Source organism: Methylomonas sp. LWB (assembly GCF_001856095.1).
Taxonomy (GTDB): domain Bacteria; phylum Pseudomonadota; class Gammaproteobacteria; order Methylococcales; family Methylomonadaceae; genus Methylomonas; species Methylomonas koyamae_A.
Genome location: NZ_MKMC01000078.1, coordinates 57,672 through 173,014 on the forward strand (window position 1 = coordinate 57,672; position 115,343 = coordinate 173,014).

Annotated in this window: 91 protein-coding genes, 4 tRNA genes and 1 pseudogene (2 of these 96 cut by a window edge); 61 read left to right on the top strand and 35 right to left on the bottom strand. The window is 57.9% G+C overall.

Annotated elements, in window-relative coordinates:
* Nucleotides 1-441 carry the 5' portion of a hypothetical protein gene (locus BJL95_RS21065; protein ID WP_071160611.1) on the bottom strand. The gene continues 183 nt to the left of window position 1, outside the view, so only the first 441 of its 624 coding nucleotides appear in the window; its start codon is at nucleotides 439-441; the stop codon falls past the left edge of the window.
* A 1,086-nt stretch (nucleotides 442-1,527) separates the two neighbouring features.
* Between BJL95_RS21065 and BJL95_RS21075 the strand changes: the two genes are divergently transcribed.
* The 6 genes from BJL95_RS21075 to BJL95_RS21100 all read left to right on the top strand — a co-directional run bounded on the left by BJL95_RS21075 (nucleotide 1,528) and on the right by BJL95_RS21100 (nucleotide 9,919).
* Nucleotides 1,528-2,880 (top strand): hypothetical protein, encoded by a 1,353-nt coding sequence (locus BJL95_RS21075; protein WP_071160613.1) that lies wholly within the window; start codon nucleotides 1,528-1,530, stop codon nucleotides 2,878-2,880.
* Entirely contained in the window at nucleotides 2,870-4,771 is a 1,902-nt protein-coding gene (locus tag BJL95_RS21080) for a tetratricopeptide repeat protein (RefSeq protein ID WP_071160614.1), read from the top strand. The genes BJL95_RS21075 and BJL95_RS21080 overlap by 11 nt, the downstream gene beginning before the upstream one ends.
* A gap of 232 nt (nucleotides 4,772-5,003) precedes the next feature.
* On the top strand, nucleotides 5,004-6,461 hold the full coding sequence (locus BJL95_RS21085) for an FAD-linked oxidase C-terminal domain-containing protein (RefSeq protein WP_254786867.1): 1,458 nt from the start codon (nucleotides 5,004-5,006) through the stop codon (nucleotides 6,459-6,461).
* Nucleotides 6,461-7,516, top strand: coding sequence for a glycolate oxidase subunit GlcE (gene glcE / locus BJL95_RS21090; RefSeq protein WP_071160616.1), 1,056 nt, complete (start codon nucleotides 6,461-6,463; stop codon nucleotides 7,514-7,516). The genes BJL95_RS21085 and glcE overlap by 1 nt, the downstream gene beginning before the upstream one ends.
* 3 nt (nucleotides 7,517-7,519) lie before the next feature.
* Entirely contained in the window at nucleotides 7,520-8,731 is a 1,212-nt protein-coding gene (gene glcF, locus BJL95_RS21095) for a glycolate oxidase subunit GlcF (RefSeq protein ID WP_071160617.1), read from the top strand.
* 342 nt (nucleotides 8,732-9,073) lie between these two features.
* Entirely contained in the window at nucleotides 9,074-9,919 is an 846-nt protein-coding gene (locus BJL95_RS21100) for a hypothetical protein (protein WP_071160618.1), read from the top strand.
* Here the strand turns inward: BJL95_RS21100 and BJL95_RS21105 are convergent.
* Both BJL95_RS21105 and htpX read right to left on the bottom strand, forming a co-directional pair.
* Nucleotides 9,916-10,146 (bottom strand): DUF2835 domain-containing protein, encoded by a 231-nt coding sequence (locus tag BJL95_RS21105; RefSeq protein WP_071160619.1) that lies wholly within the window; start codon nucleotides 10,144-10,146, stop codon nucleotides 9,916-9,918. The genes BJL95_RS21100 and BJL95_RS21105 overlap by 4 nt on opposite strands.
* 40 nt (nucleotides 10,147-10,186) lie before the next feature.
* Nucleotides 10,187-11,062 (bottom strand): protease HtpX, encoded by an 876-nt coding sequence (htpX, locus tag BJL95_RS21110; protein WP_071160620.1) that lies wholly within the window; start codon nucleotides 11,060-11,062, stop codon nucleotides 10,187-10,189.
* 113 nt (nucleotides 11,063-11,175) lie between these two features.
* Here htpX and BJL95_RS21115 point away from each other — a divergent pair, with 113 nt between their 5' ends.
* Both BJL95_RS21115 and BJL95_RS21120 read left to right on the top strand, forming a co-directional pair.
* The gene (locus BJL95_RS21115; RefSeq protein WP_071160621.1) at nucleotides 11,176-12,285 is read left to right on the top strand and encodes a sorbosone dehydrogenase family protein; all 1,110 of its coding nucleotides are present in this window, start codon (nucleotides 11,176-11,178) and stop codon (nucleotides 12,283-12,285) included.
* The gene (locus BJL95_RS21120; RefSeq protein ID WP_071160622.1) at nucleotides 12,282-12,917 is read left to right on the top strand and encodes an NUDIX domain-containing protein; all 636 of its coding nucleotides are present in this window, start codon (nucleotides 12,282-12,284) and stop codon (nucleotides 12,915-12,917) included. The genes BJL95_RS21115 and BJL95_RS21120 overlap by 4 nt, the downstream gene beginning before the upstream one ends.
* A 20-nt stretch (nucleotides 12,918-12,937) precedes the next feature.
* Here BJL95_RS21120 and BJL95_RS25980 read toward each other — a convergent pair whose 3' ends face one another.
* Nucleotides 12,938-14,371: a hypothetical protein gene (locus BJL95_RS25980; protein ID WP_139306369.1), complete on the bottom strand. Its 1,434-nt coding sequence runs from the start codon at nucleotides 14,369-14,371 to the stop codon at nucleotides 12,938-12,940.
* Between the two features lie 237 nt (nucleotides 14,372-14,608).
* Here BJL95_RS25980 and BJL95_RS21130 point away from each other — a divergent pair, with 237 nt between their 5' ends.
* The 4 genes from BJL95_RS21130 to BJL95_RS21145 all read left to right on the top strand — a co-directional run bounded on the left by BJL95_RS21130 (nucleotide 14,609) and on the right by BJL95_RS21145 (nucleotide 19,324).
* Complete coding sequence (locus BJL95_RS21130) at nucleotides 14,609-16,837, top strand: spermidine synthase (RefSeq protein WP_071160624.1); 2,229 nt, start codon at nucleotides 14,609-14,611, stop codon at nucleotides 16,835-16,837.
* Between the two features lie 8 nt (nucleotides 16,838-16,845).
* Complete coding sequence (gene lpxD / locus BJL95_RS21135) at nucleotides 16,846-17,874, top strand: UDP-3-O-(3-hydroxymyristoyl)glucosamine N-acyltransferase (RefSeq protein ID WP_071160625.1); 1,029 nt, start codon at nucleotides 16,846-16,848, stop codon at nucleotides 17,872-17,874.
* Nucleotides 17,875-17,942: 68 nt separating this feature from the next.
* A complete protein-coding gene (gene rpiA / locus BJL95_RS21140; protein WP_064029840.1) occupies nucleotides 17,943-18,620 on the top strand; it encodes a ribose-5-phosphate isomerase RpiA in 678 nt (225 codons plus the stop codon).
* A gap of 224 nt (nucleotides 18,621-18,844) precedes the next feature.
* A complete protein-coding gene (locus BJL95_RS21145) occupies nucleotides 18,845-19,324 on the top strand; it encodes a peroxiredoxin (protein WP_071160709.1) in 480 nt (159 codons plus the stop codon).
* Nucleotides 19,325-19,407: 83 nt separating this feature from the next.
* Here the strand turns inward: BJL95_RS21145 and BJL95_RS21150 are convergent, their stop codons facing one another.
* On the bottom strand, nucleotides 19,408-19,674 hold the full coding sequence (locus BJL95_RS21150) for a hypothetical protein (RefSeq protein WP_139306370.1): 267 nt from the start codon (nucleotides 19,672-19,674) through the stop codon (nucleotides 19,408-19,410).
* A 419-nt stretch (nucleotides 19,675-20,093) separates the two neighbouring features.
* On the opposite strand from BJL95_RS21150, the gene BJL95_RS21155 reads away from it, so the two are divergent.
* Nucleotides 20,094-21,257 (top strand): FIST N-terminal domain-containing protein, encoded by a 1,164-nt coding sequence (locus BJL95_RS21155; protein ID WP_071160627.1) that lies wholly within the window; start codon nucleotides 20,094-20,096, stop codon nucleotides 21,255-21,257.
* On the top strand, nucleotides 21,250-22,398 hold the full coding sequence (locus BJL95_RS21160; protein WP_083386195.1) for a sensor domain-containing diguanylate cyclase: 1,149 nt from the start codon (nucleotides 21,250-21,252) through the stop codon (nucleotides 22,396-22,398). Before BJL95_RS21155 ends, BJL95_RS21160 begins: the two co-directional genes overlap by 8 nt.
* 401 nt (nucleotides 22,399-22,799) lie before the next feature.
* Here BJL95_RS21160 and BJL95_RS21165 read toward each other — a convergent pair whose 3' ends face one another.
* Nucleotides 22,800-23,426 carry a tyrosine-type recombinase/integrase gene (locus tag BJL95_RS21165; RefSeq protein WP_071160629.1) on the bottom strand — a complete coding sequence of 209 codons (627 nt, stop codon included), beginning with the start codon at nucleotides 23,424-23,426 and terminating at the stop codon, nucleotides 22,800-22,802.
* A 523-nt stretch (nucleotides 23,427-23,949) separates the two neighbouring features.
* Between BJL95_RS21165 and BJL95_RS21170 the strand changes: the two genes are divergently transcribed.
* From BJL95_RS21170 to BJL95_RS21185, 4 genes are all read left to right on the top strand, one after another.
* Nucleotides 23,950-24,390 carry a hypothetical protein gene (locus BJL95_RS21170; protein WP_071160630.1) on the top strand — a complete coding sequence of 147 codons (441 nt, stop codon included), beginning with the start codon at nucleotides 23,950-23,952 and terminating at the stop codon, nucleotides 24,388-24,390.
* A 10-nt stretch (nucleotides 24,391-24,400) separates the two neighbouring features.
* A complete protein-coding gene (locus BJL95_RS21175; RefSeq protein ID WP_175463769.1) occupies nucleotides 24,401-30,127 on the top strand; it encodes an RHS repeat-associated core domain-containing protein in 5,727 nt (1,908 codons plus the stop codon).
* 454 nt (nucleotides 30,128-30,581) lie between these two features.
* Nucleotides 30,582-31,061, top strand: coding sequence for an exosortase family protein XrtM (gene xrtM, locus BJL95_RS21180; protein ID WP_071160632.1), 480 nt, complete (start codon nucleotides 30,582-30,584; stop codon nucleotides 31,059-31,061).
* Entirely contained in the window at nucleotides 31,048-31,653 is a 606-nt protein-coding gene (locus tag BJL95_RS21185) for a hypothetical protein (protein ID WP_071160633.1), read from the top strand. The genes xrtM and BJL95_RS21185 overlap by 14 nt, the downstream gene beginning before the upstream one ends.
* A gap of 304 nt (nucleotides 31,654-31,957) precedes the next feature.
* On the opposite strand, the gene BJL95_RS21190 is transcribed toward BJL95_RS21185, so the two are convergent.
* On the bottom strand, nucleotides 31,958-34,561 hold the full coding sequence (locus BJL95_RS21190) for an EAL domain-containing protein (RefSeq protein WP_083386198.1): 2,604 nt from the start codon (nucleotides 34,559-34,561) through the stop codon (nucleotides 31,958-31,960).
* Nucleotides 34,562-34,888: 327 nt separating this feature from the next.
* Here BJL95_RS21190 and lexA point away from each other — a divergent pair, with 327 nt between their 5' ends.
* From lexA to BJL95_RS21210, 4 genes are all read left to right on the top strand, one after another.
* Nucleotides 34,889-35,497, top strand: a complete 609-nt coding sequence (gene lexA / locus BJL95_RS21195; RefSeq protein WP_071160710.1) for a transcriptional repressor LexA — start codon at nucleotides 34,889-34,891, stop codon at nucleotides 35,495-35,497.
* A 454-nt stretch (nucleotides 35,498-35,951) separates the two neighbouring features.
* Nucleotides 35,952-36,095 carry a hypothetical protein gene (locus tag BJL95_RS25835; protein ID WP_254786868.1) on the top strand — a complete coding sequence of 48 codons (144 nt, stop codon included), beginning with the start codon at nucleotides 35,952-35,954 and terminating at the stop codon, nucleotides 36,093-36,095.
* A complete protein-coding gene (locus tag BJL95_RS21205; RefSeq protein WP_071160635.1) occupies nucleotides 36,095-37,576 on the top strand; it encodes a DNA polymerase Y family protein in 1,482 nt (493 codons plus the stop codon). The genes BJL95_RS25835 and BJL95_RS21205 overlap by 1 nt, the downstream gene beginning before the upstream one ends.
* Nucleotides 37,560-40,847, top strand: a complete 3,288-nt coding sequence (locus BJL95_RS21210) for an error-prone DNA polymerase (protein ID WP_071160636.1) — start codon at nucleotides 37,560-37,562, stop codon at nucleotides 40,845-40,847. The genes BJL95_RS21205 and BJL95_RS21210 overlap by 17 nt, the downstream gene beginning before the upstream one ends.
* A gap of 128 nt (nucleotides 40,848-40,975) precedes the next feature.
* On the opposite strand, the gene BJL95_RS21215 is transcribed toward BJL95_RS21210, so the two are convergent.
* The 3 genes from BJL95_RS21215 to BJL95_RS21225 form a co-directional block, all read right to left on the bottom strand.
* Nucleotides 40,976-41,260 (bottom strand): hypothetical protein, encoded by a 285-nt coding sequence (locus BJL95_RS21215; RefSeq protein ID WP_064029855.1) that lies wholly within the window; start codon nucleotides 41,258-41,260, stop codon nucleotides 40,976-40,978.
* A 62-nt stretch (nucleotides 41,261-41,322) separates the two neighbouring features.
* Nucleotides 41,323-42,276, bottom strand: coding sequence for a YncE family protein (locus tag BJL95_RS21220; RefSeq protein ID WP_071160637.1), 954 nt, complete (start codon nucleotides 42,274-42,276; stop codon nucleotides 41,323-41,325).
* A gap of 87 nt (nucleotides 42,277-42,363) precedes the next feature.
* Nucleotides 42,364-42,957, bottom strand: coding sequence for an SRPBCC family protein (locus BJL95_RS21225; RefSeq protein ID WP_064029859.1), 594 nt, complete (start codon nucleotides 42,955-42,957; stop codon nucleotides 42,364-42,366).
* Between the two features lie 114 nt (nucleotides 42,958-43,071).
* Between BJL95_RS21225 and sbcB the strand changes: the two genes are divergently transcribed.
* The 3 genes from sbcB to BJL95_RS21240 all read left to right on the top strand — a co-directional run bounded on the left by sbcB (nucleotide 43,072) and on the right by BJL95_RS21240 (nucleotide 45,963).
* Nucleotides 43,072-44,523, top strand: coding sequence for an exodeoxyribonuclease I (sbcB, locus tag BJL95_RS21230; RefSeq protein WP_071160638.1), 1,452 nt, complete (start codon nucleotides 43,072-43,074; stop codon nucleotides 44,521-44,523).
* Between the two features lie 83 nt (nucleotides 44,524-44,606).
* On the top strand, nucleotides 44,607-45,788 hold the full coding sequence (locus BJL95_RS21235; protein WP_071160639.1) for a pyridoxal phosphate-dependent aminotransferase: 1,182 nt from the start codon (nucleotides 44,607-44,609) through the stop codon (nucleotides 45,786-45,788).
* Between the two features lie 88 nt (nucleotides 45,789-45,876).
* Nucleotides 45,877-45,963, top strand: a tRNA-Leu gene (locus tag BJL95_RS21240).
* 145 nt (nucleotides 45,964-46,108) lie between these two features.
* Here the strand turns inward: BJL95_RS21240 and BJL95_RS21245 are convergent.
* Both BJL95_RS21245 and BJL95_RS21250 read right to left on the bottom strand, forming a co-directional pair.
* Nucleotides 46,109-47,371, bottom strand: a complete 1,263-nt coding sequence (locus BJL95_RS21245) for a type II toxin-antitoxin system HipA family toxin (RefSeq protein WP_071160640.1) — start codon at nucleotides 47,369-47,371, stop codon at nucleotides 46,109-46,111.
* Nucleotides 47,368-47,601 carry a helix-turn-helix transcriptional regulator gene (locus BJL95_RS21250; RefSeq protein ID WP_071160641.1) on the bottom strand — a complete coding sequence of 78 codons (234 nt, stop codon included), beginning with the start codon at nucleotides 47,599-47,601 and terminating at the stop codon, nucleotides 47,368-47,370. The genes BJL95_RS21245 and BJL95_RS21250 overlap by 4 nt, the downstream gene beginning before the upstream one ends.
* A 240-nt stretch (nucleotides 47,602-47,841) precedes the next feature.
* On the opposite strand from BJL95_RS21250, the gene BJL95_RS25335 reads away from it, so the two are divergent.
* The 10 genes from BJL95_RS25335 (at nucleotide 47,842) to BJL95_RS21300 (ending at nucleotide 54,233) form a co-directional block, all read left to right on the top strand.
* Nucleotides 47,842-48,393 carry a hypothetical protein gene (locus BJL95_RS25335; RefSeq protein ID WP_071160642.1) on the top strand — a complete coding sequence of 184 codons (552 nt, stop codon included), beginning with the start codon at nucleotides 47,842-47,844 and terminating at the stop codon, nucleotides 48,391-48,393.
* A gap of 305 nt (nucleotides 48,394-48,698) precedes the next feature.
* Nucleotides 48,699-49,124, top strand: a complete 426-nt coding sequence (locus tag BJL95_RS21260; protein WP_071160643.1) for a hypothetical protein — start codon at nucleotides 48,699-48,701, stop codon at nucleotides 49,122-49,124.
* Nucleotides 49,121-49,483, top strand: coding sequence for a hypothetical protein (locus BJL95_RS21265; protein ID WP_071160644.1), 363 nt, complete (start codon nucleotides 49,121-49,123; stop codon nucleotides 49,481-49,483). Before BJL95_RS21260 ends, BJL95_RS21265 begins: the two co-directional genes overlap by 4 nt.
* Before the next feature lie 49 nt (nucleotides 49,484-49,532).
* Nucleotides 49,533-49,973, top strand: coding sequence for a hypothetical protein (locus tag BJL95_RS21270; RefSeq protein ID WP_071160645.1), 441 nt, complete (start codon nucleotides 49,533-49,535; stop codon nucleotides 49,971-49,973).
* A 231-nt stretch (nucleotides 49,974-50,204) separates the two neighbouring features.
* Nucleotides 50,205-50,828: a DEAD/DEAH box helicase gene (locus BJL95_RS21275; protein WP_071160646.1), complete on the top strand. Its 624-nt coding sequence runs from the start codon at nucleotides 50,205-50,207 to the stop codon at nucleotides 50,826-50,828.
* Between the two features lie 546 nt (nucleotides 50,829-51,374).
* Nucleotides 51,375-51,641, top strand: a complete 267-nt coding sequence (locus BJL95_RS21280) for an AbrB/MazE/SpoVT family DNA-binding domain-containing protein (protein WP_139306372.1) — start codon at nucleotides 51,375-51,377, stop codon at nucleotides 51,639-51,641.
* Entirely contained in the window at nucleotides 51,638-52,033 is a 396-nt protein-coding gene (locus tag BJL95_RS21285; protein ID WP_071160648.1) for a type II toxin-antitoxin system VapC family toxin, read from the top strand. The genes BJL95_RS21280 and BJL95_RS21285 overlap by 4 nt, the downstream gene beginning before the upstream one ends.
* A gap of 235 nt (nucleotides 52,034-52,268) precedes the next feature.
* Nucleotides 52,269-52,712 (top strand): hypothetical protein, encoded by a 444-nt coding sequence (locus BJL95_RS24290; RefSeq protein WP_254786871.1) that lies wholly within the window; start codon nucleotides 52,269-52,271, stop codon nucleotides 52,710-52,712.
* Nucleotides 52,713-52,759: 47 nt separating this feature from the next.
* Nucleotides 52,760-53,650, top strand: a complete 891-nt coding sequence (locus BJL95_RS21295) for a DUF4747 family protein (protein ID WP_071160650.1) — start codon at nucleotides 52,760-52,762, stop codon at nucleotides 53,648-53,650.
* 52 nt (nucleotides 53,651-53,702) lie between these two features.
* Nucleotides 53,703-54,233, top strand: a complete 531-nt coding sequence (locus BJL95_RS21300; RefSeq protein ID WP_071160651.1) for a hypothetical protein — start codon at nucleotides 53,703-53,705, stop codon at nucleotides 54,231-54,233.
* Here BJL95_RS21300 and BJL95_RS21305 read toward each other — a convergent pair.
* The 9 genes from BJL95_RS21305 to BJL95_RS21350 all read right to left on the bottom strand — a co-directional run bounded on the left by BJL95_RS21305 (nucleotide 54,209) and on the right by BJL95_RS21350 (nucleotide 65,652).
* Complete coding sequence (locus tag BJL95_RS21305) at nucleotides 54,209-54,598, bottom strand: transposase (protein ID WP_254786872.1); 390 nt, start codon at nucleotides 54,596-54,598, stop codon at nucleotides 54,209-54,211. The genes BJL95_RS21300 and BJL95_RS21305 overlap by 25 nt on opposite strands.
* A 54-nt stretch (nucleotides 54,599-54,652) precedes the next feature.
* Nucleotides 54,653-55,036: a type II toxin-antitoxin system VapC family toxin gene (locus tag BJL95_RS21310; RefSeq protein ID WP_071160652.1), complete on the bottom strand. Its 384-nt coding sequence runs from the start codon at nucleotides 55,034-55,036 to the stop codon at nucleotides 54,653-54,655.
* The gene (locus BJL95_RS21315) at nucleotides 55,033-55,242 is read right to left on the bottom strand and encodes a type II toxin-antitoxin system VapB family antitoxin (protein ID WP_064021136.1); all 210 of its coding nucleotides are present in this window, start codon (nucleotides 55,240-55,242) and stop codon (nucleotides 55,033-55,035) included. The genes BJL95_RS21310 and BJL95_RS21315 overlap by 4 nt, the downstream gene beginning before the upstream one ends.
* Before the next feature lie 175 nt (nucleotides 55,243-55,417).
* Nucleotides 55,418-55,948 carry a transposase gene (locus BJL95_RS21320; RefSeq protein WP_071160653.1) on the bottom strand — a complete coding sequence of 177 codons (531 nt, stop codon included), beginning with the start codon at nucleotides 55,946-55,948 and terminating at the stop codon, nucleotides 55,418-55,420.
* A gap of 479 nt (nucleotides 55,949-56,427) precedes the next feature.
* Entirely contained in the window at nucleotides 56,428-58,242 is a 1,815-nt protein-coding gene (locus tag BJL95_RS21325) for an ABC transporter ATP-binding protein (protein WP_071160711.1), read from the bottom strand.
* A gap of 591 nt (nucleotides 58,243-58,833) precedes the next feature.
* Nucleotides 58,834-62,571 (bottom strand): hypothetical protein, encoded by a 3,738-nt coding sequence (locus tag BJL95_RS21335; protein WP_071160655.1) that lies wholly within the window; start codon nucleotides 62,569-62,571, stop codon nucleotides 58,834-58,836.
* Nucleotides 62,564-63,619, bottom strand: a complete 1,056-nt coding sequence (locus BJL95_RS21340; RefSeq protein WP_071160656.1) for a toll/interleukin-1 receptor domain-containing protein — start codon at nucleotides 63,617-63,619, stop codon at nucleotides 62,564-62,566. Before BJL95_RS21340 ends, BJL95_RS21335 begins: the two co-directional genes overlap by 8 nt.
* Before the next feature lie 222 nt (nucleotides 63,620-63,841).
* Nucleotides 63,842-64,597: a YdcF family protein gene (locus BJL95_RS21345; protein WP_071160657.1), complete on the bottom strand. Its 756-nt coding sequence runs from the start codon at nucleotides 64,595-64,597 to the stop codon at nucleotides 63,842-63,844.
* A gap of 41 nt (nucleotides 64,598-64,638) precedes the next feature.
* On the bottom strand, nucleotides 64,639-65,652 hold the full coding sequence (locus BJL95_RS21350) for a tryptophan--tRNA ligase (protein ID WP_071160658.1): 1,014 nt from the start codon (nucleotides 65,650-65,652) through the stop codon (nucleotides 64,639-64,641).
* Between the two features lie 238 nt (nucleotides 65,653-65,890).
* On the opposite strand from BJL95_RS21350, the gene BJL95_RS21355 reads away from it, so the two are divergent.
* From BJL95_RS21355 to BJL95_RS21365, 3 genes are read left to right on the top strand one after another with little or no spacing between them, the layout of a single operon-like run.
* Complete coding sequence (locus BJL95_RS21355; RefSeq protein ID WP_064024826.1) at nucleotides 65,891-66,190, top strand: PilZ domain-containing protein; 300 nt, start codon at nucleotides 65,891-65,893, stop codon at nucleotides 66,188-66,190.
* A gap of 35 nt (nucleotides 66,191-66,225) precedes the next feature.
* On the top strand, nucleotides 66,226-66,630 hold the full coding sequence (locus tag BJL95_RS21360; RefSeq protein ID WP_071160659.1) for a 6-carboxytetrahydropterin synthase: 405 nt from the start codon (nucleotides 66,226-66,228) through the stop codon (nucleotides 66,628-66,630).
* A gap of 1 nt (nucleotide 66,631) precedes the next feature.
* Nucleotides 66,632-67,075 carry a DUF1249 domain-containing protein gene (locus BJL95_RS21365; RefSeq protein WP_071160660.1) on the top strand — a complete coding sequence of 148 codons (444 nt, stop codon included), beginning with the start codon at nucleotides 66,632-66,634 and terminating at the stop codon, nucleotides 67,073-67,075.
* On the opposite strand, the gene recQ is transcribed toward BJL95_RS21365, so the two are convergent.
* Nucleotides 67,063-69,186 (bottom strand): DNA helicase RecQ, encoded by a 2,124-nt coding sequence (recQ, locus tag BJL95_RS21370; RefSeq protein WP_071160661.1) that lies wholly within the window; start codon nucleotides 69,184-69,186, stop codon nucleotides 67,063-67,065. The two genes, BJL95_RS21365 and recQ, sit on opposite strands and share 13 nt — an antisense overlap.
* A gap of 199 nt (nucleotides 69,187-69,385) precedes the next feature.
* Here recQ and gshA point away from each other — a divergent pair, with 199 nt between their 5' ends.
* Genes gshA through BJL95_RS21385 form a run of 3 tightly spaced genes read left to right on the top strand, consistent with a single transcriptional unit; the run spans nucleotide 69,386 to nucleotide 73,718 of the window.
* Nucleotides 69,386-70,972, top strand: a complete 1,587-nt coding sequence (gshA, locus tag BJL95_RS21375) for a glutamate--cysteine ligase (protein ID WP_071160712.1) — start codon at nucleotides 69,386-69,388, stop codon at nucleotides 70,970-70,972.
* Nucleotides 70,973-70,976: 4 nt separating this feature from the next.
* The gene (locus BJL95_RS21380; RefSeq protein WP_064024834.1) at nucleotides 70,977-71,705 is read left to right on the top strand and encodes a phosphoadenylyl-sulfate reductase; all 729 of its coding nucleotides are present in this window, start codon (nucleotides 70,977-70,979) and stop codon (nucleotides 71,703-71,705) included.
* A gap of 45 nt (nucleotides 71,706-71,750) precedes the next feature.
* Entirely contained in the window at nucleotides 71,751-73,718 is a 1,968-nt protein-coding gene (locus tag BJL95_RS21385) for an acyltransferase family protein (RefSeq protein ID WP_071160662.1), read from the top strand.
* Between the two features lie 214 nt (nucleotides 73,719-73,932).
* On the opposite strand, the gene BJL95_RS21390 is transcribed toward BJL95_RS21385, so the two are convergent.
* From BJL95_RS21390 to BJL95_RS21410, 5 genes are all read right to left on the bottom strand, one after another.
* Nucleotides 73,933-74,008, bottom strand: a tRNA-Glu gene (locus tag BJL95_RS21390).
* Nucleotides 74,009-74,066: 58 nt separating this feature from the next.
* Nucleotides 74,067-74,142, bottom strand: a tRNA-Glu gene (locus BJL95_RS21395).
* A gap of 18 nt (nucleotides 74,143-74,160) precedes the next feature.
* A tRNA-Ala gene (locus BJL95_RS21400) sits at nucleotides 74,161-74,236 on the bottom strand.
* A 44-nt stretch (nucleotides 74,237-74,280) separates the two neighbouring features.
* Nucleotides 74,281-75,684: a glutamate--tRNA ligase gene (gene gltX, locus BJL95_RS21405; protein ID WP_071160663.1), complete on the bottom strand. Its 1,404-nt coding sequence runs from the start codon at nucleotides 75,682-75,684 to the stop codon at nucleotides 74,281-74,283.
* Between the two features lie 6 nt (nucleotides 75,685-75,690).
* Entirely contained in the window at nucleotides 75,691-76,134 is a 444-nt protein-coding gene (locus tag BJL95_RS21410; RefSeq protein ID WP_254786873.1) for a tetratricopeptide repeat protein, read from the bottom strand.
* Between the two features lie 162 nt (nucleotides 76,135-76,296).
* Between BJL95_RS21410 and BJL95_RS21415 the strand changes: the two genes are divergently transcribed.
* On the top strand, nucleotides 76,297-77,484 hold the full coding sequence (locus tag BJL95_RS21415; protein WP_071160665.1) for an OmpA family protein: 1,188 nt from the start codon (nucleotides 76,297-76,299) through the stop codon (nucleotides 77,482-77,484).
* 92 nt (nucleotides 77,485-77,576) lie between these two features.
* On the opposite strand, the gene BJL95_RS21420 is transcribed toward BJL95_RS21415, so the two are convergent.
* From BJL95_RS21420 to BJL95_RS21430, 3 genes are read right to left on the bottom strand one after another with little or no spacing between them, the layout of a single operon-like run.
* Entirely contained in the window at nucleotides 77,577-79,001 is a 1,425-nt protein-coding gene (locus tag BJL95_RS21420; protein WP_071160666.1) for a sigma-54 dependent transcriptional regulator, read from the bottom strand.
* The gene (locus BJL95_RS21425) at nucleotides 78,991-81,066 is read right to left on the bottom strand and encodes a DAHL domain-containing protein (protein WP_071160667.1); all 2,076 of its coding nucleotides are present in this window, start codon (nucleotides 81,064-81,066) and stop codon (nucleotides 78,991-78,993) included. The genes BJL95_RS21420 and BJL95_RS21425 overlap by 11 nt, the downstream gene beginning before the upstream one ends.
* Entirely contained in the window at nucleotides 81,063-82,043 is a 981-nt protein-coding gene (locus tag BJL95_RS21430; protein ID WP_071160668.1) for a cytochrome-c peroxidase, read from the bottom strand. The genes BJL95_RS21425 and BJL95_RS21430 overlap by 4 nt, the downstream gene beginning before the upstream one ends.
* Nucleotides 82,044-82,421: 378 nt before the next feature.
* On the opposite strand from BJL95_RS21430, the gene BJL95_RS21435 reads away from it, so the two are divergent.
* A complete protein-coding gene (locus tag BJL95_RS21435; RefSeq protein WP_071160669.1) occupies nucleotides 82,422-83,267 on the top strand; it encodes a hypothetical protein in 846 nt (281 codons plus the stop codon).
* A gap of 61 nt (nucleotides 83,268-83,328) precedes the next feature.
* On the opposite strand, the gene BJL95_RS21440 is transcribed toward BJL95_RS21435, so the two are convergent.
* Nucleotides 83,329-84,111 carry a hypothetical protein gene (locus BJL95_RS21440; protein ID WP_071160670.1) on the bottom strand — a complete coding sequence of 261 codons (783 nt, stop codon included), beginning with the start codon at nucleotides 84,109-84,111 and terminating at the stop codon, nucleotides 83,329-83,331.
* Nucleotides 84,112-84,264: 153 nt separating this feature from the next.
* Here BJL95_RS21440 and BJL95_RS21445 point away from each other — a divergent pair, with 153 nt between their 5' ends.
* The 4 genes and pseudogenes from BJL95_RS21445 to BJL95_RS21460 all read left to right on the top strand — a co-directional run.
* Entirely contained in the window at nucleotides 84,265-87,885 is a 3,621-nt protein-coding gene (locus tag BJL95_RS21445; protein ID WP_071160671.1) for a hydantoinase B/oxoprolinase family protein, read from the top strand.
* 289 nt (nucleotides 87,886-88,174) lie between these two features.
* Nucleotides 88,175-89,461: a hypothetical protein gene (locus BJL95_RS21450; RefSeq protein ID WP_071160672.1), complete on the top strand. Its 1,287-nt coding sequence runs from the start codon at nucleotides 88,175-88,177 to the stop codon at nucleotides 89,459-89,461.
* 315 nt (nucleotides 89,462-89,776) lie between these two features.
* Nucleotides 89,777-90,907 (top strand): hypothetical protein, encoded by a 1,131-nt coding sequence (locus BJL95_RS21455; protein ID WP_071160673.1) that lies wholly within the window; start codon nucleotides 89,777-89,779, stop codon nucleotides 90,905-90,907.
* A gap of 220 nt (nucleotides 90,908-91,127) precedes the next feature.
* Nucleotides 91,128-91,289 (top strand): annotated as a pseudogene (locus BJL95_RS21460) (transposase domain-containing protein); the annotation flags it as partial.
* Between the two features lie 571 nt (nucleotides 91,290-91,860).
* On the opposite strand, the gene BJL95_RS21465 reads toward BJL95_RS21460, so the two are convergent.
* Nucleotides 91,861-92,559 carry a 4'-phosphopantetheinyl transferase superfamily protein gene (locus BJL95_RS21465; protein WP_071160675.1) on the bottom strand — a complete coding sequence of 233 codons (699 nt, stop codon included), beginning with the start codon at nucleotides 92,557-92,559 and terminating at the stop codon, nucleotides 91,861-91,863.
* A 353-nt stretch (nucleotides 92,560-92,912) separates the two neighbouring features.
* On the opposite strand from BJL95_RS21465, the gene BJL95_RS21470 reads away from it, so the two are divergent.
* The 6 genes from BJL95_RS21470 (at nucleotide 92,913) to BJL95_RS21495 (ending at nucleotide 100,424) form a co-directional block, all read left to right on the top strand.
* On the top strand, nucleotides 92,913-93,710 hold the full coding sequence (locus tag BJL95_RS21470) for a transglutaminase family protein (protein ID WP_064026148.1): 798 nt from the start codon (nucleotides 92,913-92,915) through the stop codon (nucleotides 93,708-93,710).
* A gap of 4 nt (nucleotides 93,711-93,714) precedes the next feature.
* Complete coding sequence (locus BJL95_RS21475) at nucleotides 93,715-94,575, top strand: transglutaminase family protein (RefSeq protein WP_064026146.1); 861 nt, start codon at nucleotides 93,715-93,717, stop codon at nucleotides 94,573-94,575.
* Nucleotides 94,576-94,908: 333 nt separating this feature from the next.
* A complete protein-coding gene (locus tag BJL95_RS21480; protein ID WP_064026144.1) occupies nucleotides 94,909-95,364 on the top strand; it encodes a hypothetical protein in 456 nt (151 codons plus the stop codon).
* A gap of 366 nt (nucleotides 95,365-95,730) precedes the next feature.
* Nucleotides 95,731-96,228 carry an RNA polymerase sigma factor gene (locus BJL95_RS21485; protein WP_168030527.1) on the top strand — a complete coding sequence of 166 codons (498 nt, stop codon included), beginning with the start codon at nucleotides 95,731-95,733 and terminating at the stop codon, nucleotides 96,226-96,228.
* 6 nt (nucleotides 96,229-96,234) lie between these two features.
* Nucleotides 96,235-97,245, top strand: a complete 1,011-nt coding sequence (locus BJL95_RS21490; protein WP_064026140.1) for a FecR family protein — start codon at nucleotides 96,235-96,237, stop codon at nucleotides 97,243-97,245.
* Nucleotides 97,246-97,982: 737 nt separating this feature from the next.
* Entirely contained in the window at nucleotides 97,983-100,424 is a 2,442-nt protein-coding gene (locus BJL95_RS21495) for a TonB-dependent receptor (protein WP_071160676.1), read from the top strand.
* 477 nt (nucleotides 100,425-100,901) lie between these two features.
* On the opposite strand, the gene BJL95_RS21500 is transcribed toward BJL95_RS21495, so the two are convergent.
* Together BJL95_RS21500 and BJL95_RS21505 are read right to left on the bottom strand one after the other, a co-directional pair.
* A complete protein-coding gene (locus BJL95_RS21500; protein ID WP_071160677.1) occupies nucleotides 100,902-101,429 on the bottom strand; it encodes an SRPBCC family protein in 528 nt (175 codons plus the stop codon).
* Nucleotides 101,430-101,582: 153 nt separating this feature from the next.
* A complete protein-coding gene (locus BJL95_RS21505; protein WP_071160678.1) occupies nucleotides 101,583-102,203 on the bottom strand; it encodes a TetR/AcrR family transcriptional regulator in 621 nt (206 codons plus the stop codon).
* Nucleotides 102,204-102,305: 102 nt separating this feature from the next.
* Here BJL95_RS21505 and BJL95_RS21510 point away from each other — a divergent pair, with 102 nt between their 5' ends.
* The 4 genes from BJL95_RS21510 to BJL95_RS25340 all read left to right on the top strand — a co-directional run bounded on the left by BJL95_RS21510 (nucleotide 102,306) and on the right by BJL95_RS25340 (nucleotide 109,611).
* On the top strand, nucleotides 102,306-103,514 hold the full coding sequence (locus BJL95_RS21510; protein ID WP_083386200.1) for an efflux RND transporter periplasmic adaptor subunit: 1,209 nt from the start codon (nucleotides 102,306-102,308) through the stop codon (nucleotides 103,512-103,514).
* Between the two features lie 3 nt (nucleotides 103,515-103,517).
* The gene (locus tag BJL95_RS21515; protein WP_071160679.1) at nucleotides 103,518-106,700 is read left to right on the top strand and encodes an efflux RND transporter permease subunit; all 3,183 of its coding nucleotides are present in this window, start codon (nucleotides 103,518-103,520) and stop codon (nucleotides 106,698-106,700) included.
* Nucleotides 106,693-108,168, top strand: a complete 1,476-nt coding sequence (locus BJL95_RS21520; RefSeq protein ID WP_083386201.1) for an efflux transporter outer membrane subunit — start codon at nucleotides 106,693-106,695, stop codon at nucleotides 108,166-108,168. The genes BJL95_RS21515 and BJL95_RS21520 overlap by 8 nt, the downstream gene beginning before the upstream one ends.
* Before the next feature lie 528 nt (nucleotides 108,169-108,696).
* Nucleotides 108,697-109,611, top strand: coding sequence for a hypothetical protein (locus tag BJL95_RS25340; protein ID WP_064025621.1), 915 nt, complete (start codon nucleotides 108,697-108,699; stop codon nucleotides 109,609-109,611).
* A 144-nt stretch (nucleotides 109,612-109,755) separates the two neighbouring features.
* On the opposite strand, the gene BJL95_RS21530 is transcribed toward BJL95_RS25340, so the two are convergent.
* Nucleotides 109,756-110,733, bottom strand: coding sequence for a malate dehydrogenase (locus BJL95_RS21530; protein WP_071160680.1), 978 nt, complete (start codon nucleotides 110,731-110,733; stop codon nucleotides 109,756-109,758).
* Between the two features lie 212 nt (nucleotides 110,734-110,945).
* Here BJL95_RS21530 and BJL95_RS21535 point away from each other — a divergent pair, with 212 nt between their 5' ends.
* The 4 genes from BJL95_RS21535 to BJL95_RS21550 form a co-directional block, all read left to right on the top strand.
* Nucleotides 110,946-111,803: an NADP-dependent methylenetetrahydromethanopterin/methylenetetrahydrofolate dehydrogenase gene (locus BJL95_RS21535; protein ID WP_064025617.1), complete on the top strand. Its 858-nt coding sequence runs from the start codon at nucleotides 110,946-110,948 to the stop codon at nucleotides 111,801-111,803.
* A gap of 17 nt (nucleotides 111,804-111,820) precedes the next feature.
* Nucleotides 111,821-113,161: a glycerate kinase gene (locus tag BJL95_RS21540; protein WP_071160681.1), complete on the top strand. Its 1,341-nt coding sequence runs from the start codon at nucleotides 111,821-111,823 to the stop codon at nucleotides 113,159-113,161.
* A 24-nt stretch (nucleotides 113,162-113,185) separates the two neighbouring features.
* Nucleotides 113,186-114,445 carry a serine hydroxymethyltransferase gene (gene glyA / locus BJL95_RS21545; RefSeq protein ID WP_071160682.1) on the top strand — a complete coding sequence of 420 codons (1,260 nt, stop codon included), beginning with the start codon at nucleotides 113,186-113,188 and terminating at the stop codon, nucleotides 114,443-114,445.
* A 634-nt stretch (nucleotides 114,446-115,079) separates the two neighbouring features.
* A protein-coding gene (locus BJL95_RS21550; RefSeq protein WP_083386202.1) for a TonB-dependent siderophore receptor crosses the window boundary here: on the top strand, nucleotides 115,080-115,343 show its beginning. 1,947 nt of this gene lie beyond the right edge of the window; the window shows 264 of its 2,211 coding nt (coding positions 1-264); it begins with the start codon at nucleotides 115,080-115,082; its stop codon lies off the right edge, out of view.

Consider the following 115,343-nt stretch of genomic DNA (forward strand, 5'->3'; position numbering starts at 1 on the left):
AGTCGTCGAATGCTCGTAAAATCCGGCGTCGGTAACCTTGCCTTGGTAGGCGCCGCGGCACGCCAATATAAAGCGCCAATGGTCGAAAAAACGTTTGGAGAAATTGTATTGCAAATGGTTGAGCGCGTCGAAAAGCGCTGGGACACAGCGTGAATGGCAGGGAGATCGGTTCAATACCAGGGTTACGACGGCTTTGGCGCGCTCGTCGGTGTTGAAGCTATACCAAGCCTGCACGGTCCGCTCGATCTGGCGCCAAAGTAAACTCTGAAGCAAACGTTCCTCGGAATGCTCGCCCTGACTGGCCATTAAACGGGTGTGTTCCTGGGCGAAACGGCAGCACAACAAACCATACGTTGTCTGCCCGGGCGTATGAAAGTGCCCCAGGTGCGCGTTGAGTTCGTCGCCATAATAATTTGTCAATTGTCGCCAATGTAGCAGCATAGCAGCCTCCAGGTGATTAGCCGGAAAATGCCGACCACATTTAAAGCTAGCATAGTTATCAGCTACGCGCCGGCCGCCTTACAGGCGCCCCCAGAATTTGAAAACTAACTATCATGAAAGCGCTGCATCGCCCCGGTAAATGAAAGTCAGTGGTGTAGGAGCAGCGTTAGCCGCGATTGACAGCGTTCCGACATCGGACCGGGTTGCGGCGTCCGGTGACTTTCAAAGTAAAGTGGTAGCCGATCAGCACCCGGCTACGGGCCTCCGTCGGCTGGACCGCGAGTTTCGAACGAGTTTGGCCGAGCCTGCGCTTATTCAATAGCCAAGACGCTTGCAGCGCTTTACCTGGATTTACCTTGCTTGGCGTTCCTTTACCGGATAGCGCCGCATAATGTCGGCACGCTCACCCACTCCAGAGGTCGCCCATGTTCCGCGAAACTGAAACCCGCTCCAAACCGCCTTACTTACCGAGCGCATCGAACCGCCGGCCCGGCGCAGAATACCGACTGGCCGATGCCTTCCACGACCAACCTGATCAAGCAGACTCCGCTGACACAACCTTGCTCGCGGAGCTGACCTACCTTTATTGGCTGGCGTCGGAACGCCAGCCAGTCGGCGGGCCGTGATACCTCCGGTCCGACCGTGGCGCGGTTTTTGGATTACGCTACATCGCCCAGCCACGGGAGGCCCCCGCCGGTTAAGCATCGATAGGGGTGGGGAAAGCCCCTCTCCTTGCGGGAGAGGGGTTGGGGTGAGGGGAAATACAAGGTAAGGTATTGATTTTATGCCCCTCACCCTGCCCTCTCCCGCGAGGAGAGGGTTCTGTTTCGACTTTTACGACACCCTCATCATGCCGGCAAGCTGGGTTGATTCAAGATTCGGCTATGAGTGTAAACAGCGTGATCCTTGTTTGGCGGCACCGGTGGACGAGGGTTTTCGCAAACACTCCCAGCATTCAAGCACCCTGCATCAACCGAATTTTCTGGTAACGCGCTAAAATGACCGGGTTGGCGGGTTTTCGATGATTCGCGTCCAGCAAATCGCGCCGTCAATGATTGTTTAATCCGTCCCACGCTTAATCCCAATATGAACAATGCCTCGGATTTTAAAAAAGCCCATCGTTTAGTCGAAGTCGATAACGCCTTGCGATTCGACGTACCGCTGGAGCCGGACCACGAGTTTTATACCGATTTCTCCGATGTTCGCGGCGACTTTGAAGACCGCCTGCTGTATAAGCAATTAAACGTCCACCCTAGAAGTTACGTCTTCAATCGCGAAGCCAATCAGGGCAATAAAGTGATTTTATTTCTGGCCGGTATGCGCGGTTCCGGAAAAACCTCGGAGTTGGCGCGTATCGCCAAAAACCTGCATCACCCGCAAGGCTTTTTCTGCGTGACTTGCAATCTGGATGTCGGTCTGGACATGAACGATCTGGAATATATGGACGTTTTGATTTATCAGATCGAGCGTTTGATCGAGGACCTTGAAAGGCACAAAATTAAATTCGATGAAAATATCGTCGAGGTATTATATGGATGGTTCGCCCAGCGGGTCGAGGAAGTCAACCGCGCCATTAAGGCCGAAACCGGCTTTGAAATTGCGATCGAAGCAAAAACGCCGAATATTCTCGGTCTGTTGGGGATTACCTCCAAACTCAAAGCCAATTTATCCGGCAGCAAGGAAAACGCCGAAAAAATCCGCTTGTCCCTGAAAAACAATTTCACCGACTTTGCATTTAAATTTAACGAGTTTATCGAAACCGTCAATCTGACGCTTCGCCAACACAATAAAGCGCAAGAGGTGATGTTTATTATCGACGGCCTTGAAAAAACCGCGACTAGCGATATTCGCCGTAAAATCGTTCTGGAAGAAACCAACCGCATCCGCGCCATTCGGGTCCACACGATATTTACCTTGCCGATCGAATTGATGTCGCGGCAACGCCTGCTGGAAGCCTTCAGCACCGTCACCTCGTTTCCATTCGTCAAAATTCGCGAGAAAAACGGCGATCTGGTTGAAAAAGCCATTCAGCGCTTCGAAACCTTTGTTTATAAAAGAATAGACCCATCGTTATTCGATAGTCCGGATACCGTGCGCCAGGCCATATTATATGGCGGCGGTTCGCCGCGCGAACTGTTGCGGGTGCTGGAATATGCCAATATGTTTGCCGACGAGGATAGCAACCGGATTAGCCGGGCCAACTTGGAAAAAGGCATCAAAAAACTGGCCGCGCAAACCTCGCAATATTTGTCCAAGGACGACTTGGAAAAACTCAAGGAACTCGATGCAGCCAATAAAGCGCAAATTCCGGTGGCTTACGACGAATCCTGGCAGGACTTATTGGAAAAACTAATTATTCTGGAATATAACGACGGCACCTATAAACGGGTAAACCCGGTGATTGAAGAGTCGGCCTTGTATAAACACTATGTCGGATAACTACGACGAGGAAACTCGGCCCTTATTCAAATTACTGCGCACCGAGGCCTTTCGTTTCATTATCGTCCGTTACAATCATTTCAGTTTGTTACAGCAACTGAAACAAGACCTGCAAAGCCGCTTTCCGGAACGGCCTTTTTTATCCGTTAATACCGCGCAAACCGATTACAGCCAAGTTTCGCAAAGCTATTTTCAACTGGGTTCCGGCTTTCTGCTGCTGGAACAGTTTGAAGACGCCTTAAAGCAGCAAGCCAATCCGGAGCAGCGTCCGGACATCGAGCAAAACAACCAGCGCCGCCGCGATTTGTGCGCGGGCTTAAACCTGCGCCGCGACAAACTGGCGCAATATCCGATTACATTGGTCGTGTGCATCCAAGGCGCGGACCACGAACTGTACGCCAAAAGCATCATGGAAAAAATGCCGGACTTGTGGTCTTTTCGGTCGTATATGCTGGATTTGCACAAACCGATCCAGCCGCCAACCGAAGCCGTTGTCGGCAGGGAGCCAACCGGTTTTATCGACGACATTCGAGTGGAAGCGGAAACGCCGGATTTCGAACTCAAGCGCCTGCAAAGCCTGTTGGCGAATGCCCCGGAACAGGAATACGACTACCGGCGCAGCCTATACCCGCAATTGGTGAGTCTGGCCATCGACAGCGGCGCCTATGCAATCGCCGATCAGGCGTTGGCGGAATGGCGGGATATCGCAATTGGCGAGGAACAGTCCCAGATTCACGTGTGTCGCGGCGATTTAGCAGAGATTGCCGGCGACTTGGTTAGCGCTCGAACCGAGTTCGAACAGGCCCTGGACGTCAGCCGACAATTGGAAAACCGGTATCAAGAAGGCGTCGCCTATCAACGCTTGGGCGATGTTTGCACCGCGCTGGGCGATCTGCCACAGGCTTTAGGGTATTACCAAAAATACGCCGAATTACGCGAACAACTCCATGCCGACTATCCGAGCAACGTCCACTTCAACAACGGCTTGGCGATTGCCTATGAAAAACTGGGCGAGATCCACGCCGCGCTGGGCGATCTGCAACTTGCCTTGGAGTATTACGAAAAGCGCCGGGATTTAGGCGAACAACTCCATGCCGCCTATCCGAGCAATGTCGGCTTCAAAAACGGCTTGGCGATTGCCTATGGAAAACTGGGCGAGACCCACGCCGCGCTGGGCGATCTACAACAGGCCTTGGAGTATTACCAAAAATACGCCGAATTACGCGAACAACTCCATGCCGCCTATCCGAGCAATGTCGGCTTCAAAAACGGCTTGGCGATTGCCTATGAAAAACTGGGCCAGACCCACGCCGCGTTAGGCGATCTGCAACAGGCCTTGGAATATCACCGAAAAGAAACCGAATTGTTTGAGCAACTCTATGCCGCCCATCCGAGCAACGTCGGCTTCAAAAACGGCTTGGCGATTGCCTATGAAAAACTGGGCCAGACCCACGCCGCTCTGGGCGATCTGCCGCAGGCTTTGGGGTATTACGAAAAGCGACGGGATTTAGGCGAACAACTCTATGCCGCCTATCCGAGCAACGTCGGCTTCAAAAACGGCTTGGCGATTGCCTATAGCAAATTAGGCCAGACCCACGCCGCGCTGGGTGATTTGCAACTTGCCTTGGAGTACTACCAAAAAGACGCCGAATTAAGCGAACAACTCTATGCCGCCTATCCGAGCAACGTCGGCTTCAAAAACGGCTTGGCGATTGCCTATGCCAAATTGGCGCAATTCAATCGAGATCAATTGAACGATCCGGCGACCGCCATTGACTATTTCCGCCGAGCCGAAGCATTGTGGCAAGCACTAACGCGCGATGCGCCGCGGTATGCCGAGTTTCAAAAGAACTTACGTCAGGTCGGAAACGACTTACGGGCTTTGACCTGAACCGATTGATCCCACCGTTGGCCCATCGGACAGCCTATGCCGTTCGGATCGCGGCTAAAGCCGCTCCCACGATGCAACGCCCGACGGCCTTCAAGCGGTTCCGGTCGGCTAATAAAACCGCTTTACTCCCGAACCCAAACGGCTTGTATCGTTCGAGATCCCCCGATCGGCCAAACGCGAATGAATAGCGCCGATTGTTGTAGGATAGCGGCTTTCCTTTTCGGTCCGCATCGTGTCGTTGTCCCCAACACTGATTAAGCAATTTCGGCAACTGCTCGGCGACGCCAACGTCATCGCCGATCCGGCCTTGTTGAGGGTCTACGAGTGCGACGCCCTGGCGGCCTACACGCAATTGCCCGACTTGGTGGTGCTGCCGGACAGCGTCGAACAGGTACCGGCGCTGCTGCGACTATGCCATACCCACCAAATTCCGGTCGTCGCGCGCGGCGCCGGCACCGGTTTGTCGGGCGGCGCGCTGCCGGTGCCCGGCGGTATCGTGCTGGGGCTGGCCAAACTCAATCGCATCTTAGGCGTCGATCCCATCAACCGCACCGCGACCGTGCAACCCGGCGTGCGTAATCTGGCTATTTCCGAAGCGGCCCGTCCGCACGGTTTGTATTACCCGCCGGACCCCTCCTCGCAAATCGCTTGCAGCATCGGCGGCAATATCGCCGAAAATGCCGGCGGCGTGCATTGCCTGAAATACGGCCTGACCGTGCACAACGTACTGCAAATCAAATTGGCGACGATCGGCGGCGAATTGCTGACCCTGGGCGGCAGCGGTTTGGATGGCGCCGGTTACGATCTGCTGGCCTTGGCGATCGGTTCCGAAGGCTTGTTGGGCGTGGTCGTCGAGGCCACGCTACGCCTGTTGCCGACACCGCCGCGGGTGCAAGTATTGCTGGCCGCGTTCGCCACCATCGAGCAGGCCGGCGCGGCGGTGGCCGATATTATCGGCGCCGGCCTGATTCCCGCCGGCCTGGAATTGATGGACAACGCCGCGATCCGCGCCACCGAAGCCTTCGTCCACGCCGGCTATCCGGTACAGGCGGCGGCGATCGTACTGTGCGAACTGGACGGCCAGCCGGAACAGGTCGCCGCCGATTTGGCCCGCGCCGAGGCGCTTCTAAAAGCCGCCGGCGCCAGCGAAATTCGGGTGGCCGCCGACGCCGCCCAGCGCCAGCGGTTTTGGGCTGGCCGCAAGGCGGCGTTTCCGGCGGTGGGCCGTATCGCCAGCGATTATTACTGTATGGACGGCACCATTCCGCGCCGGCATCTGGCGGCCGTACTGGCCGAAATCGCCGAGCTGGGCCAACGTTACGGCTTGAGCGTGGTCAATGTTTTTCACGCCGGCGACGGCAATCTGCATCCGTTGATCTTGTACGACGCCGGCCGGCCCGGTGACTTCGACAAGGCCGAGGCGCTGGGCGGCGACATTCTGGAATTGTGCGTGCGGGTCGGCGGCACCATCACCGGCGAACACGGCGTCGGTCACGAAAAATTGCCGCAGATGTGCGTGCAGTTTCAGGCCGCCGAGCTTGAGCAATTTCACGCGCTGAAAAAAGCTTTTGACCCGGACGGCTTGTTGAATCCGGGCAAGGCAGTGCCGACCCTGCACCGTTGCGCGGAACTGGGCAAGATGCACGTCCACGGCGGCCGCTTACCGCATCCGGAACTGGAGCGGTTTTGATGACGAACGCGGATATGAGCGATGTCGTCGTCGAGCAAATCCGCCAAGCCGGTGCCGAGCGGCGGCCGTTACGCATTGTCGGTGGTAACAGCAAAGCCTTCTACGGCGGCGCCGATACGGCCGACACCGTGTTATCGCTCGCCGAACATCGCGGCATCATCGCCTACGAACCCAGCGAGTTGGTCATCACCGCCCGCGCCGGCACGCCGTTGGCCGAAATCAATCACCTTCTGGCCGAACGCCGGCAAATACTCGGCTTCGAGCCGCCGGCATTCGGCACGCGCGCGACGGTGGGCGGTACGATGGCTTGCGGTTTTTCCGGGCCGCGTCGCCCGTTCACCGGCAGCGCCCGCGACTTTATGCTGGGCTGTCGCATCGTCAACGGCCGCGCCGAAACCCTAAACTTCGGCGGCCAGGTCATCAAAAACGTGGCCGGCTTCGACGTTTCCCGGCTGATGGTCGGCGCCTTGGGTACACTGGGGGTGTTATTGGACGTTTCGTTGAGAGTGTTGCCGATGCCCGAAGCCGAACTGACGCTGGAACAAAATCTCACCGAGGATCAGGCCTTGGCCACGATGAGCCGACTGCAAGGCCAGGCCTTGCCGTTGTCGGCGCTGAGCCATCATGACGGCCTGTTGCGGGTACGCTTGAGCGGCGCCGAAGCCGCCGTCGCGGCCGCCGCCTCCCGAATCGGCGGCGAAATCGTTGGCGACGGCCGCGACTATTGGCGGGCGTTGCGCGAGCAGACACTGGCGTTCTTCGCCGAAACCGGCGACCTATGGCGGTTGAGCGTCGCGCCGGCGGCACCGTTACCCGCGCTACCCGGCCGGCAATTGCTGGATTGGGGCGGCGCCTTACGCTGGCTAAAAACCGAGGCGCCCGCCGAGGCGGTGCATGCCGCCGCGCGAGCGGTCGGCGGGCACGCCGTGCTTTGGCGCGGTGCCGACAAAACCGCCTGGCTGAACGCCGAACCGGCATTGGCCGGCTTGCAATCCCGCTTGCGCGCCGCATTCGATCCCTTCAGCCTGTTCAACCCCGGCCGAATGCCGTTTTAGCCGATGCAAACCGATATCGCCGAACCGCTGAAACACACGCCGCAAGGCGCCGTCGCCGAGCAATTGCTGCGCGCTTGCGTGCATTGCGGATTTTGCAATGCGGTTTGTCCGACTTACCGACTGCTGGGCGACGAATCGGACGGGCCGCGCGGCCGGATTTATCTGATCAAGCAAACCCTGGAAACCGGCGACGCGGACGCCGCCGGTCTGAGCCATCTTGACCGTTGCCTGACTTGCCGGTCTTGCGAAACCGCCTGTCCCTCCGGTGTGGAATACGGCCGATTGTTGGACATCGGCCGCGAGCTGATGGCTAAACCAGGCATACGTTCCCGGCGCCAACGCTGGCTAAGACGCGGGCTGGTCGCGGCGCTGGCCTATCCGCGCCGGGCGGCTTGGTTGATCGGCGCGGCGCGGCGGCTCAAGCCGTGGTTACCCGAATTTCTGCGCGCGAAACTGCCGGACCGGCAAGCCGCCGAAACGTGGCCGGCACCGCGCCATCAACGTCGGGTGTTGATCCCGCAAGGTTGCCTGCAACCGGCCTTGGCGCCGCGCATCGACGCCGCGACCGCTCGGGTGCTGGATAATCTCGGCATCAGCGCCGTTTCGCTGCCGACCGGTTGCTGCGGCGCCCTGCCTTATCATTTAGACTGCCAGGCCGAGGGTCTGACCATGATGCGTGAAACCGTGGAACGCTGTTGGCGCGAGCTGCAAGCCGGTGCCGAAGCCGTGGTCTCCACGGCCAGCGGTTGCGGTGTCACGCTCAAGGACTACGGCCGACTGCTGGCCAACGACCCGGATTACGCCGCGAAGGCGGCGGCGGTCGCGGCCAAGACCCGCGATATCGCCGAGCTGCTGCGCGGAGAAGACCTGAGCCGCTTGGCGATCCGGACTTGCCGGGTAGCGGTGCATTCGCCCTGCACGCTGCAACACGGCCAAGGCCTGCCCGGTATCGTCGAGTCCTTGCTTAAGGGCCTGGGCTTCGAATTGGCGACGGTCGCCGACGCCGATCTGTGCTGCGGCTCGGCCGGCAGCTACAGTCTGCTGCAACCGGCAATCGCCGAACGCTTGCGCGACGCCAAGCTAACGACCTTGCAAGCCGGCGCGGCGGACGTCATCGTCACCGCCAACATCGGTTGCTGGCTGCACTTGCGCGAGCGGGCGACGCTTCCGGTTCGCCACTGGATCGAATTGCTGGACCCCGGCGCGCCGGGCTAGCGCCGCTGGCATACCGCGGCCGGTCTCGGCATTGGTATTGGATATTGCACGGTCGCCGCTCACGCCGGCCCGAATAGCCCGCCAAACTTTATCGAATATTCAGATAAATTCATCAAAACATATCGTTTTATTTAATTCCACACCACCGCTACGCTAAGCAGCCTATTCGATGTGCGCTTGGCCGCTGTCGGTTCCGTGGCGTGTCGCTAAACGCCATTTCAACCGATGCGTCGGAGATTCAGACGCCGTTAATGCGGATCGGCATCGCCGGTCGCGCTAGCCGTTCGCACCGAACGGAACCCGTCGAGCTCGCCCTTTTGCCCCCATAGTCAGGAGACAAGCATGCCATTACAGCAACTGGTGGAATATTTCAACGACCGGCTGGAACAGGAACACAACAGCGGGTTTCGGCCGTTTGTGCTGCGGGACGGCCGGGTGGAAGCCTCGTTCGGACCGATTCGATTGGCAAGCCGATTAAAACCGATTCGCGAAACTTTGCGTAGCGCGCGACGCGTCGGCCACATGGCCCAACTGCAAATCAGCGCTAATCCGGCCCCAACCCCGCCGCCAGCTGCGGTCGACGCGCTACTGAATCCTGAGCCGCCGCCGCAAAGCATCGTCAATTTCGATCGGTTGTCGCGCGCGGTACACATGCTGAACTATTTGCCGGAGGCGCACCTGGACGAGCTCTTGTTTCTGGATGTCGATCCCCGCCACATCCTCGGCGTCAAAACCGACCATGGTGCGTATTTCGAGGAAGTCATCGTCAAGTGCGGTCTGCAAACCCGTAATGTAGCTATCGTAATGACCGTGAACCGGATCTACGCCCGCTACTACCAAACCCTGTTGAAGGGCTTGCAAAACTATCAAACGCGCGGTTATCGAGTGGCATTGAAATTCGACTGCCCGATGCTGGATCAGGCGGCGCTGGACTTACTGGCTAGAGCCGCCGCCGACTTCGTGTGCTTGTCGGCCGGTGAACTGGAGCGGATTCGAGACAGCCGCTTACTGGAGAAATTGCGGCAATTGAACGGCTTGGTCGAATCGATAGGCGGTCGCGGCATTTTGCTCGACATCGCCGACAAGCAGAACGCCGCGCTGGCGCGCCAAACCGGCTTCGGTCTGGTTGAGGGCGAATATTTCGACGCCGCGGCGGACTCCGCGCCGGTTTACGCCCGCTCCGCTTAAGCGAGCTTTGTAATCGAGACGAATTTGTTGGCTTCGGTCAGTTCCATTTCGAAATGACCCTGAATACCGGATTTGGTCAGGTAACGCTGCACGTTGCCGGCCGGAAACACCACCCGGCGGCCGTCGTCGCTGATAGCCGTGACGGTCTTGGCGTGGCCCTGATAAACCGCCAAGTATTGATCGTAACTCAGGTTTAAACGGAAGCGGATATAGCGACGATTGGACATTAAAAAGCCGCGCCGGCGAACCGGCGCGGCCTCCCATCGGTTAACGCATGTTTTGCAAGGCTTCGATGCGCTCTTCGAGCGGCGGATGGCTCATGAACAAGCGCTGCACGCCGCCGCCGTTGATGCCGAACGCGGCGAGTTCGCCCGGCAATTGCGCCGGTTCGTGCGAACGCTGCAAGGCCCGCAACGCGCCGATCATTTTCTGACGACCGGCCAAATTGGCGCCACCGGCATCGGCCCGGAATTCGCGGTAACGCGAGAACCACATCACCAGCATCGAGGCCAAAATCGACAACGCGATCTGTGCGATCATCTGGGTGATGTAATACGCCGGACCGTAGCCGCGCTCGGTCTTGAACACGGCCCGGTCGACGACGTAGCCGATGATGGTCGCGAAAAAGTACACGAAGGTGTTGACCACACCTTGCATCAAGGCCATCGTCACCATGTCGCCGTTGGCGACGTGGCTGATCTCGTGACCAACCACGGCTTCCACCTCTTCCGCGCTCATCGCTCTCAACAAGCCGGTGCTGACCGCCACCAACGCGTCGTTGCGGTTGGCGCCGGTCGCGAAGGCGTTGGGTTCCGGCGCATCGAAAATGCCGACCTCGGGCATGCCGATGCCGGCTTGGCGCGCTTGGCGGGAAACGACATCCAACAGCCATTGTTCGGTCTGGTTTTGCGGACGGTCGATGACATGCACGCCCATCGCGTTTTTAGCCGACCATTTGGACATGAACAACGAAATAACGGAACCGGTCATGCCAAACACCGCCGACATCGCCAGCAAGCCTTCCAGATTCAGGTCGACGCCTTGGGCATCCAACGCGCCCTTCAGGCCGAGGACGCTAAAAATGATACTGATCGCGATCATGATGGCCACGTTGGTGGCCAAAAACAGCAGTATTCTCGTCATGGTGTGACTTTCCTTTATCGTTGTTGAGTGGTGATTAATGTGGGGCGCCTAAAAATTAAATTCAAGCTTATAGAGTGTTACCATCTGCGAAAAGTTTATTTTGGGGTATAAAAATGAAAATAATCCAAGCGCTATGGCTGGTATTGGCGACGATCGGCGCCGCCCACGCCGCCGATCGCGGCTACGAGTCGGTACTCAGCCAGCTCAAGTTGCCGGCCGGCTTCAAGATTAGCATTTTTGCCGACGGCGTACCCAATGCCCGGCAATTGGCGCTCGGCGACAACGGCACGGTGTTCGTCGGCAGCCGCGACGGCAATGTATTCGCGGTGCAAGACCGAGACGGCGACGGAGTGGCCGAGCAAAAATTCCAAATTGCCCAACAATTAAACCTGCCGAACGGCGTGGCGTTTAAAAACGGCTCGTTATACGTCGCGGAGATACAACGCATCATCCGCTTCGACAATATCGAACAGCGCTTGAGCAACCCGCCCAAACCCGAAGTGGTCTACAACGATTTCCCGGAAGACCGCCACCACGGCTGGAAGTATTTGCGCTTCGGCCCGGACGGCAAGTTGTACACCGCCGTCGGCGCGCCGTGCAATATCTGCGATCCCGGCAAGCCGATCTACGGCTCGCTGGTTCGCTTGAACCCGGACGGCAGCGACTTCGAAATCCTGGCGCGCGGCATTCGCAACACGGTCGGCTTCGACTGGGAAACCCGCACCAATCATTTGTTCTTTAACGATAACGGCCGCGACTATTTGGGCGACGACCTGCCGCCCGACGAACTCAACGAATGGAGCCGGCCCGGCGAACACTTCGGCTACCCATACTGCCACGCCGGCACCATCCCCGATCCGCAACTGGCCGGCGACAAAAAATGCAACAGTTTTATCGCGCCGGCCTGGAAATACAAAGCCCATATCGCGCCGCTGGGTATGCGCTTTTACACCGGCAAACAGTTCCCGGATCAATATTTCCGGCAATTGTTCGTCGCCCAACACGGTTCATGGAACCGGACTCAACCGCAAGGCTACCAGATCGATGTCGTCAAATTCAGCGGCGGTCATCCCTATAACGAACAAGCCTTTATTAGTGGTTGGCTGACCGCGTCGGGCGAAGTGCTGGGCCGGCCGAACGACGTTATCGTCGGCCGCGACGGCAGCTTGCTGATTAGCGACGACAAGCTGGGCGTCATCTACCGGGTGAGCTACGGCCGATGAGCAAACATCAATTCGAAGTGCTGGACGTCAAAACCGTCTACGAGGGATTTTTTCGGCTGGAACAATACCGCGTAAGGCACACGCTGTATCAGGGCGGCTGGAGCCGGCCCTTGCAACGCGAGTTGTTTCGGCGCGGCAACTGCGTGGCGGTCTTGCTTTACGACCCGGACCGGGATGAAGTGGTTTTGATCGAGCAATTTCGGGTCGGCGCCATCCTGAGGCCGAACCATGCCTGGCAAGTCGAAATCGTCGCCGGCGCGATCGAGGACGGCGAGACCGCCGAGGACGTCGCCTACCGCGAAGCGCTCGAAGAAGCCGGCTGCGAAATTCTGGATATGATCGAAGTCAAACGTTTCTACACGACGCCGGGCGGCTCGTCGGAATTGATCACCCTGTTCTGCGGCCGAGTCGATAGCCGCGGCATCGGCGGCGTTCACGGCCTGGACCACGAGGACGAAGACATCCGTGTCTTCGCGGTCAAGACCGAACAAGCTTTCGATATGCTGGAAGATGGCTCTATAGAATCCGGAATTCCAATTCTGGCCTTGCAGTGGCTGTATATGCACCGCGACCGCTTGCGGGCACGCTGGGCGGCGAGTCCGGCCGAGCGGGAGCAGCCCGAACCAGCTTAGACCCGCCGCCCTGGCTGGCGCTAACGCCCTTTGAACACACCGGCCTTGCCCAACCAGGGATTGAATTTCTCCACCAACCAGGCTTTGGCGAATTCGTCGTTTTTGACGAGCAAATCCAAAAAAGCGGTACTCGCACTTTGCACCGCCGCAACTTGTTTGTACGCGCGTTCTATCCGCATTTTTTCCAGGTCTTCGCCGCGCAAGCCGTAGCCGGGGCCGCCGCCCATCGGCGGTCCGCCGCCTCCGCCCATGCCGCCCCCACCGCCGCCGACGCGATTGACCGGATTCAGCAACAACCGACCGCCCGGCCCGCCGCCACCCATCCCCATTTCGGGTCCGCCGCCCGAACCGCCGCGCTGGCCCCGGCCGGTGCCTATGCCGGCGCCGGCCAGCAATTGATGGCTAGCCTCGGTCAACACTAACAAGTACTTGCCGCCCGGCGGCGCGTGCTCCCACACCGATAGTCGAGCACCGGCCGCGCCGATGGCATAGGAGTCGTCATCCTCGCTGCCGGTGACTGCCAGCAACGGCGAGGAAATTGGTTGAAAACGGCTACGGACATTGCCGGTCGCCAAATCCACCGAAGGACTCAAGAGTATCCCGGCCACGGGCCGCAACTCTTGCCTACCCGGCAACTCGACGCCGAAATTTTCGCCGAGTACCGCGCTGACGGTTTGCGCGCCCAAATCGTATCCGGCCAATACCAGTTTATCGACGTCGGCGGCGGCGTACAGACGCTGCCCCAAACCGGCCCGGGTTCGAAGCTGCTGGTAAGCCCAGGCCAAGTCGGCGACTCGACCGGGCAAATGTTCGGCGGCGAAATACTCGTGGCCGAGATAACGTAATTCGCTGCTGCGAGCCGCCTTGGACGGACGGCGTTTGTCCTCCGGCCGATCGCTGTCGTCCTCGTCGTCGGGCCGAGCGTCGTCTTCCGGATCGGGTCCGCCGCCAAACCAGCCGCCGAACATCCCCGCTGCCTCGCCGTCCTCGTCATCCGGCGGGCCCATATCGTTGGCGGTGCCGGGACGCGGCCGGTTCAATTCGCGCAAGGCTTGTCCTATCGCCACCGGCTGCATGCAAAATACCGCGTAACCGGCTTTGGCCCAGAATTCGCGCCATAAGCGGCCGCCGCCGGCATCCTCGCCCAAGGCCGGCAGGTACACGATCAGCGGGTAGCGGCCCGGTGAGGTGGGTACCGTGATCGATACGTCCAAATCGCGGCCATCGTGATGCCAGATTTCGCGGCCGGTTTCGATCTCGAACCGTCGCGCCGGCCGGTAGCCGCCGTCCAGCAAAACTTTTTCCAGTTTTTCGGCTTGCTCGACCTGGCTGGGCGGCAACGGCCGCGAACCGCAGGCGACCAGTAACAAACACAACAGCAGGCAAACCGCGATTCGTAAACCGGTCGCGGAGGGTTCGAACCAGCCTATCGACCGGCGTGAATTTGGTTTCATCGCAGCGAATTTCCTATTCATTTGATAGCAACATACAACAGCCAAAATTTAAATATGGGTAAACGACAGTATGCCGACGGCATCGGTAAATCCCGGTCAATATAATGTAAATTCGGGTAAAAAGCCGCGCGCAGGCTCGGCGTCTCCTGTCGAGCGGTGTCCAAGCGCGAGCCACAAGCCGGCGCAAATGCTTTATCATTGCCCCGCCCGGTTCGGCCAACCCCGACAATAATAACGATGAACTCAGCGCCTCAAACCACCCGCCCCACCCTCATTTCGCCGGTTATCGCCTTCGCCGCGACGCTATTCATCAGCGCATTGCTGATGTTCGTGCTGCAGCCGATGTTCGGCAAACTGTTGTTGCCCTTGCTCGGCGGCACGCCTGCGGTGTGGAACACCTGCATGGTGTTTTACCAAACCCTGCTGTTCTGCGGCTACCTCTATGCGCATTGGCTGACGGCCCGGCAAGGCGCGCAGCGCCAGATTCAGATCCATACCGCCTTGATGATCTTCAGCGTGTTCGCGCTGCCGGTGGCGCTGCCGGACAACCCCAGCCCGCCCAACGCCGGCAATCCGGCCTGGTGGTTGGTCTGGACCTTGTTTCTGGCGATCGGCCTGCCGTTTTTCGTGATCTCGGCGACCGCGCCGTTGCTGCAAAGTTGGTTTTCCCGGTGCGGCCATCGCAGCAGCGGCGATCCGTATTATCTGTACGCCGCCAGCAACGCCGGCAGTTTGTTGGCCTTGCTGAGCTATCCGTTTTTAATCGAACCCAATATTGGCCTGGCTAACCAGCGTCTGGTCTGGAGCGGCGGCTATCTGCTGCTGTGCGCTTGCATCCTGTTCTGCGCGGCCGGCTATTGGCGCAACCAATCCGAAGACCAACTGGAAGCGCCCAGCATCGACGAAACCCTGACGCCGCCGAGCCGCTGGCAACAACTGCATTGGGCCGCCCTAGCCTTGGTGCCTTCCAGCCTATTGCTGGGTCTGACTCAGTTCATCAGTACCGACATCGCTGCGGTGCCGTTGCTGTGGATCGTCCCGCTAACCCTGTATTTGCTGTCCTTCATCCTGGTATTCGGTAGCTGGGCGGAGCGCATCCGGCCGTGGATGCTGGCCGCGCAACCGGCGGTGTTGACGGTGTTCATCGCCTATTCGTTTATCAATCCGGCCACGCTGCCTTATTGGCTGGATTTGATTCTGCACCTGATCGCATTCTTCCTGGCGGTCATGGTCTGCCACGGCGAATTGGCGCGCAGCCGGCCCCACCCCCAATTCCTGACCCGATTTTATCTGGTGATGTCCTTCGCCGGCATGCTGGGCGGCTTGTTCAACACCTTCGTCGCGCCGTTTTTGTTCAATGCGGTTTACGAATACCCGATCATGATCGTCGCGGCGCTACTATTGCGGCCCGGCTTGTTGAACGGCCGCTGGCCCTTGCAACTGCTGTTCCCGGTACTGATTCTGGTTGCCGGGCTGGCCGTCTATTTTTCGACCGAACAATTGTTCGACTATCTGGACCTGATCGGCGGCGCGCTGATTCTGCTGGCCGGCATCAGTTATGCGTTGCGCCACAGCCCGTTGGCGCTGGGCACGCTGACGGCGGTACTGCTGCTGTTCACGCTGGGTCTGCACGGCATGGCATCGAACGTGTTGTATCAGGAACGGACGTTTTTCGGCGTGCTGTCGGTGCGCGATACCGTGATCCCCGACGAAAACCAAAAGCCGGAAAAAGTCCGCGAACTTTACCACGGCACCACCAAACACGGCGCCGAACGCTTGATTCCGGCGCAAATTACCACGCCGCTGACCTACTACAGCCGGCCCGGCCCGATCGGCCAGGTATTCGGCGAATTCGACGCCGAAAATCCGCGCTGGCGGATCGGCGCGGTCGGCCTGGGCGCCGGCGCGCTGGCCTGCTACGCCAAGGAAGGCCAAAGTTGGTCGTTCTACGAAATCGACCCGCTGGTGGTTTCGGTCGCGCAAGACCCGACCTGGTTTCATTACTTGGAACGTTGCGCCAAGCAGGCGGCGATGGTCGTCGGCGACGCCCGTTTGTCGCTGGCCAAGGAAGCCGACGCCAGCTTCGACCTGCTGATCATGGACGCCTTCAGTTCCGACGCGGTACCTACCCACTTGCTGACCCGCGAGGCTTTGCAGCTATACTTCAGCAAGCTGAAGGACGACGGTTTGCTGGCATTTCACATCACCAACCGTCATTTGGCCCTGAAGAAAGTCCTGGCCGATCACGTTAACCAACTGCATCTGGCCGGCCTACTCCAGGAATTTCAGCCGGAAACCGATGTCCCTCTGGTGATTGCCACCGACTGGGTGGTGATCGCGAAACATCCCGAGCGCTTGGCAAAACTGCAACAAAGCCGGCTCGGGCATTGGCAGAAATTGCCGCTGTCGTTCGGTTTGCAACCCTGGACCGACGACTTCACTCATATCATTGGCATTTGGAAATAGGAAAACGCATGCTTATCACGGAACTGGCCAGTCGTTGCGACGCTCGAGCGCAAGGTGGCGACGCAACCCAATCCATCCATTCCGCCGCCGACATCATGTCGGCTCAAGCTCACCAAGTCACCGTTCTTAGCGACGGCAAATACAAGAAACACCTGAAAGACACCCAGGCCTCGGCCTGCTTCATCGCCGAAGCCCTGATCGACGCCGAAATGCCGGTCGGCCTGACCCTGCTGGTTTGTAAAGATCCGGAAATCAGCTTTCTGAACGCCGTCAAGCTGCTGCATCCCGAGCCGGTATTCAAACGCCAGGTGTCCGAACACGCCGTGCTGGCCGACACCGCGACCCTGGGTTACAACGTCCACGTCGGTCCGTTTGCGACGATAGGCCAAAACAGCAGCGTCGGCGACAGCAGTACCGTCGAAGCCGGCGCCCGCATCGGCAATCACGTGGCGATCGGCAAACACTGCCATATCCACCCCAACGCGGTGATTTACGACAACAGCGTCATCGGCAATCACGTGATTATTCACGCCGGCGCGGTGATCGGCGCCGACGGATTCGGCTATAAATTCCGCGACAACCAACACGTCAAGGTGCCTCATGTAGGTCACGTCGAAATCGAGGACCACGTCGAAATCGGCGCCAACACCTGTATCGACCGGGGCGCCTTGGGTCCGACCCGAATCGGCGCCGGCAGCAAAATCGACAACTTGGTCCAGCTCGGCCATAACAACATCGTCGGGCGCAACGTCATCATCTGCGGACAATCCGGCATTTCCGGTTCCTGCACGATAGAAGACGGCGCGATCCTGGCCGGCAGTACCGGCGTCGCCGATCACGTCAAAATCGGCGCCCGCGCCGTCGTGATGGCCCGTAGCGGCATCTCCGGCGACATCGAGCCGGGCGCCCAAGTATTCGGCAGTCCGGCCAAGGATCGCAAGGTCGCCTGGAAGGAATTGGCGGCCCTGGCCAAACTGCCGGAATTGCTGCAAAAATTCAAAGCGCTGGAAGCCCGAGTCCATAAGCTGGAAGAATAATCCGGCCCCGGAACTTGACGGCCGGTTTTCGCGTCACCCCGTTTTTCGACCATCGCAAAGGCAGAACCATGAACGACAAACAACGCGTCGCCCAACATGCTGCTCAACACGTGCAAAACGGCATGATCGTCGGCCTGGGCACCGGCTCCACCGCCAACTTGTTCATTGAAGAACTGGCGCGGCGCCGCACCCAGGAAGGCCTGAAATTCAGCGCCGTGGCCAGTTCGACGGTCAGCACGATCAAGGCCCGCCAACTCGATTTGCCGCTGATCGCGATCGACCATCTGGAACACCTGGACTTGTACGTGGACGGTGCCGACGAAGTCGCCCCCGATCTGACGCTATTGAAAGGCCGCGGTTACGATTTGGTACGCGAAAAGTTGCTGGCCAAGGCCTGCGATTCGTTTCTGGTATTGATCGACGCCAGCAAGCGCGTCAAACGCATCGGCGAGAACTTTCCGATTCCAATCGAAGTGATGCCGTTCGCCTGGAAGCTGGTACAACGCAGCGTGGCGGCGATCGGCGGGCACGGTAGCTTGCGGCAAACCGCCAACGGCGACGGCTTGGTCGTCACCTCATACGGCAGCCTGGTGTTGGATGTGGTGTTCGATTCCACGCTGGACGCCAAAACCCTGAACGAACGGCTGAACGGCATTCCCGGTATCGTCGAACACGGCATATTCAACGGCTTGACTGGTGCGGTATTTTGCGGCCACGACGGACAAGTGGACGAACTTTGGGCTTAGCGGCCGGCGTGCTCGGCGCGGCTTAGCCTTTGGCCGGCAAGCAGCCGCGGCACTTAGTCCCAGCAATTTTGTGGTAGAAGCTCGTCCGGCGCTTGGTCCATAATCGCCGCCAGCCGCGGGTCTCCGGGATTGGCTTTCCGGCAGGCGCGGCCGGCGTTGGTCCCGATAGCCGGACCAATCCAATCCGCCAGTTCGAATTCGCCCCGTACAACAGGAGAAAACCCATGTCGCAATTATTAGAAAAAAACCAGGAAGCGCCGTTTTTCCGTGCCGTAAATCAAGACAATAAAATGATCTATCTGTCGGATTACCAGGGCGAAAAGACTGTGGTGCTGTATTTTTACCCCAAGGACGATACGCCTGGCTGCACGATAGAAGCCAACGACTTTACCGCGCTTGCCGCCGAGTTTGCGGCGGCTAATACCGTCATCGTCGGCGTCAGCAAGGACGACTGCGAGAGCCACCGGGCCTTCATTGCCAAATACGGGCTGAACGTGCAATTATTGGCCGATACCGACGGTGCGCTGTGCGACAGTTACGGTACCTGGCAGGAAGTCGAAAAAGACGGCATCAAAAAGTGGAAGATCGTCCGCTCGACCTTCATTATCGGCAAGGACGGCAAGTTGCTCGAAGCCATGTACGGCGTTAGCCCGGATGGACACGCGCAAGCGGTACTGGATATTGTCAAAAGCCTACCCGTCTGAGATACATCTTGGAACCATCGCCGGCCATTTTCTGCCCCAAAAAAGCCGGGGTTCCCCGGCTTTTTTACGAACTAGCAGCGAACTCAATGTAGCGTGACAACTTGCTTTACCACGTCAGCCACCGTTTTGATACGGCTGAAGTCCAGATGAAGTTGGTTAAACATTTCCATGATCGAGCTATCCAGCTTATCCCGCAAGTCGGCATCCATACCCAGATCGTTTTGTAGATCGCTATCCAAAGAAACGTCGTCCACATTCAAATCGAAGGTATCGGCGATGACCAGCTGTACGGCCATCGACATCATGTTTTGCAGGCTTTCCACTTCGTTGCCACCGAATTTTCCACACATCAGCGTCACCTCTTTGTCGTTAACGATGGCGTTAGTTTGGCTAAAACCCCACCCAAAAACCGTTAACGACTACCAATTCGGAGCGCCGCTTCGGCCACGGTGTTGTAGCGCCCTTGGTCGACCTCTTGACTTGGCGCCTGCGTCAACGCGCCAGTCCGCACGCCCCCGCCGTGCCGCAACTGGATCTCGGGAACGGCAAGTTCCAAAAAACCTCTTCTCCGACTATCCATTCGGTTACGGCGGCCGGAATGCGCAGCGAGTTATACTGGAATTCGCCTTAGCCTATAAACGGACTTACGGCCCAAAATTTCAAGGTCTTTTACGACAGCCGTCGCCCTCTCGATAGCTGTATCGAGCTTCGTCGGCGGCGATACGATAAAATTCGCTTGTAAGCCATCACAGACACACGAAATCGCTCCATGCCCAGCCCAGCCATGCCTATTCGTATCGCCCATTCGAGTGCCGTCGACCCGACAACGGCGGTCAACGAGCTACATGCCGGCCTGGTTCAGGAACGGCTGGCCGCCGTGATATTTTTTTGTTCGGCCGATTACGACCTAACGGCGCTGGCAGCCGCATTATCGTTGGCGTTTAAGGACCTGCCGGTCGTCGGTTGTACGACGGCCGGCGAAATCGGACCAGCCGGGCTTTGCGAACGCAGTCTGGTCGGCGTCGGCTTCTCTGCATCGGTGTGCAGCGCCGTCGGCGGCCTGCTCGGCGACTTACGGAGTCTGTCCGCCGAGCAAACCAAGGACTTCGCCCAATCTCGGTTGAACGCGCTATTGGATTTGGCGCCGTACGCCTGTTCGTCCAACAGTTTCGGTTTTTTATTGATAGACGGTCTGTCTTTGAAAGAAGAACCGGTCGCCCTGGACATTCAACGGATGCTCGGCAACATTCCGCTGGTCGGCGGTTCGGCCGGCGACGGTTTGAGGTTTCAGGATACGTGGGTTTATTGGGGAGGTGCGTTCCACCCGAACCACGCGGTCATGCTGTTAATCAGCACCACGCTGCCGGTGTACGCTTACCGGACTCAACACTTCTTACCGTCCGAGCACAGGATGGTGGTCACCGCCGCCGACATCGGCCGACGCACCGTCCACGAAATCAACGGTCTGCCAGCCGCCGAGGAGTACGCGCGACTGATCGGCTATCCGCTGGACCAACTCACGCCGGCGTTGTTCGCCGCGTATCCGGTCGTCGTCAAGATCGACGGCAGTTATTACGTGCGCGGTCTGCAACGCGCTCACCCGGACGGCAGCTTGACCTTTTACTGCGCGATCGAGGAAGGCTTGGTGTTGCGCATCGCTCAAGGCGAAAACTTGCTGGAAAATTTGGCGGCGGCCTTCGGTCGCGTCCGTCAAGTCATTGGCCAGCCGCTGGTGACGCTCGGCTGCGATTGCATCCTGCGAAAACTGGAAGTTGCCGCCGCCGATCAGCTCGATGACTTGAACCGCTTGATGACCGACAACCGCGTGGTCGGCTTTCACACCTACGGCGAACAGTTTCGCGGCATCCACATCAACCAAACCTTCGCGGCCGTGGCGATCGGCGCTCCGGCTACGGCATCCGAACATGACTGACCCAAACGCCAATCCCAGCCTCCCGGCTTTGCAGGCTGAAATCGCCCGCTTGAACAAAGTCGTCCAAGTCTTGATGGACCGTGTCGAACACAGCGGCGATTTGGGAAACTCCTATTTCGATCAAGTCCAGGCAACGGTGATGCTGGAAGACTTGGTGCGGCGCCGCACTCAGGAATTGGAAGCGGCGCTGGCAGAAAACCGGGCCATCAACCGCGCGCTGAGCGAAGCGGAACAAAAATTTCACTGCGTGCTCGATCAATCCTTGGTCGGCATTTCAATGACGATCGACCAACGCTTTCACTACGCCAACCCGAAATTCGCCGAAATTCTGGGCTATAGCGTCGAGGAAATTCTGAAACTCGGTCCGGCCGACATTACCCCGGCCGAAGACTTGCCCCAGGTTTTGGACGTGATTCGCCGCGCATTGAACGGGGAATTCCAGCAACTGACCTTTACGACTCGGGCCGTGCGCAAGGATGGTCGGATCATCAACGTCGAAATGTCGGGGAAGGCGCCTCTGGATATTGGCGGCCGTCCGGCGCTGATCGCGGTTTGGGCGGACATTACCGAGCGGCTCGGAGCGGAGCGGGAAATCGAGGCATTGCAAACGCGGCTGCGCGACCAAGCCCTGCACGATGCGCTGACCGGGCTTTACAATCGTTTGTTTTTAGCCGAAAACCTGGACCGGACCATCGCGCTGGCCACCCGGCACGGCTATCCGGTCAGCGCGGTGATTGCCGATCTGGATTTTTTCAAATCGGTCAACGACCGTTACGGCCATCCCGGCGGCGATGCCGCGTTAAAACATCTGGCCGATCTGATGCGGCAACACGCCAGATCTAGCGACATCATCTGCCGTTACGGCGGCGAAGAGTTTTTATTGTTGATGCCCGACACGCCCGTCGAAGTGGCCCGCGAGCGCGCCGAGTACCTGAGACAATGCCTGGCCGAGCAACGCGTGGCCTGGAAAAGCACGCCGATAGCGCTGACCGCCTCCTTCGGTGTCGCCAGCTATCCCGAGGATGCCCAATCCGGCGGCGAATTGATCGAGGCGGCCGACAGCGCGCTATACTCATCCAAAGCCAACGGCCGCAATCGCGTCACGCGCTTCGGCCAGTCCTGGGAACGTGCTCCGATCTAGGCGCGCGCCATTCAATTCCGGCCCACGTCGCGCCGGCCGCAAACCGCCAGCTTCGCCGTTCTCGTCGGGCCAGGGCCGTTAACGCACCCTCATTGCTCGCGATCACATTCTCCGTTAGCGGTTTGCTCAAGCCATGCAGTGCCTGCCGCATCCACGGCGTTGCTCGGCGCGCCTAGCTATAGCGGCTTGCAATCGAAAACGCGCAAACCTGCAATCAGCGCAATTTTCGACCAAGAGTAAATGCAACTGACGGGCGCTCAAACCGAGATTATTTGCAACTAACATATGTCGTTGACCATTGGCGGCAATCGGCCAAAAGCGGTCAGATAGAATAATTTATAGCTTTAGGTTTGGGCGAGCAAACTGCTCGAAAGCAGTCACTCGCTCAAATGATCCGAGACCTAAACTTCAGTTTGCTCTGAAAGCTCCAGGGCGTCATCTACCTCAATACCTAGATATCGAACCGTGCTTTCTAATTTCGTATGGCCGAGTAATAACTGCACCGCTCGCAGGTTTTTGGTTCGTCTATAAATGAGGGGTGCTTTTGTTCGACGCATGGTATGGGTTCCATAGCCGGATGGGTCAAGGCCTATTGATGTCACCCAACGCTCGACTATGCGCGCATATTGCCGAGTCGAAATATGGAGAGAACGATGGATACGACTGGGGAACAAATATTGATCTGGCCGTAATTGCGCTTGTGCAATCCAACCTGCCAACGAATCTCTCGTCTGTTCGGTTATCTCAAACTGAACCGGTCGGTGTGTCTTTTGCTGCATGACAATAGCTCGCGTCAGTAACCGGCTTGCCTGCGAAACATCGCTTACTTTCAACCGGACCAAATCACAGCCACGCAATTTGCTGTCAATAGCCAAGTTAAACATAGCTAGCTCCTTGACTTGATGGGCCAGTTGCAAGCGAATCCGTATTGCCCATATTTCCTTCAATTTCAGCGGATATTTCTGGCCGACTAGTTTCCCTTTATTCCAAGGAATACCGTGTTTATTGCTTGTAATTGAATCATTCATGACAAACTCCAAAACATTTAGATGAAAGGAGTTCTCATTTTGGCTTTTAAGCAAGTGTCTACCGATTACATTTTTTCGCCAACAATCCCTCATCAATGGCCTTAACAACTTGCGTCGACCGATAACATTGTTGGGGCATTAATACAGTTGTAACAATGATGATATAGATTTTAATCGGAATCTCGTGAGTCGGCATGCTAAACAGATATTGGGGGGGCCGGCATTGAAAATATTCGAGATAGGCCAACCGTTGGCGAACTTTCACGGATGCCACGGCAACACTCAAGGTGGTTGAACTGCCCTGCAACAAACACTCAGACAGCCGCTTTCAAACCAGACTATCGCAAAAATCACAGGATAATTCATGAAGTTTCTCGACACCTTCGCTCGACGAACACAGCCACCTAGAATTTCAGTGACTCACTTATCGACCCAGTCGGTTTTGAGCGGCAGCCCAAAAAGCAATATTCGCCTACTCAATCCTGGATTGTTATTCTGCTTGGGCCTGATATCCGGATTTGCCATGCCTGCAAATGCCGCCGTCACCATCGACTATAGCTACGACGACCTGAACCGGTTGCGGGCGGTGACCCGCAATGACGGTCCGGTGGTTGGGTACCAATACGACGCCGCCGGAAACTTCACGACGCAAGGCGTTAGCAATAGTCCGGATACCGACGGCGACCTGCTGGCCAATTTTGCCGATCCGGACGACGATAACGATGGCATGCCGGATGCCTGGGAAATTCAATACGGCTTGAATCCACTGAGTCCAGGCGATGCCGGACTGGATGCCGACGGCGACGGCATCACCAACTTGGCGGAATATCAGGCTAATTCCAATCCGCTACAGCCTCCCAATACCAGTGTCGCCGTACCGGCCGTTCCGGAATGGGGCTTGATCATCATGGCTTTGGGATTAGGGCTGATGCTGGCTCGACAACCAAAAAAACAAGGAGTGTAACGTGATGAATATGGCAAGGAATTCGGGTGCTTCCGTGCGCCTGGTTGTGACACGTCTGTTGCTGATCTGCCTGATGGGCTTTGAGGTTTCGGCCATGGCGGCCCCTACCGACACTGGCCCAACGAAATGGGTATTGCCTGCCGTGGCGCAGGCCGTCGTCGAGCCACACGTACCGGCACCGGTGCATGCGTCCCCTGCCGGCTGGGTCAACCAGACTGCGGAACCAGTGTCTCCCGAAGCGGCTCAGGCCGTCATCGAGCAACGCGAACAGGCGTTGACTCAACAGCGTGACCAGCAAACAGCGAAGCAAAACCGGCAAGCGATGACTACCGCAGCCAAAGCCTCGGCAACCCTGGCGGCAACGGAAACCCTGACCGCCGCCGCGCTGGTGCCTGCCGCCACCGAATTTAGCCAATTGGCGGCCGCGTTGGAAAACGATCCACGCCGCATTTACCAGTTCGTCCGCAATTACTTTGTTTACGTCCCGTATTACGGTGCCTTGAAAGGCCCGTATCTGACCTTGAAAGAACGCAGCGGCAACGACTTCGATCAAGCAGCCGTGCTGGTGGAATTGCTGCGGGCAGCGGGTTATACCGCGAATTACCAATACGGCAGCATGAGCATTCCCCTTTCAGCAGCCAATAATAATGACATGGCGCACTGGCTGGGTACCGATGCTGATGCCACCCGTATCGGCAATATCATTGGCTCGGGCGGCATTCCGGCGACTATCGTGAATGGTACAAGCGTGACTCTGGATCGGGTTTGGGTCGTGGCGAATATCAACGCCACCAACGTGGCGCTGGACCCGGCTTTTAAATCCAGCAGCAAACAGAGCGGCATCAATCTGGCTACCGCGATGGGTTACGATAAAACCGCCTTATTGAATGCGGCCGGCGGTTTGCTGGGCACCGATTCGATCCAAAGCCTGAATACCGCCAATTTGAATGCCGAGCTGAACGACTTGACGACTCAGCTCGTCAGCCAGCTCAAACAAAATTACCCCAATGCCTTTGTGCGCGACATCATCGGCGGCTTAAGTATCGTTCCGGATGAAAGCAACAGTTTGCCGGCGGCCTTGCCGTTTGCCGGCACGCCCACGCAAACTGCCTGGGCCGAGATTCCCGCCGGCTACATCCATACCGTGCGCCTGCAACACGGTGCAATCGACACGACACTGAACATTCCGCAAATCGCCGGCAAAAAACTCAGCATCAGTTATGTCGGCGACAGCACTCCCATCGATCCGCCGCCTGCGGGCGCCACGGATTTCGGCACCGTTAGTCCCGGTCAGGATGGCCCGACCTTTACCTGGAATCCCGGCAACCCCAACAGTGTCGTGATCCAGGTCACCAGCACGATCAGCGGTACGAATGCCAGCGCGTTTCAATTCGTGTCCGGCGGCGGCACCCAGAACATTCCGGCCAATAACGGCAGCGTCCCGGTCAAAGTCAAATTCACCGGCACTGGTCAGGCGGCCGGCCGCAAAAACGCTACCTTGACCCTCACTTTCAGCTACCAGGGTAGCACCATCGGCACTCAAACCGTGGCTTTGACCGGAGCTGTGCAAAGCACGCCGGTGGCGCAACTCCATCTCGACGATACCCTGCTGCTGTCGGAAGGCACGCCGTCGGGCAATTTGACCAGTCTGACGTTGAGCATAGATCACCCCTACAGTGCCACGGTCGGCAATCCCTGCTTTACCGGCGCCAAATACGGCGATCAATGCGCCACGTTCACGCTGAAACGCACCGGGTCTTACGTACTGGCCTCGGCCTTCGGCGGCGACCGCGACAGCAGTCTGTTAGCGGAGCGGCAGCGCTATCTCGACCAACTAACCCTGCAAGGCGCGGCCAACACATCCCGCGAAGTCGTCAGCGAAACCCTCAATATCTTCGGCCAAAGCTGGATGCAGCAAACCCAACTGGCTGACGACCTACTAAACACCTTGAGCGATAACCGCGCCATCCGCCATCACCGCTTCGGTATCGTCGGTCAGGAAGCCGGTTATTTCGTCGATGTCAGAGCCCAGTTCGTGTCCACCCTGCCGCAGAGCGCGTCTGCCGGCGAAGGTACCTTCCAGAGTTCGGGCTTGATCGCCAGCGCCATGGAACACGCGGTCCTGGAGCAATTGCAAGGCGCCAGTCAGCCGGCGATGTCCACCGTCAAAATCTTCAATCTGAACAACCAAAACGGCCAGAAATTCTTGTTGGCCAATTTGGGTAACTTCGGAACGATTCAAAGTCAATTGACCGGCTATAGCAGCAGCGATATCAACAATAACCTGATTCCCGCCCTCAACGCCGGGGCCACGCTGGTTTTGCCGCAAAACGGCCAAGTCACCCTAAACAGTTGGCACGGCTACGGTTACATCGACTATCGGGTCAATGGCAACCAACGCAGTCAGGGCATGATCATCGGCGGCGGCCTGAACGGCGGCTTTGGCTCCTTTGTCGGGCCCATCAATACGCCTGTCGCCCAAAATTACTACGCCCCGTTGCAATTGCCATCCGGCAACGTCTCCACTCCCAAAGGTGTCGATCCGGTCGATCTGGGCAGCGGCGCCTATCTCAACCAAGCCGTCGATCTCAGCCTGGGCGGCAGCGGTCCTCGCGGTTTAAGCTTTGCCCGCAGTTACAACAGCCAGCAAGTCAACCAGGACCCGGCCGGACTGGGTAAGGGTTGGAATCACGGCTACGACATTCGCTTGAACAAGCACAGCGACGTCAAAACCGCGCTGGGCTTGCGCAGCCCTCAGGATGCTGCGGCACTGATCGTGGCGGCTTATGTCAGCCGCGATCTGATGTCGCCGACCCAGCCGGCCTTGAAAGACTGGGTGGTCGGCACGCTGGTGGCGCAATGGGCCACCGACCAGTTGCAGGATAAAGCCATCAGCGTACAGCTGGGCGACCGGGCTTTGAGCTACCGGCAACTGCCCGACGGCAGCTTCGTCGCCCCGCCCGGCGTCACTACCCAACTAATCAAAAACGCCAACGGCACCTACAAACTGAGCGAACGCTTCGGCACTGTCTTGGCCTTCGATGCCAGCAACCGCATCCAGAGCCTGACCGACATCGACGGCAACGCCTTGAGCTTTACCTACACCAGCGACCTGCTGACCCAGGTCAAGGATGCCTACAACCGCACCCTGACCTTAAGCTACACCGCCGGCAAACTAACCCAGGTGGCTGACAACCAGGGCCGTAATGTCACGTACAGCTACACCGGCAACGACCTGACCGGCTTCCACGACCCGGAAAACAAAGTCTGGCAATACGGCTACGACGCCAATCACCAAATCCTCAGCGTCACCGATCCGGTCAACCAAACCATTGTTAGCAACGTTTACGACGACCACCAGCGGGTCACGCAGCAAACCGCCCCCCGCGAAACCGGCAGCGCCTTGTATAAACTGCACTACACCGGCCTGTCGTCATCCGATGAAGACCCGGCCGGTCACCGCACCACCTATTACTACGACCCAACCGGCCGCACCGTGGCGGTGGAAAACGCCCTGGGCCAAATCGCCAAAACCCAATACGACGGTCAGGGCCACGTCATCCAAACCACCGATCCTTTGGGCCACGCGACCCAAATCAGCTACGACGCTAACCACAACCCGACCCAAAGCCTCAACGCGCTGAATCAGGCTACCAGCTTCAGCTACGATGCCCAACTGCGCTTGACCCAGGTCAGCGACGCGCTGAACCACGCCAGCCAGATCGACTACGACGCCGAACACCACCCGGTCGCCGCCCGCAATGCATTGAATCAGCAGACCGCCACGGCCTACACCGCCGCCGGCTTGGTGCAAAGCCGCACCGACGCCAAAAATACCACCACCCAATACACCTACGACGCCAACGGCCACCCAGCCACGGCCAAGACCGCCGCCCATCCGCAAGTCGCTACCCAATACGACGGCATAGGCCGCCTGACCAGCCTGACCGACCAAGCCGGCGCCGTCACCCAATTCAGCTACGACAAGCGCGGCTTGCTACTGACCCGCACCGATCCCCTGGGCAAACTCAACAGCTCGACCTACGACAACGCCGGCCGGCTGATCAGCCACACCGACCGCAACGCCAACACCGTCACCAGCAGCTACACCGCCAGCGGCAAACTCAACCAGATCGTCTACCCCGGCAACAGCACCGTCAACTTCGACTACGATAACCTGGATCGGTTGACCACGATGACCGATCCCACCGGCACGACAGCCAACAGCTACGACGCAGCTGGAAGGCTCACCGGCCACACCGACCCGAACGGCTTTAACGTCCAATACCAATACGACGCCGCCGGCAATCTGACTCAACTCACCTATCCCGGCAACAAAACCGTCGGCTATACCTACGACACTCTAAACCGGCTACAAAGCGTCACCATCAACTGGCTGAACAAAACCGAAAGCTACAGTTACGACGCCGCCGGCCGGCTGACCCAGGTCACTCGCTTCAACGCCAGCCTAACCCAATACGGCTACGACAACGCCGACCGCCTGACCAGCCTGAGCCACAAGACCAGCGGCAACGCCACCCTAGCCAGCTACGCCTACACCCTGGACGCCAACGGTAACCGCACTCAAGCCGTCGTTACCGAAGCCAAGCTGCCGGAACAGTTGATCAACAACAGCCAGACGTATACTTACAACACGCCCAAGAACCGGCTGACCAACGCCGGTGCCACAACGCTGACCTACGACTTCGAAGGTCAACTCAAAATTCAGGGCAGCACCAACTACGCCTACGACTACGCCCACCGCCTGATCAGCCAAGGCAACCAAAGCTACGTCTACGACGGCATCGGCAACCGGATCAAGGCCACAAGAAACGGTACCGTTACGAAGTACATCTACGATGCCGCCGGCAACCTGTTGGCCGAAGCCAACGCCAGCAACGTCATCAGCAAATACTACATCCACGGCAAAGGCCTGACGGCGCTAGTCGACGCCGCCACCGGCCAACTCTATGTCTACCACTTCGACGGCACCGGGCATACGGTGGCGCTCACCAACGCCAGCCAGCAGACAGCCAACACCTACGCCTATGACCCCTACGGCAAGTTGATGGCGCAAACCGAAACCATCGCCCAGCCGTTCAAGTACGCCGGGCAAGTGGGTATCATGGCCGAAGGGAATAACCTGTATTACATGCGGGCGCGGTATTATGATGCGAATCTTGGGCGGTTTATCAGCGAGGACCCGATTGGACACAATGGAGGGTTGAACCTGTATGCTTATGTCGGGGGAAATCCCGTTATGGCGGTGGATCCGAGCGGGTTAGCGGCTTCTGAAAGCTCAGGCCTTTTATCAAGAAGCGTCAGAGTTGTTTCCGGCGCTATGCAAGTTGGTCTCGGTGGATTTGCCACAGTTCAAGGAGCAGGAACAGCGGTCCTTGGTGCCGCAAGCTGCGGAAGTGGTCTTGCTCCTGGTTGCGGCGCATTAACTGTCGGAATGGCTGAGTTTGGTTTGGGAGCAATAACATCTGTAAATGGCTTGATTGCTCTAAATAATGGAATCATGGGGAGGAATGACCCGTCATTATTTGAAGCAATTGGTGAATATGCTAATGGTGATAAGGGCAAAGCATTAGGCAAGGCAATTCAAACTGGGCTTGATATTTTTGGCATTGCAGGGTCGGGGGCCAAAATTGCAAATGGTATCGACAACGGGGTAACTAGCATTACTGATCTCCTTGATTTTGGTACGGGCGTTGAAGGGCAATTAAATCAATAAGATAATAGGTTAAATTTCCATCATGACTAATTTTGTTTTTGGAATTATTTGTATTCTTCTTGGAATCTATATGTTGATAACAGAACGAAAATATAACAATTTAAAAAATTACCACTCAATACTTCCAAAATACAAAGAGCGCTTAAAAAAGGGGGGGGTAGTAATGATTATACTAGGGCTTTCTATATGGCTTGAAGTGCTGGCTAATTACTTGTAAAAATCCGTTATGCTAAAGAAACAGACAAGGCCGTAAGATACTCTGTTCCAAACGCGATAAGGTGCGCTGATAGGATGCTACCGTCAGGCGCATCGGTCGCAGGAAAATCAGAGATAAACCACGATTTAATCAAAGAACGTAGGGTATATATTGCCTCAATTATGTAAAGACATACTGGTGGCCGGAAATCGTTCTAAAAGACCTCGAACGAATGGGCGACATGAATGGCTGCAATTCATGCTATTCGTTGGCTGCTACGTACTGCTTGACTACGGCTATTTTAAGATTCCGGTCGATACCTTCATCAATGTGATCTATTACCATGGCGTGGTGGCAATTTGCGCCGATCTGGTCAATTGGCTAGCACCATTGGAGCATGTACTGGCCAAGCAAAACCATCTGCTTTCGGCCAAGGCCGATCTGGAAATCGTGCGCGGCTGCGACGGTGCCGGGGTGTTGTTTTTAGTGATCTCAGCGATTTTGGTTTTTCCGTCCGGATTGAAACGGAAACTACTTGGTCTGCTGTTGGGCATCGGCTTGATCTATGGTCTCAATTTACTGCGCATTTGCGTGTTGTATTTCGTCATCGCCTACCAACCCGGCTGGTTTCAGCTGATTCACACCTATGTGGCACCGACGTTGATGGTGGTTTTGGGCTGTTTCTATTTTGCCTGGTGGGCGTTCGATTCTACAAGTCAAAGCCATGAGCCGGCGTGAGTTGCTTTTCCTGACCCTGAAAGGCTTGCTCGCCTGGCTGGCGCTGTCCGGTTTGGTTTTGTTTTTCGGAGACTGGCTGATAACAGGCATGTTCCCATTGCTTAAGGCTGTCATGATTGGCATGGCGCCGGATTTTTCGCCCAGCTTAAAGTTGATGAAATCGGCGCAATCTCAACTGGATTACTCAATTGAGTTATCTGCCTGGGTGCTTCGGCCGATTTATCTGAATTCCAGTCATTTCATTCCACCCGGCACCGAATTGAAATCGTCAGCCCACTTGCTACATAGTTTTGTGCCGCTGGTGATCGAAGGATCGATACTATTGATTTGGCCGGTACAAGGCTGGCGGCAACGTTTACTATTGATCGGATTGGGTTTGTTGACGGCAGTTCTGGTCGTCATGGCAACTTTGCCGGCACAGCTATTAGGTAAATTGGAAATCTCCTTTCAGGACATCGCGGAGTCGGGCAGTAATCCCCGCGCGGTACCCTGGTTTGTAGACTGGATGGTTTTTTGCGAAATGGGCGGCCGCTGGTTGCTGGCGATTGCAACCGCTTGGCTGTGTATTACGTTACAGCGAATCATACTTTGAGCTTGATCAACGAACGTCCGCTTTCTATAAAATTGACCTTGCTTGATCGGATTCACAGAAAAATTTGACTGACCGCTTTGGGTCGGTTTTTGTCGGCCAAGTCGCTGCTGACACCTACTTCGAAAAATGACCAGTCCAGAATACGTCCGTTTTCCGGACGTTTGTCTTGCCAAGATGCCCTTCACGCCGAATCAGACCTTGATAGTCCAACTATCTCGTCAATGAATCAACGTCCATATTGTTTCCTTGGCGCTGAGTTTCTGGAACGGGTGTCAGTTGCAAATAATCTCGGTTTGAGCAACCGTCAGTTGTATTTATTCCTGGTCGAAAATTGCGCTGATTGCAGGTTTGCGCGTTTTCGATTGCAAACCACCACACCCGGCGCTTTTTCGAATATCGCCGTCAGGCCAGCGGCCGGCATCGGCTTGGCGAAGTGGTAACCTTGACCGAAATCGCAGCCGATTTTTTGCAACAGCGCCAGCTGCTCGCCGGTTTCTATGCCTTCCGCGACCACCAGTATCCCCAATTTATGCGCCATCGCGACGATGGCCTCGCAAACCGCCATGTCGCTGGCATTCACGGGCAAGGTTCGGACGAAGGCTTGATCGATCTTGATATAGTCGATGTCGAATTTCTTCAAATAGGTCAAGGACGAGTAGCCGGTACCGAAATCGTCCAAGGCCACCTGAATGCCGGCTGCATGAAACGCTTGCAGCTGTTCGCGCACGATATCGTTGGCGTCGAGCAAAAGGCTTTCGGTGATTTCGACGACCATCGCCGCGCCGCTGATGCCCATCCGCGCTAAATCTTCCGGCCAGCGCTTGTAATCGTAACGGGCACTGAGAAACTGAACCGGCGATTTGTTGATGCTGACTTGAAACTCGGGATCGTAAAGCCTTCGCCAGATCGCCGCTTGTTGCAACACGGTGTCGAACACCCATTCGCCGATGTCCACAATCAAGCCGGTTTCCTCGGCCAGCGGGATGAATTCGGCCGGGCTCACCATCCCCAACGCCGGATGACGCCAGCGCAACAAGGCTTCCGCCTTGACGATTTTTAGCGTCGCCATATCGACGATAGGTTGGTAGTAAACCTCGAATTGGTCTTTGCGCAAGGCCGCGTGCAATTCGCTCAATAAGCGCAAGCGTACTTGGGCGCGTTGCTGCAATTCGCTGGTGAAATAACTGAAACGGTCCCGGCCGCGCTTTTTGGCTTCGTAAAGCGCCTGATCGGCATTTTTCAACAACTCGTCGCTTTTCCTGGCATCGTCCGGATAAAACGCAATCCCGATACTGGCCGACAAATAGACGGTGTCGTCGCCCAAACGAAACGGTTCGGCCAGACCGCGCAACACGATCCGGGCAATCGCCTCGACCTCCGGTTTTTCCTTCATACCGCCAATGATCACGGTAAATTCGTCGCCGCCGATGCGGGACAGCGTCAACGCCTCGGGCAAGGCTTGCCGCAGGCGCCGCGCGGCTTCCCGCAACAAAATATCGCCCATGAAATGGCCCAGCGTGTCGTTGACGTCCTTAAACCGGTCCAAATCGATAAACAACAAGGCCATCCGCAAACCCGATTTGGCGGCCGCCGCCGACTCTTGCGCCAATTTGCTCAAAAACAGACTGCGGTTAGGCAATTCGGTCAACGGGTCCAAATGGGCTTGTTTCCAGATCACGTCGAGCGCCCGGACCCGTTCGGTGATGTCGGACAATATGACGACCTGATGCCCGGCCAGATCCGCGCTCAATGCCACCAAATTGACTAACACGATTTTTTTAGCGCCGTTTTTGCAGACGACGTCCAGTTCCATCGACGGAAACCCGTGACCGCCACTCAGAACCAACTGGGCGCGTTCTTCCCAATCGCTCCGGACCATCCGCCGGTATTCGGCATCCGGAAACGCCTTCCGCCACCAATCTTCCCATTCCAGCAACTCAGTTCGGCTGTAACCGAAGGTTTCGACGAAAGCCGGATTCAAGTAAGCAATATGGTTCCGACCGTCGTATAACAAATATGCAATCGGCGATGCGTCGATGATGGCGTGGAACTTGGCTTCGCTGGCCGCCAGGGCTTGCTTGGATTGATAAAGACGGTGGTAGGGAATTTCGACGCAATTCATGAAAACCGCGCGATAAATCATGCCGTAGGCAACGGTTTTATAGAGGTGGCCGAATAAGTTGAAGATGTCGGTCACGTCGGCATACAGCGTGAAGAAAATTTCGCTGAGCGCCATCACTATGGCCGCGCCGGCCAAGCCCTGCACGTCGTAACTCTGCGGATACAGGCCGCGCCGGTACAAACCCAAGGCCAGCGCCAGATAAACCGTTATCAAACCGTATTCGCTGATCCGCTTGAACCCGGTCAGGCCGACGCCGGGCACGAAGGTTTCCGGTACCCAATCGGCGTGGAATAGCACCACCCAAGCCGCCCCGGCCACCGCGGCGAGCACGCCGGCCAACATCCACCAACGTCCGTTGGTTCGTTGCAAGTCCCAATCCGGTAAAACGGTGACCGAGCATAAGGCCAGCGCGGCCAAGCCGCGCGCCGCCAGCCAAAAATCGATCGCCTTTTGCGGATCGCTCGGCGTCACAAAATCGGGCATGCCCTGATACGACAAGGTATGCAGCACGTCCAACAGCGCGACACCGGCAAAACAACACGCCAGCAACATCAAATTGCCGGAGCGCTCGCGCTGGTAAACGCTCCAGCCGACCGCGAACACCAGCGCCGACACGACGATGGCTAAGGTTTCCAACAGCGTATGCAGCGGCGCGTAATTGGCGATTCCCTTCCAGCCATCCGGCAACGGCGCCAACGCGACGACGATTTGCAAAGCCAATAAAATCGCCAAATAGCGCAGCATCAACAGGGTACGGCTTTTTGGGCTTCTATTCGGACAAAACATGCAATAAAACGGTTGGAGAAATAAATGGGCGCGATTTGCCGGTTTACATAAGCTTAGCCTTTAGCGCCGATTTCCCCAACCACTCTATGCTTTTAAAGTCGCCGGCCCGACATGGGTACCTCGGGCCGGCAGTCGCCGCTCAACTGGACAACGCCGGCGTAAACGCCCGGAAATCCGCATCTACCGAAACGTTTTCCCGCCGCGACTCGGCTCTGGCTCGAGCATACCGGCCAATCCCGATCGACCCCGCTAACCCGATTTGCCGACTTGAATCCGCTGATAAAAAACCACTATACTGCTTATAAAAGCAGTGAATATAAAAACAGCATGAAACCATTAACCGACCGCCAGCAAACCATCCTCGACTTCATCGAGCACCGCCTCGGCGAGGACGGCTTTCCGCCGACCATCGCCGAGATCGCCGCCGCGTTCGGCGTGCGCTCGACCAATAGCATCCGCGGCCACTTACAGGCCCTGGCGCGCAAGGGCGCGATCGAACTGGTGCCGTCGGCGTCGCGCGGCATTCGTTTGTTAAAACCTGCCGCCGAAGCCGGCCTGCCGCTGGTGGGCAGAGTCGCCGCCGGTAAACCGATACTGGCCGAGGAGCATATCGAAGACTATTGCCGGCTCGGCCCGGAGCTGTTTCGCGACCGCGCCGACTACCTGTTGCGGGTACACGGTATGAGCATGCGCGACGCCGGCATCCTCGACGGCGACCTGCTGGCGGTGCGACGGACGCCGACTGCCGACAACGGCCAAATCGTCGTCGCCCGCATCGGCGACGAAGCCACCGTCAAACGCCTGCGCCTGGACGGCAATAAAGCCTTTTTGGAGCCGGCCAACCCCGACTTCGCGGTACTGACCGTCGATCTGGAACGCGACACGCTGAGCATCGAAGGCGTGGTCGTCGGCGTGATCCGCCGCGACTTGCCATGAAGCCGGTACTGGAACAACTACTGCGCGGCCAAGACCAAATCTGGCGCGGCCTGCAAACCGACTCGGCCAACGGCATCGCCACCGGTTTTGCCGAATTGGACGCGCTGCTGCCCGGCGGCGGCTGGCCGAGCGGCGCGTTAATGCATTGGCAGCTACCCCAGGTCGGCGTCGGCGAATTGCCGTTGCTGCTGCCGGCGATGGCGGCCTTGAGCCGGCAAGGCCAGCGTATCGTCTGGTTGGCGCCGCCCTACCAAGCTTACGCACCGGGCTTGCAGCAGGCCGGCGTCGAGCTCGGGCAATTGCTGGTCGTCACCTGCCCCGAAGCCGCCGATCTGCCGTGGGCCTTGGAAGTCCTACTCCGTAGCGGCGGCTGCGGCATGGCCTTGGCCTGGCCCAAACGGCCGCTGGCCGCGCACCNTTACAATTAGCCGCCGAGGCCGGTAACGCGCTGGCGGTGCTGTTCGCGGTCGGTCACGCCGCGCAAGCCCGCCACGCCGCATTGCAACTGGCCTTGCGGCGCGAAAGCGGCGGCTTGCGACTGCGGATAGCCAAGGCGCGCGGCAGTCTGCGCCAACTGGATTTGCTGTTGGCAATCTGATGGCCGCCACCGCCCGCGCCCTAGCGCCCAGATATTTACCGCCCCGGCACAGCGAAGTCGCGCCCGCCGCCCATCGACCCAAACTCTGGGTGTGCGCCTATTTCCCCGATCTGGCCTTGACTGCCGCCGGTCTGGATTCAAGACTAGCTTGCGCGCTGCAGGAAACCGTCAAGGGCCGGCCCTCGCTGTACGCGGTTTCGCAAGCGGCCCGGCTAGCCGGCGTCGAACCCAGCATGACGCCCGCCGCCGCGCTGGCGCTCTGCCCCGGTTTGCAGATACAAAACCGCGACCCGCAATTGGAGCACATCGCGCTAGACCTTCTGGCCGACGCCGGGTTGGACTTTAGCCCGTGGGTCAGCCGCGACCTGCCGCAAGCCCTGCTGCTGGAAGTATCGAGCTGCTTGCGTTTGTTCGGCGGCGCCGAATCACTAAGCGAACAACTGCGCCAAACCCTGGCCGGCATCGGCCATCGCGCCCATCTGGCCTTGGCGCCGTCGCCGGCGGCCGCCGAAATGCTGGCACGTTTGAATCTGGAAGTCGTCGTCGCGCAACCGGCCAAACTGCGCTCCCTGCTCGGCCCGTTGCCGCTGGCGGCGGCGGGATTCGACGCCAAGCTGTCGCAACGTCTGGCGCGGACCGGCGTGCAAACCCTGGCCGACGTCTGGCGGCTGCCGCGCGATGGCTTGGCTCGGCGTTACGGCCCCGAACTGCTCGGCCGACTCGACGCACTGGCCGGCCACGACTCGCGCCTACCCAAGCAGTTCCACCGCCCGCCGCGTTTCGCCGCCGGCCGCGAACTGCCGGCCGAACTGGACAAACTCGATCACTTCTTCCCGGCGGTCGAACAACTGCTCGAGCAACTGGCCGAGTTTCTGCGCCGGCGCGACGCCGCCGTCCAGGCCGTCGAACTGCGCTTGCTACACTACCGGCGTCCGGCCACGCCGGTCGAATTAAGCTTGCGCCACGCCAGCCGCGACCCGCTGCATTGCGCCCGCTTGCTGCGGGAAAAACTGGAACGCACGCCGCTGTCGGCGCCGGTGTTGGCGATCAAATTGTTCAGCGAGGCCGTCGTGCCGTTCCAACCGCACAGCTTTAGCTTGTTCGACGACGAAAACCGCGAACAGGACTGGCAAAGCGCGCTGGAGCAACTGCAAAGCCGGCTCGGCCATCAAGCCTTGCAGTATCCGCGGGCCGTCGCCGAACATCGGCCGGAACGGGCCGGCCTGCTTGGCCTAGAACCGGCAGTCGAGCAAGCCGAACTGCCGCCGCGCCCGCTGTGGCTATTGAGCATCCCCAAGCCGCTAAATCCGGCCGAGCTGCATTTCGCGCAGGACCGCGAACGCATCGCATCCGGCTGGTGGGACGGCGCTCCAGTGCAACGCGATTACCGCATCGCCCACGACCGCACCGGCCGCAAACTGTGGGTGTTTCAAGACTTGAAGCCGAATGGCGGCTGGTATTGTCATGGCCTGTTCGGCTGATGCACCGGGCTTTGCCGAGCTGCATTGTTTGTCCAATTTCAGCTTTTTGCGCGGCGCCTCGCACCCGGAAGAATTGGTCGCCGAAGCCGCCCGCCTGGGTTACCGCGCGCTGGCATTGACCGACGAATGTTCACTGGCCGGCATCGTCCGCACCCATCTGGCGGCCAAAAAACACCGCATCGACTTGATCGTCGGCAGCGAATTGCGGCTGGACGACGGTTTGAAACTGCTGCTATTGGCGACAGACCGCATCGCTTACGGCAACTTGTCGCATCTGATCAGTCTCGCCCGCCGCCAGGCCGGCAAAGGCAGCTACCGGTTGAGCCGCAAGGATTTTGCACAACACTTTCCGGCTGGCTGTCTGGCGATCTGGCTGCCGGACTTGGCAAAGCCGCAACCATCAGACGGTTGCTGGTTGCAAAGTCTGTTCGGCACCGATCTATGGCTAGGCGCCGGACTGTTTTTATCCGGCCGCGACCGGGAATGGATCGTCGCCACCGAAAACCTGGGCCAACAACTGAATATCCCAATCGTCGCCTGCAACGACGTGCACATGCATCGCCGTTCGCGGCAATGCTTGCAGGATACCTTGACCGCGATCCGCCTTAACCGGCCATTGACCGAGCTGGGCTATGCCTTGTTTGCTAACGGCGAGCGCCATCTCAGGCCCGTGCAACGGCTGGCAGAGATTTATCCGCAAGCCTGGCTGGACGAAACCGTCAAACTCGCCGCCTGCTGCCGATTCTCGCTGGACGAACTGCGCTACGAATATCCGCGCGAACTAGTACCGGACGGCCACACGCCGGCCTCGTGGCTCAGGCATTTGACCGAAGCCGGCTTGCAACAACGTTGGCCGCACGGCGAGCCGGCCAAAGTCAGGCAACAAGTCGAGCACGAGTTGGCCTTGATTGCCGATCTGGCCTACGAGCCCTACTTTTTGACCGTCCACGACATTGTCGCCTTTGCCAAAAGCCAAAACATTCTTTGCCAAGGTCGCGGCTCGGCGGCGAATTCGGCAGTTTGCTATTGCCTGGGGATTACCGAAGTCGATCCCGGCCGGATGAATCTGCTGTTCGAACGTTTTCTATCGCGGGAACGCAACGAGCCGCCGGACATCGACGTCGATTTCGAGCACGAACGCCGCGAGGAAGTCATTCAATACATCTACCGCAAATACGGCCGCCACCGCGCCGCGCTGGCCGCGACGGTGATTACCTATCGCAGCCGCAGCGCGGTGCGCGACGTCGGCAAGGCGCTGGGTTTGAACGCCGGCCAACTGGACCGGCTGGCCGGCAACGTCGATCGCTGGGACGGCTATAAGCTGATGCCGGAAGCCTTGCGCGATTGCGGCTTCGATCCCGCCAGCCCGGTGATCCGCCAATTGAGCGCCTTGGTCGAGCAAATCCGTGGTTTTCCAAGGCATTTGTCGCAGCATGTCGGCGGCTTCGTGATCGCCCGCGACGAGCTGACCCGGCTAGTGCCGGTCGAAAATGCGGCGATGGCCGAGCGGACCGTGATTCAGTGGGAAAAAGACGATCTGGAAGCGATGGGCTTGCTGAAAGTGGACGTGCTGGCGTTGGGCATGCTCAGCGCGATCCGCAAGACTTTGCATTATTTGGCGAAATATTGCCCGCCGCCAAACCAGCATCCTCGTGCGCCAATCGAATTTAGCCACCTCAAGGAAGAAACCGAAAACCGCGCCTGGACCCTGGCCGACATTCCGGCCGAGGACCCGGCCGTGTACGCGATGCTGCAACGCGCCGACAGCATCGGCGTGTTCCAGGTCGAATCGCGGGCGCAGATGAGCATGCTGCCGCGCCTGAAACCCGCCAATTACTATGACTTGGTCATCGAAATCGCCATCGTCCGCCCCGGCCCGATCCAGGGCGAAATGGTCCATCCCTATCTGGCGCGGCGCAACGGCCAAGAAGCCATCGACTATCCCAGCCCGGAAATCAAGCAAGTGCTGGAGCGCACGCTGGGCATCCCGATTTTTCAGGAACAGGTGATGCAAATCGCGATGGTCGCCGCCGGCTTTACCCCTGGCGAGGCCGACGAATTGCGGCGAGCGATGGCGGCCTGGAAGCGCAAGGGCGGCCTGGAGCCTTTCGAGCAGAAATTGCTGGCCGGCATGCGCGAACGCGGCTACCGCGACGACTTCGCCCAGCGCATCTTTCAACAAATCAAAGGCTTCGGCGATTACGGCTTTCCGGAATCGCATTCGGCCAGCTTCGCGTTGCTGGCCTACGTGTCGGCCTGGTTGAAGTGCCATCATCCGGCGGCATTTTGCTGCGCCTTGCTGAACAGCCAGCCGATGGGCTTTTACGCGCCGGCGCAACTGGTACAGGACGCCCGCCGCCACGGCGTCGAGGTGCGGGCTGTCGATGTGCGGCATAGCGCTTGGGATTGCGCACTGGAACACGACCGCCGGCCGTTAAATACCGTTCGCCCTGAGCTTGTCGAAGGACGAAGCACATCAGGTTTCGACAAGCCTGTTATGAACACAACCAAAGAGCGCATCTCGAACGGCATACCAATAAACGATAAAGCCGGACTAATAAATCCGCCGGCGTTAAGACTGGGCTTCAATCAAGTCAAGGGCTTGTCGGCCGCCGCCGCTACGCGGATAGGCACGGCCCGCGCGGAACGCGCTTTCGAGTCGGTCGCCGACCTGGCCGAACGCGCCAAGCTAGACAAGCGCGATCTGGAAGCCCTGGCCGCCGCCGACGCGTTGAAAGCGCTGGCCGGCAATCGTCATCAAGCCTTCTGGGCGGCCGGCGGAATCGAGGCGCCCTTGCCGGTGTTCGGCGTGCCGCGCATCATCGAAGCCACGCCCTTGCTAAAAACCCCGCAGCCGGTACAGGACACGGTCGCCGATTACGCCAGCGTTGGCCTGACCTTGCGCGAGCATCCGCTAGCCCTGTTGCGCCAACGGCTGCAGGCCAAGGGTGTCATCACCGCGAAAAATCTCTGGCAACGCCGCAACGGCAGCATCGCCCAGGTCGCCGGTCTGGTGATTTGCCGGCAGCGGCCGATGACCGCCGCCGGCGTGACCTTCGTAACCCTGGAAGACGAAACCGGCCAAGTCAACTTGATCGTCTGGCCGAAAACCGCGCTGGCTCAGCGCAAACCCTTATTAAAGGCGCGCTTGCTGGGCGTGGCCGGCATCGTCCAGCAGCAGGACGGCGTGCTGCATTTGATCGCCGGCAAATTGGAAGATTGGAGCGACTGGATCAGCGAACTGGCGGCCAAATCGAGGGATTTTCACTAAACCTTCGCCGAAAGGCGGACGGCGCGGCGCCGGGCCACGAAGAGGCGTGTTAAAAACACGGAGCACCGCCGGCGAGAAATCGCCGGCGTCATTTCCGCCAGACCGATTCAGTCCGGCGGCAAAACCGCTTACGGTTTCAGCCAGCCTTGCAAGGCTTCGATCAATTCCAAGGCCTGCTTTTCGCTGGAAATATTGAATTTGGATTTTTGCTGATACTCGCCGTTGCGCTTTTGATAGCGGCGGATGCTGAAGCGGTCGGCGCTGTATTGATTCTTAGCCGGCTCCCAATCCTGATAGCGGTAGAGCACCGTCGCCCAAGCGCCTTTGCTCAATATTTTTTTATCCAGTTCCTTCACGGTTTCGACGCCGCCGTCTTCGTAACGGATGGTCAAATCTTCAACGTTTTCAGCCATAGCCTTCTCAAAAATGGTGTAAGCGGCGCGCAGTCTAGCACAGCGGCCGCGAAATACGACGCTTAGCGGCTGAAGAACTCGCCGAAGGCCCGGCTACCCTCGCCGGTGCCGATGGTATTGACCACTTTGAGCGTCTTGGCGTCGATGACCGAAACATTGTTATCAAACCAATTGGCGACGTAAACCTGGCTATCGTTGGGATGGGTGCAGATGCCCTCGGGCTTGTCGCCGACCGGGATCACCGCGACCGGCTTCAAGGTCGCGGTGTCGATCGCGGTGACTGTGCCGTCGTCCTGATTGGTCACGAACAGCAGGCTATCGTTCAAGGCCAGCGCCACCGCGTAAGGCCGGGAGCCAACCTTGATCGTCGCCAAGCGTTTTAAACTGTGGGCGTCCAACACGCTAACGTCGTCGCTCTCGACATTGGCCGAATACAAGCGTTTGCCCTTGCCGTCCACCGCGATGCCGAACGGATGCTCGCCAACCTTGGTGGTATTGCGGATCGTCAATTTGGCCAGCTCGATTTGAGAAATCGAATCGTCGATCCGGTTAGCCACGTACAGCCAACGGTTATCCGGACTGACCGTCATGCCCGACGGCGATTTGCCGACCGTGATGGTCTTGATTTTCGCGAAGGTCTTAGCGTCGAAAACCGCGACCGAGTTCTCGTACCAATCGGCCACGAACACCAGCTCGCCCTTGCGGTCGGCCGCGATGCCCAGCGAGGCGCCGCCGACCTTGACGACTTTGAGCACCTTGAGCCGCTCGCTATCCAACACCGCGAAACCGCCGCCTTCCGGCGTGCTGATGTAAATCTGCTTCAATACCGAATTCACCGCGACGCCGGCCGGCTTGCCTTCCACCTTGACGGTTTCGACGACGCTCTGCTTGTCGGTATCGATCACCGACACCGAATTGTCGAGTTGATTGGTGATGAACGCGGCCGGCGCGGCCCGGACATTCCAGGCACTCAGCATTAACGTCGCGATCAATACGGGCTTGCGGAAATGAGTCATGATGACGAGAAAGCAACAAATGGACCGAGCGAGACCCGGCCGAGGCGATAGAGACGCTAGCGCGCGTCTCTATCCTGAGAGCATGGTTTAGCGTTTCATCTCGATTTCGACCTTGCCTGCGTGGCCGGTCAATTTGCGCGAAACGTTTTCCAGACCGGTGGTCAGTACTTCGGTGACGGCTTTGTCGGCCGCTTCTTCGTTCAACTCGGCCGGCGGATTGTTGTTGACATAAGCGCGGTAGTAAGTAGCCACCCACTCGATTTCGGCCTTGCCGCCTTTATCGGCCACCGACAATTCGGCGGCATAGTTACCGACCGGCAGTACTGGCACCGGCTCGTCTTGGCCGGCGTGTTTAATGGTACCGGTCGAGCTCATGTCGATGATTTTATATTTGTAGGCCATTTTGGCGTCTTCGTAGGATTTCAACTCTTCCTTGATAGTGCCGCCGCTTTGCAGATGCAAGGTACGCACCGAACCTTTGGTGTTGTCGCCGCCTTCGACGCTCTTAATCGATGGATGCCAGGACATATCGTTGTAATTCTTAATTAAGTCCCAAACTTTCGCAGCCGGCGCATCGATGGTCAGGGTCGCGGTCAGTTTAGCTCTGACCGGGCCGTGCGCGTTGGCCAAGCCGGTAAACAACATCAGAGCCGCTGAAACGAGTAGCGAGGTTTTTTTCATAAACGGTTTCCTATGGTGGTCGCGTAAAAATAAGGCGGCGATTATAAGATAAAATCCGCCGGCTAGTCGCCGCAAACGCAAGTTTGCGGAATTTTTCCCGTCACCCGAGCCACCATGACCGCACCCAGCTTTTTCTGGCACGACTACGAAACCTTCGGCGCCGATCCGCGCCGCGACTGGCCCTGCCAGTTCGCCGGACTGCGCACCGACTACGATTTTAATATCGTCGGCGAACCGCTGATGGTCTATTGCCGACCGTCGGACGACTACCTGCCCCACCCGGAAGCTTGCTTGATCACCGGCATTACGCCGCAAGTGGCCCGCCAGCGCGGCGTGTGCGAAGCCGAATTCGCCGCGCGCATCCATGCCCAACTCGCCCAACCCGGCACTTGCGCGCTGGGTTACAACACCTTGCGTTTCGACGACGAAGTCACCCGCAATCTGCTGTACCGCAATTTTTACGACCCCTACGCCCGCGAATGGCAAAATGGCAACTCGCGCTGGGACTTGATCGACATCGCCCGCGCCGCCCGCGCGCTGCGCCCGGACGGTATTCACTGGCCGGACAATGCCGAAGGCGTCGCCAGCTTTCGCTTGGAAGAACTGACCCGCGCCAACGGCATAGGCCACGCCGACGCCCACGACGCGCTGGCCGACGTCCACGCCACGATCGCCGTCGCCAAGCTGATTAAGCAACACCAACCCAAGCTTTTCAACTACTTGTTCGAGCACCGCCTAAAAAGCCAAGCGCTCGACTTGTTGAAACTCGGCAGTTTCACGCCGCTGGTGCATATTTCCGCCCGCTACCCGGCTCGCAACCACTGTCTGGCGGTGGTCGTCGCGCTGGCCCAGCACCCGGTCAACGCCAACGAAATCATCGTTTACGATCTGTCCGCCGATCCCGGACCCTTGCTCGATCTTTCGGCCGAACAAATCCGCGAGCGCCTATTTGTTGCCAAAGACGACTTACCGGAGGGCGTCACCCGCATCCCGTTGAAAACCGTGCACGTCAACAAAGCGCCGGTGCTGGCGCCGCTGTCGGTGATCCGGCCGGCCGACGCCGAGCGATTGCAACTGGATTTGGGCTGTTGCCAGATACATCTGCAACAACTGCAAGCCGCGCCGCCGTTGGCCGACAAACTGGGCGCGGTGTTTCGCCGCGACTACGCCGACGCTCCCGACGATCCGGACTTGATGATCTACAGCGGCGGCTTCTTCAGTGCCGGCGACAAAGCCGCGATGAATCGAATCCGCCAATTGCCGCCAGCCGAACTGGCCGACTTCGATCCGGGCTTCGACGATGCCCGCTTGCCGGAAATGCTGTTTCGCTACCGGGCTCGCAATTATCCGGAAACCCTGACCGCCGAAGAGCGAGAGCTTTGGTCGGCGCATTGCCGGCGGCGCCTGCTGGAACCGGCGCCCGACCGGCCCAGCGCGCTGGAAAGTTTTAAAGCCAGCATCGCCGCCCTGTCGCCCGATACCGACAAGCAAGATCCGGCGATACTGGCGCAACTGCTGGCGTATGCCGACGAACTGGCCGCAAAATTGGCAAACCCTAAAAAATAATCGGTTTTAGCGCGCCAAACCAAGCGTAACCGGCAAATTACCGTATAATGCCGGCCATTTGAGTAAATTTCGACCGAGGAAGCATGAGCATCACATTGTCCGACCGCGTTAAAGCAGTCAAACCGTCCCCTACCCTGGCCATCACCGCCAGAGCCGCCGCCATGCGCGCCGCCGGTAAAGACATCATCGGCCTGGGCGCCGGCGAACCGGACTTCGACACGCCGGAACACATTAAAAGCGCCGGTATTAATGCGATCAACTCGGGCTTCACCAAATACACCGCCGTGGACGGCACCGCCGGCCTGAAGAAAGCCGTCATCGCCAAATTCAAGCGCGACAACGGTCTGGATTACGAGCCCAAGCAAATCCTGGTGTCCTGCGGCGGCAAGCAAAGTTTTTACAATCTGGCTCAAGCGTTGCTGAACCCCGGCGACGAAGTCATCATCCCCGCGCCTTACTGGGTATCCTATCCGGACATGGTGCTGTTGGCCGACGGCGTGCCGGTCATCGTCGAAGCCGGCCAATCGCAAGGTTTCAAGATCACGCCTGCTCAGTTGCGCGCCGCGATCACCGCCAAAACCCGCTTGCTGGTCATCAACAGCCCGTCCAACCCGACCGGCGCCGCCTACAGTCTGGACGAACTGAAAGCGCTGGGCGACGTGTTGGTCGATTTCCCGGACGTGTTAATCGCCACCGACGACATGTACGAACACATCCTGTGGAACAAGGGCGAATTCGTCAACATTCTGAACGCCCACCCCGGCTTCTACGACCGTACCATCGTGTTGAACGGCGTCTCCAAAGCCTATTCGATGACCGGCTGGCGGATCGGCTACTGCGCCGGCCCGGGCAACTTGATCGATGCAATGTGCATCATTCAATCGCAAAGCACATCCAACCCGACCTCGATCTCGCAAGTCGCCGCCGAAGCCGCGCTGAACGGCGATCAAGGCTGCATCGACGCGATGATGGTCGAGTTCAAGAAGCGCCACGACTTCGTCGTCGCCGAGTTGAACACGATAGACGGCATCGAATGCCTGGCGACCGACGGTACTTTTTATGTGTTTCCCAATGTGGACAAACTGATCGCCCGCCTGGACGGCATCAACGACGACCTGGAATTCGCGGAATACCTGATCGAAAAAGCCGGCGTCGCGCTGGTGCCCGGCTCGGCCTTCGGCTGCCCCGGCCACATCCGCATCTCGATCGCCACCAGCATGGCCAACCTGGAAAACGCGCTGGCCCGCATCAAGCAAGCGGTCTAAGCAAGCCGCGCCGGGCGGCCAACTTTACGTTGACAATTCAGCGCAATGCTTTAGAATTCGCGGCCTTCTGTCCCCACGACAGCACCGTGCCTCGGTGGCGAAATAGGTAGACGCACGAGACTTAAAATCTCGCGACCGAAAGGTCGTACCGGTTCGATTCCGGTCTGAGGCACCATTTATGCATCCAAACGGATGCAACCCAATCCAAAGACCCGCAAGTTTACTGGCTTCGCGGGTTTTTTATTGTCCGGTGCATCCAACGAAAACGAGTCCAGCGCACACTTAGAAGCGATGCCAAAATCAACGCCAGCCGATTGGCTTTAGGCCTTATCATTCAACTGCCTGACCGTCAACGCCGCGCGTTGCTCGATCAGCTGTACGATTTGTTCAACCACCGGATTTCCGACAAAGTCATGATCCGCCGATGCTTGCAAAGTGCGCGCGACAAGCGGTAGCCGTTGGCACAAACCTAGAATGCGTTTTCGGGTTTGCGCTACCGATAAGCCCGCCGCTTGGGCAAAGCGATCCCAATGTCGGGCTTGCACTTCGCTGAATTTGTATCTGCCACCCAACTGCATCGCCATTTTGGGCGTCAGGCTGGGATAAACGGCGGTTGACAATAAGTCGTAGAGCGGCGCCAGAACGGCGCCTTTGTCGGCATACAAGATAGAAAAGTTCTTGGCATGGGCGTCGTGGTTGCCGATCAAGGCATTGAAAATCACCGCATCCAGCAGACGCAACACCTGCGGCGCACTCGGTCGGGTCACGCGTCGGACCAAGTCGAAGCACTGCTCTAACCCCGGCCCACCCTCATTCTGGTATTTCAATTCGGGTACCACGCCGAGTGCCTGACAGAAATCTTCCTGATGCAGTCGCACGCGTTGGCCATTTGCAGCCAGTGTTCTGTCGTAACGCTCAACCAGCAAAAATTGGCGCTCGCCGATGCTGGCAATTTGCGACTGTGCGGTGTGAAGTTGCATTGCTCTGGCCAATGCCATGCAAAAAGATTCGTTGTTTACACTGTCTTCAACGGCAGCGATGGCCGGTTTGAGAATGTGGGTGCTGGGTGCGCCATTGCGGGGCAGACCGATTCGTTGACCATCAAACACCACCGGTAATTTATCCTGAGCGCCCGCCAGTGATAAGCGCAAACCATCCTGACCAGCCAGCATCGGCCGCTGCGGCAATTCATCCAACAAGGCCGCTACGTCAGAATCGGATAACCAGTCGGTCGCGTTTGCGGATTCAGATATGGCGGGTAATTGGTCTGGCGACAACAGCGAAACGGCACCGGCGCATTCGCCGCCAATATGATCGAGCAAGGCAAAGTCGTTTTGCTTCGAGACCTGAAACCGGCGGGCGATCAGTTGGCGTAATTTGCCTTCCGGTAACAATCCCGCAAAGAAAGGTCGCGTCTGTTGGTCGTTGAACGGCTCAACTTGCAACGGTAACGAACAGGACAACGGGACAGGGTAGGCCTGTTGCAGCCAGTCGGCGTTATAGCTAAATTTCAGTCTACCCTCAACCAGCGCCAAATCTCCCACCCGGCGTTCGAACAAATAGACGGCAAGTAAATGGCTCATGGTGTTTCGGTGGTGTTCGGCAGACCATCGAGCATGACCTCACCACCCAATGTCTCGATCACTCGCATCACCGTTTCTAGGCGTACGGTCGGCTTGCCGGCTTCGAGGTCAACAATAAAGCGAACACCCACGCCTGCCGCCAACGCCAGTTCGGACTGCGTTAATCCGAGCTGTTTGCGGGCAGAGCGTAGCGCTTGGCCAAGTTGTTGGGTGGATTGGATGTTGATCATGAGGTTTTCCCGTTCGGGAAAATATTAGGCGAAAACAACCAATATGCAAGTTTAATTTCCCGAACGGGAAATTTAATTTAGAATTTACGATAGACAAGCATTCAAGTTCCCGTTCGGGAAAAATAACCCCTTTCAGTGTCAGCTCTATTCAGCTCAGTCTGACTGTGATGGTTAGCGCTGAATGCTGATGATATAACTTAGGCTAACTGCAAGTACGAACCAAACAATAACCGACAGCAAATGACTAGCAAACAGAAAAAAACCAAAGCAACCTGGAGCGACGTTAAATCCAAATTGGCTGACGTCGATCGAGTTGGTCTGATCGGGCTGATACAAGACCTATACTCAGCCAATAAAGATAATCAAACGTTTCTGCATGCACGATTCGGGTTGGGCGAGGATATTCTCAAACCCTATAAGGACACGATTTCCCGCTGGATTTGCCCGGATGTCATGCGCAATCAACCTATTTCAGTGGCCAAAGCGAAGAAAGCGATTACCGATTACAAAAAAGCAGTCGGTCAACCTGAAGGACTGGCTGAACTGTCAATTTTCTATTGCGAAAAAGTATTTGTTTTCATGGGCTACTGCGGCACGGACGATGAAGGCTATTTTGATGCCTTAGTGCGTATGTTCGAACAAGCATTGAAATATGTCATGGCCTTGCCGGAAGCCAAACGTCCAGCTTTTATACGCAGACTCGAGCAAGTTGCAAAGCAAGGCTCGAATGTCGGCTGGGGTGTTGGCGAAGATATGGCAATATTGTTAGCCGAATATGGCATCAATGACTAGCAATGCGCTTTTAGCTGATCTCCAAGCTGAAAACGCAAGGCTGATTGCTTTACTCGAAGGGCATAACATCGAGTACCACCGGTTCCGATACAACTAAGTAAATAATGAATGGTGGCTTTGGGGTGTATGGAAATGCCACAGTCGACCCAAACCTGCCGATTAGATTTCATTTGCAGTGACAACAAAAGGCAAATAAGCTGTCGCTCAAAATATATATGCGATTTACTTATGTTATCGCTAATCTGAGCTGACCACGTCTCCCTCAGCTTTGCGTAGAAATTTATTGTAGAAATGGGTAATCACTGATGACCAATCACGAACAGCCGGATATTGAGCCTGAGGACATTGGAGACGGCAATGAAGTCAGTCACGGTAAAGGGCGACGAGCCTTAAGGAATATTCGAAGAGAATTATCTGATGATGAATTGTCATCACCCGCTGTTCAACGCATGTTGATTGATGATCTTGAGCGACTAGAAAAAGAGAAATTTGAACTGAGCGAATTTCGTGGAAAATTCTATGACGCAGACAAAAAATCGGCGATTCTCGAGGAAAAAATTAAGTCATCCACATCCCAAGAAGTAATTTTTAGCGTTTGCCTAACCGTCGGTTCAGCTTCACTTGGTTATGCGCCTTCGGTTTGGACAACGCAACCCACTGGATATATATCCATAGCTTTTGGAATTATTCTTATAATTGGAGGAATCGCTTCAAAGGTGGTTAAGCGATGAATATTGATATCCAGTCTGTTGCAGACAAAGGGAACTTAGATAAAGAGCGATTGATTTTAAAAGTAACAGCAGATACTGATACAGGTGATTACTTAGTTATTCAGACCGGGTTTAGCAACGGCGAAGTTACTATCGGGACTTATAATACGTTCTGGTTTCCATATAAAGCTGTTTCTGCAGGTGATCTTGTCGTTCTCTATACAAAGTCGGGAAGGGAGAATATTAAAGAGTTAAAAGGCTCTAAAAAAGCCCATTTTTTTTACTGGGGCTTGTCATCTACGCTCTGGGGTAAAAATGATCGGGCTCCCGTTTTACTTCATGCGCCCGAATGGGTTAGTAAGGCACCAGACGAAATCTAGCAATTTTCTAAATGAAAAGTATCTATTTTTTTGGCGTTAGACAGGAATTATGAGGCTCATTCTTATTGGCGCTCTAATTGGGGCTTTATTCGGTTTTATCGTAGGTGTATACCGCAAGAAAATAGTATGCATCATAAAATTGGCAATTGATATTTGGCCTTTGTTGTTGATTTTTTATGGAATTCTATATTTACTTATTTTCCACACATCTGATGCCATCAGTATTTTTCTATTTATTGTTTCTGTAACTTTTCTTGTTTTTTTGGGAGGTGTCCTTGAGAAACGAACCATATTTAACAGGGAAGAAGCTAATTGCCTTATATTAGGGACTGCTATAAATTTATTCTTCATAAGCCTGCTTGTGGTGCAGATAAATGAAATGAGCGCCACATACGAAAGGATGTGGGCTATGGTATCAATCTTTGGAATATCAGCAATACAGTTTTTCGCTTTTCGTCGTGGTATCAGACGAAGTAAAGAAAGTTCTTAGCAAAGTTGTTATTTTGTCGATGTTGAACGACAGCCCAAATTAGCGACCATACTATTCAAATCCTGAGTGTCGCAAATATGGCCCATCCGATGTGTTCAAAATTTGGCTGGGTTTGTATCGGATTTAGTGCCGGTTTTGTAGTCGGAACCATTGGCGGTGGCAAAGCCAAATATGTGTTGGGGCTGACGGCAACGCCTGTGCGGCCGCGATGGACAACAACCCATTATTTTCATGCAGTACGGACCAATCCGCTACACAGCAGCAAAACCAGATAATGCACCGAGTGACCTGGAAGTTATCCCGCAAGTGATTTACAAGGCAATCGAGCTACCTCAGGAGTCCGCCATTCAGGATGTATTCCGTCATATTGCCAATGATTTGGATCGAACGGCGGCGATTGCTCGGGAGATTATTACAGCATTTGATCAGGGGCGAAGAGTATTGGTCTTAACTGAGCGCACCGAACATCTGGATGCTATTTTGTTGGCATTGGACAGCAAGTTACCGCCACCTTTTGTGCTTCACGGCCGAATGTCGAAAAAGCAACGGGCTACTTTGATCACAGAACTTGAAGGACTGCCACCAGATGCGCCTCGAGTTTTATTAGCCACGGGAAAATTGGTGGGTGAAGGTTTTGATCACCCACCACTGGATACCTTGGTTCTGGCCATGCCGATATCGTGGAAAGGTACTCTGCAGCAATATGCTGGCCGTTTACACCGTGAACACGCCACCAAAACCGATGTTCGAATCATCGACTTTGTCGACACCGGTCACCCGGCTTTACTGCGTATGTGGGACAAACGCCAACGCGGATATCGGGCAATGGGCTACCGAATGGCTGCCCCAAGCTGATCAACAAGCATTCGAATTCGATTGGTCATTTGAGAATTGAACCCGTAGCATTTTCGAAAGTTGATAAAAAGTTTACTACTTTGATGGAGACGGTAAAACCGAGGCAAAGAGCAAAACCTAAAATCGTGTACTCGATCGTGTACTTCCGATTTTTATCAAATAATTTACGTTTTATTTCATATGATTAGCTATATTTCTAGTCCGGTCTGAGCACCATTTATGCATCCAAACAGATGCAACCCAATTCAAAAACCCGCAAGTTTACTGGCTTCGCGGGTTTTTTATTGTTCGGCGCCATCCAACGAAAATTAGCCAAGTACACACTGTGGCCAGGAAGCCTTGGAACGGATCTGAAAATTGTGCAGATTATTCATTGAGGTGTCTTTCCTAGATCATTATCGGGGTGTCGATGTAGAAATCCGTTTCCATCACGCAACATGGAGCCGCAAAATCTATCCAGGTATAGACACCACCCCAAACTTGTCAACGAGGCGTCGCCAGCGGATAATCCGGCTTACTTTTTGTCTTACTCGAAGGAGTATGCCAGTGTCTACCGCCACGATTACCCTATCCAGCAAGGGCCAGGTTGTCATCCCCAAGGAAATTCGCGACGAACTGCATTGGGAAGCCGGCACGGAACTAACCCTGGTTTCCAATGCGTCCGGCGTTACGCTGAAAGCGGCGCCGAAGAAAACCGGCCGCAATTTGTCTGACTTGATCGGCATGCTCAAGCATGACGGTCCGGCGCTTTCCACTGAAGCCTTATGCCAGCCGGTAGACCTCAACGAAGAAGACCGTTCGGATGCCTCATGATCGCCTTTGACACCAACCTGCTGGTGCGGGCGCTGGTGGACGATCATCCGGAACAGGTCGCCGTGGTTCGGCAACTGATTACCAGCGATAGTATTTTTATCTCGCGCACCGTTCTACTGGAAACCGAATGGGTTCTGCGCGCCCGCTACAAGAAAACCCGCGACCAACTCAGCGCATTTTTCTCGGCATTGCTGGAAGTAGACAACACGGTGGTCGAGGATGCCGAAGCCGTCAGTCATGCGCTGGAATGGTACGCACAAGGCGCCGATTTTGCCGATGCCCTGCATCTGGCTGCCTGCGGTAAAGCGGTGATGCATACCTTCGACCGCGATTTTTGCAAGTCCGCGCGCGACGCCGATATCACGCCGGAAGTGCGGGTTTTACCGATTTGAAGCGCTGACATACGTCCGACGGCAATACCCTTTCAATAAACCGGGCAGATACGACTCGTCAGTCCAATAAGAACATCACCAAAACAACATGGCCCAATACGGCGCAATGCCCGTTAGTTATTGCGGCTTATGGCCTTGCTTGGAACACCCAGCATCCCCGCACCGCACATCGTTAAGGTTCTCCGCCATACTTCTCCGACCTTGGTCTACAATTCGCCCGGTCTAACGAAACGGCTTGAGCGATGAACGACGAAAAACAGCTTTCCACCACCCAACTCGCCAAATTGCGCGGCATCGCCCAGGAACAGATGTTCGGGCAACTGACGGCTTTGGGATTGATCGAAAAAAAGACGACAAATGGCAACTGACCAACGCCGGAAGTGTCGCCGGTGGCGTCTATCTTAACGGCAAATACGGCCAATACGTCGCCTGGCCGGAAGATTTGGCCATCGAAGCGCCGCCAGCCAAACCCGACGCACCGAAACTGTTGACCGCCACCGTGCTGGGGCAACAGTTCGAACTCCCCGCCAGCAAAATGAATTACATCTTGTCGGAACTCGGCTGGATCAAAAAGGGCTTGAAAGGCTGGCTGGTCACCGAACAAGGATTGGCGATGGACGCCGAGCAAGGCGAAGACAGCCGCTCCGGCATCCCCTACGTGCTGATAAGTATTTATTAAATTCTAGGATCATTTACTTCTAAATCATAACAACTTTAAGGAAAAACATGCCAAGAGAAGCCAGCATAGAATTAAGCGTTTTGAATATTGCCTTGCATGATCCACATCATTCCGAAAGGTATGCGTCACTATTTAATGAAATTTACAGAAAAAAAGTAAAAGCGCATGCTCACGGGGATCGATCAGCCATACTCGGCAGACTTTATCAGTTACCGGAAAGCGATGAAGTATGTTACTACGGAGAAGTATTTAAATTTATCGAGTTAGATACCAATGAGCCTTGGTTGAACTTAAATAGCAATAAAGAAGCTGAAAAAAATGATTTGGATGAAATAATTATTCCTGAACACTTAAAACCTCACTTAAAACGATTTCCATTTATTTTCTTTCCACACGACCATCGCTTATATATATCTATCAGAACCGATGAGTCATCGATTGGCGTTAACGTTGCAAAAAAAATATTTGAAAATTTTTTTTGCAATATAGACATTGAGCTCGAATATGGAGTTGTAGAGGTTACGATAGAACCAGACCGTAACAAAGTTGAAGAAATATTTAAATTACACCGGCTGGACAAGCTAGATATTGAGTTGGTAAGGCCAAATCCAGACGATCATGAAGAAGATGAAAAGAGATTGTTAGAGAGACTAAGGACGCAAAATGCAAAAAAGATGCATGTATCTTTAGTTGCAACCAAGCACTCCACTATTGAACCAGACAAGGAAACGAAAATACTGGTTAACGTCGCTGCATCCAACGGATATGTTGAGGCTAAAGGCCGAGATGTTCACGAAAAGCCCGTAATTTTGGCCACAAAAGAGTCTCCCTTAAAAATAAGGGTACCATACAGTAAAGAAACTCAAACTGCTTACAGCGCTTTGAAGGATAAAGCCGAAGAATTGCATGGCGATAAATTTTGGAAAAGAAAATATTGAGAACTTATCTCTATGTTAGAATGAAAAACATACAATTCACTTTTGTATAATCATGTATTCTGGCACGTTTAATATTTTTAAGCGGTATTGGGCTTCATATGGCGGCTTTTCATTGCTAATAAAGTCGCCCTATTTACATCTTGCTCTATTGCTGCTGATCTTAACCAATCATTTTTGGATAAATGAAAAATGGTGGGAGCAAAGCATATCTGTGCTTCCAAACCTGCTTGGCTTCTCCCTTGGTGGATTTGCGATGTTTTTAGGTTTTGGCGATGAAAAATTTAGAGCTGTCCTTGCTGAAAAAGATGAGGATGGGAATGTGACGCCATATATGAGCTTATGCGCTTCATTTGTCCATTTCATTATTGTTCAGTTTATTGCGTTGTTGTCCGCTATCGTAGCGAAGTCTTTTGACTTCCATGCCGATCTTCCGCCGTATTTTTTTTGGATCATTTGTTTTGGCAATGGTGTTGGCTACTTAACGTTTCTGTATTCGATAACAGCCATGCTAGCAGCAACCATGGCTGTGTTCAGAACCTGTTCTTGGTATGAATTTCATCAAGAAAATAAATCTGATAAATAATTTGAAACATCGATCTCCATCAACCCCGCCAAGCCTTGATAGTTGGCGGCACTGGAATAACGCCAATGCTGCGGTAAGTTGACATAACCCCGTTTGACCGGGTTAGCGTGGATGTAGTCCAGCTTCTGCCGCATCATCGCTTCGTTCAAAATCATTTCGGCATGTACGCCCTCTTGCCAGAATTGGTATTCGCGATCCCGTTTATGTGCGACTTTGGCAAAATGCAGGCGTTGCAGCAGGCGCTCGGCGTGTTGCCGCTGGAGGTGGTCGATGATCCGGCGGGCGGTATAAGCTTTGAAGCCGGCAACGCATTTGTCGAGTTCCGGGGCTTGGGCGATAAAGTGCAGATGGTTTTCCAAAACCACGCAGCCGCAGCTCGTGGCGTGCGGTGAGGTAACGAACCGCACGGAACATGTAAATCAATTCGTAGTCGGCGAAGCTTGATAAGCCACACCAAACCGCTCGGCAAGTTTCGCCAACCGCTTGTCCAACGTCCACAGCTTGGCGCCGGGCGTGATCAAAACCGAGGCTAGCAACTGCAAATCGATTAGCCCGCAACCCAAGCCATATAGTGCTTCACGTTCGATAAAGTCTTCCACTTCCTGCAAACCGGCTTGATTGCAATACCTTAGCTGACGCAGGTTGTTCAGGGTTTGGGTTCTCGGCGCGGGCGGCGTACCGCAAGCCAATTCGGCAACGATCAGCGGGTGAGTCAACGCCGAATCGGAAACGAGCAAACGCACCAGGTCTTCGTTGCGATTTTTGAAATGGTCAACCCAAACCGAGGTATCGACCAATATCATGCAGACGGTTCGGTTTGTCGGCGATCTCGGGGGATGTCGGCCATCTCCGGCATGGTTCCACCTAACGCCGCCAAGCGCTTGGCGGCCTGAATCCGCACGAAGGTTTTCATCGCTTCCCGGAAGATTTCGGCCTTGTCCATGTCCGGATCGGCCATTTCCAGGGCTTTTTGATACAAGGTGTCGTCAATGGTTACGGTGGTTCTCATGGTGTTTTCTCGACATCAATTCTGATGATGTACTGTATCAAATATTAGTTCATAGGGGATAAACAACACGTACCGTACTTACTGCCGCGATTTGTGCAGCCCCCAAGATCACTAGCACCTTTTCATCGTTCCCACGCTCCGCGTGGGAACGCAGCCCCGGACGCTCCAGCGTCCATCACCAAACATCAATCTCCATCAACCCCGCCAAGCCTTGATAGTTGGCGGCACTGGAATAACGCCAATGCTGCGGTAAGTTGACATAACCGCGCTTGACCGGGTTAGCGTGGATGTAGTCCAGCTTCTGCCGCATCATCGCTTCGTTCAAAATCATTTCGGCATGTACGCCCTCTTGCCAGAACTGGTATTCGCGATCCCGTTTATGTGCGACTTTGGCAAAATGCAGGCGTTGCAGCAGGCGCTCGGCTTGTTGTTGCTGGAGGTGGTCGATGATCCGGCGGGCGGTATAAGCTTTAAAGCTGGCAACGCATTTGTCGAGTTCCGGGGCTTGGGCGATAAAGTGCAGATGGTTTTCCAAAATCACGTAGCCGTAGAGTTTTAAACCTGTTTGTTGGCGTTGGTATTGCCAACTGTCGAGGACGATTTGCACGGTTTCCGGGCGGGTAAACACGGCCAGCCATTCCACGACGGTGCAAGTCATGAAATGGGGTTTGTCGGCTTCGGTGATGAGATAACGGCTTCTTCCCACGCTTTACCTTGATTCATAAAGACGTCCGAGCGTCCGGGGCTGCATTCCCACGCGGAGCGTGGGAACGATGATAATTCAGCCGTTGGCGACAACGGCTCACCGGAACGCGCCAACCATCCCACCGTTGGCGACAACCGTCGAAAATCACACGCGATGGACCAAAAAGTTGGCGTCGGCGGGCCGATTTTCGGCACCCATCAAACGAGACATTTTTTCAATTGATGGGGAGACGAAGAAATCAGCGTGGGCACAAAAAACCGTGCCCACCCTACAGGGCTGGAGGTGACCGCCGATCCGGCGAGCTGTTTAGGCATTTGCGCCGGCAACGCGTTGGTCGAGTTCCAAGGCCCGGACGAGAAGTTCGCTGATCGGCTTAGCGTAACCTCATCCACCAAACCTCGGCCTGTATCGGCGTCGGCTGGCCGTCCGTCACTCGCGCACCCGAAAAACCAAGCGCGCAAACCGGCCCGATCGCGCGGCTAAACCACGTCCTCCGGCAAAAACCCGCCGGCTTGCATCGTCCACAAGCGGTGGTAAAAGCCTTGCCGGTCCAGCAACTCCTGATGGCTGCCGTCTTCGACGATGCGGCCCTGATCGAATACCAGAATGCGGTCCAGATGGGCGATCGTGGAAAGACGGTGGGCAATCGCGATGACGGTCTTTTGGCCCATCACCCGCTCCAGGTTTTCCTGGATGGTTTTTTCGGTGACCGAGTCCAGGCTGGAGGTGGCTTCGTCCAAGATCAGGATCGGCGCGTCCTTAAGCATGACGCGGGCGATGGCGATACGTTGACGCTGGCCGCCGGAGAGTTTGACGCCGCGCTCGCCGACCAGCGATTCGTAGCCTTCCGGCATCGCGTCGATGAAGCCGTCGGCGTGGGCCAGGCGGGCGGCGGCGGCGATGGCTGCGCTGTCGGCGCCCGGCTGGCCGTAGCCGATATTCTCGCGCAGGCTGCGGTGGAACAGGCTGGGGTCTTGCGGGATCAAGCTGACCTGGCTGTGCAAGGATGCCTGAGTCACCGCGCCTATGTCCTGGCCGTCGATCAGGATTTGCCCGGATTGCGGCTCGAAGTTGCGCAAAATCAGGTTGACGAACGTCGATTTACCGGAGCCGGAGAAGCCGACCAGCCCAACCCGCTGACCGGGTTCTATCGTGACGTTAAGCCGATCGAACACGCGGCGCTCGGGCTCGTATCCGAAACAAACCTCGCGAAACTCGATGCGCCCCTGGCCGACTTGCAAGGCTTGCGCGGTCGGCGCATCGACGATTTCGTGGCTTTGCACGATGGTCTCGACGCCGTTGGCGACGTTGCCGACGTATTCGAAAAACTCCAGAAAGCGCCGGCTCAGGTTGCGGGCGTCGTTGATGATCAGCAAGGCCAAACCGGTCGCCATCGCGAAGTCGCCGACGCCGATCGCGCCGTCCCGCCACAACTGCAAGGCATAGGCGATCGTGCCGATCTTCAGGATCGCGGCGGCGGTGAATTGAAACCAGCGCACCCGCTCCATGTACCAGAAGGTGCGGCGGGCGGTTTTCAATTCGGTATCCAGATAGCCGTCCAGGTATTCGCGCTCGGCGCCGAGGCGGGCGAACAACTTGGCGTTGAGGATATTGGTCACGGCATCGACGATCTTGCCGTTAACCAGGCTGCGGGTGGCCGCGTAGTTTTGCGCGTAAGGCTGGCAACGGGTCGCCAGCCAATAGGAAATCAGCACGTACACGCCGACCCAGCCGGCGACATAGCCGCCCAAGCCTTGATGGGCGTTGAGCAACAGGCCGATCGATACCGCGAAGGTCACGCCGATAGGCCAGAAATCGCAGATGACGGACCAAGTGGTGTGATTGACGCTGATCGCGGTTTCGCTGATCCGGTGCGCCAGGCCGCCGGCGAAGTGGTTGGCGAAGTAGCGCGGCGCGTGGCATTGCAGATAAGCAAACAGCATCCGGGTGGTGTTTTGGCGCAAACGCGGACCGATCAGAATCAGCACCGCGCCGCTGGCCCGGCTGGAGACGATTTCGCCGACATTCAGCGCCGCCAGCAGAATCAAGGGTTCGCGGAACACCGCCCACCAATCGCCGCCTGGCGGCGCGGCGGCCACCGCATCCATCAAGGCCTTCACCGCGTAAGGCACCAGGATACCGCCGGCGGCCTGACCGGTTTCCAGGATCAACATCAGCAACAGTAACCAACGGTAGGGCCGCAGACAAAACAATACGAAACGAAACAAGCCGGTGGGCAGCGCGGGCGCGTCGGCGGAGCGGCGCAAATCCGCCGGCGAGTGGTTTTTGGGCATGGTGAATTCGAGGAAGGAAGCCGGGGCCATTATACCCAATCGGCACCCGGCCGCGGATCGGCGGCGCGCGGCGGGGCTTGAGCCGGACACGCCATCGATGCGGCCCGGAAGCGTTTTAAGCGATCGCTTCGGCCTGATGCGATGCAACGAGCAAGAACGACTGAAACATTGCCGGACCGGGTTAATAAATAGCCGTATCGAGTAGCGCCGGGATGATCCTAAAAGAGGGAGTCGTAAAAGCCCCCTCTCCTTGCGGGAGAGGGGTTGGGGTGAGGGGAAATATCAAGGTACGGCATTGATTTTATCCCCCTCACCCTGCCCTCTCCCGCGAGGAGAGGGTTCTGTTTCGACTTTTACGACACCCTCTAAAAAGGGCAGTTGGCGTGTATTGCGGGCCGTTCGTGCCGAGTCCTTCGGCTACGCTAAGGAGAGCCCTGCCGAAGCATGGGCGGCTCGCAATACACTCGCCAAACGGGTGAATGAAAAATCCCGCGCGCCCTTCGACAAACTCAGGACGAACGGTATTTTTCATCGCCAAACGGCTCTTTTTTGGGATGATCGGCAACCCCGGCCGCCGCTCCACCCGGCAGCCTAGTGCTGGTAATCGATCCGGCCGAGGTTGTACAAGGCCAGTTTGCCGGAGGTCAACGGCACCGCGATCCAGCAGCCGGTCGGCGTGCAGCGGAAGTCGAAGTCCCAGGGGCCATCGTCGGTTGCATTCTGCGGCAAACGCAAACGCAACAGTTCGCTTAGCGTGTCCAGATCCCAAACGCGGACCGTCATATCGCCACCCACCGTCGCCAGTTGCCGGCTATCCGGGCTGAAAATGGCTTTGTACACGGTCTGCTCGTGGCCGGGCAGACGTAGCGGCTCGGCTTGGCCGAGACTGGGGTAGACGCTGACGACATAGTCGCGGCCGACGCTGGCGATCTGCCGGCCGTCCGAGCTGACGCTGGCCCAGAGGATCATGTCGGCAGCGGTAACCAGAGTGCTGGCGGTGGGCGGGTTAGCGGTCAAATCCCAGCGTTTGAGTTGAAAATCGTCATTGCCAGCGCTGATTAAATAATTGCCGGTCGGATCGCAACTGACGGCGCTAACTTGCCCATCGTGCGCGGCAAACGGCGGCGGCGAGACACCTCCATCCAACGCAAACAGGCCGATGCGACCGTCATAGCTGGCGGTGGCGAGGCGCTGGCCGTCGGGGGAAAAGGCAATGCCGTAAACCATTTTGTGATGCCCTGACATGGTTTGACTGAAGCTTATTTCGCCAGTTTGTTTCACCTGCCATAGTTTTGCGGTGGTATCGCCAGCCGATGCCAGCGTTTTGCCGTTCGAGCTATACGCCAAACGATTAATATCGCCGCTGTGAGCGTCTTCGATTTTTGAGACGAGGCTAAGGTCGTTTAAGCGATAGGTTTCCAGATTTCCGTTGGCGTATCCCACACCAATCGTTTGCCCGTCTGGCGAAATCGCGGTTGATGCCAGTTCATTCCCCAAATCCACCAACCACTGCCCCGGCAAACCGGCAACCCACCGCTTGACCGTGCCGTCGTTGCTGGCGCTGTATAGCAATGACTGACCATTCTCCTCGTGTACCGCCAAGCCGACGACCGCAGCACTATGCCCTTGCAGGATACGGCGGGTAACGCCGCTGACCACATCCCACAGGCGGATGCCGTTGTCCCTGCTGGCCGAGGCTAGTAATTTATTCTCGATAAACTTCAGGCCGAAAATCATGTTTTTATGGCCTTTTAGTTCCTGAATCTGCCGCCCTGTTTCGAGATTCCAAACCACAATATGGGTGTCACCGCTACCGGCCAAAAGCTTGCCATCCTGGGAAAACGCCAACCCATTAAAGTCACCGTTTGTGCCTGAGAAAATCTTGGGATCGCTTTTTTCATGCCGCCAATCCCATAGCAGAATGCTGTTGTCGTAAGACGCGCTGGCCAAGCGCTCGCCGTCAGGGCTGAACGCCAAGCCTCTTGAGGCAATCAACGCACTATGGCCGGCAAACACCCGCAAAGGCTGAATTTCAGCGGTTTGGCTAGCTTTGGCCTCGGCCGCGCCGGCCATGATTGCGTCGATTTGCCACAGGCGTATGCTGCCGTCGGCGTGGCCGCTGGCCAGTACCTTGCCGTCCTGGTGCAAGGCCAATGCGTAGACCTTGCTACCGCTTGACCACTGCCGCAGTACTTCGGCCGACTGGCCGTGTTGCGGCAAGCGCCACAGCATGATCCGACCGTCTTCGCCGCCGGAAATCAGCCAGGGTTGATTGGGGTGGAAAACCAAATCGCGCACCGTGCCATTTTGACCTGCGTCCTTATCGTGCCCCTCCAACTTTTGCACCCACTGGCCGCTGGCCCGCTCGAACAAGGCCACGGTACCGCGCTCGCCGCTGGCCGCCAGCCAGACGCCATCCGGGCTGACCGCGACATTGCCGACCAATGGCGGCAGCAGCTTGCCGTCGGCATCGGTGTAGGTAAATTCGGCTTCGCCGCCCAGGATATCCAGATAACCCGCCAGCAGGTCGCGGGCATGGCGGCGCGGCGGCGGCATATCCGCATCGTACTGTTGAAGATCGGCCAATTTGGCCTTGGCACTCCGGAAATCCTCGACGCGTGCCAGCAGCGCGGCGTGGGTGATAGCTGAGTCGAACCACAAACGAATCACTTTTTGTTCGGCCTGTTGCGCCAACTCAGCATTCCGGCGCGCCTCTTCTCCTAACGCTTGTTCCCTGTCCGCCCGTTGCCGTTCTCGTTCCGCTTCGGCTTCCAGTCGGCGTTTCTCGGCTTCGCGCTGGCGGGTTTCGAATTCGCGGCTGGCGATGATGAACTCGCGCAGACACGCGAATTCGGCCGCCAGTTGCGCGCTTTGTTGGGCGCTATAGCGCGCCGCCCAATTAAGTGTCGGTTGCCAGCGGGCGCTAGCCGACTCGGCTTCGCTGGGTGCTGAGGCCGAGTCGGTGGGGTTCCACCATTCCAGCGCCCGCGCCAGATCGCCTTTGGTCAGCAAGCCGCTGTCGTCGGTCCATTCGGCCGCCCGCAGCGTCCAGCGCCGATAGTTTTGCCCGCGCTGGTATTCGTTTTCCACCCAGGCTTGCAAGCGATCCCACTGGCGAATCAAGGCCTCGTGGGCCAGGTCGATGACGCTGCGCTGGTTCAGTTCCACGCCGTGCTGCAGAAAGCTGACCTCCGGCGCGGCGAAGCAGGCGATGACCGGCAGCAAGTCGGCAGCGGCGACATCGGCGCAGCCGGCGATCGCCGCCAGGCTTTGCGGCCGGCGCACGTCCTGGCCGCCGGCCTCGCGGCGCTCGGTGATGGCGCGGAACAAGACTTCGGTGAGTGCTTGCCGTTCGGTCGGCAAGGCCTCGTACAAGTCGTTGGCGTGCTTGTTCAAGGCCTCGGCGACGCCGCCGACCGCTAGCAGACAGTCCGCGTCGATCAGCGGCCGATCCGGGTTTTTGCGTTCCGCCTCACGCCACATCCGGGCCAGGGCATGTTGCAACAGCGGCAATTGGTCGGCGTCGTTGCCGATGCTTTTGACCAATGCCTCGGCCAAATCCGCCCGCACCTCGCCGCCGAATACCCGCGCCGGTCCGACGATCGCCGCCAACATTTCCTCGTCGCTAAGGCGCGGGGTCAAATACTGGCCGCGATTGATCGCTTCCGGCAGCTTCAGAAAGCGCACGCAATGACCGAGAAAGTCGGTGCGCATCGTGATCGCGACGTAGACCCGCAAATCCGGGTCGGCACGGGCCGCCAACAGCAGATCGACAAACGCCGCCGATTCGTCGCCGGCTTCATCCAATGCGTCGGCGTAGGTGAACAGTTCCTCGAATTGATCGACCAGCACCAACAGATTGCAAGGCTGGGCGGCCGCCGGCCGGCGCGCCCCGGCCGAGGCCGACAAACTCCGCAAGCCGTCCAGGCCGCGGCGCAATTCCGCCGCCACCAGCGCCACGTCGGCGGTAACATCGTCGGCATCCTTGGGGATACGCTCGCCGCCGACCAGTTCCCGGCCCCAGGCGAGCCGACCCAATAGCGCTTGCGCCAGCGCCAGCAGCGGTTGACCGCCGGGCCGGCACACGGCCAGCCGCCAAGCGCTGCCGGTACCCAGCGCGCCGGAGGCCAGGCCGGGCAACAGCCCGGCGCGTACCAGGCTGGATTTGCCGCAGCCGGACGGACCGATCACCGCCAGGAAGCGCTCGCGTTGCAGGACTTCCAATAGCCTATCGGTGTGGCCTTCGCGGCCGAAAAAGATTTCGCTTTCGTGAGCTTCGAACGGCCGCAGGCCGGGATATGGCATGGCGATGTCGCGGATATCAAACATGTCCGATTCCTTGGCGCAGCGTTTCGACAAACCCTTTCAACTCGCTGTCCATTTCGCCGTTCCGACAATCCAGTATTTTCAAGCGGCGCCTGGGCAGCCCGGACTCTGGCTTATCCGGCGGCGGGCCGTCCAGTACCCCGCCCCAGATCGGCGCGCTACGGCAACTCATCACCTTACTGGCCAGCGAATACTGGGCCTGCGCCCAACTGGCCGGCGCCTGGCCGTAGACGATCAACACGCCGTGACTCTCGGCGAGCTGGGTTTCCAGGTGGTTGCGGTATTCGGCGGGCAACTGGTTTGCGGCCGGCTCGGCGGCCAGGACGGCTTCGACGTTCAGTTCGTCCAGCTTGTCAAGCAAGTCCCGCGCTTGGCGGCCCAACTCGCGGTCCGGCACGTCGGCATTGATGATGAGTCGTAGCGGGCCGGATGGCCAGGGTGGCAAAGCTTGCGGGCGAGAGACTGGGCTAGTTTTAGGTGGTTGAGGTGTAGGCTCGGTCGGCGACAGGTTTTGAATTTGCCGGGCCAGTACAGAGGCCAAATTGCTTAGTTCCAGCCAATATTTACGATCGTTTTTTGTGTCCGGCTCCGGCCAACCCAAGGTTATCGGCTCCGGTTGATTAATCGCTTTATCCCAAAATTGAACCACGGAAATCGACCGTATACCGTAGTGCCAGTCTTCACGCTCGGTTTCCAGTAATTCGACCAGAAATACCCGGTTACTGGCTTTGCCGCCACCGACTAAATTGATGAAAAGATCCATTTCCAATCGGCACCATGGCGAACTCAGATACGCCGGCGACATGAAGGCGACGATACAAGCGCTTTCCTGAATCCGCGCCCGCAAGGTTTCATCGACCGAACGCTGCGGCTCCAAACGGTGATCCATCCAGCAGCTAACCGCTTTGCCGCCAGGCTTCATTGGGATGGCTTTGGTCAAATGATCGACGAAATTGCTGACCCAGCCGAGAGCCTCCTTGTCGAAGGTCTGATTGTCGGCGTGGGCATAGCTAATGAAAACTTGCGCTTTATGGTTATTGTTATCGCACACCGGACCGCTCCGAAAAATCCTTTTGCCATGAATGAATATGTCACCGACCGTCTAGCCGCTGGATTATGCGCGAGGCCGGAACCAGCGTCAACGTAGCGGCCGGACGGTATTCGGCATGTATGGACATCGCGGCTGAAGCCGCTCCCATGCGGATTGAAAGCGGGCGCCGTGCGTATTGCTTGGCTTTGGTTAGGCGTTCGTTGCAATCCGGACCGGTGTCGGTCAGTACCGCAGCCGGTACCAGAACATGCCGACCGCTTCGTGGGCCAGCAAGAACACGTTCGACCACGCCGAAACCGACGGCAGCCAATCTGCCCAGGTCAACGGACCTTCGCGGCCGATGAAGGCGGTCGGCGCCGGTACAACCCTAAACCCGGCCTTGCGAAACTCCAGCTCGGCGCGCGGCATGTGGTAGGCCTGAGTCACCAGCACGATGCGGTCGATGCCGAGTTCGTGCAAAAGCGCGTAACTGAAGCGGGCATTTTCGGCGGTGTTGCGGCTGGCGGTTTCCCGCCAGGGTTGTGGGACGCCGTATTCGTTTTCCAGCATCTCCGCCATCAAGCCGGCTTCGCTGATCTCCGGCGCTTCCGGACTGCCGCCGCCGGAAGCCAACACCGGCAGATTCAAGGCCAGTGCCAATTTGGCGGCATAACGTGCCCGGATCAGGCTGCGCGGATGCAGGGTCACCCCGCCGGGGTATTCGGTTTCGCCGTACAGCAAGCCGCCGCCGATGACCACCAGGGCTTGCGGTTGAACTTGCGAGTAAGCATCCCGTGCCAACGGCGGAAAGCGTTCCCAAGCCAGCGCCAGGCGATTGACGACCGCCGGCAAGCTCAACAGCAATAGCAAGATCAGACAAATCAGCGCCACGCGTCCTCCGGATTTACGTTTGCCGGCCAGCGCCAGGATCGCCGCCAACAGCAAGCCCATCGGCGGCAGCAACAACGCTTTGGCGATATAAAGCGCGATGAACGACATCGGCGCCGGTGTCCGTTAACCCGCCATCGCCGACGGCGCGGTTAGCCGTGCAGCCGGGAAATCCCCACCGCTTCGCGCAAGCGTTCGATAAACGGCCGACTGATGGCTCTGGCTTTTTCAGCGCCGTCGCGCAATTGCTGTTCGATATGCTCGGGCGCTTGCAGCAAGGCTTCGTAGCGCTCGCGGGCCGGGGCGATCTCGTCGTTGATTTTTTCGAACAGCACTTGCTTCATTTCGCCCCAGCCTATGCCTTCGGCGTAGCGCTGGCGTATCGCCTCGACTTCGTGCGGGTTGGCGAAGGCCTGGTAGATGCCGAACAGCGTGCAGCCTTCGGTATCCTTGGGTTCGCCCGGCTCCAGCGAATTGGTCTTGATCTTGTTGATCAACTTGCGCAGTTTCTTTTCCGGCTCGAACAGCGGTATCGTGTTGTTGTAGCTTTTACTCATCTTGCGGCCATCCAGGCCCAGCAAGGTGGCGGCGTTGTCGTCCAATACCGCTTCCGGCAACGCGAAGTGCTCGCCGTAGATATGATTAAAGCGGCTGGCGATGTCGCGGGCCATTTCGATGTGCTGGATTTGATCCTTGCCGACCGGCACCTTGTTGGCGTTGAACATCAAGATGTCGGCCGCCATCAGGATCGGATAGCTGAACAAGCCCATCGTGATGCCCTTGTCCGGATCGTTGCCCTCGGTTTCTTCGTTTTCGGCAACGGCGGCTTTATAGGCATGCGCGCGGTTCATCAAGCCCTTGGCGGTCACGCAAGTCAGCATCCAGGTCAGTTCCAGAATTTCCGGCACGTCCGATTGGCGATAGAACACCGCGTTGGCGGTATCCAAGCCCAGCGCCAGCCAGGTGGCGGCGATTTCCAGGCTGGATTGCTTGACCCTGGCCGGCTCGTTGCATTTGATCAGCGCGTGATAATCGGCCAGAAAATAAAACGGCCGGACCTGCTCGTCCTTGCTGGCCTGGATGGCCGGCCGAATCGCCCCGGCGTAATTGCCCAGATGCGGCGTGCCGGTGGTGGTGATGCCGGTCAGAACGATGGATTTGCTCATGCGTATGCCTAAAGACTGTCGAGAAAAGTGGCGGGATTTTACACAAATCGCCCCGTCGCGTCAGGCGCAAAACGCGGGCTAAGCCGTTACGCGTCGGCTTGTCGGAGCCGTCACAAGCCGGACAAAAAGGCCGGGCGCGGCCGCGAACTCAGGGCTATTTGCCAAGCAGAATCGCCCGTTTTTATGTACACTCAATCCGGTTTATTTACTATCACTGCTGGAACCACGCGGAGGGCCCATGCTGACTCATGACGAAAAACGCGATTACATCCGGATGGATGTGGACTGTGACATCACTTACCGGGCGGCGGATTCCGACGAAATCAAGGTGGGCCGTTGCTTGACCTTGAGCGGAGCCGGCGTGTCGTTTATCGCGGAACGGTCCTTCGACATCGGCGCGGCGATGGAAGTCAGCATTATCCCGAAAACCTCGATCACCCCGCCGATGACGGCCTTCATCGAAGTGGTGCGTAGCGTTCGGCAAGCCGATGCCAGCTATGAAATCGCCGCCTCGATCAAAAGCATCAAGGGCAACTGACACCCTCGCCCCGACAGGGATGTAAACTCAAATCTATGTTCGTCATCACCAAAGAAGTTTATTTTTGCTACGGTCACCGGCTGATGAACCATCCGGGCAAGTGCCGCAACCTGCACGGCCACAGCGTCAAGGCCAGTATCTCGATCCGCGCCGCCCAGTTGAACGAACAAGCCATGGTCTGCGATTTTTCCGACGTCAAAGCCTGCGTGGAAACCTTTATCGACGACGTGCTGGACCACAATTTTCTGTTACACAAGGACGATCCGCTGATTCCGGCTCTGACGGCACACAACGAGCAATTTCTAGCGCTGGACGAGCATCCTACCGCCGAAGTGCTGAGTAAAATGATTTACCAATACGTCAAGCAACGCGGCTTCGACGTCGATCAGGTGGTACTGTGGGAAACCGCCAGCGCCTGCGCCTGTTACCGGGAAGACTGACATGAGCCTGGTGCACCCGGTCAATACCTCGTTGTGCCTGGAAAAGCTGTGCGAATCCAACTACCAGAAATTGTTCCGGCTAATCCCCAATCTGAGTGCCTTCGATAAGACCGCGGTCGGCATCACCGGCAACAAGCCGGCCCTGCATCTGGAAGTGCTGGAGCGCAATCCTTATACCTTGACGATAGAACTCAGCCACTGCTTCGGCACCCATTTGAGCGAGTTGATGGTACCGGCGGTCAAGATCCGCATTTACCTGGACGCCAAACTGGCCGAAGCAATCCGCGATCACGAACGGCCAGCCGTCGATCAGGTATTCCCCAATCCGGGCCGTTTACTGGAAATCCAGAATTACAAATGGCGCTTGAATTACTTCCTGGAAAAGTGGCTGGACCACTGCCTGAAAACCGAATACCGCTTCGATTCCAGACCTCACGCCGTCTGACGCTGCAAGGCGGCCCTCACGCAGCGCAGCACGCCGTAACCGTAAGCCCCGCCCAATTGTTCGTAAACCGGTTTTAGCGCATTGCGTTGCGCCTCCGGCAGAGCCAATATCACTTGCTCGATTTCGGCGATTTCGTTCGAGCCCAAACTCAATACTTCATTCAGCTCGACGAGCCCCGCTTCCAGTGCCTTGGCCATGTGGCTGTACACGGTTTCCGCCGTCAGACCGCGCTGGCCGGCTACCTGCTCGACGCTGTAGCCCAAGCGGAACAAGGCCAAACTTTCGCCAACGGTGTCGCCTGACGGACGGTCGTCGAACTCGGCCAACACGGCCAGAAAATCGTCGCCGTACAATGCCAATTTGCGCTGGCCGACGCCGGAGATGCGCGCGAATTGCTGGTGATCGCGCGGCCGGTTTTCGACCATCGCCATCAAGCTCGCGTCGTTGAAGATGAAATAGGGCGGCACGTCCTGGGCGTCGGCCAGTTCTCGGCGCTTGGCGCGCAAGGCTTCCCACAGCGCGCTGTCGGCCGCGCCGCCGGGCTGGCGTTTTTCGACCCGGTCGCGGCCAACCTTCGCGGTTTGTACATCCTTGCGCAGCATCAAGGTTTGTTCGCCGCGCAATACCGGCCGGCACGCTTCGGTCAGTTTCAGGCTGCCGTGGCCCTCGAAGTCGATTTCGACCAGCGACTTGGCGACCAACTGGCGAAACACCGAGCGCCAGGTTTTTTCGTCCAGCGCCTTACCGATGCCGAAGGTCGATTGCCGGTCGTGGCCGTTGTTGCGAATTCGCTCGTCGCTCTTACCCAACAATACGTCGATCAAATATGTCGCGCCGAAGCGTTGGCCGGTGCGGTAAATGCAGGACAAAGCCTGCTGGGCGGCCACGCTGCCATCCCAGGTCGCCACCGGCTCCAGGCAAGTATCACAGTTTCCGCAACCCTGCTCCAGTTCGTCGCCAAAATAGCCAAGCAGCGCCTGACGCCGGCAGCTGACCATCTCGCATAAAGCCAACATCGCATCCAGTTTGTGGTACTCGACCCGCTTATGCGCCTCGTCGGCATTCGACGACGCCAGCATTTGCCGCAACGTCAACACGTCTTGCAAGCCGTAAGCCATCCAGGCGTTGGCCGGCAGGCCGTCGCGGCCGGCCCGACCGGTTTCCTGATAGTAGGCTTCGACGCTTTTAGGCAAGTCCAGATGAGCGACAAAGCGCACGTTGGGTTTGTCTATGCCCATGCCGAAAGCGATGGTCGCGACGATAATCAGGCCATCCTCCATCAAAAACTGATGCTGGTTTTTCTGGCGCTGAGCATGATCCATGCCGGCGTGGTAAGGCAAGGCCCGCAAACCTTTTTGATTCAGCCAATCGGCGGTTTCCTCGACTTTTTTGCGCGACAAACAATAAACGATGCCGGTATCGCCGGGATGTTCGGTGCGGATGAAGTTCAGCAGTTGCTGACGGGCGTTGTCTTTTTGAACGATGCGGTAGCGAATATTGGGCCGGTCGAAGCCGCTGACGAAGACCCGCGCCTGCTCCAGACCCAAACGGACGATGATTTCCTGGCGGGTGCGCTCGTCGGCGGTAGCGGTTAGCGCGATGCGCGGTACTTGCTGAAATTGTTGGTGCAACACCGACAGCAGCAGGTAATCGGCGCGAAAATCGTGGCCCCATTGCGAGACGCAATGCGCTTCGTCGATCGCGAACAACGCAATCCGGCAACGGCCGAACAAGGCCTGGGTTCGGGCATTCGCCAGCCGCTCCGGGGCGATGTAGAGCAAATCCAGTTCGCCGTTCAGCAAAGCCTGCTCGGTGGCGCGAACCTGTTCCAAATCCAGCGTCGAATTCAAATACGCCGCGCGCACGCCGAGCTGGTGCAAGGCGCTGACCTGATCCTGCATCAACGCGATCAGCGGCGAAATGACGATGCCGACGCCGTCCCTGACCAAGGCCGGCACCTGGTAACACAGCGACTTGCCGCCGCCGGTCGGCATCAGCACCAACGCGTCTTGCCCGGCGACGACACTATCGATGATGGCCTGCTGCGGGCCGCGAAAACTGGCATAGCCGAACACGTTGCGCAGGACGTCCAGGGCGGGATTGGCGGTCATGAATCGATATCAGAAATGGATAGATCGGAACGAAAGCATCGCCATATTAAAACATAGTTGGCGCCGGCGGCCGCCCGGCACGCGCCTCCGATCCCAAACAGCAATTCGCGCCGAACGGTCGACCGATTTCAACAAATCCCCCTCCCCCTATATAATGCCGGGCTTCTTGGAGACGCCTCGGCGCTTAATCACTGATTCGATGAACATCACCTATTGCGAGTTACCCGACCGCCTGAAGTACCTGATCGACAACGATCAACAATATCTACTAAAACAGGGGCTGAAAGGCATAGAGAAGGAAAGCCTGCGCATTACCGAGCACGGTGTGATTGCCCAAACCCCGCATCCGCGGGCCTTGGGTTCGGCGCTGACCCATCCTTACCTGACCACCGATTATTCGGAAGCGCTGCTGGAATTCATCACGCCGCCGTTCTCCGACATCAAGCAAACCTTGCATTACATGCACCAGTTGCACCAGTTCGTCTACCCGCATCTGGGCGACGAGATGTTGCTGGCCACCAGCATGCCATGCGGTATCGACGGCGACTTGAGTATCCCGATCGCCGAATACGGCCGCTCCAACATCGGCAAGATGAAGCACGTATACCGCAAGGGTTTATGGCACCGCTACGGCCGCACGATGCAAGCCATCGCCGGCATTCATTTCAATTATTCGGTTCCGGAAGCCCTGTGGCCGGCTTTATATAGCTACGCCGGCAACGGCGCCACGTTGGAAGAGTTTATTTCCAAGGCCTACTTCGGGCTGATCCGCAATTTCCACCGCCAGGGCTGGCTGATTTTATACTTGTTCGGCGCATCGCCGGCCATCTGCAAAAGCTTCTTTAAAAGCCGCCCGCAGTTGATGGAGCAATTCAAGGAATTCGACGAACACACGCTATTTCATCCCTACGCCACCTCGCTGCGAATGAGCGACATCGGCTACAAGAGCAAAAACCAGGCGGGCTTGAAAATCGACTACAACTCGCTGGACGGTTACGTCGACAGTTTGACGGCCGCGATCAGCACGCCCTACCCGGATTACGAAAAAATCGGCGTCAAGGTCGACGGCGAGTATCAACAACTAAACGCCAACATCCTGCAAATCGAGAACGAGTTTTACAGCACGATGCGGCCCAAGCAAATCGCCCAATCCGGCGAAAAACCGACGCTGGCGCTGAAGCGGCGCGGCGTGCTGTACGTGGAAATGCGCTCGCTGGATTTGAATCTGCTGAATCCGATCGGCATCGACGAAAGCACCGCCCGCTTCGTGGAAGCGTTTTTGCTGTACTGTCTGCTCCAAGACAGTCCGCCGCAAGGCCCGGACGAGTTTCAGGTCAACAATAGCAACCAGTTGTTGGTGGCCAATCAAGGCCGCCGCCCCGGACTGGAGTTGAGCCGCAACGGCCAAACCCTGACCTTGCAACAATGGGCCCACGATATTCTCTACGCGATGCAAGCAATCTGCGCGGTGCTGGACCGCGGCAGCCTGGATAGACCCTATCAATTGGCCTTGCAACAGCAACTGGCGGTGGTGGACAATCCGGCCTTGACGCCGTCGGCGCGCATCCTGGCCTGCATGCGCGAGAACGGCCAGGAATTCGGTTGTTTCGCCAGCAACACATCGGCGCTGCACAAGCATTATTTCAATGCCGAACCGCTGGACGATGCGACCCAGCAACAATTCGAGGCGATGGCCGCCGCTTCGCTACAAAAACAACGCGACATCGAAGCCTCGGACACGTTGGACTTCGACGAATATTTATCCCGTTATTTCGCCCAGAGCTGAACCGATGACCGCATTCGACCTTACTACCGCTGAATCCGAACTACAAGGCAAGAATCCCCGCACCATCCTGAAAACCGCGCTGGCCCATTTCGACAATATCGCCATTTCATTCAGCGGTGCCGAGGATGTGGTATTGATCGATCTGGCCCTACAAATCAGAAAAGACATACAGGTGTTTTCGCTGGATACCGGCCGGCTGCATCCCGAGACTTACCGCTTTATCGACCGGGTACGCAAGCATTACGGCATCGCGATCGAGATTCTCAGCCCCGATTACGTCAGTCTGGAAGCCTTCGTCAAGGAAAAAGGCTTGTTCAGTTTTTACGATGAGGGCCACCAACAATGCTGCGGCATCCGCAAGGTCGAACCGTTGAAACGCAAGTTGGCTAGCTTGGATGCCTGGATCACCGGCCAACGCAAGGATCAAAGCGTGGACACGCGCGGCGATATTCCGGAAGTGCAACTGGACGCCGGCTTTTCCGGACCTGGTAAGCAGCTAATCAAATTCAATCCGCTGCTGAATTGGTCGTCGGCACAGGTTTGGGATTACATCGAGGCTTATCAGGTGCCGTTCAACGACTTGCACCAACACGGCTATATCAGTATCGGATGCGAGCCCTGTACCCGGCCGGTTTTGCCCAATCAGCATGAACGCGCCGGCCGCTGGTGGTGGGAAGAAGCCACCAAGAAAGAATGCGGCTTGCACGGAGGAAACGTCAAGACGCCTGAGTAAGCCAATCCCAGGATTCCTATAATCATTGCTCCAGCTTTGCCGGCCATGAAAACCACGTCCGTGCGTCCCGACATACAGTTTTTGCGCGGCATCGCGATCCTCGCCGTGCTGATTTTTCACTCGGAAGTCGTTCCACTCCGCGGCGGCTATCTGGGCGTGGACGTGTTTTTCGTGATTTCCGGCTATTTAATCACGTCGATTATCCTGCGGGACCTGGCCGCCGACCGCTTTTCCTTCCCGCGCTTTTATGCCAGACGCGCCAAAAGGCTGTTGCCCGCCGCCTACTGCACGTTGATTTTTACCAGCCTGCTCGGCGCGACGGTGCTGAGCGCTGAACAGTGGGACGACTTCGTTAAGCAACTGATCGGGACCGTCACCTTTACCGCCAATATCGTATTGCCGTTTCAGTCCGGTTATTTCGAAACCGCGGCGGAAAGTAAGCCGCTACTGCATACCTGGTCGTTGTCGGTCGAAGAACAATATTACTTGTGCATTCCACTGATGCTTTATTTGATCAGGCCCCGCTGGCGTTTTCCGGCACTGGCAGTCGCGACCTTACTCAGTCTGAGCCTGTGCTTGATTTTCGTCAGTTTTAGGCTGAGTTATTGGCGCTTGCCCGAACTCGACTCGCCGACTGCCGCCTTTTTTTTCCTACCCACCCGCGCTTGGGAGATGCTGACCGGATCGCTGCTGGCTTGGCGCATGTTGAAAGCCCCTGCCTTAAACGTTACCAAGCGTGTCAAACTACCGGCCTTGCTGCTGATTGGCTATTTATGCGCCGCGCCTATCGATAGCGCCCATCCCCGCATTGATGCGCTGCTAGTGGTGATGGCCACGGCCGTGCTGATCGCCGGCAATAGCGACTGGCTAGCACAAAATTTACTGACCCGCGCCGTCGAAAAACTGGGCGACTGGTCGTATTCGCTCTATCTGGTACATTGGCCGCTATTTGCATTGGCCAGAACCGCCTATCTCGACGCCGTCCCGTTATACGTCAAATACCTGCTGTTGCTCGCCGCACTGGTGCTGGCTTATCTACAATTCGAATACGTGGAACAGCGCTTCCGCTACGGCTGGCAAGTCAATCGAAATAAGACCTTTAAATGGCTGGCCGCTGCGTCGCTGTTGGTGGTTATAACACCGCTATCCGCCGATTTACTCAGGTCATGGAATGGCTCCGCCGCCAAACCTACCTCGAGGACGCCGAATTGGGGCTTAAAGCAGGCTTGCTCCGCGGGCAGTTTGGTGTTCGAGCACCCGGAACAATGCAGCTCCGCCGCGCAACCGGTCTACGCGCTGTGGGGCGATAGTTACACGATGCATTTGATACCCGGCTTGCAAAACGAAAAACCGATCGCCGAATCGATGATCCAGATTACGATGGCAGCCTGCGCGCCAATCCTGGGTCTGGCTTCGCTGGACAAAAATTACGATGAAACTTGGGCCGAACGCTGTCTGGCTTTCAATGAAAAAGCCATCCGCTTTATCGAATCCAGTCCGTCGATCCGTTACGTGATCATGAGTTCGCCCTACTCCGGCTATTTCGACGAAGGCGAACTGACGCAATTTTATCAAGGCAAAAAAATCGTCGGCAACCGCGCGCTCGCGGTAGAACAAATGTTGACCACACTCGCCAGACTGACCGCTAGCGGCAAAATACCGGTATTGATCGCCCCGCCCCCCAGACCTGGGTTCGATGTCGGCGAATGTTGGCGACACAAGCAAAGCGGCTTGCTGGTGCTTGGCCGTAACGACTGCAATTTTCGCTTCGAAGAACACCAAGTCTATCAGCGCGGCATTATCGACAGCTTGACCGAAGTCCAACAACGCAGTCGGAGTAGTTTACTGCGCTTCGACGATATTTTATGCGAGGATGGATACTGTCGGACGCGGTTGGCGGACGGCACGTCGATTTACAAAGACGGCGGGCACTTATCGGTAGCAGGATCGGAATGGGCGGTACCGCAGTTAGGCTTATCCAAACTGGAAACGCCTAGCTCCAAAGACCCCTAGTGTCACTACTCCAATCCGCTCTGAATCCCTAGGCCCCACACCGAACCGGTCGCCACACATCCGCCAGCTAGCGTCTATCGGTTACCGGAATTTCTGGAAGTGGGTGTTTGTAGAAACGCACGAGCAAATAGCGAATGGGGTGGTCGCTCGCGACAACTCAGCCCGGAACCGGGTTTAGACCGTTCTCGCGCGTACCAGCGAGGTTTGCAAGAAGTGGCGTCCCCACGGGGGTTCGAACCCCGGTTACCGCCGTGAAAGGGCGGTGTCCTAGGCCACTAGACGATGGGGACCAAGAACATTTTTACTGCGGATTTTAGAATTGCTTTTCGAACAACACACCGAGTGCGTTGGCGTCCCCACGGGGGTTCGAACCCCGGTTACCGCCGTGAAAGGGCGGTGTCCTAGGCCACTAGACGATGGGGACTAAGACGAAATCAACTATTGGTGGAGCCAAGGAGGATCGAACTCCTGACCTCTTGCATGCCATGCAAGCGCTCTCCCAGCTGAGCTATGGCCCCGTAGCTGATTCCGACTATTATACAGACTTAAAAATCTCTGTCTATCAATTTTCGTGATCTTCGATAAATTTGATCGCGCGCGCAATCCGATCCAGGGTTTTTTCGCGGCCCAGCAAGGCCAGCGTCGCATCAATGGCCGGCGACACCGCGCCGCCGCAAACCGCGACGCGCAAAGGTTGCGCGACCTTGCCGAGATTCAGTTGCAACTTTTCGGCGGTATCCAGCACCACTTGATGCAAGGGCTCGGCCGACCAATTCGCCAAGGCGTCGAAACCGGACCACACCGCCTGTAACACGTCCTCGACGCCGGGCTTGAAGTTCTTTTTGACAGCCTTGTCGTCGTAACTATCGAAGTCCCGATAAAAATACAGACTCTCATCGGCCATCTGCACCAACGTCTTGCAACGCTCCCGTTGCAACTTGACGACGTCGATCAAGGCCGGGCCGGTTACCGGATCGATACCCCGCTCGCCCATGTGCCAAGCCAGATGCCGAGCGACATGGGCCGGGTCGCTGTTCATGATGTACTGATGATTTAACCAGATTAGCTTGTCGGTATTGAAGGTCGACGCGGAGACATTGACCTTTTCCAGTTCGAACAAGGCAATCATCTCGTCGATCGAAAACAACTCCTGATCGCCGTGCGACCAGCCTAGCCGTACCAGATAATTTAGCAAGGCTTCCGGCAGATAACCGTCGTTGCGGTATTGCATCACGCTAACCGCGCCGTGACGTTTCGACAAGCGCGCGCCGTCGGAACCCAAGATCATCGGTACGTGCGCGTAGACCGGCAAGGTTGCGCCAAGCGCCTTTAGAATATTGATTTGCCGGGGGGTGTTGTTGACGTGGTCGTCGCCGCGAATCACATGAGTCACGCCCATATCCATGTCGTCGACGACGACGGTCAGATTGTAGGTCGGCGTGCCGTCGGAACGGGCGATGATTAAGTCATCCAGCTCCTTGTTGCCAACCACAATCCGGCCCTTGACCAAATCTTCGATCACCACGTCGCCGTGATCCGGATTGCGAAACCGCACCACTCTTTCCCGTTCCGGCTGATCGGCGCTATCCCGACATTTGCCGTTGTAGCGCGGCTTTTCCTTATCGGCCATTTGTTGCTCGCGCAACGCATCCAGTTCTTCACGGCTGCAATAGCAATAATAGGCATCGCCCTGATCGAGCAATTGTTGAATGACTTCCTTGTAGCGATCGAAGCGATGGGTTTGGTAAAACGGCCCCTCGTCGTATTCCAGTCCCAGCCAGGTCATGCCTTCCAGAATCGCATTGACCGATTCCTGGCTGGAGCGCTCCAAATCGGTGTCTTCGATCCGCAAGATAAACTTGCCCCCATGCTTGCGGGCGTACAACCAGGAAAACAGCGCGGTTCGGGCGCCGCCCACGTGCAGGTAACCGGTCGGACTCGGTGCAAATCGGGTTCTAATACTCATCTTCACTTATTTACTGGTTAAAAATCTTTTAGCGTATTCGGTCGGTATCGATCGCGCGGCATTCAAGCGCATCGCCTGATAATTGAATTGCACGCTGCCCTTGGCGGCGTCGTTGCGACCCAAGATCGCCAACGAAGTCGCATGGCCCTGCGCGGCGGCTTTTTCGTACCACTGGGTCGCCTTATCGGTATCGCCGGTCACACCCAGGCCGCGATCGTACAATGCCCCCATGACCACCTGCGCATCCACGACGCCCTGCTTGGCGGCCTTTTCCATCCATTCGGCGGCAAGTTTCTCGTTCTTCTCGTAACCGTCCCGGCCTAATAAATACAAGGATGCCAGTTTCGCTTGCGCCTGCGGATTACCTTGTTCGGCGGCTTGCAAAACCTGGTCCGCCCAAGCTGGCGACAGTTGCAGCAATATCAAACACAACCCTATCAATCTGCCCATCATTCCCCCCAAAAAGGCCATTCGCAAACCTACATTATTTCATGGCCCCGCATCCAGGTGAACGTGCTACAAAAAATTAAGGGTTTGATGTTAGACTTAAGCACCCAAGGCATCCAAACTCGGCCTTGCCGCTACCAAGAATAACAACAGGAGAATTCCACCATGAAAAAAACCTTACTCGTTACGGCCGGCTTGGCGGGCGCTATTTTGTCCGGTTGCGCGACTCAATCGAGCAACACCTTCCAGGCATTCCAACCCGAAGACCTGAACGCCTTGGTCAAATCCGGAAAACTGGTTCAGAAAACCAATAGCTTCCTGGTCGTCAACGATTCGTCCTCTTCGATGAGCCGCACCTTCGTCAATTCTGCCGAATACAGCGGTACCAAACTCGATGTCGAGAAAAACCTGCTCAACAAATTCAACAAATCCATTCCCAACATCCCGTTGACTTCCGGCCTGCGCAGCTTCGGTTTCGGCCCTTGCCTGGATTGGAGCGCGACTAAGTTGAACCAGCCGCTGCAAAGCTACACTCAAGCCGGTTTCGAAAGCTCGCTAAGTTCGTTGACCTGTTCCAGCGGCGGTACCCCGTTGGCAACTGCGTTGGAAGCGACCAACCAAGACCTGGCCGGCGGCACCGGCAATTTGGCGCTGATCGTATTGAGCGACGGCATCGAAGAGTCCTCGCCCGCCCCGGCCGCCGCCGCCCTGAAAGCTCAGTACGGCGACCGCTTATGCATCTACACGGTGTGGGTCGGTAACGACGAAGACGCTGCCGGGCAAGCCGAATTGCAACAAATCGCCGATGCCGGCGGTTGCGGCTTTTCGACCACGGCCGATGCAATCAGCTCTCCGAAAGGCATGAGCGACTTCGTTAAAAACGTATTCCTGAAAGCCGGCACTCCACCGGCCGTCGCCGACTGCTCGAAACAGGACGACGATAAGGACGGCGTCAACAACTGCGCCGACAAATGCCCCGACACACCGAAAGGCGCGATCGTCGATAAAGACGGTTGCTGGGCGTTCCGCGGCGTATTGTTCGACTTCGACAAATCCGACATCAAATCCAAATACCATCCGCTCATCCAAAACGCGGTCGAAGTCATGAAGCTGAATCCGGGCCTGACCGTGGAAATTCAAGGTCATACCGACAGCTACGGCAGCGACGCCTATAACGAAAAACTGTCGCAACGCCGCGCCAACGCGGTCAGAAACGAGTTGATCAAACAAGGCGTCGACGGCAAACGTTTGACCGCGGAAGGTTTCGGCGAATCGCAACCGGTCGATACCAACGAAACCGACGAGGGCCGCGCTTACAACCGCCGCGTCGTCTACAAACGCACCGACCGTTAATTCGCGCCGTCTGGCGGAGTAAAACGAGGGAGGCCTAGGCCTCCCTTTTTTGTCCGGGCCGCGCCGGTTCGCCATTCGGGGCAACCGGCCGGTCAAAAGCCATCCGCGTCGCGCCGAATCAAACGTTTATTCAGGGCTTGCCGACTAATACCCAGCAAGCCGGCGGCAACGCCCTGATTACCCTGGGCACGGCGCAAGGCCTCGCCGATCAAGGCTTCCTCGGCTTCTTTCAAGGTCGGCAGGCGCTCCGGATATTCGGCGGCCGGCGCTGCAAATTCGCCGGCGGCGTCGCCCGACCGATTGCCGAAGCCTTCGTCGGCGATCGCGTCCTTCACGCTTTGCAACGATAGCACCGAACCCTGACTGCGAGCGACCGCATCGAACAACAAGCCTTCCAACTCGCGGATATTGCCCGGAAAACGGTAATTCTCCAACCATTGAAACAGTGCCGGCGGCACGTTCGGCGCTGGTCTGCCCAGGCTGGCCGCCGCTTTCTCGACAAAATGCAAGGCCAGTTGCGGCAAATCCTCGCGGCGTTCGCGGAGCGGCGGCAATTGAATATGATGGGTGCGCAGCCGGAAGTACAAATCCTTGCGAAACCCGCCCTGTTCGGCTTGGCGCTTGACGTCGCAATGCGTGGCGACCACGATGCGCGCCCGGCTCTGGCGCGGCCGGTCCGCGCCAATCGGATAGTAAGAGCCATCCTGCAGCACGCGTAACAATTTGACCTGCGACGCGATGCTCAAGTCGCCGATTTCATCCAGAAACAGCGTGCCGTCACCGGTACTGGCGATCAAACCATCCCGCGCGCGGTCCGCTCCGGTAAACGAACCCTTGGCGTGACCGAACAAGGTGTCGGCAAACAGGTTGTCGTCCAATCCGGCAACGTTCACCGCCACCAATTCGCCGGGCCGGCCGGACTGCCGATGCAGGGCGCGGGCGATCAATTCCTTGCCGGTGCCGGTTTCGCCGCTGATCAACACCGGTTGCGGCGACGCGGCGACGGCTTCGATGTAACGAAAAATCGCAAACATCGCCGAACTTTGGGTGACGATTTCTTCGAACCGCCCCGGTTGATGCGGCTGGTTGGCCAGCAAGCAGTCCTTCAACGACAGCAACTCGGCTCGCAGCAATCGCGCTTCGACGGCTCGGCGTACCGCGGCAACCAAACAATCGCGCTCGACCGGTTTCAGCAAATAGTCGCTGGCGCCGTTACGCATGCACTCCACCGCAGTTGGCAAATCGTTGGTGGCGGTCATCACGATCACGGCGATCTCCGGGTATTCGGCGGCAATCGAGGCCAGCAACGCCAACCCGGACAGATGCGGCATCGTCAAGTCCAGCACGATCACACCAACCGGCCGTTCGGCCAACAACGGTAAAACCGCTCGGCTGTCGTCCAGCGTCAATACCTCGGCATGGCCGGCGCCGCGCAACACCAAACTGGCGCTATGCAGTATCTGGGATTCGTCGTCGACCAATAAAATCGGTAACGGGTTTAACGCTTTAGTCCGCATGTTCGGCCGCCGACCAGGGTTTGGAGTTAACCGGAAAAATCGCTTGGGCCACCGTGCCCCGCCCCGGTTCGGACGAAAAGTTCAAGCGGCCGCCGTGGGCGCGCATCAGCGAAGCGCTGATCGCAAGACCCAATCCGGTACCGCCGCACGCTTGCTTGGTCGTAAAGAACGGGTCGCACAGTTGCTGAATGTGTTCTGGGGAAATCCCGCCCCCCTGATCCGTGACCTCGACGCAGACCTCGCCCTCGTCGTCCAGCCGGCGGGTTGCTACGCCGAGCGTCTGGTCGGTATCGGTGAGAGCGTCCAGCCCGTTAATCAATAAATTCACGACGACTTGTTCCACCTGCCGCGGGTCGCCTTGCAGCGGCGGTAGCGTCGAATCGAGGCGGATTTCGAAATGTCCGGTTTTGCGCGCGATCAAGTGCTTGACCAAACGGACCGCGCGCTCCACCGCCTCGTTCAGCGAAAATGCGGCGCCGGCCTGTTCGGTTTGCGGACGAGCGTAATGTTTCAGGTCGGCCACGATGCGCTCGATGCGTTTGGCACCGTCTCCGATGTCGTCTATCAAGACGCCGGCGCTAGCGCGCAACTCGGTATACGGCAAACCGGCCAACGAGAACTCGCCGCCGGCCCGGTAGCGATCGTCCAAAATCTCCAGCGCGTCGCTCCAAATATCGGCCAGCAAACCGGCGTTCAACAAAATCAGTTGGTTGGGGTTGTTGATTTCGTGAGCGACCCCGGATACCAAGGTACCCAATGCGGTCATTTTGTTGGCTTGTATCAGTTGCAGCTCCTGCTGTCTGGCCACCGCTTCCAATTGTCTGCGTGCGCTGATGTCGCGAATAATCGCGGTCGAAAAGCGCTCCTCACCTCGGGTCCAATGGGAAAGTGAGACTTCGATCGGAAACGTCTCACCGTCCCGACGTATTCCAAGCGATTCGGTGATTGGATTTATCATCCGGTCGGTCGCATCGGCTTCCGCTTGCAATTGCGCTTGTATCGCCGCCTGCGCATTGATCCAGAAACGTTGGCTCGACGTCCCGAGGGCCTCTTCGGCAGCCTCCCCGAACATCAACGCCGCGCCCCGGTTCCAGGAAACGAGGTTGCCGCCGGCATCCACCGAAACGATCGCTTCGCGCGCCGAATCGGTAATAGCCCGCAAGCGGGCTTCGCTTTCCCGCAACCAGGACTCCGCCTGCAAGCGTTCGCCTATCTCCTGTTTCAAACTGGCGTGCGTCCTACGCAAAGCCAAGGTATGCGACCTTAACAACGCGAACTGATACAACAGATAAGCCGCCAACAACACCGCCACCAGATACAGCGCCAACCGAAAGTGTTCAGCGCGCCGTTCGGCGCCGTCGCCGTAGAGGTGTAAAGCGTGTTGCAAATCGTCGATCCGGCTCAAAATCGGCTGGCCGATGATGGATTGCAACGCCGCGTCGACCTTGGGCAAAACCTCGACAATCAATCGGCCATGGGCAATTAACACCTGATAATCGTCGGACTGAGAATTCAGCCCGGATAAACGCTCCAGCTCCTGTTCAAGCTCCCGCGCCGACTCAGGCCCGGCATTTTCCAAAAAGCCGGCCATCAACCGCCACAAATTGGTGAGCCTGGCGCTGTCGGCCGGCTTGGCGCTTAGCTGTAGGTTTCTACCGATCTCGTTGAAGGACATCACCGAATTACGCAACAAGGCATTGTCGGATTTCAGATATTCGATTTGTGTCAGCCGGTCTTGCAGCGCGGCCGATAAAGCGCCGGCCAGATCACCCATCCGGCGCGGCTCGGGGCTTACCGAAGCCGCCAGCTCGTCGCGCAGACCTCGAGACAAATTCAGCAGAGATTGGCCGGTCCGGGTCAATGCGTCGTAATTGGTCAGCAATCCGGCCCTGGTCAGCAAGATGTCGCGCATCAATTCGGCGTCGCGCAATTCGATGATCCGCAGCGTCGCCTGCAAGCGATCGCGCCGTTCCAGTTCCGGGTTGGCGCTCTGTATCCAAAGATACGTAATCGCACCGACCAAGACGGCGACGATCAACCTGGGTTTCCAGGAAAAGCCGGTCATGGCTTGGCGGAAGGCTCGGCGAGCAACGATTTGCCCCGATATTCGCCGGTCAAACTATGTAGAAACTTGACCAGCAAATCGCGTTGCCGCTCGGCCAAAGGCTTGCCGAGCTGGTATTTGGCCATCGTGCTGACCGCAGTCTCCAGATCGGCGGCGCGGCCGTCGTGAAAATACGGCGCAGTGGCGGCGACATTACGCAAACTGGGCACGCGAAACACGCCGTTGTCCCTCGGATTGCCGGTGACCAGATAGCGGCCGGCGTCGACGGCATCGGTCTCGCTGGGCGGCGCGCCGAACACGCCGAACTTTTGAAACAAATTGCCGCCCAAATTGACGCCTTGGTGGCAGGCCACGCAGCCCAGATCGTTGAACAAACGGTAACCCTGTTGTTCGTCGGCGCTCAACGCCGTGCTGTCGCCGCGCAGAAAGCGATCGAAACGGGCGTTCGGCGTCACCAGACTGCGCTCGAAACTGGTCACGGCATCGACGACGTTGGCGGGCGTCAAGCCATCGGGATACGCGTTGGCGAAGGCCGCGACATAATCGGCTGCGCCGGCCAAGCGCGCGATCACCCCCGGCCAATTGGCCTTCATGATGTTGGGATTCAACATGACTTTTTCGGTATGCGCCTCCAGCGTCGTCACGACGCCGTCCCAATTGAAAAAGTAATTGAACGCCACGTTGAACAAGCTGGGCGTATTGCGCAGAACCGCCGCCCCATCGGCCGATACCGCGCGAGCCTTGCCGTCCATGCCGCCCCGGTCGAGCGGGTGGCAACTAGCGCAGGAGCGAGCGGCTTGATCGGACAGCTTGGGCTCGTGAAACAAACGCTGTCCCAGCGCAATACGGTTTGGATCTCCGCCAACCGTCGTCGGCAGCGGCAGCAATGTCGGCGGTACTTCCGCCCGCGCCAGAGCCGCGCAAGCGAGACTGAGCCAGCCTATCGCCAAAATACCCGGATACCGTTTCCGGTTCACGCTTGCTGCTCCGCTGGCTTTTTCGGATGCGGCGAATGATGGTTACTTCGAATCGGCACAGCCCTACCCCCTTCGATGATTAAACCGCCGCGGACACCCCTGCGACGAAAGTTGCCGAGTCCACCTTGCCGACGCATGAGGTCAGCCGGCGTCGACCGGCGTCCGCCAAACATAGGGGCCAAAGCGCCGCAACTTTCGTCGCTGAGCCGCCCCGGAAACCCTCAAAGCAATTTCAATCCAAGTCAATGAAATAACAAATGAATTTATTTGAAACAGATTTGGCACGCTGCTCGCAATAGTCATTGCCAGAAGCTGTCAGCAGTTTCGGTATCGGAGACTCCGTCTCATCATGACTCATTACAATTTAGGAGAACGACCATGCAACACAAATTCATTCCCGTCCTGACCTTGTCCGCTTTGTTCGCAACATCTTACGAAGCCTCGGCCTTTAGCTTCAGCACCGGCGACCCCGACTTTAGAATCGCCGTCGGCGCCCAAGCCGGGGCCCTGGAGATCGAATCGGCCGACGATTTCATCCTGGCCGAGAAAACCCAGCTCAACCACGCAAGTTTCGCCGGCTTGCTGGCCAACGGCGCTACTTTGGCCGACATTGCCAACGTCAACGTGGAAATTTACCGGATTTTCGATAAAGACTCGGTCAATCCGCCGTCCGGCCGAGTCCCAACCCGGGTCAATTCGCCCGCCGACGTCGCATTCGAATCGCGCGGTTCGGCCGATAATAGCTTGAGCTACAACGTCAGCGTGCTCGGCGATGTCGCCACCGCCGCCAACTCGGTGTTGAACGGCATTCACCCGCTACCGAACCAAACCATCGGCGGCGAAGGCACCGTCAGCGGTCGAGAAATCAACGTTAGTATCGATTTCAGCCGAGCCATTACGCTGGACGCCGATCACTACTTTTTCGTGCCGCAGGTGGAATTAAAGAACGGCAATTTTCTGTGGTTGTCGGCGGCCAAACCCATCGTTGGCGGCAGCGGTCCCTTCTCGCCGGATCTGCAATCCTGGATACGCGATGAAAACCTGGCCCCCGACTGGCTGCGGATCGGCACCGATATTGTCGGCGGCACCACGTTCAACCAAACTTTTTCGTTGACCGGCGTTTCCGCGGTACCGCTGCCGGGCGCCACCTGGCTATTTTTGAGCGGTTTGTTGGGCCTGCTCGGCACCGGCAAGCGTAAACAAACCGCGCCGCAAGCGGTTTAATCGCAGACTAGCGCCGTCGGCGCCTTATCCGGTGCCGGCGGGCCTATCGAATCAGCTCGGATTATTCGCCAAGTTGGGCGGCGATTTTCGCTTCCAACCACTGTTGGCGATGGCGCTTTAAAACCGAATCGGTCGGACTATCCGGCCATTCGGCCTCAAGTTCCCGTTGTAGCTGCGCCAGAAAATGCCGTCTCAACACCGAGTCGGTCGGGGCGACCACGGAAACGCCGACGCCCGCACCGGCGTGGCTTGCGATCCGCTCGCCGCCATCGTCAAGCTCAAGATTCGCCGATTCATCGGCGAAATCGGGCGCTGCTTCAATTACATCATGGTCGCTAGCGCTCTCGGAATCCGACGCTTTCAGATCAAGCAACGCGTCCAAACGTTGCCGATAGTGCCGGCACAGTACCGACTCAGTCGGATACGGATTGGCCAGCGCGGCTTTTTCAGCCAGCAGTCGCGCGAAATAATGGCGGCTCAAGATGGAGTCTTCCGGCACGCGCGGTGCCGCTTCGGCCATCGTTTCAACATCATCGGTTACCGTCGCCGGCTTGGCCGGCGTCTCGACAAGGGCGGTTTCCTCGATCGCCGTTGTCAACTCGGCGACCGGGTTTTCGACGATCTCCACCGCATCTGCCTCCGCGGCGGAATTGGCGATCGAAACCGGTTTGGCGCGATCGGCAGGCACGTCGCGAAGGTTTTGCTCGCGAACCAAGCGGGTCACGAAAGTCGCCGCCCGGCTCGGAAAGATGTCTCTATCCTGCACCGTCTCCGGCAGCAGCAAATAGGCCCTGGCGGCATACGCCGCAATGGCCAGCAAAGCGATATCGAACAAAGTTTCCACGCACTCCCCCTCTCCAGTGATTATTATTGCGCCTGCCGGCCGGATTCGCCGCATATCGTTGACGAATCCGGCCGGCGGACCCTTTCTTAAACCGACTATCATCACATAAAGTGACGCAATTTTTGATCGGCAATTTCTTCTGGGCGGATTTCGATGGCAGCAGGCTGGCAATTCTGGATCGATAGAGGCGGCACCTTTACCGACGTCGTCGCCTGCTCGGCCGACGGCGGCATCGTCACCCGCAAACTGCTGTCGGACCATCCTGAGCGCTATCGGGACGCGGCCTTGCAAGGTATTCGCGACATTTTGGACGGCGCGGCCGATCGACGTATCGCCAATGTCAAAATGGGCACGACGGTCGGCACCAACGCTTTGTTGGAACGCCGAGGCGAACCGCTGGCCTTGCTGGTCAACCAAGGCTACCGCGACTGTTTGCGCATCGCTTACCAGAACCGGCCGGATATTTTCGCGCTCGACATCCGCCGCCCGGAGCCGTTATACGCTTGCGTCGTCGAAATCGACGCCCGTATCGCCGCCGACGGCACCGAATTGCAGGCACTGGATCGCGACCGGGCCAAAACCCAATTGCAAGCCCTTTACCGGCAAGGCCTGCGCGCGGTCGCCATAGTGTTGATGCACGCCTGGCGTTATCCTGCGCATGAGTTAGCGTTGGGCGAACTCGCCGCGGCCGTCGGCTTTCGCCAAATTTCGCTGTCTCACCAAGTCAGTCCCTTGCCGAAACTGGTCGGCCGCGGCGACACCACCGTGGTGGACGCTTACTTGTCGCCGGTGCTGCGCCGTTACGTCGAACAAGTCGAACGCGGTCTGGCCGACCACAACCCAAACGCCCGACTGTGGTTCATGCAATCCAACGGCGGCCTGGTGCGCGCCGCCGACTTTCAAGGTAAGGACTGCATCTTGTCCGGCCCGGCCGGCGGCCTGATCGGCGCGGTCGCGGTGGCCCGGCGGGCCGGTTTGTCCAAGATCATCGCCTTCGACATGGGCGGCACCTCGACCGACGTGGCGCACCATGCCGGCGAACTGGAGCGGAGCTGCGACAGCGAAATCGCCGGCGCGCGCCTGCGGGTGCCGATGATGGCGATTCACACCGTCGCCGCCGGCGGCGGCTCGATTCTGCATTTCGACGGCCAACGCTACCGGGTCGGCCCGGACTCGGCCGGCGCCAATCCCGGCCCGGCCTGCTATCGGCGCGGCGGTCCGCTAACCGTCACCGACGCCAATCTGCTGCTCGGCAAACTCCCCGACTTTCCGGCGGTGTTCGGTCCGAACGGCGATATGCCGCCAGACCTCGACTTGGTCAAGACTTTATTTGCCGAATTGGCCGAACGCATACACCGCGAAACCGGCGACCGGCGTGGCCCGGAGCAAGTCGCGGCCGGCTTTCTCAGCGTCGCGATCGAAAACATGGCCGAGGCGATCCAGAAAATCTCGGTGCAAAAAGGTTATCACCTCGGCGAATACGCCTTGTGTTGCTACGGCGCCGCCGGCGCCCAGCACGCCTGTTTGCTGGCCGAACGCCTGGGCATGCCGCGCGTGTTGCTGCATCCGCTGGCCGGAGTATTGTCGGCCTACGGCATGGGTTTGGCGGATTTTCGGGTCTTGAAACAACGGGCGTTGGAACGACACTGGGACAACATTGATTCCGCCGAACTGGATCGATATTTTCTGGACCTGGAGGATTTAGCCTTGGCTGAGTTACGCGAGCAAGGCGTTGCCGACTCGGAGCCGATCCGCGAAAAACGCCTGAGCTTGCGTTACCAAGGCACCGACACCGCCTTGAGCGTCGAATACGGCCCGGCGCCGGCAGTGCTGGCCAATTTCGAACAACATTACCGCCGCCGCTTCGGTTTTTGTTACGCGGATCGGCCGATTTGCATCGCCACGATCGAAGTCGAATGCATTGCCGCCGCCGAACAGCCCAGCCCGGCCGCGCCGGCCGACAGCGAACCACGCGGCGGCCGGCCCGAAAGTTTCACCCGGATATTCAGCCGAGACGAGTGGCGCGCCGCGCCGGTCTACCGACGCGAAAATCTGGCGGCGGACCAAACCCTAACCGGCCCGGCCGTCGTGCTGGAGCCGACCTCGACCATCGTCGTCGAAGCCGGTTGGCGGGCGCAACGGCTGGCCGGCGGCGATTTGCTCTTGCAAGCCTGCCCGGCCGCGGCCGGCGACCAGCCGTCACCCGGCCGCGACGCGGCAAAAATACCCGACATGCTAGCCCGCCCCGACCCGGTGTTGCTGGCGATATTCAACCAGCGCTTCATGTCGGTCGCCGAACAGATGGGCTTTGTGCTGCAAAACACCGCGCATTCGGTCAACATCAAGGAACGGCTGGACTTTTCCTGCGCGCTGTTCGACGCCGACGCCAACCTGATCGCCAACGCGCCCCACATTCCGGTGCATCTGGGTTCGATGGGCGAAAGCGTGCTTGCGCTGTTACGAAACCGGGCCGGCCGCTTCGAACCGGACGAGGCGTATTTGCTGAATTCGCCCTACGCCGGCGGCACCCACTTGCCCGACATCACCGTGGTCACGCCAGTGTTCGACGCCGCCGGCCGCGAGTTACTGTTCTTCGTCGCCTCGCGCGGCCACCATGCCGACGTCGGCGGCATTTCGCCCGGTTCGATGCCGGCCCACAGCCGCGATATCGACGATGAAGGCGTCTGCAGCGCCGGCCTGAAAATCCTGGCGCGCGGCGAGTTTCAGGAAGCCGCGATCCGTACATGGCTGTGCGACCATCGCCATCCGGCCCGCAATCCCGAGCAAAACCTGGCCGACCTGCAAGCCCAGATCGCCGCCAACCGCAAGGGCGCCGAGGAATTGGCCGCGCTGATTGCCGGCTATTCCCTGCCGGTAGTCAACGCCTACATGCGCCATGTCCAGGATCATGCCGAAGCCTGCGTTCGAGCGTTGCTGGCCACACTGACCGACGGCCGTTTCGAATACGAACTGGACCAGGGCGCGAAAATCGCGGTCGCGATCACGGTAAACCGGGCCGCGCGCACGGCCCGCATCGATTTCAACGGCACCTCGCCGCAACTGGCCGACAATTTCAACGCGCCGGCGGCGGTGTGCAAGGCCGCCGTGTTGTACGTGTTTCGCACGCTGCTGCACGACGACATCCCGCTCAACGCCGGCTGCCTGAAGCCGTTGGACATCGTGATTCCGGAGGGCTGCCTGCTGAATCCGCGCCCGCCGGCCGCCGTGGTCGCCGGCAACGTCGAAACCTCGCAATACGTGGTCGATGCGCTGTACGGCGCGCTCGGCGTGCTGGCCGGCTCGCAAGGCACGATGAACAATCTGACCTTCGGCAACCAGGATTATCAATATTATGAAACCTTGTGCGGCGGGGCCGGCGCCGGGGCCGGCTTTCACGGCGCCGACGCCGTGCATACCCACATGACCAACTCGCGCATCACCGACCCGGAAATCTTGGAGCAACGGTTTCCGGTGGTACTGCAAGCATTCGCGATACGCCCCGACAGCGGCGGCGACGGACTATATCGCGGCGGCAACGGCGCGATTCGCCGCATCGAATTTCGCGAAGCGATGCGGGTTTCACTGCTGTCCAGCCACCGGCGCCTGCCGCCGTTCGGGCTGCACGGCGGCGCACCGGGCGCCCTTGGCGTCAACCGTTTGTTACGCGCCGACGGCAGCGAACAAATCCTGCCTGGCCGCGCCGAAGTCCAGGTCCAAGCCGGCGACAACTTAGTCATCGAAACGCCGGGCGGCGGCGGCTTTGGAAAAACCTGATCCCCCGAGTGCCAATAAGCCCGAACGACATCCATTCGTTAGCAGACTCCTGAATTCGAAAACACCGAACAATTCCGATGCAACGCTTTAAGCCATTTCGCGCGGCGCCTGCGTCAAATCCCTTAAATTCTCTAAAGCCCGGCAGCCTGAGTCGGCCGTGGTACAGGGCGGAGCGATCGCTAACGAATTGAATATCTGTAGATTCTTGAATTCGAGCGTTACGAATACGCTATCGGCATTCAATTTGCGTCAGCTGAGACTCTACCCTAATTCAACAAAAGGAAGCTTCATGAAACGTCGATTTCAACTGATCGCTCTATGCCTAGTCATCGGCGGCCCGGCCTTCGCTCATAACACCAACATCAATCTGACGCCGCAATACAGCACCGGCACCAATCCGGAGAACGGCGGAATCAGCGCTTTCCAGTATGCGTACGGCGCAGACTCGGTCAGCCCAATCTTAGTTAACATCGATTCGGGTATCGCCGACCCGTGCGCGACATCGTCGCACACCGGTTGTTTCAGCGACAATTCGGCCTATACCGACGGCTGGTTTAACGGCACGCGGCCGTTACTGGGAAATAGCCACAATGTCACTTCAACGGTCTGGGACGGCGTGTTTTACGTGGCGGCACCATCGGTCGTGACACTGAGCGTCACAAATTACGCTACAACCGGCAACCCCGGCACCGGCTTGAATCCGGCGATGAGCCTCTACAGTGGCTTACTGTATGCGTCGTCTCACGACGAAGTTGGCTCGGACCCGTCGAACTCCGGCGATTTCGACCATTTCGATAATTTTGTCACACGAGTCAGCAGAAGCGATGCCGCGCCCAACGATCCGGCGATACGCAGTCAATATTACGATGCGGCCGGCAACTCGTTGACCAATCCCGATTGGCAGCGAAGCTTTTCGCAAATCGTTGCCGAAGGCGGACAAGACCCGGCCTATCAGGCGGTCGGCGGCGGCGATCGATACAACGCCGCCAATTTGGCCGTGTTGGCGGCACAATTCCCGGATATGACGCCGGAACAGTGGTACGCACTAAACTACACGCCGCACAACGGCTACCGGGACGTATTGAATTACACGACGACCGGCGGCCTTGCCGACGCCGGCGATCCCAATCATCCCTTCGAGGGCCAATTCGATGCGTTCGGCGACTGGAGCATGGGCGACTCGCACGATCCCGCGCTGAACAACGTGAATTTCGCGGGTGCGCACGTCGCCACGCTGCATTACATCGCCTCGGTCAGTAACGGCGACTGTAACGGCCCAAACTGCGCCGACACTTACCTCCCCGTCCCCGGCTACGGCGAAGTGCTGACCGGCAGCCATATCAATTCGGGCCTAAGCGACCCCAGCAGCGAGACGATGACGGTGTATCTGGAGTCGGGCTGGTATACGCTTTGGTCCGGCGGGAATAGAACTGACGGCTACACCCCACAATCGGAATACCAAACAGTGACCTTGGACGTTCATCATTTAACCGCCGTTCCGCTACCGGGCGGCGCCGCGCTGTTCGCGACGGCCCTACCGCTATTCGTCAGATTGAAACGTAAACCGCTATCTTAAGTCCGCTACAAGCGTTGCCGCCATATCGCGGCAACGCTTGTAGCGCCAAACCGTTTTCATCGGTCCCAACATCGCGTCGTCACCGATACGCCGAGCGGCGGCTTGCCGGCCGTTTTTCTCATCCGTTGTTCGGCGCCGGTTACACCGTCATCTGCTTGCAATATTGCCCGCCTACTATCGACGAGATCCGTTACCCGAACGGATACAGACCGTATTCGACGGAGTGACGGCTTCGGCTCGACATCAACCAGCTTTAACCGTTCTCCTACTCATCGGTCTACCCCTCGATAACACTTTAAGGAAGGAATATCCCAGATGAAAACGCTGTTCATGCACGTCAAACGCTTATTACCCGCTTCGGCGCTCTGCGTCGCCGGCCTGCTGTTCGCGGCCTCGGCGAATGCCGACGGCGACCGTCGCGACGACGAAAACGCCGACCGCCCGGTCACGATCGCGGTCATCGGCGATTGGCCGTACAACAAATTGCTGCTCGACAACGCGCATCTATTGATCGACTCGGTGAACGCCGACCCGGCGGTTAGCCGCTTGATCCACGTCGGCGACATTCACGCCGGCAGCATGCCTTGCACCAGCGCCGACATCCTGCCGCCGATTCCGCTGTCCAATCCGGGCTACAACCAAAAGATTTTTTACCAATTTCAGCAATTCGATAAGCCCGTCGTCTATACGCCAGGCGACAACGAATGGACCGATTGCCAAAAATCCAAGCAATTCAAAAGCGGCGACCCTTTAAAAGAACTGGCCAGCGTGCGCGGACTGTTTTTTGCGAAACCGGGTGTTACCTTAGGTAAAGAAGCCCAAGTCGTCAGTCAGGCGCGCGCCTTCGACCCAAGCTTTCCAAGCGACGCGCAATTTGTCGAAAACGCGATGTGGCAACAAGGCAAAGTCGTGTTCGCCACCTTGAACGTACCTGGCTCGAATAACGACACTCTGCCGTGGGCCGGCACTTTCGCCAATCAAGCCGCTCAGGATCAGGAAGTGGCCGAACGCACCGCCGCAGACTTGCGCTGGCTGGAAGCGACCTTCAAGAAAGCGAAAAAAGACCATGCCCGCGCCGTCGTCATCGCGATTCAAGCCGACATGTGGGACCCGGCCGCCATCACCGCCACAACCAACGAACTCTCCGCCTACACGCCGATCGTGCAAAAACTGGCCGACTTAACGGATGATTTTCGTGGTCAAGTATTGTTATTGAACGGCGATTCGCACGTCTACGGTTCCGACCGGCCGCTGGCCGACCCCAGCAGCGCCACCGGCGTGATTCACCACACCCAAGCGGTGCCCAACTTGACCCGTATTACCGTGCAAGGCTCCACTACCGCGCCGTCGGAGTGGTTGCGCCTGACCATCGATCCGAGAAAGTCCCAGCCATTCCAGTGGGAAAACGTGGCGTATTGCAACGATCCGTCGCTGAGCTGCGAATAACCGACCCCGCCCGGCGACGGCCGTCGGACGGCGGACGTCACTAGACCAAACGCGGTTGGGAAAAGCCGTTCATCCCAACCGCGTCCCGGATTCATCCGCTGGCATCTTCCGAAGTGCGCAAACAGATGTTGCGCTGCCGTCCGGTTAAGGTCCATGCCGAGGACCCGATCGAATCCAATAGCCCTCTTGCGATGAAAATATCGTGACGTTTTGCGTCGATGCCGGCCAACGTGCCGCCGACATTAAAACCCTGCTCGGCACCGTCAAACTCAATGGTGTCGATCCTAGCGCCAGGCTAAAAGACACTTTGAAAAAACTCCCCTCTCGGCCCGACAGCCGCATCGACGAGCCATTGCTTTTTGGCGGCATGGATTGCCACTAGCGGAATTAAACCAGCGGTACGCTTGGGCGCTTACCACCGTTCGAGACGCGGTGCAATTATTCCGGGCGCTTCCTTACCTCACCGCACGCAACGACAAAATCCGGCCGGATTTGTATCGGGACAGGGGGCGCGATTGATCGGAATACGCCCCACAGCCCTCCGTGAACACGTCAACAACCATAGCCGCCGATGAACCAGTTGTCTAAAAAATAACCAATTTAACGGAAAATCATACGCATCAGTGACTTATCACCGTCATAAACGACTTAGCGACAGCGTTATCCACAAGTTTTGTGAATTTCTCGCGCTTATCCAAGGATGTTGAGCACAAGCTGGGAAAAATCGCGACTCCTTACTCGAATCGGCCATGCGGCCTAGGTTACAGGCCAATTTCAGTCTTTAAATTTCAGCAACTTATCAAAAACCCTCCGCCTTAAGCCCCGGCGCTGACCAATATTCGATCAATTTGATCATTTCTTTTATTTTTCAAAAAATTAGCCTCACACTAAACGGCTTGCCTACAGAGTTATCCACAAGTTTTGTGTATAACACCCCGTTCGACGTTGTCGCATTAAATGCCGCCGCCATACCCGTCGGCCAGCAACAGTCGTCGCAAGCGGTAGGCCCGGGCCGGGCCGACCAGCGCCGCGCTAAAATCAGCACCGGCGTCCAGCTCCTCGACCCGCCAGGCTTCGACCGGTCCGTATTCGTCCGGCACCTTGCGCAGCCCGCCGCCCGCCGTTACATCGAACTCGCAGAGCTCCACGCCCAGCGCGATTCCGCGACCGACTGCCTTGACGAAGGCTTCTTTCTTGGTCCATAAACGGTAAAACGCCGCGACGCGCTCGGACTCCGCCAAGCTCAGCCAAACCGCATACTCGTCTACCGAAAAACAGCGTTCCGCCAAGCCGGACAAATCTCTGGCTGGCTTGACCGCCTCGATGTCGATACCGATGTCGGCCGCGTCGGCGACCGCGATTAATAAGGCGTCGGCGGTATGCGAGACATTGAAGCCCGGCCCGCCGGACAAGGCCGGCTTGCCGAATTCGCCGACCCGGAAGCGCAATCCGGCCGGATCGCTACCGGTATAGCTGGCCAGGGTTTGCCGGAGCAAACCGCGCCCGACCACGTAGCGATCGCGCAAATGCGCAAACTTGAACGCGGCGGCTCTGGCGCGCTCGTCCGCGCTTAAGACCTCGGCCAGCCGAATCGTGACCGCTTCGGGCAAATCCAAACGCCCCTGCCAAACGTCAACGAAGCCGCCGTTCATCGGCGCCCGCCGGGTCGATGCGATACCGACTGCCCTTCGAGCGCCGCTGGCGATCTCGCCGATTTGCTTCTAGAGGTCAATGAGTCGGCCGGACTGCGCCTGTACCGCTGAGCGCTTTGCCGCTCGATTAAAAGGGTTTCGATCATCGTTATCCAACAGCCCAAAAACCGAAATTGTACGGCCAGCCGCCGTTAAAATCGACGCGCGGCGATTCCCTACCCGCACGACCTGAAAACGCGGAGCTTGCCGCGGGGCCTAAGCACGCTCGACCGTCATCCGATCGGTTTCTATATCCGTGCCGGGCACATTCACGTAAACTGCGGACTCAATTGATTTCCAACGGGGCGAGAATCATGTGGCTGCGAACCAGTTGCGACATCTGTTTTGAAGTTGGCGTTCCCACGCCGTTTATTCTAATGTTGCGGCCACGTAGCGGCGCGAATCAATGGATTTCCAGCGAGTTCTACACGATCAAGCCGACGGTTCAGGTTCTGGAATACACCGACGGTTACGGTAATCTTTGCCAGCGCTTGATCGCGCCGCCGGGGATTCTGTCTATCCATACCAACGCCGACATTCGCACCTCCGAACAAGTCGACGTCGCGCCCGGCGCGCCGTTCGAGGAAGTGCAAACCTTGCCCGACACGGTCTTGACCTATTTGCTGCCGTCGCGCTATTGCGAATCGGACCGCTTCATCGACCTAGCGCAAGAGATCGTCCGAGGTTACACGCCGGGCTACGACCAAGTGGACGCCGTCAATGGCTGGCTGCGCGCCAATATTCGCTTCAATCCGGCGGCCGGCCTGTCCCAACTTTCGGCGGTGGAAGTCAATCTGGCCGGCGAAGGCGTCTGCCGGGATTTAGCGCATCTGGGCATTGCCTTGTGTCGAGCTCTGTGCATCCCGGCGCGGATGGTAGTCGGTTACCTGTACGGCTTGCGGCCGATGGATTTTCACGCCTGGTTCGAAGCCTATGTGGGCGGCCGTTGGTATGCCTTCGATCCAACCCAGCGGGAACCGCGCGGCGGCCGCGTGATCGTTGCCTACGGTCACGATGCCGCCGACGTGGCCGTATTCACTCAATTCGGCCCGCCGCTATTTCCAACCCGGATGGCGGTCGGCGTCGAGCGTTTAGCCAACGCGCGGGAATGACGGCGTGCAACGGCTACGGATACAGCACGTTACCGAATATCTGTTTTCGCAGCCGGTCACGCTAAACTGTCATCGGCTGTTGCTGCGGCCGCGCGAAGGCCACGACGTGCGCATCGAATCGTCGCGGCTGGACATCAGCCCCACTTACGCCATCCAGTGGTACCGCGACGTGTTCGACAACTCGCTGGCTTTGGTGCGTTTTCAGCAAACCTCCAACCGGCTGCGCATCGGCAGCGACGTCGTCATCCAGCACTACGAAGATCCGGTACGCGACATCGGTGCCGACGACTTTCCTCTCGCCGGCCCTTTTGGCTACGAGGCAGGCGAATTAGCGGACTTGGCGGCCTACCAGCGGCCGATTTTTCAGCAGGACCAGCCCGCGTTGCAATGTTGGCTGCGCGAAATCGGCCTGAAAGTCCAGACGCTGAACGCGCTGAACTTGCAAACCACCTTGAACCGGGCCATACACGACAAATTCCAATACCGAATCCGTGAGGAAGCCGGCGTGCAATCGCCGCTCCGCACGCTGCATCTGGGCAGCGGCTCGTGCCGCGACTACGCCACGCTGTTTATCGAAGCCTGCCGCTCGCTGGGTCTGGCCAGCCGCTTCGTCAGCGGCTATCTGCACGCTCCGGCGACAGAAGCCGGCAATGCCTCGACCCACGCCTGGGCCGAAGTTTATTTTCCGGGGATAGGTTGGCAAGGCTTCGACCCGACCGTCGGCCAAATGACCGGAAACCGCCATATCGCGGTCGCCGTGGCCCGCAATCCGGAAACCGTGCCGCCGGTATCGGGCAGTTTCATCGGCCCCAGACAAATCTCGACTCGGATGTTGGTCAACGTACAAGTCAATTTGTTGCGCTGACCTCGATGCGCTCGGGTTCGATAAAGCGATCGCCGCTTGTCGCAAAACCGCCAATTTGTCGCGGCCATCGGCTACTCCACATCGCAGCGGGAACGTCTAAATCCCGCCTAGAAACCGCAATATTTACGCGGATTTAGAAGGTAAACACTTTAATTTCAAGCACTTAAATTCCAAAAAAAACCATCCAGCCGCTCGCGAAAATTGGCCGCGATTTTGCTAATTCCGATCTGTAAACACCCGGCTCGCCGCCAAATTGTCGGTTTTCTTACCGGCAAACGGCAATCCCCCAAACCGGGCCAGCTCTTCATTCCATTAAACCTAGAGAGAGGCAATATGTTCGAACACAAAAATTTAGACGGCCAATGGAACAAAACCATTCCGGCAACCGACAGCTTCGTTAATGGCGAGGTTCTGGAATGCCGCGACACCGTGGGCGAAGAACCCGCGAAAATCAGTCGCAAACAATACGCGGTGATCGGCGACTTGCTGGTCGAACGCTGCCTGCCGCCGGAGTCCATCGGCGACACCTGGGCGCACGACGTCGGACAGTTGCCCTGGTGGGGTGCGGTGATGAATCCGCCTCACGCCGGCATGATTGCCGACTTCAACAGTCTGAACGGCGGCCTGCAACGCCGGAATCTGGACGTCGCCCACCACGTGGTCGGATACGCCGCCGCCGGCGAAGAAATCACGTTGCTGAAAACCGTGTACAGCGTCACCCGCGCCAGCGATGGCAAGGAACTCAGCGCCCCGTCGATGTTGGAGTTGCGCAAACTGTATTACGCCTAAGTCCCGCGCGGCCCCTTCGGCGCTCGGCCGAAGGGGCCGCTGGCCTGTCTCCAAGCGGGCTCGATCCCGATAGACGTGCGATAGAAATACCCCCGCGCAAGACGCCTTCTGTCGCGGCTAATAGCCAATAGCCGTTCAGTCTCACCCTATGCCATCTTGAATTCCCGCCACCCTTTTGAACCCGACGACGCCTTCTGTCGCGGCTAATAGCCAATAGCCGTTCAGTCTCACCCTATGCCATCTTGAATTCCCGCCACCCTTTTGAACCCGACGTTGAGTTTGAGGGAATTGGGGAAAAGCGCTACCCACTTGAAAGCTTCCCGACAAACGGGATAAGCTAAAAAACCACGAATCAGGAAGATGCCCATGTCCAAGCCGATCGCCGCCGAATTGTTGGCCCTGCACCGAGACGAATTGCTGCGTTTCATCAAGCAACGGATCGATTGCCCGGAAACGGCATTGGATATCTTGCACGATTGCTTCATGCGCTTTTCCAACTACCTGGAGCGTCATCAGGTGCAAAACCCACGGGCGTTTTTGTACAAAATGGCGGCCAACCAAACCATAGACCACATCCGCCAGCAACGCCGCGCCGACGACCGGCGGATCGAGTTCGAGGCGTGGCCGGAATTGATCGATCCGGCGCCATCGCCGGAGGACACGATCGCCGCCCGCCAGCGTATGGCGATGTTGGAACGCATCATTGCCGAAATGCCAGAGAAAAATCGCCAGATTTTCGTGATGCGCCACATTCAGCATTTATCGTTCACCGAAATCAGCCAAGTCACCGGACTGGCCTATAACAGCATCTTCAAATATCTGAACGAAGCCCTATCGTTCTGCCAGAAACGCATGCCGGATTAAGCCACGATGTCGGCCGAATCAGAACACACCGATCCAACGGATGCCCGCCTCACCGGTGCGAACGGTTTCCCGGAGCTGCCGGCCGGCCCGGCCGACGAACAAGCCTTGTATTGGTTGACCTTGATCAGCTCCGGCGAGGCGAACGCCGGTCACCGGGCCGCGTTTCAAGACTGGCTGCGCGCCGATCCCACGCATCACGAAGCTTGGCGGCGGGCGCAAGCCTTGTGGCGGGACATCGCCCAACTGGGCGTGGCCGCGCCGATGGCTACAGCTACGATCAGCGACGCCCACCGTTCGCCTCGCAGATTCGGAATTCAACACTTGGGGCTGGCGGCCGGCGTTCTGGTCGCGGCGGTCTTGTCGAGCAACCAGCTTGGCCTCTGGCTGGCCGATCATCGCACCGCGCCTGGCCAACAGTTGGCCGTGGCGTTAGCGGACGGCTCGCAACTGTTGCTGGATACCGATACCGCCGTTTCGGTGCATTACAGCGACACCCGCCGGCTACTGGAGCTGCACCGCGGCAAGATCTGGTGCCGGGTCGCCGCCAACGCCGACCGGCCGTTCGAGGTAAGTACAGGGCAAGGCACGGTGCGCGCGCTAGGCACCGCCTTTGACGTCGCCGAACAAGACGACCGCACCGAGGTCACGGTTTACGAACATGCGGTGCGCATAGACTTGGCGAACGGCGCGCACCTGCCGATGTTGGCGGAAGGCACCGCCGTCGGCTTCGGGGAGGGTTTGGAACCGGTTAACGCCGAGGCCGACACCACTACCGCATCGGCCTGGCACCGACAACAACTACAGTATTTCAACCGGCCGCTTTCGGAAGTGGTGGCCGAACTCAACCGCTACCGGCGCGGCCGGATTTTTCTGGCCGAACGGGATTTGGAACAACTTCGCCTGAGCGGCATTTTCGACACCAGCCGTCCGGACGAAGCGCTGGCTCTAATCACCGAAAGCTTGGGCTTGCACGCCTACCAACTTGCCGGACGCTGGGTATTCTTGCGGCGCGGATAAGTCTTCCGCCAAAACGCCGGTTACGAGGTTTTCTCTCTCGCCGAGCAGCGCCTAAGGACCGGGGCTTCGACTCCGCTCAGCCACCGGTAACCCCTGTCAGCCCGCAGTGACTACGCTCAGCCAACGGCAACCCCCCTGTCAGCTCGCAGCGACTACGCTCGGCCAACGGCAAGCCCTCTCAGCCCGTAGCGACTACATTCAGCCAACGGCAAGCCTTCTCAGGCCGCGCGGCGGCTCAGTTGAGCCGGCGGCCCTATCAATCAGCCTGTGCGTCTCCTGGATCGAATAACTTGCGACTCTTCCAAACTCGAACAGCGCGCGAGTCCACAGCCTGATCCGATCGAATACGTCCCGTCACCGCCAACTTCCTCGCCGCGTTGAACCGAAACGTCGAACCGTTCCCTGAGCCCTAACCAAACAGTTCATTGATCGGAGCCAAACCGGTCGCTGAGCGGAGCCGAATCGTACGCTGAGCGGAGCCGAACCGTTCGCTGAGCAGAGCCGAACCGTTCGCTGAGCGGGGCCGAACCGTTCGCTGAGCGGAGCCGAAGCGTAGACCCGGCCGCATCCGCGTAATCCGCATCTCAACCCAAACACATCCCGCTAGAGCCGTCTCCCAAACCCAGCCGAATCGATCGAGCAAAAATAATTTGAAAATTCCGATTTTGCGTTTCGTCTTATTTCACAAGGACCAAGACCGGCTCTAAATAACCACGAATTTCGCAAAAGGAGTTTTTATGGATTTTTCGCCCCGCCTGCCGTTAAGCCTCGCCGTGGCCGCCGTTCTCGCCGCGCGACCGGCCGCCGCCGAACCGGTGGAATTCGCCATCCCCGCGCAGAGCCTGTCGCAATCCTTGTTGGCCTATTCGCAAGCCACCGGAATCCGCATCGCATTCAACGAAGAACTGACGCACGGTTTGCACGCCCCAGCCCTCGCCGGCCGCCTAGAACCGGAACCAGCCTTGAAACAATTGCTGAGCGGTAGCGGACTGAACTTTCGGTTTACGACACCACAGGCGGTGGTGTTGAGCCAGGATGCGCGCCATAAGCCCGGCGCCAGCCACTTAGATTTAGCGCCCGCCGCGATGCCACCGGTAACCGTATTGGGCACGCCGGTTTATGCCGCGGACGATCCCCACAATCCGGACTACGGCTTACCCAACACTCAAACCGCCACCAAAACCGATACGCCGATCATCGATACGCCGTTCTCGGTACAAGTGGTTCCGCGCGCCGTCATTAACGACCGAAAAGCCAATTCGCTGCAGCAAGCGGTGGAAACCGTCAGCGGCGTGGGTTTCATGCCCGTCGACGGTGGCGTTTACAACGTATTCGTGCTACGCGGCTTTGTCGGCGATTCGGCGGTTTTCCGGAACGGTTTGCGCTTGGAGGGATTTAACTTCGACACCGCCAATCTGGAGCGGATCGAGGTGTTGAAAGGGCCGTCGGCGATGTTGTACGGCCGTGGCCAGCCTGGCGGTTTGGTCAATATAGTCACCAAACAAGCCTTGGACCGCGACTACCATTCCATCGAACAGCAATTCGGTTCCTACGATTTCTATCGCACCCATTTGGATTTCGGCGGTCCGCTAAACGCCGACAAAACCTTGCTTTACCGCTTGAACATCGCCTATCAGGACAACAATTCGTTTCGCGATTACGTGTCGATGGAACGGGTATTGGTGGCGCCGACTTTGACTTGGCGGCCGTCAGACCGCACCGAGCTTAGTCTCGGTCTGGAGTTTCAAAACGACGACTTCCAACGCGACGACGGCATACCTGCCGTGCTTAATCGCCCCGCCAACATTCCCATTAGTCGCTTTCTCAACGATCCTAAAGACCCGCTGGACAATCAGGACCAGTTGGCGATCAATCTGAATTGGCATCATCAATTCGACGACAACTGGACTGTCCGCCATCATTTCATGGCGGTACCGCACAAAACCTATATGGACCGGGCCATCAAGCCGGTATTTTTGCTGGACGACAACCGTCGCGTGTTCCGGAACGGCGTCGGCCAGACCGACGATCAGGCGTTTTACGCATCGGACTTGTCGCTGACCGGCAAATTCCGGACTGGCGGGTTAAAACATGAGGTATTGTTGGGGTACGACTATTTCCAAAAGGAAAGCCTCTACCGCTTCCACGCCTTCGATACCTCGCCGTTCGCGGCGGTGGATATTTTCAATCCGGTATTTCCGGCGTTACCGGTCGACTTGGTGGATTTTGCGGGTTGGGGCGATTTTCGCCAAGTCAGCGTCATGAAGGACCGCTGGCACGGCGTGTATTTTCAAGATCAGATTCAGTTGCTGAACAACCTGTTTCTGACCGGCGGCGGCCGCCACGATTGGGCCGAGACTGGGCGGGGCGACAATTTTGCGGATTCGCTCAGCGCGGCGCAAGCCAATTTCAGTTACAACCGTACCGAACGTTTCAGTCCCCGCGTCGGCATATTGTACAAACCGTTGTCATGGTTGTCGGTCTTCGGCAATTTTAACGAGGCCTTCGGTACCAACAACGGCCGCTCGGCGGACGGCCGACCTTTTGCGCCGGAAACCTCCTCGCAATTCGAAGCCGGAATCAAGAGCGAATTTTGGGACGGCCGCCTGACGGCGAATTTGGCGTTTTATCACTTGGAAAAACGCAACGTACTCACCGCCAACACCCAAACCGTCACCGATTTGACCGATCAGTCCGCGATCGGCGCCGCGCGCAGCCGAGGTTTGGAGTTCGATCTGAACGGCAAACTGACCGACAATCTCAGCATCAACGCCGCCTACGCCTGGACCGACACCAAGATCACCCAGGACAACGACGGCAATCAAGGCCATCAACTGCCGCTGGCGCCGCGCCATTCCGGCAGTATCTGGACTCGTTACGAAGTGGATGCCGAACCACTGCGCGGTCTGAGCTTGGCAGCCGGCGCTTTCCTGGCGGACGTGCGACAGGGCGACAAGGAAAACAGCGTGCAACTGCCGGGGTATGTGCGGGTGGATAGCGCGATCAGTTACCGCTTTCGCGCGATGGGATCGACGATGACCGCGCAATTCAACGTCAACAATCTGCTGGACAAGATTTATTACGTCGGTACCGACGCTATCGATTCGGCGATTCCGCGCGCGGACATCATTCCGGGAGCGCCGCGCACGTTCCTGGGCTCGCTTAAGGTTGAATTTTAACCATGCCCCGCAACCGGTATTCTAATGTGATGGCAAACTTAAAATCGCTCGACCGAGCCACGTTCTTTCGACCGACTCGCCGCAAATCGATCCGGCTCCATTCTCGACTCCCCGGAACACGCGATTTTTGTGCGACTCCGGGCGTATCGCCAGCAAAGTGTCCTTACTCTGGTTTTTAAAAACGACGTAATTCTACTTTGTCAGATTTGTTCAAGACCGTCATGCCCGCCGGGAATCGGGCATCCAGTGCCATGGATGGTATGGCTTAAATCCGTCCTTGGAGTCTGGATTCGCTCCGCGCTCCAACGGGTCCGGCAATCCATGCCGGAACGACGTAGCACTAAGCAACCATCGTTGTAGGGAGGGACGAGGCAATGCTTTCGGCAAACCGGCAACGCCCCGGTTCGCCGGCATGTGTAACCAAGTCTCGCGGCACCGCTTTCGATACCACGAAGTGCCGCCGCAGTCGCGGAACGACTATTTCTCGAGCTTGGCCTTCAACCCGCTCAAACCGTCCTTGATAAATTGAGTCATGGCCCTGACGGCGGCTTCGTCGCTGAGGTTTTCCGGCGGGGTGTTGCCGGTGTCGCCGCGATAAAACCGGCTTTTCACGGTCACCACGCTACTGTCGGCGCCATCGCCGGGGGCGACTTTCAAATCGACGGTGTGCGAACTGGTCGGGAAGGCCTTGACGTTTTCGGCTTTCAAGCGATAGCTGTATTCGTGCTCGGGCTCGCTATAGTAATCCAGTTCCTCGACGACGCTTTCACCGTTTTGAAAGGTGAGTTTGCGGGTGCCGCCGCTAGCATTTTTGCCGTCGCCTTCGGCGGCTTTCAAATCGGGATGCCATTGGCCGATGTCGTCGAAATTTTTGACCGCTTCCCAAACCTTGGCGACCGGCGCCTGAATAGTGACGCTTTCCTTGGCTTTTTGCGGGGTCGGACCGTGCGCCAGAACGGAATTGGACAGTAGCAGCGCACCGAAGGAGAGTAGCAATTTTTGCATCGTAATGACCGGTAGTGGATAAAAGCCCGGCATTATCGACGGCGGCGACCTAGTCAGACTCGGGAACATATCCCGAGTTTTATCAGGTTTATTTCATTGTTTTTAACCTCAAACCGTCCAGCACCCCGGCCCGCCTCGCAAGATGCGTTAGACTTATCCGGTGCCGGTCGCGCAACCGCGCAAAAACAATTCGCAGGATTGCCGGACCCAAGCTTCGACCTGCGCCTCGTCCGGCGTCGGTTCCAGACCGAGTTGTAGGCGCTGAAAGCGCTCGTTGCGCAAGGCGCTGACGAACTGGCCGGCCAAAAACTCCGGGTCGCCCGGCCGAATTCGGCCCAGCTGCTGCTGCGTGGAAAAGTAACGGCTCAACAAGTCCAACGTGCGGCGCGGGCCATGCTCGTAGAATTGAATGGCGAGATCGGGAAAGCGCGGCGATTCGCCGATCAGAATGGCCCGCATCCTGACCACTTCCGGGCGCGATACCCGAAACAAGAATTGCGTGCCGAATTCGACCAGCGCCACCTCCGGAACTATGTCGCCGGCCAACGTGTCGATGATGCGGTCGCTGCAACGCTTGATCAACGCCCCGAACAAGCCGGCCTTGCCGCCGAATTCGTTATAGATGGTGCGCAGCGATACCCTGGCGTCACGAGCAATGGTTTCCATGGCCAAGTTGCCGTAGCCGTGTTCCAGGAATAATTGCAGCGCCGCGTCCAATACGCGGTCGCGGCTTTGTTGCTCAGCGCCCTTGGGGGGGCGTCCGCATTTCACCATCGGTAAAACCCAATAAATTCAGTTGACTCGAACCAAGATGATACCCTAGACTTAACGGTAATATGTATTACCGTTTTAGATAGCGCAGGAGCGTTAACCGCCATGACACGAATAAATCAGCCCTCGGTCCCGCCGGCAAAATCCGCCGTATTTTTCTCGACACCGTTCACGCCTGGCGTGCTGGCGCTACTGGCCTTGCTGCAGTTTTTACTCAGCGGTTGCGGCGAAACCGGCAATGCCGCCAATGGCGCGCCGCCGCCGGCCGCCGTCAAAGCCGCTCAGCCGCTGGCCCAGAGCGTCACCGAGTGGGACGAGTATACCGGCCGGGTCGAAGCGATCAGCTCGGTGGAAGTCCGTGCCCGAGTTGGCGGTTATCTGGAAAAGGTCAATTTCACGGCCGGCGCCAAGGTCAACAAGGGCGACTTGCTGTTCGTCATCGATGCCCGGCCCTATAAGGCCCAACTAAACTACGCCATCGCCGAACTGGAGCGCGCCAAGTCCAAGCGCGAACTGGCCAAGAACGACTGGAGCCGCGCCGAAAACCTGGTCAAGGCCAAGGCGATTTCCACCGAAGAATACGACACCCGCGCCAAAGGCTGGCGCGAAGCGGACGGCGCGGTGCAATCGGCCGAAGCCAACGTCTACGCCGCCCGCCTCAACGTCGAATACTGCGAGATCCGCGCACCGATCAACGGCCGAGTGGGCCGGGAAATGCTGACCGCCGGCAATCTGGTCACCGGCGGCGATGTAACGGTGTTGACCAACGTGACCTCGATCGATCCGGTCTATGTCTATGTCGATGCCGACGAGCAATCCTTATTGAAATACCGGCGCCAGGCCTTGCAACGCAAGCCCGGCGCGGCCGAACTGAAAGGCACGCCGGCCGAAGTGGCGGTAGCTGACGAATCCGGCTTCCCGCATCGCGGCCAGCTCGATTACGTGGCGCCGCAGGAGAACCGCGCCACCGGCACGATCGCCCTACGCGGCGTATTCGCCAATCCCGACGAACTGCTCAGTCCGGGCTTGTTCGCCCGGATGCGCGTGCAAGGCGGCGCGCCCTACGACGCGTTGCTGATACCCGATAGAGCCGTCGGCACCGACCAAGCCCAGCGCTTCGTATGGGTGATGAATCAGGAACAACAAGTCGAATACCGCAAGGTCACGCCGGGCGCGCGGATCGGTGAAATGCGCGTGATCAGCGACGGCTTGCGGGCCGGCGAGTGGGTCGTCGTCGAAGGCCAGCAAAAGCTGCGGCCCGGCGCCAAGGTTAATCCGGAACGCATCGCCCTGAACTCGGGACAAGGAACCTAAGCCATGGGAAATTTCACCCGCTTTTTCATCGACCGGCCGATATTCGCGTCGGTACTTTCGATCTTGATCGTGTTGGTCGGCGGCTTGGCGCTGATCGGCCTGCCGATCGCCCAATATCCGGAAATCGCCCCGCCGACGGTCGTGGTCAGCACCAGCTACCCCGGCGCCAACGCCAGCGTCGTCGCCGAAACGGTGGCGACACCGATCGAACAAGAGGTCAACGGCGTCGAGGATATGTTGTATATGTCGTCGAACTCGACCAACAGCGGCAACTTGTCTCTGACCATCACCTTCAAACCCGGCACCAATCTGGACAAGGCTCAGGTGCTGGTCCAAAACCGGGTTGCGTTGGCCGAGCCGCGCTTGCCGGAAGAAGTGCGCCGGCAAGGCATCAGCGTTAAAAAGCGCAGCCCCGATTTGAGTCTGGTCGTCAATCTGGTCTCGCCGGACAAACGCTACGACAGCGTCTATCTGAGCAACTACGCCCTGCTGCAAATCCGCGACACGCTGGCGCGTTTACCGGGTGTCGGCGATATTTTGGTGTTCGGCGCTCGCGATTACAGCATGCGTCTGTGGCTGAATCCCGAGCAAATCGCCGCCCGCAACCTGACTGCCAACGACGTAGTCAGTGCGGTCCGCGAGCAGAACGTCCAAGTCGCGGCCGGCGTGGTCGGCCAACAACCGGCGGCCGGCGAGACCGCTTACCAATATACGATCAGTACCCTGGGCCGCTTGACCGAACCCGAACAGTTCGGCGACATCGTCATCAAGCAGGACAAGAACGGCGAGATCACCCGTCTGAAAGACGTGGCCCGCATCGAGTTGGGCGCCAAGGATTACAACGCCGGCCTGTATCTGGACGGCGAACCCACCGTCGGTCTGGCGATGTTCCAACTGCCCGGCTCCAACGCGCTGGAAACCAAGGCAGCGGTGGTCAAGGCGATGGAAGAGTTGAAAACCCGCTTCCCCGAGGGCCTGGATTACATCCTGGTTTACGACACCGTGGTGTTCGTGCAGCAATCGATAGACGCCGTGGTCAAAACCTTGTTCGAGGCCTTGCTGCTGGTGGTGTTGGTCGTCATCGTGTTCCTGCAAAACTGGCGGGCGGCGGTGATTCCGCTGCTGGCGGTGCCGGTGTCGCTGATCGGCACCTTCGGCGTGATGGCCGCGCTGGGCTTATCGCTGAATACCTTGTCGTTGTTCGGTTTGGTGTTGGCGATCGGCATCGTCGTCGACGATGCCATCGTCGTCGTCGAAAACGTCGAGCGCCATATCGCCGAAGGCCTGCGCGCCCGCGAAGCCACCAAACTGGCGATGCGCGAAGTGGTTGGGCCGATTATCGCCACCGCGTTGGTATTGGTGGCGGTATTCGTGCCGACCGCCTTCATCACCGGCGTGTCCGGGGCGTTTTACAAGCAGTTCGCGCTGACGATCGCGGTCTCGACGGTGATTTCCGCGTTTAACTCGCTGACCTTAAGTCCGGCCTTGTGTGCGCTGTTGCTCGACCGCGCCCACGGCGACAAAGACTGGTTTACCCGTTTAGTGGATAAAACCTTCGGCTGGTTTTTCGTACCGTTCAACCGCTTTTTCGATCGGATCAGCGTCGGCTATTCCAAACTGGTCAGCCGAATGATCCGGACCACGGCGGTGGTACTGATCCTATACGTCGGCCTGAACGGCTTGAACTTCCTGGCCTTCGAAAAAGTGCCGACCGGCTTTATTCCCCAGCAGGATCAAGGCTATCTGATTCTGTACGCGCAGTTGCCGGATGCGGCGGCGCTCGGCCGCACCCAGGACGTCGTGCAAAAAGCCACCAAAATCATGTTGGAAACCGAGGGCGTCGCTCACGTCAACGCCTACGCCGGTTGGTCGATTCTGACCGGCGCCAACCAGTCCAACGTCGCGACGATGTTCGCCCGGCTGGACGGTTTCGACGCTCGCGCCGGCCGGCCCGACCTGCACGCCAGCAAATTGGTCAAAACCTTGGGTCAACGCTTGTCCGGCATCGGCGACGCCTACATCGCGGTGTTCGAGCCGCCGCCGATTCGCGGCATGAGTTCGGTCGGCGGCTTTAAATTGCAAATCCAGGACCGTAACAACGCCGGCATAGCCGCATTGCAGCAAACCGCCAACGAAATGATAGGCCAAGGCAATCAGCAACCGGGTTTGGTGGGCTTGTTCACCACCTTCAGGGCCGGCGTGCCGCAATTGTTCGTCGATGTCGATCGCGCCCGCGCCAAATCAATGGATGTGCCGCTAAGCGATATTTTCAATACGCTGCAAATTTATCTGGGTTCGCTGTATGTCAACGATTTCAACGCCTTCGGCCGCACCTACCAAGTAGTCGCCCAAGCCGACGCCGAGTTTCGAATGAAACCCAAGGACATCGCCGAGCTGAAAACCCGCAACCAGACCGGGGGTATGGTACCGCTCGGCGCATTGGCCAAGGTCGAGGAAATCAGCGGTCCTGATAAGATCACCCGCTACAACATGTATCCGGCCGCCGAAATCAACGGCGCTACCTTGCCGGGCGTCAGCTCCGGCCAGGCCATCTCGGTGATGAGCCAATTGTTGAAATCCTCGCTGCCGCCCGGCTTCGACTTCGAATGGACCGAGCTGAGCCTACAGCAAGTCTTGGCCGGCAACGTGGCGCTGCTGGTGTTTCCGCTCAGCGTCGTCTTCGTATTCCTGGCGCTGGCGGCCCAGTACGAAAGTTGGTCCTTGCCGTTCGCGGTCATTTTGATCGTGCCGATGTGTATCCTGTCGTCGATGACCGGCGTCTGGTTGGCCGGCATGGATAACAACATTTTCACTCAGATCGGTTTCATCGTGCTGGTCGGCCTCGCCAGCAAGAACGCGATTTTGATCGTCGAATTCGCCAAACACCGGCAAGAATCGGGACTTAACCGTTTCGACGCGGCAGTCGAGGCCGCCCGCATCCGTTTGCGGCCGATTTTGATGACCTCGTTCGCCTTTATCATGGGGGTGTTTCCGCTGGTCGTCGCCAGCGGCGCCGGCGCGGAATCCCGGCGCCTGTTGGGGACCGCGGTATTCAGCGGCATGATAGGCGTGACCGTGTTCGGCCTGCTGCTGACGCCGGTGTTTTACGTGACGGTGCAAGCGATCGCCCAGCGTTTGAAACCGACCCACCCCTCTAGCCCCGCGCAGGGAGAACACGATGCCTAAAGCGATTTTCTCAATAGTCTTGCGACCGCTACCCGCTTTGCTATTCGCCGCCTATTTGCCAGGCTGCGCGGTCGGCCCGGATTACCAAACGCCGACCACCGAACTGCCGGCCGGCTTCGCCAATGCCCAGGGTCCGCAGTTCGCCGCCGGCGATGTCGAAGTCCACTGGTGGACCTTATTCGGCGACAGCCAGTTACAGGACTTGGTCAATACCGCGGTTGAACACAATTACGACCTGGCGGCCGCCCGCGCCAATCTGGAACAAGCCAGGGCTTTGTACTTGGAATCCGGCCTAAATCTGTTGCCGACCGTGACTTCCCACGCCAATTACACCGAGCAAAAGCGCAGCACCTCGGCGCTGAACAACCGGGCCTTCGTACCTCGCGAGCTGAAGTTGTACAACATGGGTTTCGACGCGTCCTGGGAGCTGGACGTGTTCGGCCGGGTGCGGCGCGGCGTCGAGGCCAGCAACGACCAAACCGAGGCGGAGCAAGCCACGCTACGCGATGTCGGCGTCAGTCTAATCGCCGAAGTGGCGCGCAATTATTTCGAGTTACGCGGCTTGCAGCACCAGCTAGCCATCAACCGCGACAACGCCGAAAACCAACGCCAAACACTGGAATTGACTCAGGTTAGACTGATCAACGGCCGCGGCACCGAACTGGATACCAACCAAGCCGAAGCGCAATTAGCCAACACCCGAGCGGCGATACCCAATCTGGAAGCCGCGATCAGCCGGACTATCCACCGCTTGAGCGTGTTGACCGGACGCCTGCCCGATGCGTTGACCGGCGAACTGTCGCCGGACAAGCCGCTACCGACGGCGCCCGAGACGATTCAGATCGGCGACCCCGGCCAGTTGCTGCAACGTCGGCCCGACATCCGGATCGCCGAACGCAATCTGGCGGCGGCGACCGCGCAAATCGGCGTCGCCACCGCCGACCTGTTCCCGCGCGTAACCTTCGTCGGCAATCTTTCGCTGGAAGCCAGTACCTTGTCCAATGTCGTCGCGCCGGGGTCGGAATCGTATTCGGTCGGCCCGAAAATCAGTTGGGCGGCCTTCGATCTAGGCAGAGTCTACGCGCGGATCAAGGCCGCGGATGCCAGTAGCGAAGCCAGTCTGGCGCAATATCAGCAAACCGTGTTGCTGGCCCTGGAGGAAACCGAGAATGCGTTGGTCGCGTATAACCAGGAGCGAGTCCGCCGCGCCGAATTGACCACCGCCGCCAAAGCCAGCGAAAAAGCCGTCGAGTTGGCGCGCTTGCGTTACCGCGAGGGCGTCTCCGACTTTTTGACGGTGTTGGAAGCCGACCGACAACTGCTGGCAAACCAAGACCTGCTGGCGCAAAGCCAAACCGCCACCGCGACCGCACTGGCGGCGGTCTATAAGGCACTGGGCGGCGGTTGGCAGATCGTGCCGGACGCACAAGCTCAAACCGAAGCCGCGCCGCGAACAACCGCGCGATAAAGCGCTCTCGCGAATCGGCCGGCCGACGCTACGGCAAACGATCGGTAAGCCTGTGCTGACACGATGGCTGCGAAATCGACCTTCCAAGGTTGACGGCGTTCTCCCGTTCCATGCTACGAACGACCGGCCGAGCGACTTCTAACGCCTTGCCGGCGGCGCGACCGGTAGATCGACGTCCCCCATCGGCGACCCAAGGACTCGAACGCACCCTCGGCCGCCGTCCTTGCTGATACCCTGTAACCTTGTCCCTGATGAAAACCAGCGGCCAGCTAACATGAGTCAGCAATTCATTACGAGAACTACCTCTAAAAAAGTGCGGCATATCACGCCATGACTGCGTGATATGCCGCAGTTTCAGAATTTTTGACAACCCCCGATCGCTTGTAAGCCGCGTCTTACATGGCTTTCCGGGGTTGGCATAAGGATTGCCTAATGTATTAAGCGAAACAACGCCAAGGCTCCGATCAGCCGATCCTTGACAACCAAGATTCGCTTAAATTTATTTTGCAAAAAACAAGGGTAAGTCTTATGAAATCCGTATTAGCCAAAGCCATTGGATTGGTCATCGCCGGCACTGCTCTGAGCGGCTCGGCAGCCGCGTCCACAACGATGTACAACACCTTTACCACCACCGATACTTCCGCGACCGATGGCTGGACTCGCACGTTCGACGGCGCCGACGTTGACAGCGTGGCGACCGGTCCGGAAAGCCAAGGCAACAAAGGTACATTGGTACCCTGGGTAGGCACCACCGGCAATGCGCTGCCGTATAGTTACAGCGGCTCCTCTCACTTGAACTGGGCCGTGCAATTGAGCGGAGCAGGCGACAGCGCGGTGATTTCCGCCGCCGATTCCGCCAAGTACGCGGGTACCGTTACCGGCTTCACGCAAGCTGAAATCGACACCGGCGGCGGTGCCTGGAACGACAACGGCTTGAATGCGCAAGGCCAAGCCACTGTCAATGGCCCAACCGGTTGGAGACATCAAACCGACATCGGCCTGATCAGCTCCGACGTTACCCAAAAAGTTACGATCAACTTGTCCACGACCAATAGTTTGTTCAGCCGCTTCGGCGTCACCGTGTTCGAAGGCATGGATACCAATACCGGTAACTACAGCCACCACGGCTCCTGGAACTGCCCAGGTTGCACTCCGGCAAAACCCTTTACCGCCGAAAATCCGTTCGGCACCACCGGCCTGACCAATATCGGTCATAGCGACAACGTCACCGATACCATCGGCTACACCTTTATCGCCGAAGCCGGCAAAGTCTACTCGCTGTATCTGGGCGGCGTGGGTTTCGACCGCTGGAATAGCGGTGTCGCGGGCTACAAATTGGATCTTGCGACATCACCGGTACCAGTCCCCGGCGCCGTCTGGCTGTTCGGCAGCGCGATCGCCGGCATGATCGGCGTCAACCGCCGTCGCCTGTCGGCCGCTTGAGTTCTCTATAGGCGTTGCAGTTAACGGTAGCGCCTAGGGTCGCGCCACCCGAACACCGCGTTAACAAAAGCCGCCACGGATGGCGGCACCTTCAGCGGGCGGCCGCCCGGCCGGATCGGAAGCCGGCCCCGGCCGACTCCAAATTTACAGCAAGTGTTTGACAGCCTGTCTCTCCTCTTTTAGCTCCGCTTCGTTCAAGCGCAAGCGCTCCAAACTAAATTCGTTGAGATCAAGAGCCTTGACGATGCTAATCCGGCCGTCCGCGACGGTCACCGGAAACGAATACACCAAGCCTTCCTCGATACCGTAACTGCCGTCGGAGGCCACCGCCATGCTGACCCAGTCGTCAATCTCGGTGCCGTGCGCCCAAATCCGCATGTGTTCGATCGCCGCATGTGCAGCGGAAGCCGCGCTGGACTGACCTCGTACTTTTATCACTTCCGTGCCGCGATGTTGCACGGTCGGAATGAACTCGTTAACAAACCAATCGCGTTCCACCAGCGACAACGCATCCAGCCCCTTGACCTTGGCGTGATGCAAATCCGGATACTGAGTGCAGGAATGATTGCCCCAGACCATGACGTTTTTGATGTCGCGGCTGATCACACCGCACTTTTCGGCTAATTGCCCTATCGCTCGCTTGTGATCCAGCATCGCCATCGCGGTAAAGCAATCCGGCCCCAAGTCCGGCGCATTGCTGATCGCGATCAGCGCGTTGGTATTGGCCGGATTGCCGGTCACCAACACTTTCACGCGGCGACTGGCGTATTCGTTCAGCGCCCGGCCCTGCACCCGGAAAATCTCGGCATTGTCTTTCAACAGATCGGCGCGCAACATGCCTGGGCCGCGCGGTTTGGCGCCCACCAGAAACGCATAATCGATATTATCGAACGCGACCTTCGGATCGTCGGTCATGACGATTTTTTGCAGCAAGGGATAGGCGCAGTCGTTCAGCTCCATGACTACACCTTGCAAGGTTTGCATGGCCTGAGGCACTTCCAGCAAGCGCAACACGATGGGTTGCTCCGGCCCCAGCAATTCGCCGGACGCCAACCGAAACAACAGAGAGTAACTGATTTGGCCTGCCGCCCCGGTTACGGCAATATCGATGGGGGTTTTCATCCGCGGTCCTCGTTATTATTAGACTGTCATCCACGCGCCGAAGGGCGACTTTCGACTTTTCAATATGACATAAAGTATTTGGGCAAACAACTGCAATTCCCCGCCCCTAGCCGCCGTCGCCGTTTTCGAGCGGCACCGCCAACTTTCTGTATAATGGCCCGCCGGATTCCGCGCCGCGCCGCGTCTCTCTTTCCCGATACACAGGCAGGTTAATGAAAAAGTTGTTATTTCAATTCGATACCGATACCCATCCCTCCGTTTTCGATACCGTTGTCGCATACGACGGCGGCGCCGATCATGTCATCGGCCACGGCGGCCTCACCCCGGAAAACGTCGGGGCCTTGGTGGACGGCTGCATTTTTACCCGCGCCCCTAAAGACAAAAAATACACCGCGATTTTCATTGGCGGCAGCAATATGGAAGCGGGACAGAACTTGTTGGCGGCCGTGCAACAGCACTTTTTCCCCGGCTTTCAGGTATCGGTGATGCTGGACAGCAACGGCAGCAACACCACGGCGGCGGCGGCGGTGGCCAAAATCGCCAGTAGCGGCAGCCTGAAAGGCAAGAAAGCGGTCGTTCTGGCCGGCACCGGCCCGGTCGGCCAACGTGCGGCGGCGATGATGGCTCTGGAAGGCGCGCAAGTATCGATTACCTCCCGGCATATTTTCAACGCCGAAAAAGCCTGCTTCGCGATGAAGGAGCGTTTCGACGTTGACCTGACGCCGGTCGAGGCTGCCGACCTGGACGCCCGCGCCGAGGCGGTCAAGGATGCGAATATCGTGCTGGCCACCGGCGCGGCCGGCGTCGAACTGCTCAAGCCCGAGCATTGGCAAGACAATCCGCACCTGGAAATCCTCGCCGACGCCAACGCCACCCCGCCGGTCGGTATCGGCGGCACCGAAGTCATGGACCGAGGCGAATTGCGCCACGGCAAGATCATCTGGGGCGCCATCGGCTTCGGCACCTTGAAACTGGCGTTGCACCGCGCTTGCATCGCCAAACTATTCGAAAGCAACAAACAGGTCTTCGACGCCGAAATTATTTTCGACCTCGCCAAAGCGATGGCGTAAGCAGGCGCCGCCAGCCCATGCCGGCTCTTGCCAACCGCTTTCGCGCGCAAGCCTCCGAAATCTTTCGGGCCGGCGTGATCGCCGCCGATCCCCGGCTAGCGGTTCAGCGCCATCTGCAAACCGACGGCGAGCGCTTATTCTTAGGTCTGCGTAGCGGCAACTGGCGGCACATTCATTTGATCGGCTTCGGTAAAGCCGCCTGCGCGATGACCGATGCCGCCCAGGAAATCATCCCCCACGCCTGGCTGGCCGAGAAAGGCATCGTTGTCACCAACTACGATAACGTCGATCTGGTGAAAAACTGCCAGGTGTTCGGTGCCGGCCATCCATTACCGGACGCGTCGGGCCTGCATGCGGCCAAAACCGTCGCCGGACGACTGGCCCAAGCCCAGGCCGGCGAACTGGTGCTGGTCATGGTGTCCGGCGGCGGCTCGGCCTTACTGCCCTATCCGGCCGAATCGCTCACGCTGGCCGACAAAATCACCACCACTCAAGCGCTATTGGCCTGCGGCGCCGACATCCGCCAAATCAATTGCGTGCGCAAACACCTTTCCCGACTTAAGGGCGGCGGTCTGGCCAAGCTCGCCGCGCCGGCCGATTTGCATACCTTGATACTCTCCGATGTGCTGGGCGACGATTTGAGCGCGATCGCCAGCGGCCCGACCGTCCCCGACGACAGCACCTATGCCGATGCGATTGCAATCCTGGACTCGTTCGGCATCGGCCGGCAAATACCGCTCGCTGTCCAAAGCCATTTACAACAAGGCGCGCAAGGCTTGCACCCGGAAACCCCGAAAAGCGGCGACCCACTGTTTATTCGCACCAGCCACGCCTTGATCGGCGGCAACACGATTAGCGTCGACGCGGCACTACGGCGAGCCGCTGAACAGGGCTATCAAACCCAGCTTTACAGCACGCAATTGTGCGGCGAAGCCGGCGCCGTCGCCGAGCAATGGGCATTGAAAGCTAAAGCCATGATGACGCAAATCCGCCAACCGACCGCGCTGATCGCCGGCGGCGAAACCACGGTCACCTTGCAAGGCAGCGGCAAGGGCGGCCGCAACCAGGAACTGGCGCTGGCGTTCGCGATTAGCGCCGAGCGTATCGGTCTGGCAGCCGGCTGGACGCTGTTGAGCGGCGGCAGCGACGGCCGCGACGGCCCGACCGATGCCGCAGGCGCCATCGTCGACGGCGGCACCTTGACCAGAATTCGCGCGGCGGGTCTCGACCCGGCGGCACGGCTAGCCGATAATGACTCATACCCCGCGCTGCAAGCGGCCGACGATTTGCTGATTACCGGTGCCACCGGCACCAATGTGGCGGACCTGCAAATCCTGCTGCTGCATCCCAACGAATAACTCGAACCTGATTAGGAGAAAACCATGTTTAACGCATCGATGACCATTGCCGGCTTTGACGACGAGCTGAACCAGGCAATCGCAAACGAACGCCGCCGCCAGGAAGATCACATCGAATTGATTGCCTCCGAAAACTACGCTAGCCCGCGGGTGCTGGAGGCTCAAGGCACCTTGCTGACCAACAAGTACGCCGAAGGTTATCCGGAAAAACGCTATTACGGCGGCTGCGAATATGTCGACGTCGTCGAGCGACTGGCCATAGACCGCGCCAAGGCCTTGTTCGGCGCCGATTACGCCAACGTCCAGCCGCACTCCGGTTCGCAAGCCAATATGGCGGTCTTCATGTCCTTGGTGCAACCCGGCGACACCATCCTGGGCTTGAGTCTGGCCGACGGCGGCCATTTGACCCACGGCGCCAAACCCAATTTTTCCGGCAAGATCTACAACGCGATTCAATACGGCCTAAACCCAGCCACCGGCGAAATCGACTATGAGCAAGTCGAACGCTTGGCGCTGGAGCACAAACCGAAAATGATCATCGCAGGCTTCTCGGCGTATTCCCGTATCTGGGACTGGCAGCGTTTCCGCGACATCGCCGACAAGGTTGGTGCGTACTTGGTGGTGGACATGGCTCATGTCGCCGGCCTGGTCGCCGCCGGCCTGTATCCCAATCCGGTACCGATCGCCGACGTGGTCACCAGCACCACCCATAAATCGTTGCGCGGCCCGCGCGGCGGTTTGATTTTGTGCAAATCCAATCCGGAACTGGAGAAAAAACTCAACTCCAACATTTTCCCCGGGATTCAGGGCGGCCCGCTGATGCACGTCATCGCCGCCAAAGCCGTGGCCTTCAAGGAAGCCTTGACGCCGGAATTCAAAGCCTATCAGGAACAAGTGGTCAAAAACGCCCGCGCCATGGCTGCGGTGTTTATCGAACGCGGCTACGACGTGGTATCCGGGGGCACCGACAACCATTTGATGCTGGTGTCGCTGATCCCCAAGGGCATTACCGGCAAAGCCGCCGACGCCGCGCTGGGCCGCGCCCACATTACCGTCAACAAAAACGCGGTACCCAACGACCCGCAATCGCCGTTCGTCACCAGCGGCATCCGCGTCGGCACCCCGGCCCCAACCACGCGCGGCTTCAAGGAAGCCGAAGTCCGCGAAATCGCCCAATGGATGTGCGACGTGATGGACAACCTGGAAGACGACAGCGTGATTGCCTCGGTGCGGGAAAAAGTCTCGGCTTTGTGCAAGCGGTTTCCGGTGTATTCCGCGTCTTAGCGACCACCAACCGGAATTCGCCCCGACGCAGAACAATACCGACGTAGGAGGGGCTTTCGCCGCGACGGAAGCCGTTCCCACACGGGCAGCCTTGGATTTTCCAATCGCTTACAAAGCAAGATTCAGCGCCATTGCACCAACCCCGCCCGGCTTCCCGACCATCGGCCCGGCAAGCCGGAACTGGGCATCGATTTCCAAGCAGCCGGGTTCCAACAATAATACCGCGCTACGGTTCTTCCCTTCCGATCCGACGACGCATGTCATCAAAAGCCGGTGAAACTAAAATCGACATTGTTTGAATATGGCTAAGCGAATACCTTCGACGGAAAGTCTGGAGGGACACGATTTTTGAGCCCACTGGATTTAAATGGTGAACAATTTTGACCACCCTGCCTCTGGTGATAACATGCGCCGACGGTAAGCTTGCGAACCACACCGCTCGGGAAACGGCATACATTATTCCGTGCGGTTCGCTTCCCTAACCGCACACCACGACCGGGAAGCAGAAAACCCGGCGCGGTTTAGCATCCAGCCCTAAATGACAGAAAATAAAACGATGTAACAACAAGCCACCGCCACCCAGCCGCGTGCCAGGCAGCCTAACCTATTAAATCGACCAAAGGTGAAGCAAGCCATGTCATTGACCAAAGCACACGGTGCCGCGCCGGCAGTTGCCGCGACGCTCCTTTTTTTACACAGTCAACCCGGCGCATACGCCGCCGAAACCGATAGCGACACGACCCTGCCGGCCATTGAAGTTAAAGCGCAAGCGGAAACCGAGGCGGATAACGGTTACGTCGCCAAGCGCAGCACGGCCGGTTCGAAAACCGATACGCCGCTGATCGAAACGCCGCAGGCGATCAGCGTGATCGACAATGCCGAATTCACGGCCCGCGCC

What these genes read in the sequence shown, in the direction of transcription:
- BJL95_RS21075 (WP_071160613.1), top strand. Translation starts at nt 1,528, where the DNA reads ATGAACAATGCCTCGGATTTTAAAAAAGCCCATCGTTTAGTCGAAGTC.
- BJL95_RS21080 (WP_071160614.1), top strand. Translation starts at nt 2,870, where the DNA reads ATGTCGGATAACTACGACGAGGAAACTCGGCCCTTATTCAAATTACTG.
- glcE (WP_071160616.1), top strand. Translation starts at nt 6,461, where the DNA reads ATGACGAACGCGGATATGAGCGATGTCGTCGTCGAGCAAATCCGCCAA.
- glcF (WP_071160617.1), top strand. Translation starts at nt 7,520, where the DNA reads ATGCAAACCGATATCGCCGAACCGCTGAAACACACGCCGCAAGGCGCC.
- BJL95_RS21100 (WP_071160618.1), top strand. Translation starts at nt 9,074, where the DNA reads ATGCCATTACAGCAACTGGTGGAATATTTCAACGACCGGCTGGAACAG.
- BJL95_RS21105 (WP_071160619.1), bottom strand. Translation starts at nt 10,146, where the DNA reads ATGTCCAATCGTCGCTATATCCGCTTCCGTTTAAACCTGAGTTACGAT.
- htpX (WP_071160620.1), bottom strand. Translation starts at nt 11,062, where the DNA reads ATGACGAGAATACTGCTGTTTTTGGCCACCAACGTGGCCATCATGATC.
- BJL95_RS21115 (WP_071160621.1), top strand. Translation starts at nt 11,176, where the DNA reads ATGAAAATAATCCAAGCGCTATGGCTGGTATTGGCGACGATCGGCGCC.
- BJL95_RS21120 (WP_071160622.1), top strand. Translation starts at nt 12,282, where the DNA reads ATGAGCAAACATCAATTCGAAGTGCTGGACGTCAAAACCGTCTACGAG.
- BJL95_RS25980 (WP_139306369.1), bottom strand. Translation starts at nt 14,371, where the DNA reads ATGAAACCAAATTCACGCCGGTCGATAGGCTGGTTCGAACCCTCCGCG.
- BJL95_RS21130 (WP_071160624.1), top strand. Translation starts at nt 14,609, where the DNA reads ATGAACTCAGCGCCTCAAACCACCCGCCCCACCCTCATTTCGCCGGTT.
- lpxD (WP_071160625.1), top strand. Translation starts at nt 16,846, where the DNA reads ATGCTTATCACGGAACTGGCCAGTCGTTGCGACGCTCGAGCGCAAGGT.
- rpiA (WP_064029840.1), top strand. Translation starts at nt 17,943, where the DNA reads ATGAACGACAAACAACGCGTCGCCCAACATGCTGCTCAACACGTGCAA.
- BJL95_RS21145 (WP_071160709.1), top strand. Translation starts at nt 18,845, where the DNA reads ATGTCGCAATTATTAGAAAAAAACCAGGAAGCGCCGTTTTTCCGTGCC.
- BJL95_RS21150 (WP_139306370.1), bottom strand. Translation starts at nt 19,674, where the DNA reads ATGTGTGGAAAATTCGGTGGCAACGAAGTGGAAAGCCTGCAAAACATG.
- BJL95_RS21155 (WP_071160627.1), top strand. Translation starts at nt 20,094, where the DNA reads ATGCCCAGCCCAGCCATGCCTATTCGTATCGCCCATTCGAGTGCCGTC.
- BJL95_RS21160 (WP_083386195.1), top strand. Translation starts at nt 21,250, where the DNA reads ATGACTGACCCAAACGCCAATCCCAGCCTCCCGGCTTTGCAGGCTGAA.
- BJL95_RS21165 (WP_071160629.1), bottom strand. Translation starts at nt 23,426, where the DNA reads ATGAATGATTCAATTACAAGCAATAAACACGGTATTCCTTGGAATAAA.
- BJL95_RS21170 (WP_071160630.1), top strand. Translation starts at nt 23,950, where the DNA reads ATGCCTGCAAATGCCGCCGTCACCATCGACTATAGCTACGACGACCTG.
- BJL95_RS21175 (WP_175463769.1), top strand. Translation starts at nt 24,401, where the DNA reads ATGGCAAGGAATTCGGGTGCTTCCGTGCGCCTGGTTGTGACACGTCTG.
- xrtM (WP_071160632.1), top strand. Translation starts at nt 30,582, where the DNA reads ATGCTATTCGTTGGCTGCTACGTACTGCTTGACTACGGCTATTTTAAG.
- BJL95_RS21185 (WP_071160633.1), top strand. Translation starts at nt 31,048, where the DNA reads ATGAGCCGGCGTGAGTTGCTTTTCCTGACCCTGAAAGGCTTGCTCGCC.
- BJL95_RS21190 (WP_083386198.1), bottom strand. Translation starts at nt 34,561, where the DNA reads ATGTTTTGTCCGAATAGAAGCCCAAAAAGCCGTACCCTGTTGATGCTG.
- lexA (WP_071160710.1), top strand. Translation starts at nt 34,889, where the DNA reads ATGAAACCATTAACCGACCGCCAGCAAACCATCCTCGACTTCATCGAG.
- BJL95_RS21205 (WP_071160635.1), top strand. Translation starts at nt 36,095, where the DNA reads ATGGCCGCCACCGCCCGCGCCCTAGCGCCCAGATATTTACCGCCCCGG.
- BJL95_RS21210 (WP_071160636.1), top strand. Translation starts at nt 37,560, where the DNA reads ATGGCCTGTTCGGCTGATGCACCGGGCTTTGCCGAGCTGCATTGTTTG.
- BJL95_RS21215 (WP_064029855.1), bottom strand. Translation starts at nt 41,260, where the DNA reads ATGGCTGAAAACGTTGAAGATTTGACCATCCGTTACGAAGACGGCGGC.
- BJL95_RS21220 (WP_071160637.1), bottom strand. Translation starts at nt 42,276, where the DNA reads ATGACTCATTTCCGCAAGCCCGTATTGATCGCGACGTTAATGCTGAGT.
- BJL95_RS21225 (WP_064029859.1), bottom strand. Translation starts at nt 42,957, where the DNA reads ATGAAAAAAACCTCGCTACTCGTTTCAGCGGCTCTGATGTTGTTTACC.
- sbcB (WP_071160638.1), top strand. Translation starts at nt 43,072, where the DNA reads ATGACCGCACCCAGCTTTTTCTGGCACGACTACGAAACCTTCGGCGCC.
- BJL95_RS21235 (WP_071160639.1), top strand. Translation starts at nt 44,607, where the DNA reads ATGAGCATCACATTGTCCGACCGCGTTAAAGCAGTCAAACCGTCCCCT.
- BJL95_RS21245 (WP_071160640.1), bottom strand. Translation starts at nt 47,371, where the DNA reads ATGAGCCATTTACTTGCCGTCTATTTGTTCGAACGCCGGGTGGGAGAT.
- BJL95_RS21250 (WP_071160641.1), bottom strand. Translation starts at nt 47,601, where the DNA reads ATGATCAACATCCAATCCACCCAACAACTTGGCCAAGCGCTACGCTCT.
- BJL95_RS25335 (WP_071160642.1), top strand. Translation starts at nt 47,842, where the DNA reads ATGACTAGCAAACAGAAAAAAACCAAAGCAACCTGGAGCGACGTTAAA.
- BJL95_RS21260 (WP_071160643.1), top strand. Translation starts at nt 48,699, where the DNA reads ATGACCAATCACGAACAGCCGGATATTGAGCCTGAGGACATTGGAGAC.
- BJL95_RS21265 (WP_071160644.1), top strand. Translation starts at nt 49,121, where the DNA reads ATGAATATTGATATCCAGTCTGTTGCAGACAAAGGGAACTTAGATAAA.
- BJL95_RS21270 (WP_071160645.1), top strand. Translation starts at nt 49,533, where the DNA reads ATGAGGCTCATTCTTATTGGCGCTCTAATTGGGGCTTTATTCGGTTTT.
- BJL95_RS21275 (WP_071160646.1), top strand. Translation starts at nt 50,205, where the DNA reads ATGCAGTACGGACCAATCCGCTACACAGCAGCAAAACCAGATAATGCA.
- BJL95_RS21285 (WP_071160648.1), top strand. Translation starts at nt 51,638, where the DNA reads ATGATCGCCTTTGACACCAACCTGCTGGTGCGGGCGCTGGTGGACGAT.
- BJL95_RS21295 (WP_071160650.1), top strand. Translation starts at nt 52,760, where the DNA reads ATGCCAAGAGAAGCCAGCATAGAATTAAGCGTTTTGAATATTGCCTTG.
- BJL95_RS21300 (WP_071160651.1), top strand. Translation starts at nt 53,703, where the DNA reads ATGTATTCTGGCACGTTTAATATTTTTAAGCGGTATTGGGCTTCATAT.
- BJL95_RS21310 (WP_071160652.1), bottom strand. Translation starts at nt 55,036, where the DNA reads ATGATATTGGTCGATACCTCGGTTTGGGTTGACCATTTCAAAAATCGC.
- BJL95_RS21315 (WP_064021136.1), bottom strand. Translation starts at nt 55,242, where the DNA reads ATGAGAACCACCGTAACCATTGACGACACCTTGTATCAAAAAGCCCTG.
- BJL95_RS21325 (WP_071160711.1), bottom strand. Translation starts at nt 58,242, where the DNA reads ATGCCCAAAAACCACTCGCCGGCGGATTTGCGCCGCTCCGCCGACGCG.
- BJL95_RS21335 (WP_071160655.1), bottom strand. Translation starts at nt 62,571, where the DNA reads ATGTTTGATATCCGCGACATCGCCATGCCATATCCCGGCCTGCGGCCG.
- BJL95_RS21345 (WP_071160657.1), bottom strand. Translation starts at nt 64,597, where the DNA reads ATGTCGTTCATCGCGCTTTATATCGCCAAAGCGTTGTTGCTGCCGCCG.
- BJL95_RS21350 (WP_071160658.1), bottom strand. Translation starts at nt 65,652, where the DNA reads ATGAGCAAATCCATCGTTCTGACCGGCATCACCACCACCGGCACGCCG.
- BJL95_RS21355 (WP_064024826.1), top strand. Translation starts at nt 65,891, where the DNA reads ATGCTGACTCATGACGAAAAACGCGATTACATCCGGATGGATGTGGAC.
- BJL95_RS21360 (WP_071160659.1), top strand. Translation starts at nt 66,226, where the DNA reads ATGTTCGTCATCACCAAAGAAGTTTATTTTTGCTACGGTCACCGGCTG.
- BJL95_RS21365 (WP_071160660.1), top strand. Translation starts at nt 66,632, where the DNA reads ATGAGCCTGGTGCACCCGGTCAATACCTCGTTGTGCCTGGAAAAGCTG.
- recQ (WP_071160661.1), bottom strand. Translation starts at nt 69,186, where the DNA reads ATGACCGCCAATCCCGCCCTGGACGTCCTGCGCAACGTGTTCGGCTAT.
- gshA (WP_071160712.1), top strand. Translation starts at nt 69,386, where the DNA reads ATGAACATCACCTATTGCGAGTTACCCGACCGCCTGAAGTACCTGATC.
- BJL95_RS21380 (WP_064024834.1), top strand. Translation starts at nt 70,977, where the DNA reads ATGACCGCATTCGACCTTACTACCGCTGAATCCGAACTACAAGGCAAG.
- BJL95_RS21385 (WP_071160662.1), top strand. Translation starts at nt 71,751, where the DNA reads ATGAAAACCACGTCCGTGCGTCCCGACATACAGTTTTTGCGCGGCATC.
- gltX (WP_071160663.1), bottom strand. Translation starts at nt 75,684, where the DNA reads ATGAGTATTAGAACCCGATTTGCACCGAGTCCGACCGGTTACCTGCAC.
- BJL95_RS21410 (WP_254786873.1), bottom strand. Translation starts at nt 76,134, where the DNA reads ATGGGCAGATTGATAGGGTTGTGTTTGATATTGCTGCAACTGTCGCCA.
- BJL95_RS21415 (WP_071160665.1), top strand. Translation starts at nt 76,297, where the DNA reads ATGAAAAAAACCTTACTCGTTACGGCCGGCTTGGCGGGCGCTATTTTG.
- BJL95_RS21420 (WP_071160666.1), bottom strand. Translation starts at nt 79,001, where the DNA reads ATGCGGACTAAAGCGTTAAACCCGTTACCGATTTTATTGGTCGACGAC.
- BJL95_RS21425 (WP_071160667.1), bottom strand. Translation starts at nt 81,066, where the DNA reads ATGACCGGCTTTTCCTGGAAACCCAGGTTGATCGTCGCCGTCTTGGTC.
- BJL95_RS21435 (WP_071160669.1), top strand. Translation starts at nt 82,422, where the DNA reads ATGCAACACAAATTCATTCCCGTCCTGACCTTGTCCGCTTTGTTCGCA.
- BJL95_RS21445 (WP_071160671.1), top strand. Translation starts at nt 84,265, where the DNA reads ATGGCAGCAGGCTGGCAATTCTGGATCGATAGAGGCGGCACCTTTACC.
- BJL95_RS21450 (WP_071160672.1), top strand. Translation starts at nt 88,175, where the DNA reads ATGAAACGTCGATTTCAACTGATCGCTCTATGCCTAGTCATCGGCGGC.
- BJL95_RS21455 (WP_071160673.1), top strand. Translation starts at nt 89,777, where the DNA reads ATGAAAACGCTGTTCATGCACGTCAAACGCTTATTACCCGCTTCGGCG.
- BJL95_RS21465 (WP_071160675.1), bottom strand. Translation starts at nt 92,559, where the DNA reads ATGAACGGCGGCTTCGTTGACGTTTGGCAGGGGCGTTTGGATTTGCCC.
- BJL95_RS21470 (WP_064026148.1), top strand. Translation starts at nt 92,913, where the DNA reads ATGTGGCTGCGAACCAGTTGCGACATCTGTTTTGAAGTTGGCGTTCCC.
- BJL95_RS21480 (WP_064026144.1), top strand. Translation starts at nt 94,909, where the DNA reads ATGTTCGAACACAAAAATTTAGACGGCCAATGGAACAAAACCATTCCG.
- BJL95_RS21485 (WP_168030527.1), top strand. Translation starts at nt 95,731, where the DNA reads ATGTCCAAGCCGATCGCCGCCGAATTGTTGGCCCTGCACCGAGACGAA.
- BJL95_RS21490 (WP_064026140.1), top strand. Translation starts at nt 96,235, where the DNA reads ATGTCGGCCGAATCAGAACACACCGATCCAACGGATGCCCGCCTCACC.
- BJL95_RS21495 (WP_071160676.1), top strand. Translation starts at nt 97,983, where the DNA reads ATGGATTTTTCGCCCCGCCTGCCGTTAAGCCTCGCCGTGGCCGCCGTT.
- BJL95_RS21500 (WP_071160677.1), bottom strand. Translation starts at nt 101,429, where the DNA reads ATGCAAAAATTGCTACTCTCCTTCGGTGCGCTGCTACTGTCCAATTCC.
- BJL95_RS21505 (WP_071160678.1), bottom strand. Translation starts at nt 102,203, where the DNA reads ATGGTGAAATGCGGACGCCCCCCCAAGGGCGCTGAGCAACAAAGCCGC.
- BJL95_RS21510 (WP_083386200.1), top strand. Translation starts at nt 102,306, where the DNA reads ATGACACGAATAAATCAGCCCTCGGTCCCGCCGGCAAAATCCGCCGTA.
- BJL95_RS21515 (WP_071160679.1), top strand. Translation starts at nt 103,518, where the DNA reads ATGGGAAATTTCACCCGCTTTTTCATCGACCGGCCGATATTCGCGTCG.
- BJL95_RS21520 (WP_083386201.1), top strand. Translation starts at nt 106,693, where the DNA reads ATGCCTAAAGCGATTTTCTCAATAGTCTTGCGACCGCTACCCGCTTTG.
- BJL95_RS25340 (WP_064025621.1), top strand. Translation starts at nt 108,697, where the DNA reads ATGAAATCCGTATTAGCCAAAGCCATTGGATTGGTCATCGCCGGCACT.
- BJL95_RS21530 (WP_071160680.1), bottom strand. Translation starts at nt 110,733, where the DNA reads ATGAAAACCCCCATCGATATTGCCGTAACCGGGGCGGCAGGCCAAATC.
- BJL95_RS21535 (WP_064025617.1), top strand. Translation starts at nt 110,946, where the DNA reads ATGAAAAAGTTGTTATTTCAATTCGATACCGATACCCATCCCTCCGTT.
- BJL95_RS21540 (WP_071160681.1), top strand. Translation starts at nt 111,821, where the DNA reads ATGCCGGCTCTTGCCAACCGCTTTCGCGCGCAAGCCTCCGAAATCTTT.
- glyA (WP_071160682.1), top strand. Translation starts at nt 113,186, where the DNA reads ATGTTTAACGCATCGATGACCATTGCCGGCTTTGACGACGAGCTGAAC.